Raw genomic sequence first — 113,141 nt, 5'->3', positions numbered from 1 at the left:
CGAGAACTTCACCGGCGTGCTGGCGCCGGCGGGCACGCCGCCCGAACTGGTGCAACGCATCGGCGACGCCATCGTGCGGCAGGTCTCGCAACCCGCCATTAAGCAGGCGCTGCTGCAGCTGGGCTTCGTGCCGCAGCCGCGCGGCCCCGCGGAGTTCGGCGCCTACCTGAAATCCGAGGTGGACCGCTGGGCCAAGATCATCCGCGACGCCAACATCCAGATCGCCTGACCAAAGTGGAATCCCTGCCCATGCATATCCTCATCTCCGAGTTCATGGACGCGCCCGCGGTCGACGCGCTACGCCAGCGGTTCAACGTGCGGTACGCGCCTGAACTGGTGGAACAGCGCGACGCCCTGCTGGCGGCCGTGGCCGAGGCCGACGGCCTCATCGTGCGCAACCGCAGCAAGGTGGACGCCGCCCTGCTGCAGGCGGCTCCGCGGCTGCGGACCGTGGGCCGCCTGGGCGTGGGCTTGGACAACATCGACCTGGAGGCCTGCGCCGCGCGCGGCATTGCGGTCATACCCGCCACCGGCGCCAATGCGCGCGCCGTGGCCGAGTACGTCGTCGGCACGGTGCTGATGCTGTTGCGCGGCGCCTATGCGTCGACAGCCGAGGTCGCGGCGGGCGCATGGCCCCGCAACGCGCTCTCGCAGGGCCTGGAAGCGCACGGACGCACACTGGGCATCGTCGGCTTCGGCGGCATCGGCCGGCTGACGGCCCGCCTGGCGCAAGGGCTGGACATGCGCGTGGCCGGCTGCGACGCCGCGCTGCCGCCGGACCATCCCGCCTGGCGGGAAACCGGCGTCACCGCCATGCCGCTGGACGAACTGCTGGCCCAGGCCGATGCCGTCACTCTGCACCTGCCCCTCACGCCCGGCACGCGGCGGCTGCTGGACGCCGGCCGCATCGCGCGCATGCGTCCGGGCGCGGTGCTGATCAACACTTCGCGCGGCGGCATCGTGGATGAAGCCGCGCTGGCCGACGCATTGCGGACGGGCCATCTGCGCGGCGCCGCGCTGGACGTGTTCGAACAGGAACCGTTGCCTGCGGGCAGCCCGCTGGCGGACGCGCCCAACCTGATCCTGACGCCGCACATCGCCGGACTGACGCAGGAAGCCAACACCCGGGTTTCCGACATGGTGGCCGCCGGTGTGACAATGGCGCTTACGGGCGGCGACCGATGAAGCCACACGGCCCGGCGCCCGCCCTTGAAGAGAAGGATATGGCTCACATCTATCTGGACGAATTGCAACTCCTGGCCGCGGCGGGCCTGGCCGCCGCCGGTGCCAATGCCGCCATGGCGGACAGCACGGCGCGCGCGCTGGTCTTCGCCGAAAGCCAGGGGCTCAGCTCCCATGGCCTGTCGCGCGTACCTTTCTACGCCGGACACCTGCGCGCCGGCCGCGCCATCGGTTCGGCGGTGCCGCGCATCGTGCATGAGCGCGGCGGCGCGGCGCTGATCGACGCCGGTTCCGGACTGGCCTTTCCCGCCTGCGCAATGGCGATAGAACAGGCCGGCCTGCGCGCCCGCGAACATGGCGTGGCCTTCATCGGCGTCGGCAACAGCCACCACTTCGGCGAAGCCGGCTACCACCTGGAAGCCCTGGCCGACCTGGGAATGGTGGGGCTGGCGCTGAGCAACTCGCCCGCCGCCATGCCCGCCTGGGGCGGCAAGCGGCCGCTGTTCGGCACCAACCCCATCGCCGCCGTGTTTCCGCGGCGCGGCGGCGCGCGGCTGGTGATCGATCTGTCGCTATCGCAGGTCGCGCGCGGCAAGCTCATGATCGCGGCCCGCGACAACCAGCCCATTCCGCTGGGCTGGGCGCTGGACGCCGACGGCCAGCCCACCACCGACCCCAAGGCCGGCCTGGCGGGCAGCATGCTGCCCGCGGGCGGCGTCAAGGGCGCGATGCTGGCGCTGATCGTCGAACTGCTGGCTTGCGCGCTGACCGGCTCGCACTTCGGCTTCGAGACCGAGTCCTTCTTCGTCGACGCAGGCGGCCCGGCGCGGCTGGGCCAGGCCTTCATGGCGATCGACCCCGGCGCGCTGGCCGGCAACAACACCTATCTGGACCGTGTCGAAGTCCTGGTCGACGCCATGCTGGAAGACGACGGCGTGCGCCTGCCGGGCGACCGCCGCCGCAAGCTGCGCGACGAAGCGCTCAAGCATGGCGTGGACATTCCCGACGCGTTGATGGCGCAGTTGCGGGCCATGTCGGGCACGGCGTAGGTCGTTTTCCACGGCACGCGGGGGCACTCGAGCACGACCCTGTGCGGCCGGCTCAATTGTCGCGACAGCGTCGCGACAATTGTCCCAATCTCAAACTCCGCGGCTGAACCACAGTATCACCGGCGCCAGCAACAGAAACGCCACGGTCGACACCAGCACAGCGCCCGCCGCGGTCTCCCCCTGCGTCGTATAGCGCTTGACGTACATGTAACTGACCACCGCGCAGGGCATGGCCATCTGCAGGCTGAGCGCGCCGGCCAGCACCGGTTCCAGGTCCAGCGCCCATACCACTGCCAGCCCCGCGCCCAGGCCCACGGCCAGGCGGATGGCGGCGACCTTGGCGCCATCGCGCAGGCCGTTGGACGGAATCAAGGCCAGGGCGTGGCCCAGGCTCAGCAGCATCAGCGGCACGGTCACCGCGCCCAGCATGCGCGAGGTCTCGACCAGCCACGCAGGCACCGGCACATGCATGAGGCGCAGGGCCACGGCGACCAGGGACGCCAGCAGAATCGGACTCTTCCAGCTGCCTTTGGTGTTCACCCCCGGCAACAGGCGCACGGCGACGGTGTGCATGACGAAGGAGCTGACCGCGAAGAACGCGACCGCCACCGACAGGCCCGCGTCGCCAAAAGCCATCTGCGAAATCGGCAGCCCCAGGTTGCCGGCATTGGGAAGGAAGGCCGTGGGGAGCAGCGTGCGCACGGGCAGCTTGCATGCCTTCAGCAGCAGCGCGCAGACCAGCGCGCACAGCAGCAGCGCCAGCAGGGTCGCCACCGCCACGTCGGCCAGCGCGCGGTCGTCCAGATGCGTGGTGACGAAGGTGTGGAACACCAGGGCTGGCGTGGTCACCGAGGTCACCAGCATGGTGATGAAAGAGCCGCCGAACGGCAGGTCCCGCTTGCCCCAGTACACCCCTATGCCCGCGCAGAAGAGCAAAGGCAGCATCAGCACGATCGATGAAAAATAGAACTGCACGACGGCGGACATGCGCTTATTCCGTTAGAGATAAGAGGATTGATGCGTGAAGGCATCATCGCTTGCCGGGCGGCCCGTCCGGACGGCAGCATGAGGCAACTCGTCAATCGCCGGGCCTACGCCCCCATTCGCCATGTCAGCCACCGCCCTCCCCGCCACGCCCCCGGCCATGAACCCGGCCACTCCCCCAGCCATGGGTTCAGCCTTGAATCCGTCATCCAGTCCGGCCCAGGCGATCAAGCCCCTGTCGGAGCGCCAGGCCAGTTGCCTGCACTGGGCCGCCCTGGGCAAAACCAGCTGGGAAACCGCCCGCATCCTGGGCGTCAGCGAAAGCACGGTGAATTTCCACCTGTGCAACGCCTGCGAGAAGCTCGGCGTGCGCGGCCGGCGCGCGGCGGTGGTCGCGGCGCTGAGGCTGGGCCTGATCGAACCCGTCACGGCTTGATGACGACGGAACGCAGGAACTCTTGCGCCCGCTCGGCCGGCAGGCTTTCCACGGTGCCGGCCGCCACGGCTTCGATCAGCATGGTATCGGTCACCCAGACCCGGGCCCGCAGCCAGCCCGGCTTGCCCATGGCCTTGCCCTGGACCTCGATGTCCTGCCCGTAGGCAGGCCATTCATTGGGCGGCGGCGACTGCATGTTGGCGTAGAGCGAATGCATCAGCGCCATGCCCAGCGCCTGCTTGGCCGCTGGGTCCTTGGCGATGTCGGGCGGCAGCGGCGCCGAACCCACGGCAAAGACCGCCTCGCCCACGGTGGCGCTGGCCAGGGTAAAACGCAAGGTATGGGCGTCCAGCTTCAGGTCGCGGGTGTCGGTGGTGACCCGGTCCGGAAACGCCGCGCGCGCGTGGCCATCGGCCACGTCGACTTCGCGCCAGTTGTAACTGGGCGAGCAGGCCGTGATCAGCAGGGCCAGCGCGGCAATCGCGCCGGCTTTCTTGAACATGAAACGAAACAGCGATGAAATCGTCATTACCCGAGGACCTGGACTGTCTATTCATTTCGAGGAAGCCAGAAATTGTCGCCGATTTCGATGACCCCCGCGCCCGACGGCACGCCCTTGGCCAATTATGTCTGGCCAGCCGCGCCAAATGTGCCCCCGCCGATCGCCGGCCCAGGCACTCCCAGTATCTACCTGCTGCACGGACTAAGCGAGCATGCCGGGCGCTACGACCGTCTGGCGCGCTGGCTGAGCGCCCGCGGCTGGACCGTGGGCGCGCACGACCACCGCGGCCATGGCCGTTCCGGCGGCCGACCCGCGACCCTGAGCCACGAGGACGACCTGGTCGTCGATGCGGTCGACCGGCTGCGGGCCTGGACCGCCGCCCACGGACGCCCGCCCATCCTGCTGGGCCACAGCCTGGGCGCCCTGGTCGCGGTGCGAATCGCCCTGCGCCGCATGGTCGAGATCGACGGCCTGGTGCTCAGTTCGCCCCCCTTCGTGGTGCATGTGCCGCCCTGGGTGCGGCGCACGCTGACCTGGATGTCGCTGCATGCGCCCGACTTGCGCGTGCCTCACGGCTTGGCGCCCGCCCGCATCTCCCATGACCCCGCCGTGGTGAAGGCCTACCGCAGCGATCCCCTGGTACGGCGCCAAATGACCGGGCGGCTGGCCCGCTTCGTGGACGAAGGCGGCCGCGAATCCCTGCGCGAAGCCCCGCTCCTGGCCTGTCGTACCCTGCTGATGGTGGCGGGCGACGACTCCATCGTCGCCGCCGAAGGCAGCCGCCAATTCGCCCAGCGCGCGCCCGCCGAACTGCTGACGCTGCGCTGGTACGACACCGCCTGGCACGAGATTTTCAACGAAACCGCCCCCATCGCCGACCCGGTCTACGCCGACCTGGACGAGTGGCTGGCGCGCACCGCCCAGGCATTGTCCCTGTCCCCAGTATTGACTCCCTCGGCACAGGAGGCCGGCACCCCGTAAAATCCGGCGACAGACCCAAACGAGAAGAACCCGTGACTGATACTGCCGCCAACCGCCTCTCCCGCCTGGAGGCCAACCGATCGCTGCTGACCCAGACCCTGCGGGGCATCGAAAAGGAAGGCCTGCGCGTGGACGAGCAAGGCGTCCTGTCCCGCAAGCCGCATCCCGCCGGCCTGGGCTCGGCGCTGACCAACGAACACGTCACCACCGACTATTCCGAATCCCTGCTCGAACTCATCACGGGCACGCACAAGGACGTGGACTCGCTGCTGGCCGAACTGACCAACACCCATCGCCACGTCTACAGCGTGCTGGACCATGAACTGATCTGGAATCAGTCCATGCCCGCCACGCTGCCGTCTGAAGCCGACATTCCCATCGCCTGGTACGGCAAGTCCAACACCGGCATGCTCAAGCACGTGTACCGCCGCGGCCTGGCCGTGCGCTACGGCAAGACCATGCAGTGCATCGCCGGCGTGCACTACAACTTCTCGCTGGCCGAAGACCTGTGGTCCGTGCTGGACACGCAGCCCGGCAGCATCCAGGACCGCCGTTCGCGCGGCTACATTGGCCTGATCCGCAACTTCACGCGTTATTCCTGGCTGCTGATGTACCTGTTCGGCGCCGCGCCGGCGCTGTCCAGCGACTTCCTGCGCGGGCGCGAGCATCCGCTGCAAAAACTGGGCGACAGCACGCTGTACCTGCCCTATGCCACCAGCCTGCGCATGAGCGACCTGGGCTACCAGAACAAGGCGCAGTCGCAGCTCAAGCTCTGCTACAACGACCTGGACACGTTCCTGGGCCGCTTGTACGAGGCGGTGACCCAGCCCTGGCCCGATTACCAGAAGATCGGCACCCACCGCGACGGCGAATGGATCCAGCTCAACACCAACGTGCTGCAGATCGAAAACGAGTACTACTCCAGCATCCGCCCCAAGCGCGCCACTGGCCGCTGCGAACGCCCGATCACGGCGCTGGCCGAGCGCGGCGTGCAGTACGTTGAAGTCCGCTGCCTGGACATCGACCCGGACTCGCCGGTCGGCATCGACGCCGCCACCAGCCGCTTCGTCGACGCCTTCCTGCTGTTCTGCACCGCGTCCGACAGCCCCTTCTTCCCTGCCAACGGCTATTGCCAGCGCAGCGCCGACAACTTCTCGGCCGTCGTCAAGGAAGGCCGCAAGCCCGGCCTGATGCTGGACCGCGAAGGCCAGTCCATCGGCCTGGCCCAGTGGGGCCACGAACTGCTGGACCAGATCGCGCCCTACGCCGCGCTGTTCGACTCCGCCCTGGGCGGCAGCGCCTACGCCGAAGCGCTGGCGGCCCAGCGCGCCAAGCTCGACCAGCCCGACTCCACGCCTTCGGCGCGCCTGCTGGCCTCGCTGACCGAGAGCCGCCTGTCGTTCCATGACTATTCGCTGGACCTCAGCCGCAAGCACGCCGACGCGCTGCGCGCGCAGGCCCTGCCCGCCGACCTCGCAGCCGCCTATGAACAGGCCGCCGCGCAGTCCACGGCGGAGCAACAGCGCCTGGAGCAGTCGGACACCGAGGATTTCGATACCTATGTGGCCCGCTACCACGCGGCGCTGAAGGCCCCGCGCAAATAAGGCGTATCGTTAAGGTTTTGATCCGCGCCGGCCGCTTGCTGGCGGCGCGGACCGCTCTGACACCTCAGGAGGTTTTCCCCATGCGCCGCACCGCAACATTCCTGCTGGCCTTGGCCGCCAGCGTGGCGGGGATAGTCCATGCCGCGCCGCCGCCCATGCAGACCGTGGAATCGGTGGACCTGAAGCGCTACGCCGGCATGTGGTACGAGATCGCGAATTTCCCCATGTTCTTCCAGCGCGACTGCGTGGGAGACACCACCGCCGAATACACCGCGCATGCCGACGGCACGGTCGGCGTGAACAACCGCTGCCGCACCAAGGACGGCGACATCGACACCGCATCCGGCACCGCCACGGTGGTGGAAGGCAGCAACAACGCCAAGCTCGAAGTCTCGTTCTTCAAGCCATTCAAGGGCGATTACTGGGTGATAGGCCTGGATCCGGAATACCGCTGGTCGGTGGTCGGCACCCCGGACCGGAAATACCTGTGGATCCTGTCGCGCTCGCCGCAGTTGCCCAAGGAAGAGCTGGACAAGGCCTTGGACGCCGCCAAGGCACAGGGCTACCAGCTGGACGAACTGCGGTACACGCCGCAGAAATAGGATGCGCCGCGGCGCTTACCCTGCGTAATCCCGCGCCAGACGCACCACCGTCACCCCTGGCTTCAGCTGCCGCAACGACGGCATGACCAGCGTACACCGATCGTAAGGCGTCACGATGGGCTGGCCATCGGCCCAACCCAGAATGGAACCGGCCTGCTCGAACGTCTCCAGCCCCGTCCAGGGCTCGGAGAAGCGCAGGTCCATGGACGGCGCGACCACCGCGTCCGTCACTTCCAGCACGCGCTGGTTCGCTGCGTCCGGCATCAGCCAGCCGGCCGGCACATCCGCCGCATCGGCCACGCCCGACTCCACCAGCATGCGCGCCACCATGTCACGCGCCACGTCGCGCGCGGCCAATTCGCCATGGAAGCCGCATTCGATCAGCAAGGCGCAGGCGTCGGCACGGGCGGGATCGCCGAACTGGCCGAAATCGCGCATGCGCACGCCGTCCTTGTGGCCTGCGTCTACGATCACGTGCTGCGGCGCCTTCAGGCGGCGCGCCAGCGCGATGTTGCGCGGCAGGACGCCCGTCAGCAGCAGGGGCGCGCCCGGTTCATGCATGGAATGCAGGTCCAGCAGCCAGTCCGCGCGCTCCACCCAGGGACGCAGCTCGGCGCCGCGCTTGCGGTCCGGCGTCGTGGGATGGTCCAGGCGCTCGGCGCTCCAGACGCGGTTCATGTCCTCGGCCGCGAAGCGCGACGCATCGTGGTTGGCGTGGTCGAAACGGTCGAACGCCTCCAGATTGCAGAACGCCAGCGTCAGGCTGCCGCGGCGCGGGCGCAGGCCCGCGGCCAGCAGGTCCTTCAAGGCCCAGGCGCCGCACAGCTCATTGCCATGCACCAGCGCGGACAGCATCAACGCGCGCCCCGGAAGGCCTGAATCGAAATGCCACACGCCAGGGGTGCCGGTATTGCCGGCGCGCTCGGCGCTCAGGTCGGGTACGGGAAGCTTGAATTCCATGGATATTGTCCGCTGCGGTGCTTGGGTGTTGCGATGACTCGGCTTCGACTTACTGGGCTTCGATCTTGGCGGCCTTGACCAGCGCGCCGTACTTCTTGGTTTCCTCGGCCTGATAGGCCGCCGGATCCAGGCCCGGCTGCGACAGCACGCCGCCGGCTTCCTGCATCTTGGCGCGGAACTGCTCCGACTTCAGCGTATCGGCCAGCGCGCCGCGCAGCTTGGCGGCCACGGGCTCCGGCAGGCCGGCCGGACCGTAGAGCGCGAACCAAACGCTGATATCCACGCCTTCGAATCCCGGCGTCTCGGCCAGGGCCGGCAGATCCGGCGCCACCGGCGAACGCTTCTTCTCCGTCACGCCCAGCGCCACGATCTTGTCGCCGCGCACTTGCGGCAAGCCCGAGGACAGCACCAGCATCCCGTAGTCCAGCTGGCCGCTCATCAGGTCCGTCACCAGCGGCGCCACGCCGCGGTACGGCACGTGCTCGGCGCGCGTGCCGGTCGACTGGTTGATCATCTCGCCGGCCAGGTGCAGGGTCGTGCCCACGCCGGAAGAACCGTAGTTGAAGCTGCCCGGCGCGGAGGCGCGCAGCTTCTGCAGATACTCGGCGGCGGTCTTCACGCCCGAATTCTTGCTGGCGGCCAGCAGCATGGGCTGCGAGGCGATCACGCCCAGCGGCGCAAAGTCTTTCACGCTGTCGTACTTGACCGCGTTGTTGATCATGCTGGCGATGACCATTTCATTGGTGGAGCCCAGCAGCAGCGTGTAGCCGTCGGGCGTGGCCCGCGCCACGCGCTGCGCGCCGATGGTGCCGCCAGCGCCGCCCACGTTCTCGACCACCACGCTCTGGCCCAGGCGCTTGGCCAGCTCTTCGCCGAACAGGCGCGCGGTCAGGTCCACGCTGCCGCCCGCCGGATAGCCGACCACCAGCGAGATGGCGCGCTCGGGATAATCGGCGTGCGCGGAAGACGCCGCGGCGAGCGCGGAGACGGCACAGAGCGCGGCTAGCGTGGCGCGCAACGGATGCAGGACGGATTTCATGTTTTCTCCCTGGGGTGCTATGGCGGACGGCGGCGCCGTCTCATTTGATGTTTCGGGAGCTATTCTCGGACGTACACCAGGGACATCCCGTGCCAAGTCGGCACATGCCGGTGCGGATTCAGCACGCGTGCACCCTGCGCCCGGCGGATTTCAGGCCTTGCGGCTGGCCGTGGCTTCCCAGGCCGCTTCGGCCAGATCCGCCAGCCGCGCCCGCGAGCGGTACAGCCGCACCTCGAAGGAGATTTCCTCGCTGCGGCCGCCCAGGGCGGCCAGCGCGCCGCGACGGCAATCCGCCGCCACCATGGACCAGGGCAGCCAGGCCACCCCCAGCCCCTTGGCGACCGCGCCATGCGCCGCGTCCAGCGAATCGCTGCGCAGGAACGGCGCCAGGGCATAGGGCGTGGCCTCCAGGCGGTCGCCCACGATGCGCTCCATCGCCAGGCCGCCGGCGTAGGTAATCAATGGCACGGACGGCCCGCCTTCCTGCAGCACGTAGCGCGGCCGGCCACGGGAATCGGCCTGGCTGACGGGCACCAGCTTGTCGGTGCCCAAGGTCATGTAGCGGTAGCGCCCCGGACTCAGCTGCACCGACAGAGCCGGATGCTCGTAGCAGCACAGCAGGTCCACGCGGCCCTGCTCCAGCCGGGCCGCCATGTCCTGCATCATGCCGGTGGACAGCTCGACCTGCGTGCCCTCGGTCAGCACTTTGGGCGTGCGGTGGCGCAGTCGCGCGATCCAGTCCGCCACCAGCGTGCGGGCCAGGCTGCGGCCGGTGGCGATGCGCAGCACGGCCTCGCCGCCCGCGCCGAAGCTGCGGATGCGGTGGCGCACCTGTCCCATCTGCTCCACCACCTGGGTCGCCGTCTTCAGCAAAGCCTCGCCCTCGGCGGTCAGGACCACGGGCAGGCGCTGGCGCTCAATCAGCGGCGCGCCGGCCCAGGCCTCCAGCGCGCGGATGCGCCGGCCGAAAGCCGGATGCGTGACGTGGCGCAGCTCGGCCGCGCGCACAAAGCTGCCGGTCTGCGCCAGGGCAATCAGGTCTTCAAGAAGTTTCAGGTCGGCCATGGGCGTCAAGCTTACGCCATCGGCCGGCGCGTCACCGGGCGCCCAGCCCCATCATCGCCAGGGTGGCGCGGGTCAGGTCGCTGTCCGGATCTTCCAGTTCATTGACCAGGTCGAAGTGATTGCAGTGCGGCGTCGGGATACGGGTGGACGCCAGGCCCGCGGCATTCCAGGCGGCTTCGTATGCCGCCGTCTGGTTCTTGAAGCCCTGGGTCTCCAGCCCGCCCACCGCCAGCAGCATCGGACCCGCGCGTTCCGGCAGATGGAAGATCGGGCTTTGATGCGCCGCCTGCTCGGGCGTCAACTGCAGCCAGGTGTTCGGCAGGACGTCGCATAGGGGCCGCAAATCGAACAGCCCGCTGAGCGCCAGCGTGCCCTTGATCACGTCGTCCGGCACGCCATACCGCGCCGGCCAGCCGGGCGCGACCAGCATGCCGGCCAGATGGCCACCCGCCGAGCTGCCGCTGACGTAGATCCGTTCAGGGTCCACGCCATAGGCCGCCACGTTGCGGTACAGCCAGGCCACGGCGGAACGCACCTCGCGCACCACTTCGCCGAGGGTAGCCTCGGGCACCAGCGTGTATTCCAGCGTCGCCACGGCGGCGCCTGCGGCATTGAAGGCTTCGGCCATCACGGGTGCGTCTTCCTTGCGCTGCGCGCGCCAGTAGCCGCCGTGGATGAACACGAACAGCGGCGCCGGCGCCTGCGAGGCGGCAGGCAAGAAGAGATCCAGCCTTTCGTCCTGGCCCATGCCGTAATGCAGGTCCAGCACGCCGGGGCGACGCGTGCGCACCCGGGCCGAGGACTCGGCATAGCGGCGCACGCAGGCGTCGAAATCCGGCACCGATTCGCGCGCGTTGTACTGGACCTCGCGCTCGGCGATGGTGGGGAAGAAGAGGTCGATGTGGGAGTTATGCATGCCTGGCCTGCGATTGGGGCTGCGAAATGATGCGTTCGATGAACTGCGCGGTCTTGCGGTAGTGCGCGGCCAGCATGGCGACCGAGCCTTCCACGTCGCGCGAGATGGCGGCGTCCAGCAGCTGGCGATGCTCGTCGTCGACGCTGCGCTCCGGCCCGTAGGCGGTTGCGCCAGCGCGCGCCGGACGCCGATAGCGTTCAGTCTGCGCATAGAGCTGGGTGGACAGGTCCAGCAGCCAGTGGGAACGGCAGGCGCCAATCAGCGCGTGGTGGAACTCCAGGTGCCGCGCCTCCAGCAGCTCGTCCAGCTCTTCCGAAGGCTGGGCGGCGGCCTCGGCGCGCTGCGCGGCCAGGGTCAGCGCATGGTACGCGCCGACCAGCCGCGTTTCCCAGGCGTCGTCGGCATTGGCCAGCGAGCGGCGCAGCGCATCGCAATCGATCAGGATGCGGGTTTCACAGGCGTCCCACATTTCCTCGACCGACAGGGGCGCGATGCTGAAGCCGCGCGAGGTGGTGCTGATGACCATGCGTTCGCTGCGCAGGCGGTTGAGGGCTTCGCGGATGGGGGAAAAGCTGCTGCCGTAGCGCTGCTTCAGCAATTCCAGCCGCAAGGACTGGCCCGGCGCGAAGGCGCCGCGCATGATGTCGCGCCGCAACAGGCGGTAGACCTGCTCCGACAGCGTGATTTCCTCCACGCCCGCGCTCCCGTCCGATCCGGGATCGTCCTGGCGGGAAGCTTTGATTCTAGGCTTCAAGATGGTCTCCAGATTTCAGCGGCCGGGGCGCGGATCCGCGCGCAGGCGGCCCATTCTACCTGCGCCCAACGGGCCGGCAGCGGCGTGTATCCGTCCCCGGCTGCCGAGCCGTGATCCACGCTCCATGGTCTGCTCATATGCCCAGGTAACGCTGCGCCAGCTCGGGCTGGGCGGACAGTTCCGCGGGCTGCCCCGACCAGGCCACCCGCCCCTTGTCGACGATGTAGTGGCGGTCCACCAGCGTCGCCATTTCAGGCAGGTTCTTGTCGATGACCAGGATGGTCTGGCCTTCGCCCTTGAGCGCCCGCAGGCAGCGCCAGATCTCCTGCCGGATCAGCGGCGCCAGCCCCTCGGTCGCTTCGTCCAGGATCAGGAGCTTGGGATTGGTCATGAGCGCGCGGCCCACCACCAGCATCTGCTGCTCGCCGCCGGACAGGGTCCGCGACGACTGTCCGCGCCGTTCCTTCAGGCGCGGGAACAGCGTGTAGACGCGTTCCAGGTCCCATCCGCCCGGCGCGGCACGCGAAGTCGCGACCAGGTTCTCCTGCACCGTCAAGGATCCGAACACCCTCCGGCCTTCCGGCACCAGCCCCACGCCCAGCCGCGCCACGCTGCTGGGCGCGGCGCGGCCCAGCGTGCGCCCGCGGAACTGCACCGCGCCGCCGGTGGCGGGCAGCATGCCCATCAGGGTCTTGATCGTGGTGGTCTTGCCCATGCCGTTGCGCCCGATCAGCGAGATCACCTCGCCCTCGCTGGCCTCGAACGACATGCCGAACAGGACCTTGCTGGAACCGTAGCCGCCGGTCAGCCCTTCAACCTTCAACATGTTCTTCTCCCAGATAGGCGGCGCGCACCTCCGGATGGCGGCGCACCTCCTCGGGCGAGCCGCTGAACACCACCCGGCCGTAGACCAGCACGCTGATGCGGTCGGCCAGCGCGAAGACCGCGTCCATGTCGTGTTCCACCAGCAGGATGCCGTAGTCGCCCTTCATGCCTTGCAAGAGCCGCGTCATGCGCGCCGATTCCTCGGGTCCCATGCCGGCCATGGGCTCGTCCAGCAGCAGCAGGCGCGGCGCGCGCGCCAGCGCCACCGCCAGTTCCAGCTGCCGCTTCTCGCCGTGCGCCAGGTCGGCCGAACGCACGTGGCGGCGGTCCTCCAGCCCCACGTGCGTCAGCCACTGCATGGCCTCGGTCTTCAACGCGGCGTCATGGCGCGGGTTGGACCAGGCCTGGAAGGCGCGTCCGCTCTTGAGCATGCGCGACAGGATCACGTTCTCCAGCGCGGTGTACTCCTGGCACAGCTCGGTGATCTGGAACGAACGTCCCAGCCCCAGGCGGGCGCGCTCAAAGGCGCGCAGCGCGGTCACGTCCTGTCCGTCCAGATGGATGGTGCCGGAGTCCGGCCGGATCTCGCCGCAGATCTGCGCGATCAGGGTGGACTTGCCCGCGCCGTTGGGGCCGATGATGGCGTGAATCTCGCCGGCGCGCACGTCCAGGTCCACGCCATTGGTCGCGACCACCGCGTCGAAGGCCTTGCGCAGCTGCGTCAGGCGCAACAGGCTGGCGCTTGCATCAGTCGGCATGGCGTGTCTCCAGCAACTTGCCGAACAGGCCCTTCTCGCCCCACAGCACCACCAGCACCAGGATGGGTCCCATGTACAGCAGCCAATGCTCGGTCAAGGACGACAGCATCTGCTCCAGCCCCAGGAACACCGCCGCGCCCGCGATCGGCCCCAGCAAGGTGCCCACCCCGCCCAGGATCACGATGGCCATGAGTTCGCCGGACTTGGTCCAGGCCGCCATGTCCGGCGTCACCAGCCCGGCATAGTTGGCCCACAACACCCCGGCCAGGCCCGTGCCCATCGCCGACAGCACGAAGGCGCTGAGCCGGTATGGCGTGGGCGCCACGCCCAGGTTGATGGAACGCCGCTCGCTCTGGCGCAGCGCCTGCAGCACCATGCCGAACCGCGAATTGGTCACGCGGATGCACAGCAGCGTCCAGAGCGTCAGCAGCGCCAGGCACACATAGTAGAAAACCATGGGGCTTTCCAGATTGATGCCCGGCAGCTCATTGCGCTGCGGAATCATCAGGCCGTCGTCGCCGCCGTAGAACTGCAACGACACCAGCACGAAGTACACCATCTGGCCGAACGCCAGCGTGATCATGATGAACTGCACGCCGCGCGTGCGCAGCGCCAGATAGCCGAACAGCCAGCCGGCCAGCGCGCACACGATGAGCGCTATCGGCCACACCACCAGCGCCGCGTTGCTGCCGGCCCAGCCGAAGATCGGGCCGGCCTCGGCCGTGTGGAAGGCGATGATGCCCACCGCGTAGCCACCCAGCCCGAAGAACATGGCGTGGCCGAAACTGACCATGGCGCCGTAGCCGATCACCAGGTCCAGGCTGACCGCGGCCAGGCCGTGGATCAAAAAGCGCGTCACCACGCCGATCAGAAAAGGCGAGCCCGATGCCAGCGCCGCGGCCGGCAGCAGGATCAGCACCGCCAGGCCGCCCAAGCCCCAGCGGGCGCGGTTCGTAAGTGTGTATGCCATCTTCATCCTCGCGCCGGGAACAGCCCGCCCGGCTTGGCGATCAGCACGATCGCCATCAACACATAGATGCTGGCCGACGCCATGCCCGCGGCCAGCGGGTCCGCCGTGGCCGGCGAGAACATGGTCGACAGCAGCTGCGGCAGGAACGCGCGCCCCAGGCTGTCCACCATGCCCACCAGCAAGGCGCCGGCCAAGGCCCCGCGCACCGAACCGACCCCGCCGATCACGATGACCACGAAGGTGGTGATCAGGATGCGTTCGCCCATGCCGATTTCCACCGCCAGCAGCGGCGCGGCCATCACGCCGGCCAACCCGCACAGCAGAGCGCCCAGGCCGAACACCAGCGTGTAGAGCTTGCGGATGTCTATGCCCAGCGCGTCGACCATCTCGCGGTCGTCGGCGCCGGCGCGGATCAGCATGCCGATGCGCGTGCGGTTGACCAGCCACCACAGGCCCACCGCCACCAACGCGCCAATGGCGATGAACGACAGGCGGATCAGCGGATACTGGAATCCCGGCGCCAGCGTCACCGCGCCTTCCAGGAAGCTGGGAATGCCCACCAGCGGCGGGCGCCGGCCGAAGATCAGGCTGACCGCTTCGTTGGAGAACAGCAGCAGGCCGAAGGTGGCCAGGACCTGGTACAGGTGGTCCCGCTTGTACAGCTTGCGTATCACCAGCACTTCGACCGAAATGCCGTACAGGCCCGCCCCCAGCAGCGCCGCCAGCACGCCCGCGAGGAACGAGCCGGTGGTGCCGATGGCGTACGCGGCGCAGTACGCCCCCACCATGTAGAACGAGCCGTGCGTCAGGTTGACCACCCCCATGATGCCGAAGATCAGCGTCAGTCCGGCCGCCAGCATGAACAGCATGGCGCCGAACTGCAGCCCGTTGAGCAGCTGTTCAAACAGGAGCGTCATGACGGCATCTTGCAGAATTGCGCGTAAGCGTCCTTGTCATCGGACACCAGCTTGCGGACCAGGTGCGGCGACAGGCTACCGTCGCTGCCCTTCTCGATACGCATCAGATAAAGATCCTGGATCGGATGCTGATTGGTGTTCATGCTGAACTTGCCGCGCAGCGACGTGAACTCGGGCTGGCGCAGCGCAGCGCGGAATTCCGCCGCCTTGGACAGGTCGCCGCCGGTGGCCTTGAGGCCCGCGCCGATCAGCTGCGCGGTGTCGTAGGCCTGCATGGCGTAGTCCGTCGGCACGCGGCCGTAGGTTTCCTTGAACGCCTGCACGAAGGCTTTCGATTGTGCGTTGTCGAAGTCCTGCGACCAGATGCCGGTGATGTAGGCGCCGGCCGAGGCGTCGCCCGTGGCCTTGATCATGCGCGCGTCCATCGAGAAGCTGGGCATCAGCATCGGGATGCTCTTGTTCAGCCCGGCCGCCGCATATTGCTTGACGAAGTTGATGCCCGTGCCGCCCGGATGGAACTGGTAGATGGCGTCGGGAGCCAGCGAGCGCAGGCGCGCCAATTCCACCGAGAAGTCCGACTGGTCGAGCTTGGTGTAGATCTCGGCCACCACCTCGCCCTTGTAGGTGCGCTTGAAGCCTTCGATGGCATCGCGGCCCGCCTGGTAGTTGGGCGCCAGCAGCACGACCTTCTTATAGCCCAGTTCGTTGGCCGCTACGCCGCCAGCCGTGTGGAAGGCGTCGTTCTGGTAGGACGCGACGAAGTAATTGGGATCGCACTTTTCGCCCGCGAAATTCGACGGTCCAGGATTCAGGCTGACGTAGAACGCGCCCGACTTCACCACGCTGGGCACCACCGCCGCCAACACGTTGGAGAAGTTCACGCCGGTATAGAGCTTGACGCCCGATTGCAGCAGGCGGTCGGCCGCCTGCTTGGCGTTGGCGGGCTTCAGGCCGTCGTCCTCGATCACCAGCTGCACCGGCACGCCGCCCAGCTTGCCGCCGCCCTGCTTGATGGCCAGATTGAAGGCATCGCGCTCGTCTTCGCCGATGTAGCCCGCCGGCGTGGACAAGGTGGCGATGAAGCCGATCTTGACCGGTTCCGCGGCCTGGGCCGCCCCCATGGACGCCGCGGCGCCCAGCGCGACGGACAACGCGCCGCCCAGTATCTGTTTTTTGATCATGTTTTCCCCTTGGAGACTGCGTTGCCCGCCGCCCCGGCGGCTGGGTGTTTTAAACGGCCACCACCGGATGGCGCAGCGTGCCGATGCCTTCCACGCAAGCCACCACCACGTCGCCCGGCCACAGCCATTCCTGCGGCTTGCGGCCCGCGCCCACGCCCTCCGGCGTGCCGGTGGCGATGATGTCGCCCGGCTCCAGCGTGATGCCCGCGCTGATGTCCGATATCAGGAACGGCACCTTGAACAGCATGTGGCGCGTGTTGGAACCCTGCTTCTTCTCGCCGTTGACCGTCAGCCACAGGTCCAGCACCTGCGGATCCGGGATCTCGTCGGCAGTCACGATGCAGGGGCCGAAGGGCGCGTAGGTGTCCTGGCCCTTGGAATAGATCCACTGGCCGGCGCGGCGGCAATCGCGCGCGCTCATGTCCAGCATGACGCTGTAGCCGAACACATAGGACAGCGCATCGGCCTCGGCCACGCGCGAAGCGCGGCGGCCCATGATGACGGCCAGCTCCACTTCCCAATCCAGCTGCTGCGTGATCTTGGCGTTGTGCTCGATGGCGTCGCCCGGGCCGATGACGGTGGTAGGCGGCTTGGAAAAGATCACCGGCTGCTTGGGCAGGTCGGCCGAGGTATCCAGCGTGCGGCTGGATTCCGCCACATGCTCCACGTAGTTCAGGCCGATGCCGAAGATGTTCTTGCGCGGGCGCGGGATCGGCGCCAGCAGCTTGACGTTCTCTTGCGGCAGCGCGCTGCCCACGGGCCAATTGCCGCGATAGGCCTCCATCAGCTTGCTGGCCTGCGCCACGGCCACGGGCCCCAGGTCGATGAAGGCCAGCATGTCGTCGGGCAGGTCCACGCCGCCGGCGCGGCCCAGCAGGGCCAGGTCGATCACATAGCCTTCGGCCAGCGCGCCCAGGCGGGCAGCGGCGGTGGGATGAGCGCGAAAAGTCACCAAGCGCATAGGAACTCCATAGATTCAGAACGAGTTGAGTCAGGCGCGCGGACAGCGCCCGCGCGGCGGATAAAAATTCGATAGGGAACGGGCAGCGCTAGATCAGCACTTGGTGGCCGTCGTTTTCCTTGACCGCTTCTTCGCGGTAGAGCGCCAGCGCGCGCATTACGGGCAGGTCGTTGAAGCTGAACAGACAGGCGTCGTCGTTGGACGAGAGATTGACGTGTTCGTGGATGGCCCAGGAAGGCACGCAGAAGATGTCGCGCTCGGTCCAGTCGTAGCGCTTGCCGTCGATGATGGAGTAGCCGCTGCCCTTGGCCACCTGGTAGATGAAGCTGCCGGTGTGGCGATGGGCCTTGGTGTGCTCGCCGGGCCGCAGCAGCTGCATGCTGGCGCCGATGGTAGGCATGACCGGACCGCCCGTGGCGGGATTGACATATTCGAGCAGGATGCCGTCGTAGGGACTGCCGGCGGTGGTGCGCGCATAGCGGCGCAGCGCCTCGTAGGTCGGCTCCCATTCGTACTTGAAGAGCGGCGAATACGGCTTGGTCCAACCGGACACCTGGGGCCGCAGCGCCGCGTTGGCCCAGGCGGCGGTGGTGTCGTCCACCGGATAGGTCACGGTCTGGTTCAGGTCGGGATGCACGGCGTAGAAGCCGGCTTCCATCGCATTCACCAGCGGAATGTCCAGGCCGTCCTGCCAGATGCAGGTGGTGCCGTCCTCGGCCACGCCATGCTCGTGCCAGGTGCCGTTGGGGGTCAGCACGAAATCGTTCGCGCCCAGCGTCATCTTGTGGCCGTCGACCACGGTGAACGCGCCCCGCCCTTCCATGATGAAGCGCAGCGCCGAATGCGAATGCTTGTGGGCGGAAGCCAGCTCACCCGGCTTCATCACCTGCAAGCCCGAATACAGCCAGCCCACGGCGGCCGCCACGTCGCGCCGGCCCGGGTTGTTCAGATAGATCACGCGGCGGCCGGCCTCTTCGGGCGAAACCAGCTCGGAGGAGCGCAGCACATGGCCGCGCAGGTCCTGGTAGCGCCACACCACCGGCACCGAGGCCGAACGCGGCGCCCAGGGCTCGATCTTGTTCGCCACCGTCCACAGGGCGCCGGTTTCCAGGCGCGCCAGCTCCTGGTAATAGGCGATCAGCTCGGGCGAGTCGGCCACATTGGCGCGGCCTATGGTCTCCTCGCGGTACGCGTCATAGCGGTTCGCTTCCATCCCTTGCCTCTTTTTATAAAAATATAAATATTTTCGAAAATAATAGAGGCGAGCGGCAAATCGGGCAACGAGCGCGCGCTAGGTGTTTTCCCAGGGCGATTGAAAATTATTGGCGCGACGCCAAACAATACTGTACAAAAACACAGTACAACGTGATACATTTCGCTCGCCTAAAAACTGTCGTCCAGGAGAACCCTGTGTCCGAAGCTGCCCATCTCGTCCAGTACATCGTCGTTCCCTACCGCGCCGCCGCCAATGGCGTCGCCCCTGGCGAGATCCGTCCCGCCAGCAGCGAGTTCGGCGCCATACGCATCGCAAACTCCATGGCCTCCAAGTTCGCGGGCGTCGCCGCCTACGAAGTGCTGATCGACAAGGAAACCGGCGACATGGAATCGCCGCGCATCCTCATGCAGATCGGAACCGTGCCGGCGCTGGACGATTGAACACAATGCGCCGCCGGGCCGCACGCCGCCCGGCTCACCGTCACTCGTCCTCATCGCGGAAGCCGGGCTATAGATTTTCCTTGGTCGGTATGAACTTTTATTAGCTTCACCGGTGAACAGCAATGCGGCAGGATTCATGCCTTCGAGCGGTCTTCCTTCCCATTCTTCCCACCAAGAAGCAGCATGATTCGCCGACTTCCCTTGCGGTGCTCCACCATGGCCGGGCTCTTGTCCGTTGCTTGCGCCCTGCTGCCTGCGGCGCGGGCGGCCGAGCCCTCCGACTGGCCCACCAGGCCCGTGACGCTGGTCGTGCCTTTTCCTCCTGGCGGAGGCAATGACGCCGTTGCGCGCCAGATCGCGGGTCCCACCGGCCAGGCGCTGGGACAACCGCTGGTCATCGACAACCGGCCGGGAGCCGGCGGCACCATAGGCTCCGCAGCCGTCGCCCGGGCCCGTCCCGATGGCCATACCCTGCTGCTGTGCTCCACCAGCAGCCTGGTCGTGGCTACGGCGCTCTACCCCGACCTGCCGTATCGCGTCGACGATCTGGTCCCCGTCGTCCACATTGCCAATACGCCCATGATATGGGTCGCCGATCCCGGCGCGCCCGCTTCCAGTCTCAAGGAATTCATCGCGGCGGCGAAGCAGGCTCCCGGCAAATACAGCTTCGCCTCGGGCGGCAGGAACACCATGCCCCACCTCGCCGGCTTGGCGGTCAAAACCCGCCATGGCCTGGACATGCTGCATGTGCCTTACCGCGGCTCCACGCCCGCTTATGGGGATCTCGCCACGGGGCGAGTGAACCTGATGATGGACAGCATTGTTTCGGCGCTGCCCTTTGTCGAGTCTGGCCGCGTCAAGGGACTGGCCGTCAGCATGGCTCAGCGCATGCCCCAGCTTCCGTCCGTACCGACTTTGGCCGAACAGGGCCTGGACGACTTGAACTTCATGGGCTGGGTCGGCATTTGCGCGCCGCGCGATACGCCGCCCGAGATCGCCGCCAAGGTCGCCCGCAGCGTGCAACAGGCCTTGGCAGAGCCTGCGCTGCGGGAAGCTTTCGCCAGACAGATTGTGGAAGCGGTAGGCGCCGGCCCTGCGGCGTTTGCGCAAACCATAGCGCGCGACACGCTGGCGTGGCGGCAGATCATCGCAACGTCTCGCACCGAACCGGATTGATCCCCCCCAGCTACCGATCTCATGACCGGCTCGTCATCCCGCAAGCGACGGATCTTTCAACAGGCCGTTCGAGACCTGCCAGGCAACCTCGCAGATGCAATCGGCCATGGCGGCGCGCAGCGGAATCGAGGGCTGATCGATGTACGAAGCAAAGTAGGTCTGGTTCGGAAACGGCCTGGAGAACGGGATCGGCAACAGCGTGCCCGAATCGAGTTCATCGCGAATGAGTTCGATCGGCACGACCGCGTATCCGGCGCCCGCGCGAACCAGGCGCAACATGACCGAAAACGACCTCACCACGATCAGCTTGAAGCCTTGCATCTGGGGCGCTGCAAAGTACGTGGCAATAGCGGAATACGCCAGCGAATCCACCGGATAGCACAACAGAGGCAACTGCTTCAACCGGTCCAGCGACGGTTCGATATCGCGGGCCATCAGGCTGGGACTGCAGACCCAGATGTACTCCAGTTCGAGCAGCTTCCGGTTGATCACGGTCGGCTCTTCGATGCTGCCCAACAGCAGCCCTATGTCGAGCTGCCCCTCAAGCAGTTGCTGGCGAATGTCGGTGCTGGTCAGCGACTGCAAATGCACCGTGACGTTGGGCCATTGCCTGGCCAGCGTCGCGACCATGGGTTCGAGGATCGCTTGCGCGACTGTCCCGCTAAGGCCGATGCTGATCTGGGAAAGTCTGGCGTCGGTGGTCGCGAACCTGCCGGTGAATGCTCTTGCATGAGCCAGCAGTTCTTCCGCAGGCTCGAGCATTTCCAAGCCGACGGGCGTCAAACTCAGTTGCTTGCCTTTTTCCCGCACAAATACTCTGACCCCCAGTTCTTCCTCGAAGGCCGCTATGCGAGCCGAGACGGCCGCCTGCGAAGCGTGGAGTTCTTCCGCGGCCAATGTCATTTTCTTGAGCCTCGCGGCGCGGACAAAAGTTTCGAGAAACCGGAGATTCATGCGTGGATATCCTAAGCCTGAGACACAACCCAGTCCGCAGCTTGCGCCAGGACGATCCCGGTCCGACCCGGGACGGATGGTCAGAATCTAAAAGGGGACTGGGCTTCCATTGCTGCGATGCAGCACGCCACGCTACCGGATTGCCGAGCGAGGGCTGAATCAGGAAGAAATGGAAGGGCCTTTAACCCCTTTTTTCTTCACGGCTCGCAGACGCTGGTACTGGCCTGCAGGCCTGAATGCAAAGCGGGAGACGAGGCTCCCGCTCATAATCCCAAGCGATTGATTTTAACGAATTTTCTTAGTTTTACGCAGTAAAAGCCCCTATCAAAACTTCGTGTTTTTCCGGCGTGCTTTGATCTTGTGACACTGCGCCAATCGAACTGAGACTATAAAATTTGATAGGTGCAATACTCCGCATGCTTCGGTGCAACAAAATTCCACGTTATTGCTATTACTCCACCGTGCTTATGCTGCGTGGGATCATGTATTTACCTGCGCGTGCCCGCATGGTTCCCCAGGCCAGCCAAGCGGGAATCGTTGTCCCGATATTTAATAATCGGCAATAAAAAAACGCGGCCGATATTCCAAATTCATCACGCGCACAGGCAAGCAAACGTATCCAGAACCGGCGTCTGCCGTTGCCCAAATCCTGCTCCGCGTGGCGCCGATGAACCTGCTAAGTCAGCGCGATGCCGCCGTCGACGCGCAGATTTACCCCAGTAATGAAACTGCTGTCATCCGACGCCAGAAACAACGCGGCGCGGGCGAGCTCCGACGACTGGGCCAGCCGTCCGAGCGGAATCAACGAGGCCATGCCCTGCTCGAACGCGGGGCGATGCGCTTCGGCCACGCCGAGCTTTTCCAGAATCGGCGTATCGGTAGGGCCTGGGCTCAGGACATTGACGCGAATCCTCCTGGACTTGAATTCCAGCGCCCAGGCACGCGCAAAGGCTTCGACGGCCGCCTTGGAGCCGGCGTAGACCGCATGGTTTTCCAGCACCTTGGCGCTGGCGATGGAACTTGTGACGATGATGGAGCCGCCGTCGCGCATCAGCGGCAGGACGCCGGTGACGCCGAAGAAGACAGCACGCGTGTTGGTGCCGAACTGCGCGTCATAGCTGCCTACGCTCACGGCCGCAGAGGGTTCGATGTTGTTCATCCCGGCGTTGGCCATGTAGATGTCGACCGCGCCGAACCGTTCCCGGACCTCCGCCGCCAGCGCGGCGTGCGTGGCCAGGTCGGCAACGTCTCCCACCACGCCGAAGGCAGCGGCGCCAAGTCGCGCCACCGCCGCGTCGACGGCCTGCCGCCTGCGCCCAAGGATCGCAACGCGCGCCCCTTCGGCGATGAACGCTTCGGCCGCGGCGTAGCCGATGCCGCTATTGCCGCCGGTGACGACGGCGGTCTTTCCCTGTAGTTTGCCCATGATTTTCCTTCGCGGAGATGGACGCCAGACGACACGGCATGACGCGTCGTCTGGCATACGCGCGTATCGACGCGCTCAGAAATCCCAGATGACCGGTACCCAGCGAAACGCGTCGCCGTCGACCGCCACGCGGCCCACCGAGGGAAACGGCAAGTGCGCTGCAACCAGCAGCCCGCGGTTCCGTGCCAGCTCCTGGAACAGGCCGATACGGACGCGGGCCGATTCCTCGGGGTCGTGTTCGAAGCCGTTTTGCCATTCGGGATGGTCGAATGCGACCGGGAACATCGCATCGCCGGCAAACGTCAACCGCTCGCCGCCCGAGACCAGATCGACCACGCTATGACCCGGCGTATGGCCGCCGGTCATGCGCACAATGACGCCCGGCGCCACCTCATGCCGGTCCTCGAAGAGACGCAGCTGGTCGCGGTACTCGTTGTAAAAACTGGTGGCGGTCGACTTCAGCACCGCGGGCACCGGCTTGGGCATGACGGTGTGCGAGAAATCCGGCGAGGTCCAGAACGCCACTTCGGTCGCGCACACATGGATGCGCACGTCGGGACGCAAGCGTTCCTTGACGCCCGGCACGAGCAGCCCGCCCACGTGATCCATGTGCATGTGGGTGATGATCACGTCGGTCACGGATTCGAGCGCGATGCCCGCGGACTCCAACCGCTGGGGGAACATGCCGGCGCGCGGAAAGCCTGCGAACTGCCCGCCCAGCCCCGCATCGATGAGGATGGTCTGATCGCCGCTGCGGGCCACCATCACGTTCAGCGGCCAGTCGAACGCGTCGGGAGGCATGAACATGTGCTCCAGCCACGCCGCGAGATCGGCGGGGTCGGCATTGGTGGCCATCGTTGACGTTGGCAGCGGCAGCACGCCGTCGCTCACGACCAGGGCGTCGATGTCGCCGATCTGCACCGCGTAGCGCGACGGGACCAGATCGATGGATTCGGTATTTTCTATGGCAAACATGGCGGTATCTCCAGGAAGGTGCGTCGCTCAGGCGGTAGCGCGAATGAAGGCGAGCAGGTCGGCGTTGATGCGGTCCTGCATGGTGGCGGTGAGGCCGTGCGGCGCGCCGGGGTAATAGATTTCCTTGGCGTTTTTCACCAGGCGCGCGGCTTTCTTCGCCGCATCGTGCACTGGCACGATCTGGTCGTCTTCGCCGTGCATGAACAGGGTCGGCACGTCGATCTTCTTCAGGTCCTCGGTGAAGTCGGTCTCGGAAAACGCCTTGACGCATTCGTAGGCGTTCTTCTGGCCGCTTTGCATGCTCCACAGCCAGAACTGGTCCAGCATGCCTTGCGAGACCTTGGCGTCGGGACGGTTGGCGCCATAGAAGGGGATGGCCAGCTCCTTGTAGAACTGCGAGCGGTCGCCCGCCACGCCGGCGCGAATGCCGTCGAAGACCTCGAGCGGCAAGCCTTCGGGATTGGCGGCGGACTTCAGCATCACTGGCGGCACCGCGCCGATGAGCACCGCGCGGGCCACGCGCTTGCTGCCGTGGCGGCCGATGTAGCGCGCCACTTCGCCGCCGCCGGTGGAATGGCCCACCATCGTGATGTGCTTCAGGTCCAGCGCCTCGATCAGTTGCGCCAGGTCATCAGCGTAGCCATTCATGTCATTGCCGGACGACGGCTGCGACGAACGTCCGTGGCCGCGGCGGTCGTGCGCGATGACGCGAAAGCCGTTGTTCGCCAAGTAGTGCATCTGCCCGTCCCAGGCGTCCGCGTTCAGCGGCCAGCCGTGAGAGAACGTGACGACGGGACCGTCGCCCCAGTCCTTGAAGTAGATCTGCGTACCGTCGTTGGTGGTGAAGGTATTGCGGGTCATGGTCGTGCTCCGGTTGAGTGGCGCGATGCTTTGCGTCGGGAAGTGGGTGAAGGCATGGTAGGTGTGGGGTTGGGCGCGCGGTAGGCTCGTGGCGGGAAGCACGCTGTTGCGCCACGAGCACCAATGCGCATCGATGCGTCGACAGCGGGACCGCGAAGCACGGCTGCGCTGCTGCGTGCACGCGGACCTTGCACTTTCGGACGACCAAAAACCCGATTGTTGTCGCGCCGGCAACACCATGCGTCCTTGCATGGCTCTACCGCGTCATGCACGGCGCTCTTAGGATGTGTCCAGCCATATATCGCTGGACGTGCCGCTGCCGCCACCCCTGACGCACAGCCGCGCACCGACGTGGGGACCGACATCATGCATCTGGGAAAATCCTATCGCCTGGGCGAGTTCGTGATCTGGACCCGCAGAAAAATCTACGTGTTGGTCGCGCTGAGCCTCGCGCCTGCGCTGCTCTACCAGGTGGCCGGCCTGAAATGGCTGACGCTGCCCTTGTCGGTGGTATCGCTGCTGGGCACCGCCACCACCTTTGTCGTCGGCTTCAAGAACGTGCAGACCTATGCGCGTACGGTCGAAGCGCAGAAGATCTGGATGAGCATCGTCAGCGCCAGCCGCTATTGGGGCGTGATCAGCCGCAACTATGCCGGCGACGCCGAGCGCGGCGCGGCATTGGTGCAACGGCATCTGGCCTGGTTGACGGCGCTGCGCTACCAACTGCGCGAACCGCGCGTATGGGAGACCGTGGCCAGCCGCCCCAATGCCGAGTACCGCAAGCAGTATGTGATTCCGGAGCGCGCCGAGCCTTTGGAGTCCGCACTGTCGCGCTACCTGCCGGCGCAGGACGTCCCGGCCTTGATGCACGCCGATGACAGGGCCGCGCAGCTGCTTGCCATGCAGGGCCGGGCCGCCCGCGGCCTGCTGGATGCAGGCGCCATCACCGCAGCCGAACACGCCGATCTCAACAGCCGCATCCGCGAGCTCCTTGATCTCCAGGGGCAGGCAGAGCGCATCAAGAATTTTCCGTATCCGCGCCAGTACGCCATCATCAACACCCTGTTCGTGCGCGCCTTCTGCGTCGCGCTGCCGTTTGGCCTGACGGGCCAGTTCGCCCTGCTCGGCCAGGATGCCGGCGGCATCATGCAAGGCCAGATGGCATGGCTGGCGGTGCCGTTCAGCGTGATCATCTCGTGGATCTACACCTCGCTTGAGCAGGTCGGAGAAAGCACGGAGAATCCCTTCGAAGGCAGTGCCAACGATGTGCCCATCAGCCGCCTGAGCGCGATGATAGAGCGCGACCTGGCGCAGATGGCAGGCGACGCCGACCTGCCGGCGCTGCCCGTCGCGATGATCGCGCTGTAGGCGGCGCAGCCCGCTGCCGCCGACTGCGGGGAGCTGCCCGCCCGGAGCTGCCCGCCCGGCGATTTTCACGCTTGTCCTGCCTGGACTGCTGCGGCAAAATAGCCTGCCTCCCGCCCCCCTTCCTCCCCAGGCGTTGGCCTACCCCATGACCGGCTCCGTGACCCTGTTCGACCGCCATCGTCCTCGCCTGTACGCGATCGCCTACCGCATGCTGGGTTCGGTCGCGGAAGCGGAAGACGTGGTGCAGGACGCGTGGCTGCGCTGGCATGGCGCCGACCGCTCCTCGCTTGAGAACCCCGAGGCCTGGCTCGTCACCGTCACTACCCGTCTGTCCATCGACCGTCTGCGCGCCGCCAAGGCCGAACGGGAGAACTACGTGGGCGTCTGGCTGCCGGAACCCATGCTGATGGCCGCGCCATCCACGCCCGAACAGATCCACGAACTTGCCGACGATGTTTCAGTAGCGTTTCTGTTCATGCTGGAGCGCCTGTCGCCGGACGCCCGCGCGGCCTTCCTGATGCGTGAGGTGTTCGACGCCGACTACGAGGACATCGCGCAGACCCTGGACAAGACCCAGGCCGCGGTCCGGCAACTGGTGCGGCGCGCCAAACAGCAATTGCGGCAGGGTAGCCCGCGCGAGGCCGTGCCGCGCGCAACGCTGCAGCGGCTGCTGCAAGCCTTCGCCGACGCGATGCAACGCAGCGACTTCCACGGCCTGCACGCGCTGCTGAGCGACGACGCCGAGCTCATCGGCGACGGCGGCGCCAAGGTCAGCGCCTTCGCCAGCCTGGTGGGCGGCAAGCGGCTGGCGCAGCTGTTCTACGCCGGCAAGCGCCGCTACCGCGACGCGCTGCGCACCGAGGTGGTCCAGGTGAACGGGCAATGGACGCTGCTGCGTTTCATCGACGGCAATCTGGAATCCGTGCAGTCCTACGAAACGGACGGCAAGCGCCTGACCCGGGTACTGGTGCAGCGCAACCCGGACAAGCTCGCGCGCATCGCGGCCGCCCTGGCGCAACGCTGACACCGGTTGCGCCGGCTTTGGTGCATGGCGGGCAACATGGTGATCCCTGGCGCGGGCCTACCGCCGCGCCGCCCGCGCTTCTACGATGGGCCTGTCACCACTCCGACCAGGACAGGCCATGTCGCACCTCACCAAACTCACGTTGTCTTTCATCGCCGCCGGCGCGCTGCTGGGCCAGCCCGCCCATGCCGCATCGCACCACGGGGCGCCCGCCGGCAAGCCGGCCGACCCCATCGTCACCGAAGTGATGAACAAGGATCTGCCGGACATCCCGGGCAGGGATGCGGTGATGCTCGTCGTCGACTATCCGCCCGGGGCGGCCGATCCCCTGCATCGCCACGACGCCTCGGCCTTCGTCTACGTGCTCGAGGGCAGCATCGTCATGCAGGTCAAGGGCGGCAAGGAAGTGACGCTGACCCCGGGCCAGACCTTTTACGAAGGGCCGGACGACATCCACACCGTGGGCCGCAACGCCAGCCAGACCAAGCCGGCCAAGTTCGTGGTCGTGCTGATCAAGAAGAAGGGAGCCCCCGCCCTGATCCCCATTCAATAAGGGACGGACATAAGCTCCATCCTGGCCAGTCCCGGACACAGCATGCCCGGGGCTGGCCAGATTTTTTTCCGGGCCGCGTCACAAAAACGTCCCGCGCAACGTCTTAGAGGGTAGGATCAACCAACTCCGCGGCGCTGCCACCATGCCCACATCCCTCCCAGCCCCCTCGGTTACCCCTCCCGCCAACGGACCGGACTCGCTGGCCGACAGCTTCGCCACCAGCTACGCCGGCGTCATGGCCTTCATGGCCGTCGCCGTCGAAGGCAACTTCGCCAAGGCCGGCGACCGGCTGGGCATAGGCCGTTCGGCAGTCAGCCGCAGCGTGCAGAAGCTCGAGGACCAGCTGGGCACCCGGCTCTTCGTGCGCACCACCCGCAGCACCTCGCTGACCCCCGAGGGCCAGCGCTTCTACGAGCAATGCCATCCTGGCGTGGAGCGGATCATCCAGGCCCTGGACGACATGCGTGAGCTGCGAGAGGGCCCGCCTTCCGGCCTGGTGCGCGTCTGTTCCACCGTGGGCTTCGGCCGCAAGGTCGTGGCGCCCCTGCTGAATGACTTCCGCAAGGCCAACCCGAACATCTCGGTGGAACTGCTGCTGGATGACGGCCCGACCGACTTCACCACGGACCGTGTCGACGTATCCTTCCGCAACGGCCGCATGGAAGACAGCCAGGTAATCGCCAAGAAGGTGATTCCCATGCAGATGATGCTATGCGCGTCGCCCGATTACGCAGCCAGGCACGGACTGCCTCTCAGCGTCGACGAACTCTCGCGCCACGGCTGCGTGAATTTCCTGCTGGCATCGGGACGCGTATACGAATGGGAATTCAAGGTCGGCGGCCATCTGCGCAAGTTCGCGCCGCCCGCCATGCTGACCTTCAACGATGCCGATCTCGTCCTGCAGGCGGTGCTGGACGGCCATGGCATCGCGCAGATGGCGGGCTATCAGGTCTGCGAACACCTGCGCGCCGGCACGCTGGTCGCCTGCCTGCCGCAATACGCGCCCGACGACCGCGGCCACTATCTGTGCTTTCTCAGCCGTCAGCACCTGCCGGCGCGCATGCGCGTCTTCATCGATTTCATGACCGAACGCATCCGCGCACAGGACCTGCAGATCATCGACAGCTTGCTGTTGAAGCAGGCCTGAACGCTATTGAGTCAGGGCGACCACGCTGTGGATCCCGCCCTGGGCCATCTTGGAGTATGGGCACAGGCGTTCCGTATTGCGCACCAGCTCTTCGGCGATAGGCGTGGGCACGCCCGGCAGGTGGATGTTGACGTCCGCGGTCAACGCAAACAGGCCGTCGACGGGGTCGCGGCCGAACGAGATAGTGGCCGTGACCGAAGCGTCCGGGATGGCCAGCCCGGCGCGTTCCGCCAGCATCGCGAGCGCGCCGTGGAAGCATGCCGCATAGCCGGCGGCGAACAGCTGCTCGGGATTGGTGCCGCCGCCCGTGCCGCCCAGTTCGACCGGCAAGCGCAGCTCCACGATCAGTTCGCCGTCATCCGATATGGCCATGCCGGAGGCTCGCCCATGGGCGGCCTCCCCACCCCGCACCGTCACGCTGGTGGTGTACAGGGGATGGAAGTCCCCGCCTCGGTACTTTTCCAGGAGGCTCTGGGGAGGAGGCCGCAGTTTGCTCATGAACGTCCTTGTGTTCGCCGCTACTTTCTTGCGCCCGAACGGCTGAACCAGGTTTCGAAGTCGATCTTGCCCAGGCGCGGGCCAGCTCCCGGCACCAGAGTTTCATCTTCGAGCAGGGCGCCGAAATAGCGCGCGCCGGCGTCTGCCCGCACGCTGCGCGTGTCGCCGATCTTGGCCATGTAGCGTTGCACCAGGTCGGCCAGGCGCACCCGCTCGGGGCCGGCGATTTCCACGATGCCGTTCACCGGCGGCGCCAGCGTGGCATCGGCCATGGCCAGCGCCACGTCGTCGGAAGCGATCGGCTGGACGAAGGCCGGCGACAGCCGCACTTCCGTGCCTTCCGTCCCCGACTGCACGATGCCGCCCAGGAATTCGAAGAACTGCGTGCTATGCACGATGGTATAGGGGATGCCGCCCGCCACGATCAGTGCTTCCTGCGCGATCTTGCCGCGGAAGTAGCCGCTTTCGGCCAGACGCTGCGTCCCGACCACCGACAGCGCGACGTGGTGGCGCACGCCGGCGCGGGCCTCCGCCGCCAGCAGATTGCGCCCCGAGGTCTGGAAGAACTCCAGCACGGCGCGGTCCTCGAACGACGGCGAGTTGGCGACGTCGACCACCGTGTCGACGCCGGTCAGCGCCGCATCCAGGCCTTCGCCAGTCATGGTGTTGACGCCGGTGGCGGGCGATGCGGCTATCGCCTCATGGCCGCGCTCATTGAGCAGTTTGACGAGTTTGGAGCCGATCAGGCCCGTGCCGCCGATAACCAGGATTTTCATGATGGTTCCTTAGTTGAACTTGGCGCGATCCAGGCCGTATGCCTTGTCGGCCGAACCGGGCACGGTGCGGAAGCCCACGTTGAGACGGTTCCAGCCATTGATGGCCATGACCGCGAAGCTGAGGTCCGAGATTTCCTTTTCGGACAATTGCGAGCGCACGCGTTCATAGATGTCGTCGGGCACGCCCTGCGCGCCCAGCGTGGTCAGCGCCTCGGTCCAGGCCAGGCAGGCGCGCTCGCGCGGCGAAAACTCGCCCGATTCGCGCCAGATCGCCACATGGTGCAGGCGCAGTTCTTGCTCGCCGTGGATCTTGGCGTCCTTCACGTGCATGTCCAGGCAGAAGCCGCAGCCATTGATCTGCGAGGCGCGGATTTCGACCAGGCGCAGGATCGGCTGCTCGATCGCCCCGGACTTCAAGAGCATGCCGAACTCGACGAATTTCTTGAACAGTTCGGGCGATTGCGCATAGGCGTTCAGACGTTGACTCATGGTGACTCCCTAGATTGGTTGACAGGTGCAGGCTGTGTTGGACCGGGTGCGGTACGTGCCTGAACTACGCCCAAATCGTAGGGCCGCGCGGAGAGCGGCAGAAGACCTGCCAAGGGGACCATGATGTTGCCTCGATGGCAACAATGGTCTGTAGCAGCGGGCTGCCGTCCTTCAGTTCAAGAGCGCGGCTCGACCCCGAGCTGCTTCATGGCCCGGCCGATCGCCTGGGGCGCGTAGTCGTCCCAAGGCTCGTTGCCCGCGTCCAGGCGGGTGTGGATATTGGCGATGGTCCAATGCGCAGACCCTTTCAACCCGTCCAGCTCATCCCAGCGTACGGGAACGGACACGCCCAGGCCGGGCCGGGCGCGCGCCGACCAGGCCGCCACCGTCGTAGCGCCGAAGCCGTTGCGCAAATAGTCGGCGAATATCTTGCCCACGCGGTTCTTGGGCCCGCTTTTGGCGACGAACAGCTTTGGCAGGGTTTGCGCCAGATGGCGCACCATGGCTTCGGAAAAGTCCTTCACGGCGTCCCAGCCGTATTGCTTGCGGATGGGAACGACCACATGCAGGCCCTTGCCGCCGCTGGTCTTCAGCCAGCCGCGCAGGCCAAGTTCCTGCAGCAGCACGCGCACCAGCTCCGCGCCCTGCTGGACCGCGGGCCAATCCACCCCTTCCCCGGGGTCCAGGTCGAACAGCATCCGATCCGGCTTGCCGATCGAGGTCTTGAGCGCGTTCCAGGTGTGGAACTCCACCACGTTCAGCTGGGCAGCGGCGAGTATCGCCGCTACGTTCGAAATTTCCATCAGGGAGGGATGCCCCGGATAGAGACGTTCGGGCAGCGCGGTCACCCCCGGGATAGGGGATTCCGAATGCCGCTGGAAGAAATGCTCGCCCTGGATCCCCGCGGGCGCCCGGACAAAGGAAACCGGCCGGCCGCGCAGGTGCTCCATCATCAGGGGCGCCACCAGTCCGTAGTAGCGGGCCAGGTCGAGCTTGGTCGCCCCGGAGGACGGATCGATCACGCGGTCGGGATTCGATAGCTTCATTCCTTTCGAGGGTTTTGCTGCGCCCCCTGCCTTGGCCTGGGCAGTGCTGTTGCGCGGGGAGAGCTTTTCGGCTGGCATGGCGACCTCGCGAGTGATCTTCTTCGGTGGTTTGTCGGTACGCAGCCCCCGGAAAGTCGAATGGCGTACATGGCCGTCGCCGGTCCACTCCCCGAAAGAGACCTCTCCGATCAAGATGGGCTGGACCCAATGGACCTGCTTGAGGGCGCGCGGCTTGCCTTCGGTCAGGGCGCTGGTTTTCTGCTCGATGCCGGCCAGTTTGCGGTGCAGGTCGAGCAAAGTCCTGTCGTCGAAACCAGTGCCTACGTTGCCGGCGTAGCGCAGTGCTCCATCAGGCTCATGCACCGCCAGCAGCAGCGCGCCAAAGCCCTTGCGGCTGCCCTTGGGTTCGGTATAGCCCACGATGACGAACTCCTGCCGCTGGGTGCACTTGAGCTTGATCCAGTCGTCCGTGCGGCGCGACACATAGGGCGCGGACAGGCGCTTGCCGATGATTCCTTCCAGGCCCAGCTTGCAGGCCGAGGCGACCAGGTCCGCTGGCGGCTTGTCAAAGGCCTCGCTGAACTTCACATGCTTGCCCTTGCACCTGGCAATCACCTGCCGCAGCAGATCCCGTCGCAAGCTGAGCGGCTCGTCGCGCAGATCGCGCCCCGCCACATAGGGCAGGTCAAAGGCGTAGAACACGATATCCGCGGTACCCGCGGCATCGAAGGCGTTCTGCAAGGCCTGAAAGCTGGGCACGCCTTCGCGCGTCAGCACCACGATCTCTCCGTCGATCCAGGCATTGGCAATCTCCAATGCCGCCAGTTCCTGGGCCAGGCGCGGCATCCTGGCCGTCCAGTCGTGGCCGTTGCGCGTGTACAGCTTCACGCTTCCGTCCTCCAGCCTGGCCAGGATCCGGTAGCCGTCGAACTTCATTTCATAGGACCAGTCGTCCGCGCCCCGCGGCACACCGTCAACCAGGGTGGCCAGTTGAGGTTTGAGCGACGCGGGCAGCACAGCGGCCTTGCCGGGCAAGGCCGCGACAGCTTCAACCGCCTTGACAGCGCGAGCTTGCGGCTTGCTGCGCGCAGCCTCCGCCTTCTTCTTCGCCCTCAGCGGCACCACGCTGTCCGGCATCTCATCCACGACGCTGAAGTCCTGGTCCTCCCGCGCGTACTCGTCGCTCTCCTTGATCAGCAGCCAGGGCGGCTGTCGATCGCTTTCTTTGCCCTTCATGCGGATCAGCGCCCAGCGTCCGCGCAGTTTCACGCCCTCGAGCGTGAATTTCAGATGGCCCGCCTTGTAGCCCTTCCGGGGATCGCCTATTGGAGTCCAGCGCCCCTCGTCCCAGATGATCACCTTGCCGGCCCCATATTGTCCCTTGGGGATGGTGCCTTCGAACTGGTTGTAGGCGATGGGATGGTCTTCGACCTGCACGGCCATGCGCTTGACGGAGGGATCGAATGACGGCCCTTTCGGCACCGCCCAACTCTTCATCGCGCCGTCCAGTTCCAGGCGGAAGTCATAGTGCAGATGGCTGGCCCAGTGCTTCTGAATCACGAACACCAGGCCTGCGTCGCCGGACTCGCCGCCCTCGGGCGGTTCGGGCGTGACGGCGAAATTGCGCTTCTCGCGGTATTTCTTGAGACTGTCCGCCATTGCTAGGCCGCCTTTTTCGCCTGCCTGGCGCTCTTGGCGGCCTTCTTCGCGGGCGCCTTCTTCACAGCGGCGCTGCGCGGCGCAGATTTCTTCGCGGGCTTGGCCTCAGCCTTGGCACGCCCCTTGGACGTCCCGCCGCGCAGGCTGCGTTGCAGCAGCTCGGTCAGGTCGATCACGTTATCCGCATACGCCGGCGTTTCCTCCTGCGGCTCGATCACGGTTTCCGTCTTGCCCGCCTTTACCTTCTGCTCCACCAACCCCATGATGGCCGCCTTGAATTCGTCCTGGTAGTCCGCCGGGTCCCACTCGGCCGACATCTCTTCCACCAGCATCTTGGCCATCTTCAGTTCGGACGCGCTGGGCGACATGCTCTTGGCGCCGGCCTTGGGCAGGTCCAGGCCCTCCACGGACTTCACGTCATCCCCCCAACGCATCAGATTCAGGACCAGCGCGTCCCCCATCGGGATCAGCGCCGCCAGATGCTGCTTGGTCTGGATCACGACCTTGGCGATGCCGATCTTGCCGCTCTGGACCAGCGTGTCGCGCAGCAGCGCGTAGACCTTTTGACCCTTGTTGATCGGGGCGACATAGTAGGGACGTTCCAGGTAGACGAACGAGACTTCGGCCGCCTCGACGAATTGCTGGATTTCAATGGTCTGGGTGGTGCGCGGATAGGCGTCCGCTATCTCGTCGGGCGAGATGATGACGTACTGGCCGTCCTCGTACTCGACCCCTTTTACGATGTCCTTGGATTCGATTTCCTTGCCCGTGCGCTTGTTGATGCGCTTGTAGCCGACGGGGTCCATGGACCTGCGGTCGAGCCAGTCGAAATCCACGCCCGATTCCGTCGTGGCGGTATGCAGGCCCACGGGGATGTGGACCAGGCCGAAGGAGATCGCGCCTTTCCAGATGGTACGCGTGGCCATGAGCATTACTCCCTGGTGATGTGCGCGCGGCCTCGCCGTTTGGTCCAGATGCTGGCTTGGCAACCAGGACTCCGGCGAGACACTCGAAGCAGCAATTTCCATGCCCGGGGCCACGTCCGCGCCCATGCACGGCACCGCCGTTTCCCCGGAACGCCCTTCCCGCGCAGGCACGCCGCTTGCTGGACTGCCTGCCATGACATCCGCAACCCATCCCCGCACGGCGGGCATCGTGGCTGCCTTCCCCCGGCGCGCCCATGCCTCCGAACACGAAGTGGCTTCGCTGGACGCCCAGGCTTCCCGCGTGGCCGCGCTGCTGGGCAGGCGGTATGTGCCTGACTACCGGCCCAGCCGCCAACGGGGTGGACCCACGCCCTATTATGTGCCCGATCGCAGTCTGGTTGGAATGGCGCGCGCCGCCATCCTGGGCATCACCGGCGAAGCGGACCTGTATGGCGGCGTAGCGCCGCATGCGTTCGTGGCGACGAAATCCATCAGCCACGGGCTGGTCGGACCACAGGCCCGGCGCCCGGCCGGCTGGGCTGCCACGCTGGCAGACGCGCTGCGCGGCGTGGTGCTGGAAGGCTATACCGCCTTTTGCCCCGAAGACGCCCTGGCGGCAGGCCAGCGCCTGCTCGAGCGCGGCCCGATACGCGTGAAGCCCGTGGACGCCACGGCCGGGCGCGGACAGGTGGTGGCCAGGGACCTGGACGCACTGCGGGCAGCCCTGGCGGAACAATCCCCGCGGGTGATGGAACGGTTGGGCCTGGTGCTTGAGGAAGATCTCGAAGAGGTCGACACCTACAGCGTGGGCTGGGCCAAAGTCGGCGAGATCGAAATCGCCTACGTCGGCACGCAATCGCTGACCGACGACAACCAAGGCCGCCCGGTCTACGGCGGATCCGAATTGCGCGTGGCGCGCGGCAGCTTCGACGCTCTGCGCGCGCTGGACCTCGGCGACGACGAGCGCCGCGCCATCGACCTGGCCTGCCGATATGACGCGGCGATCTGGGCGGCCTATCCGGAATTGATCGCGTCGCGGCGCAATTACGACGTGGCGATCGGACGCACTGCGGATGGCGCCGCGCGCGCCGGCGTGCTGGAACAATCCTGGCGCGCCGGCGGCGCCAGCCTGGCCGAGCTTGCGGCCATGCAGGCATTCGCGCTCTCGCCCGCGTTGATGGAGGTGCGCGCCGAAACGCGCGAACGTTATGGCGCGGGTGAACCCCTGCCCATCGCGCAACGGCTGGTGTTCCATGGCGTAGACAGCGCCATCGGCCAGATCAGCAAATCGGGAGGCATCGTGGAGACGGAAGATGGCGGCGCATAGCACCCCGACGGCTCTGGAGGTTGATGACGTTAAGCTGGAGGCGACCTTTCTCACTCCAGAAGACAAGGTGCCCGGCGTGCTGTTCATCCACGGCTGGGGTGGCAGCCAGGAATTCGACCTGTCGCGCGCCAAAGGCATCGCCGCACTGGGCTGCGTCTGCCTCACCTTCGATCTGCGCGGCCATGGCGGTACGCGTGCCCAGCAACTCCAGGTGACCCGCGAAAACAATCTGCGCGACGTGGTGGCAGCCTATGACAGGCTGTCGCTCCATCCGTCGCTGGATTCCGGCTCGATCGCGGTGGTGGGCAGCAGCTATGGCGGCTACCTGGCCGCCCTGCTCTGCACCCTGCGCCGCGTGCGTTGGCTGGCGCTGCATGTGCCCGCGTTGTACCGCGATGACGAATGGTTGGTGCCCAAGAACCAGCTCAATCGCGACACGCTGCGCGCCTACCGCAGCGCCTACGTGCCGCCGGAGGAAAACCGCGCCTTGAAGGCCTGCACCGAGTTTTCCGGCGACGTGCTGCTGGTGGAGGCGGAGAACGATATCTACATCCCCCACTCCACCATCATGAGCTACCGCTCCGCCTTCCGCCGATCTCACTCCTTGACCCACCGGATCATCGACGGCGCCGACCATGCGTTGACGGAAAAACCCGCGCAACGTGCGTACACCTCCATCCTGGTCAACTGGGTGACGGAGATGGTGACCGGCGCCCGCATGGGAGAGGGGCGCACAAGCATCTGATGACGGGCGCCAAACAGGACGGCACGGCGGGTAGCCATGCCGTCCGCTCACTGCGCTCACTGATAGCGATTCACCTTGGTCACAGACTTGGAACTGCCGAGCGCCGCTGGCCGGCCAATAATGCCCGGCTTTTTCCCGAGGGCTCCCCCGCTGACCTGGTGGGTTTCCTTGGCGTTCAAGGGCCGGATCCGTTGATCGACCGTACCCTGTTGCCCTGCTTGCTCCGTTTTCTTCATGTCCGTCTCCCGCTTCGTGCTGACGAAGTAAGCCGCGCCAGCGTCGGCCGAGTATCAAGGGGGGACGACACTGGTCCACGTCCCTGCGGACAGGAGCGTCGGCGCCCCACCCATTGAAAGACTCGATGCGGAAAGTAGCAGGAGGCGGGCGGCGGCGAATCGGTCTTTGGTCGTAGGTCCGCACGCGCATTCGCTCCCCTTGCAGCCGGCACGACGGCAATCCGGAAGCCACGCGGAATTTCCATCCCTACGACTAAAGACCGATGCGCCTGCACCGGTGCGCTGCTACTGTCCGCCCCGAGCATTGCCAGTTTGGGAGCCGGGCTTCCCGTCTGCAGCGCATCGCGGCGAGAACCTGGTTCCGGGTGATGCTCGGCCGACGCTGGCGCGGCTTCATTCGTCAGCATGCAGCAGGAGATAAAGATGGAAAAAACTGAACAGCCCGATCAGCGGCGCGACGCGGAACAACAGGTCAGACCCTTGAGCGCCGAGGAAACCCGGGCGGTCAGCGGCGGCTGGGGACCGAACCGTACCAATATCACCTTTGCCCCCCAGAAAAGCGGCTGGCCCGCCGGCAAGACGCTTTACATGCCGAAGTAGTCAGTAAGGATCCGGGCCACATCGGACGGATGCCCCAACTGGCATCCGATTTCATAGCGCGGCGGCGCGTTCGCCGCGGCTTTTTTTCCGCCATGCCGGCCGGCTTTTGCTCACCACGTTTTCCTGGGCTGCTTCCAACGCCGTGACGCTCTATCGCAAAAAGGCGCTTGCCGCGCAACACTCCGTCGGGCTGGGCGACATCGTCCTGATCCGGCCAGTGTCGTTCGCACTGGTCACCGCCGTGCTGGCGGGCTTCGTGCTGACCATCTGCCTGTTTCTTGCGTTCGGCTCGTACACCAAGCGCGCGACCGTGAGCGGCCAGCTGGCGCCCGACACCGGGCTGATCAAGCTCTACGTGCCGCAGGCCGGCATCGTGCTCGAAAGCCGGGTCCAGGAAGGCCAGCATGTTGCTGCTGGCGACGTGCTCTACGTGGTGTCCGGCGATCAACAAAGCGCCCTGGGCGAGACCCAGGAAGCCATCAGCGGCCAGATCCGGCAGCGCGAAGAAAGTCTGAGGCTGGCGCGCCAGAAGACAGTGCTGCTGCAACAGAGCGAGCACGATAGCCAGACCGCCGCCATCGCCAGCCTGAAGGCGCAACTGGCGGCGATGGACAACCAGATCGCGGGGCAGCGCGCCCGCATCAAGTTGGCCGAAGACAGCGCGAACCGCTATCGCGGCCTGATGGAAAAAGGCTATCTCTCCGCCGAGGAAGCCGACCAGAAGCGCGCCGAGCTGCTGGAACAGCGCAATCAGCTGCAAGCGCTGCTGCGCGACCGCATCGGGCTGGCAACCGACCTGTCCAACCGGCAGGCCGCGCTGGCGGATCTGGCGCTGCGGCAGCAGAACCAGCTGGCGCAGCTGGACCGGGACATGGCCGACATCGCCGTGGACTTGACGCGCAGCGAAGCCAGGCGCCGCATCCTGGTCAGCGCGCCTCAGGCCGGCGTCGTCACCGCCGTGGCCGCCGCCGCGGGACAGGCCGTGGACAACAAACGGCCCCTGGCCACCATCGTTCCCGACGGCGCCAGGCTGCAGGCCGAGCTGCTGGCGCCCAGCCGCGCGGTGGGATTCGTCGCGCCGGGCGATCGGGTGCTGATGCGATTCGCGGCCTACCCATATCAAACGTTCGGGCAGCAGGCCGGCATCGTCCAGACCGTAACGCGCAGCGCATCGCCGGAATGGCAATTGAATGAAGCCGCCGCAAACAATGGCGTCCAGGAGGATATGTACCGCATCACGGTGTCGCTGGACGCTCCGGCGCGCGGACCGCAAGGGCAGACGCTAGCGCTGCGGCCCGGCATGCGGTTGGAGGCGGACATCCTGCAGCAGACGCGCCGCCTGTACCAATGGGCGTTCGATCCCGCCCAGCGGCTGTCGGGGAAACTGTGAACATGCTCGAACGCCTGACGCTGGGAGTCAAACGGCGGGTGCCCAGGCTCCTGCAGACCGAGGCCGCCGAATGCGGCCTGGCCTGCGTGGGCATGATCGCGGGCTACCACGGCCATCAGCAAAGCCTTGCGACCCTGCGCGGCCGCTTTCCCGTATCGCTGAAGGGCGCGACGCTGGCGACGCTGATCCATGTGGCCAGCCAACTGGGGCTGGCGTCGCGGCCGGTCAAGGTCAGTCTGGGAGCCTTGAGCAAGCTGAAGCTGCCTTGCATCCTGCATTGGGAGTTCAATCACTTCGTGGTGCTGACCGCCATCAACGGTCGTTCGGCCACGCTGATCGACCCTGCGTCCGGCACGCGCAGGTGCTCCATCGGCGAACTGTCCGCGTCCTTCACCGGCGTTGCGCTGGAACTATGGCCCACGCCAGACTTCACCGAAGCGCGCGACTACAAGCGCGTGCGGCTGCGCGAACTGACCGGACGGGTATCGGGGTTGGGCGGCGCGTTCTCGCAGGTGCTGCTGCTGGCGCTGGCGCTGGAAATCCTCACCGTGGTCCAGCCTTTTTTCCTGCAATGGGTGGTGGACCATGTCCTGAATACCGGCGATCGCGATCTGCTGACCACGCTGGCGCTGGCCTTCGGCTTGCTGATGATCATGAAACAGCTGACCTCGGTGGCGCGCAGCTGGATGCTGATGGTCCTGGGCACCACGCTGAACCTGCAATGGCGCACCAACGTATTCACCCATCTGCTGCGCCTGCCCGTCGGCTACTTCGAGAAGCGTCACCTGGGCGACGTGGTGTCGCGCTTCGGCGCCATCGACGCCATACAGCGCACCGTGACGACGTCCTTCCTGGAGGCGGTGCTGGACGGCTTGGTCATGCTGATCACGTTGGTGCTGATGTTCCTGTACAGCCCGCCTCTGGCGTGGATCGCGGTGGGTGCGATGGCGCTGTATGGACTGGCCCGCTGGTCCGGCTATGCGCCGCTGCACTACGCAACCGAAGAGCACATCGTGCACGCGGCCAAGGAGCAATCGCATTTCCTCGAGACCGTGCGCGGCGTCAAGGCGATCAAGCTGTTCCAGCACCAGGACGACCGGCGCTCCCGCTGGCTGTCGCTGCTGGTGAACGAGATCAACGCCGACCTGCGCGTGCAGAAGTGGACGCTGTTCTTCCGCACCTTCAATGGCTTGCTGTTCGGCCTGTCCTCCATCGCGATACTCTGGCTGGGCGCAAGGCTGGTGCTGGACGGCCAGTTCACCGTGGGCGCGCTGCTGGCTTTCATCGTCTACAAGACCTTGTTCGACCAGCGAGTGGCGGCCCTGCTGGACAAGCTGGTCGAAGTGAAGATGCTGCGGCTGCAAGGCGAACGCCTGGCTGATATCGTGCGCGAGACGCCCGAGCCCGTCGACGAAATGCCGCGCACCCAGGACGCGCAGGAGCGCTTGCCCGCGATCGAAGTTCGCAACCTACGCTTCCGCTATGGGCCGCAAGAGCCGTATGTGCTGGATGGCGTCAGTTTCAGGATCGAACCCGGCGAATCGGTCGCGATCACGGGGCCTTCCGGCGGCGGCAAGACGACTCTGATCAACATCCTGCTGGGCATTCTGGCGCCGACCGACGGCGAGGTGTTGATCGATGGCGTGCCGGCGCGGGGCGGGGGCGCGGCATCCCTGCGGCGCATCGCCGGCACGGTATTGCAGGACGACGTCCTGTTCGCCGGGTCCATCGGCGAGAACATCAGCTTCTTCGATCCTCAGTACGACTCCGAGCGCGCCAGCCGCTGCGCCCGGATCGCCGCGATCCACGACGACATCAGCGCCATGCCCATGGGCTACAACACGCTGGTGGGAGACATGGGCACGGTCCTGTCCGGCGGCCAGAAGCAGCGCGTGCTGCTGGCGCGGGCCTTGTACAAGCAGCCCGCCATCCTGTTCCTGGACGAGGCCACCAGCCATCTGGATATCGAACGCGAACGGATCGTCAACACGGCGATCGCCAGGCTCAACATGACGCGGGTGATCGTGGCGCACCGCCCCGACACGATTGCGGCGGCCGGACGCGAGATCTCGCTGGTGGCCGGCAAGGTGGCCAGCGACAGCGGGCAGCGGCCTAAACTGGCTTCCCGAACACGCCGCCGCGCCGCGCCACTAGCGTCGCCTGCGTACGATTGAGCACGCCCAGGGTACCCAGGATGGCCGACACATGCGTCTTGACGGTCTTCTCGGTCATGTTCAGGCGTTCCGATATTTCCTTGTTGCGCAGGCCGTCGCACATCAGGCACAACACCTCGCTCTGGCGCGGCGTCAGCGCACGCAGCAAGGCCGCCTCATCCTGACCGCCCGCGAGCAGCGCAGACGAGGAGACGCCACGATACGGTGGCGGGGCCTCGCTGACCGCCTCCAGCGCGGCTGCCAGTTCCTGGCAACTGGCGGACTTGTTCAGAAAGCCCTGCGCGCCGGCCTCCATCGCCCGGCGCATGTCCTCCGGATCCTGCGAAGCCGACAGCACCAGGATGCGTAGTTGCGCGCGGCGCTGGCGCAAGCGCTTGAGCAGCTCGGCCCCGGCCATGTCGGGCAGGTAGAAATCCATGATGACGTGCTGGATCGCCGTCTGCCGGTCCAGCGCGTCCAATGCTTCCTGGCCGCTGGCCGCGGGATGGATCGTCATGCCGGGCATGGCCTGGCCCAGCGCCATGACCAGCGCTTCGCGGAACATGGCGTGGTCGTCAACCAATAACACTGCCGTCATTCGACGTCTCCTGTAAGGGGCACTGCTTTCCTGGCGTACAGCAGGCTCGTCACGTGCTCACGCAGCGCCTGGACTTGCACGGGCTTGTGCAGCAGCGGCACGCCGCGAGCGGCGGCTTCGGTCAGCCGCGCCGGGTCCGTGTCGCCGCTGACCAGCAAGGCAGGCAGATCGGGATCGTTGTATTCCTCGCGCAACCGTTCGATCACATGGATGCCGGTTTCGTGTTCGCGCAGCCGGTAATCGGTGACGATCAGGGCAGGCGTTTCGGCCAGCGGCAGCACGCGCTCGAACAGCGCATTGCCACTGGTCGCGGCGATGACGCGGCAGCCCCAACTTTCGAACAACATGGACAGGCCCGCCAGGTTCTGCGCATCGTCGTCCACCAGCAGCGCCAGCTTGCCGTGCAGGCCGTCTTCGGTTGCAGGCCCCGGAGGCAGCCTCACACCGGCATCGCCGACGGACAGGCCAGCCGCGGCGGGATCCGAAGCCGGCACCGTGACCGTGAACACCGTGCTGCGGCCTGCTTCCGAGCGCAGCGCCAGTTCGTGGCCCAGCAGCCTGGCGGTGCGGCGCACGATGGCCAGGCCGAGACCCAGGCCCTTGCTGCGGTCGCGCTCGGGATTGGCCAGTTGGTGGAACTCCCAGAAGACCCGCTCCTGCTCGGTCTTCGGGATCCCGGAGCCGTTGTCCCAGACCTCGACGCGCAAGCGATTCCCGACCCGGCGGCACCCCACCAGAACGCACCCGCCGTCTGAGTGCACGATGGCGTTGCTGATCAGGTTGCGCAGCATGCGTTCCAGCAGCACCGGATCCGAACGCACGCTGGCCGCGCACGGACGTACCCGCAACCGCATGCCTTTCTCGCCGGCCTGCGGCGCATACTCGGCCTTCAGCTGGTCCAGCAGCGGCTGCATCCTGAACGTCTCGAAGCGAGGCTCGATGACGCCGGCGTCCAGCCGCGAAAGATTCAGCAAGGCGTCGAACAGATGGCCCATCGCGGACAGCGCACTGGTGATGTTGTCGACCAGATAGCGGCCGTGCCGGGACAAGGGTTCATTGGCCAACAGGCCCAGGAACAGGTTCACCGCGTGCACGGGCTGGCGCAGGTCGTGGCTGGCCGCCGCCAAAAAACGGGACTTCTCCAGGTCGCTGCGTTCGGCGGCTATCTTCTCCTGGCGCACCTGTTCCAGCAGCGCCAGGTTCTCATACCCCAGCCGCAGCGCATCGAGGTGGGTGCGGTTCATGCGATGGATGAAGGCCAGGGTAGCGACCAAATAGGCCAGACCGCCCGTCACCAGCGCCAGATGGATGGCCGATGGCTGCGCCGCGAGCGCGATGAACATCGGCGCGAAAGCCGGCACCTCGAACGCGTACATCACCGGCAGCAGCATGTAGTTCGAATAGATGGCGCCCGTGCCCAGCCCGAACAGGATGACGATGAAGAACAGCTGGTATTCCAGCGGGACGAAAAACGTCCAGTAGGCCAGCGGCAATCCCCACAGAATGCCGGAACACAGATTGCCGGCCAGCATGCGGCGCACCCAGCGCTGCGCCGCCGCCGGATCCGCGCGACGGCGGTCGTACGCCACCACCGCGGCCCAGCGCAGCACGCCCACCATCAGCGTGGCGCCCAGCCACAGCATGATCTCGTGCAGGGGCAACACGCCGACCAAGGCAAACGCAGAAAAACAGGCGCTGATCAGCGACCCGGCCAGGGCGAACGGAAAGCTTCGGCGCAATGCGTCGACCTGCACCTGACGGATGCGGGCGGCATAGGACGAACTTGGCGGCGTAGAGGCGGAAGTCGGGCCGATGGCGGGCTGCAATTGGGTGGGATGCTACGTGCGAGGGACCTGCCGCTTGCGCAGGCGCGGGTCGAAGCGTGTGCGGATTTTAGTCCTATTGGCGGGCTTCGGCGGGTATCGCGTGAATCTCAAGCGGCCTTGACATTCCCACAGTGGAAAACCTCAGGATTTTCGCCATGGCCCGAGCAAAAGCGCTACATGGCCGCGCCTCTGTGGCCGGCACTGCGCCCGCGGCGGGCAGACTCATCGGACGCAATCCGACGGCCCGATGTTCGACGACTTGGAGGATAGATCCCGATGAAACTGCCCGCATCCAGACAAGAGCTCCTGCGCAACATCCGCGACCGGCACCGACAGTTCCGCATAGAGACGGCCACCATCCGCGCAAGCCTTTACCGCAAGACGGCGGAGGTGGGACACGCTCATCGCGTGCACATCGATGCTGCAACCGTATTGATCGACGTAATTCTCTGGAACACGATGATCCTGCAGTGCGCTGCGGCGGGAACGCGGGAGGCCGGCGCCTCGTATTACAGCCGGGAGGCCATGCTGGAAAGAGTCGGCCGGCTGGCTCATGCATTCCGGCGCGATTTCACCGGCCGTAGTCTTCACGACTTGCATGAACTGACCAGGCTCGGACAGGAGCGCGTGGTCAGCAGCGTGGAGCTGCATTCGGAAGTAGCGCTCTTCGCGCCCTCGAGCGAAGGAGCCGAAACGCTGGGCGGCCAACTCCAGATCTTCACTTGCATGGCATATGCCAACGCGCTGTCGAAGTTGCGCGCGTGGAAACAGGTCGTATAGCAGGTATCAACACCGGGCTATCGCTGAGCCCAGCCGCCACCTCAAGACGACTGGCAAAACCCCTGGGGACTAGCGATGCCCCCAGGGGTTCACGCCGCCGGCGGATGCCTAGGCGCCAGCGGGCGACTGCACCGTATGCTCCGACCACCCTCCTCCCAGCGCTTTGTAAAGCCCGATCAAATTGTTCAAGCGGGTCAGGCGTGTCCGCACCAGGATTTGCTGTGCGCCGTATAGCGAGCGATAGGCTTCAAGCAAGGTGAGATAGTCGTCCACGCCTTCCTGAAAGCGCAGCTCTGCCAGCTCGTACGCACTGCGGCTGGCCGCCACCGCCAACTGCTCCGAACGGATCTGGTCGTCGAGCGTGCGCTTACCCGCCAATCCATCGGCCACCTCACGGAACGCCACCTGAATCGCCTTCTCGTAGCTGGCGATCTCGATACGCTTCTGTACATGCGCCACTTCCAGATTGGCCAGCAAGGCGCCGCCCCGGAAAATGGGCAGCGTGATCTGCGGCAGGAAGGTCCAGGCCCGCGACCCGGAATCGAACAAGCCATCCAGGGATGCGCTGGCGGAACCCGCCGAGCCCGTCAGGCTGATCGCCGGCAGAAAGGCCGCGCGCGCAGCGCCAATATTGGCGTTGGCACCACGCAGCATCTGCTCTGCCGCACGGATGTCAGGCCGGCGGACCAGCAAGTCGGATGGCAGCCCGGTCGGCAAATCCGTCGGAACGATACCGTCGGGCAGCGTTATCGCTTCGTCCAGCTGACTGGACAACGTGGGCGTCAACGGCTGCCCCAGCACCAGCACCAGGGCATTGCGGTCCTGCGACACTTGCCGGGTGTAAGCGGAGCGGTAGGCTTCCGCGTTGCGCAACGCAATCTCCGCCAGGCGCAAATCGAGTTGCGTCGAATTGCCTGCCGCGACCAGATCGGCCGTCAGATCGTACGAACGCTTTTGCGTCGCCAGGGTATCTTCCGTCAGACGCAGCAGTTCCTGGTCAGCGCGCAGCGTGAGATACGCATTGGCCACTTCGGAAACCAGGCTCAGTTGCGCGGCGATCCGGGTTTCCTCCAGCGCCAGATAGGAGGCCAGGGCCTGGTCGCTGAGGCTGCGGATGCGGCCCCAGAAATCCAGTTCCCAGGCGGCCGTCACGCCGGCCACATCGTAGCGTCTGGCGACGTGGCCGGCCTGCGCGGCCCCGAGATCGCCTGGAATGCGCTCGGATGCGCCGCTGGCCGAGACGCTCAGGTTCGGCAGTATGGCGGCGCGCTGGATCCGGTACAGCGCCTGCGCCGCCTCGACGTTGAGTGCGGCCCGGCGCATATCCCGGTTGTTGTGCAGCGAAATTTCTATCAATTGCTGCAATAGCGGGTCACGGAAAAAGTCGCGCCATCCTATGTCGGCCGCAGCCATCGCATCAGGCTGTTGCTGCACGTCCTGAGCATCCGGCGTATAGCTCGCGTCGACGGGAGCTTCCGGGCGTTCGTACTTCGGCGCCAAGGAGCACCCAGTCAACGCGACCGCAAGGACGAGCGGCGCAAGCATGCCGGCGTGCCGGGAACGAGTAAAGCGGTACGTCATGTCGAAATTCCTCCTGGCCATCATGCGTGCTGGTCGCCCGAACGGGCTAAGGCTTGGCGGGCTTCCCGGCGCAGCGCCAGCTTGCGCACGACGACATAGAACACGGGCGTGAGCAGCAGGCCGAACAGTGTCACGCCCACCATGCCCGCAAATACGGCGATACCCATGGCATGGCGCATCTCCGCGCCAGCGCCCGTGGCAAGCACCAGCGGCACCACGCCGGCAATGAACGCGAACGAAGTCATCAGAATGGGGCGCAGGCGCAGACGGGCCGCCTCCAGGACCGCCGCCAGCGGATCGGCGCCCTCTTCTTCCTTGGTGCGGGCAAATTCCACAATCAAGATGGCGTTCTTGGCGGCCAGCCCCACCAGCACCACGAAGCCGATCTGCGTGAAGATGTTGTTGTCTCCACCGGATAGCCAGACGCCACCTATCGCCGAGAGCAACGCCATGGGTGCAATGAGCAGCACGGCGAACGGCAGCGACCAGCTGTTGTATTGGGCTGCGAGGATAAGGAAGGCCAGCAGCACCGCCAGGGGAAAGATGTAAAGCGCCGAATTTCCAGCCTGCTTTTCCTGGTAGACGAGGTCCGTCCACTCATACGCCATACCTTCCGGCAAGGTCTCGCGGACGATGCGTTCTATCGCATCAGTCGCCTGCCCCGAGGAATAGCCCGGCGCGGGGCCGCCGCTGATATCCGCCGACGGAAAGCCGTTGTGGCGGATGACTCTGTCCGGACCGGACCCGCGTGTCAGAGTCACGAACGCGCTCAGCGGAATCATCTCACCGCTGTTGTTCCGCACTTTGAGCATGCCGATGTCATCGGCCTGCATGCGGAACGGCGCGTCGGCCTGCGCCATGACCCGGTAAGTGCGTCCGAAGCGGTTGAAGTCATTGACGTAGAGCGATCCCAGGTTGATCTGCAGGGTCTCGAACACGTCCGTCAGCGACACTCCCAGGGACTTGGCCTTCACGCGATCGACGTCCACCTGCAATTGCGGCGCGTTGGTCTGGAAACTGGCCAGCATGTTTGCCAGTTCGGGAGCCTGCATGGCCTTGGCCATGATCTGACCCTGCGCCTGCATCAGCGCCTCGAACCCCATTCCGGCGCGGTCCTCGATTTGCAGCTTGAAGCCACCCATGGCCCCCAGTCCTGGCACGGGAGGCGGCGGGAAAATGCCCAGGAACCCATCCGGAATCTGGCTGAACTTGCCCATCAGCTTTCCTGCGATGGCGTTGGCGGAAAGCGAAGGGTCCTGGCGCTCATCGAAGGGTTTGAGCATGGCGAACATCAGCGCCGAGTTCGGCACGTTTACCGGACCGTTGACCGAAAGTCCGGGGAAGGCAACCACGCTCTCCACGCCGGGTTCGGCCAGCGCGATCTCGGACATCTGCTTCACGGCCGCCTCCGTCCGGTCGAGCGAAGCGCCGCTGGGCAACTGCGCGATTCCCACCAGGAAATACTTATCCTGGGCCGGCACGAATCCATTCGGCACCTGGTTGAAGCCCAGCCATGTCAGGCCGACAAAGCCGGCGTATAGCAGCAGCACGATGACGCTGCCGCGCACCGCGCGGCGCACGGTGCCGACATACGCGTGCGAGGCGCTGTCGAAGAAGAAGTTGAAGCGCCGGAAGAATCCGCCCAACGCCCTGCCCATAACGCGCGACAACCAGTCGGCCTTGGCAGCGTCTTGGTGCGGCTTGAGCAGGATGGCCGCGAGCGCGGGCGACAGGGTGAGGGAATTGATGGCGGAGAGTATGGTCGAGATGGCGATGGTCAGCGCGAACTGGCGATAGAACTCGCCCTGCAATCCGGAAAGGAACGCCGAAGGAATGAAGACGGCCGCCAGCACCGAGGTGATCGCGATAATCGGTCCCGTCACCTCATCCATGGCCTTGATCGCAGCCTGCCGCGGGGATTCTCCCAGGGCCATGTGCCGCTCCACGTTCTCGACCACCACGATGGCGTCGTCCACCACAATGCCGATCGATAACACCAGGCCGAACAGCGACAAGGTGTTGAGCGAAAAGCCGAACATGTGCATCAGCGCGAAGGTGCCCACCAGCGACACCGGCACGGCCACGAGCGGAATGATGGAGGCCCGCCAGGTCTGCAGGAACAGCACCACCACAATCACCACCAGAATGATGGCCTCCAGCAGCGTGACTGCTACGGATTGCAGCGAGGCGCGCACGAAGACGGTGGGATCATAGGCAATCCGGTACTCCACATCTTGCGGGAAGCTTTGCTGCAGCTCCTGCATCTTGGCACGGACCGCATTGGAAACGTCGATGGCGTTGGCGCCAGGACTCTGGATGATCTGCAGGGCCGGCGCCGACTCGCCATTGAGCAGGCTGCGCAGGGTGTAGGAATCCGCGCCCAAGGACACCCGGGCGACGTCGCGCAGCCGGGTGACCTGGCCATCGGCGCCGGTCTTCACAACGATGTCGCCGAACTGTTCCGTACTCGTCAGGCGGCCCAGGGTATTGACGGTCACCTGGAAGGCGGACGAGGTATCCGGCTGCTGGCCCACGGATCCCGCGGCGACCTGCACGTTTTGCTCTCGAAGGGCCGCGACCACATCGCTGGCGGTCAAGCCGCGCGCGGCAACGCTGGTGGGGTCCAGCCAGACGCGCATGGAGTATTCGCCGGCGCCCCAGACCAGAACGTCGCCGATGCCCGGCAGCCGTGCGAGTTCGTCGCGCACCTGCCGAATGGCGAAGTTCGACAAGTACAGGGGGTCGTAGCGCTTTTCGGGCGAAACGAGGTGTACCACCATCAACACATCGGGTGAGGTCTTCTGCGTCACGACCCCGATGCGCTGCACCTCCTGCGGCAAGCGCGGCAAGGCGCGCGAGACCCGGTTCTGCACCTGGATCTGCGCCATGTCCGGGTCCGTCCCCTGCTTGAACGCGATGGTGAGCACCATCTGGCCGTCGACCGCCATCTGGGAGCTCATGTAAAGCATGCCCTCGACGCCGTTGATCACCTGTTCCAGAGGGGCTGCGACGGTATCGGCGATCACCTGCGGATTGGCGCCGGGATAGCTCGCGGTCACCTGCACCGTGGGCGGCGTGACGGCAGGGTATTCGCTCAGCGGCAGCTGCCAGAAAGCGATGCCGCCCGCCAGCAGCATCAACAGCGACAGGACGATGGCGAAGATCGGCCTGGCAATGAAGAAATGGGGAAACTTCATTGGCGGGTCTCCGTGGAGCCGGCAGCGGCGCCATCGCCCGCATTGCCGGCCTTCTGCGCTGCGATGGCTACCTGTTGCATGGGCACCAGACGAGGCGTGACCGTCATGCCGGGACGCACCAGACCCTTGATGATGATTTTTTCTCCGGCCTGCAAGCCGCTATTGATGATGCGCAAGCCATCCGCCATCTGGCCCAGCTCCACCGCGCGGTACTGGGCCTGATGGTCCTGGCCTACAACCAGGACGTAGTTCTTCCCTTGGTCCGTGCCGACCGCCAGGTCATCGACCAGAATGGCCGGGCGCTCAACGCCCGTCGCCAGCCTGGCGCGCGCGAACAGTCCCGGAGCCAGCAGGCCGTCGGGATTCGGCACGACGGCGCGGACGCGGATCGTGCCTGTGCGCCGGTCGACCTGATTGCCCACGAAGTCGAGCATGCCCTGGTGAGGAAAGCCCCGATCCGTCGTCAGCGCCACGGCTACCGGCAACGACGGTTTTCCGCCGCGAGAGTCGGGCCGGACCTGTCTTACGGCATTGAGATAGGTCGCTTCGTCTATGTCGAAGTACACATGCACTGGGTCGATCGACACTATCGTCGTCAGCAGGTTGGCCACGCCCGCCGCGCCGCCGTTGACCAGATTGCCCTCGGTCACCAGAACCCGGTCGACACGCCCCGAAATCGGCGCGGTGATGCGTGCGTAGGACAGGTCGAGCCGCGCCGCGGCGACGGCCGCCTTGGCCACCAGGATCTCCGCCTGGCGAGCGTTGCGCGCGGAGACGGCGTCGTCATAGGTCTTGCGCGAAACGGCTCCGGTGGCCACCAGTCGCTGGGCGCGGTCGAAGTCGCCCTGGGCCTGGCTGGCCAGGGCCTCGGCCTGGCGCAGCTGTGCCGTGGCGGTATCGAGCGCAACCTGAAATGGCCGCGGATCGATCTGAAACAGCTGTTGCCCTTTGCGCACCAGGCTGCCCTCCGGAACGCTGACGGCATCGACCGCCCCGCTTACGCGTGACCGCAATTCAACGGTCTCCGGAGCCGAGAGGTATCCGGTGAAGTCGGTCGATGGCGAGATGACGCGCTGAATCACTTCGGCCACCGGCACCTGTGGCGCCATCGGCGCGACCACTGCGCCCGTCGGGGCCCCCGTCTTGCTTTCATCTCCGGAGGACTCGCCGGCCGCTAACGCAATGGTTCCGGCCGCCGCGATGGCTCCTGCCGTCACAACAATTCTGAATTTTCGACGCATCGACTTGCCCCTTCTGTACAGCAGGGCTTCGGCCCTTCCGAAGCTTCTCTGCAGCAATTCGGCAAGGCTAGGCATTACAACAACGGGAAGGTCAAGCCCGCGCTTGCAGGCGCTTCAGGCTATTGACCTTGCAATCGTTGGAAGGAATAGATTTGGGCCGTTGTCTGAAGACCGGAAGGCATCTTGATGCCGTCCCATACCAATCTGAAGTACTCGGAACAATCATGCAGAACCTCTCTCACGATGAACCTCAATCCCACGCGATGGGGCCTGCGATGACGGCTGCGCTCATCGAGGGAGCCGCGACATGAGCGGCAAAACAGTGGATATCCGGCAGGCGCGAACCCGACTGCCGCTTCTGGACGGACAGACCATACTCGAGGCGGCTCTGCAGCATGACGTTGCCTATCCGCACGGCTGTCGTTCCGGCCGCTGCGGAAGCTGCAAATCCCGCCTGATTGAAGGCGAGGCGGAAATGCTGCCGCACTCGCGCTACGCGTTGACGGACGAAGAAAAGGCCCGCGGCTACGTTCTGGCGTGCCGCGCGGTGCCGAAAACCGATGTGGCGGTGGCCTGGCTCGGGACCGACGACTTGGCGGCCGCCGCGCCCGTCCAGCATCTGGAAGGGTTTGTCGTTTCCATGGACGAACTGACGCACGACATCAGGCGCGTCAGGATTCGGCCAGACGGAACGGACGCCTTGGCGTTCGCCGCCGGGCAATATGCCGACATTACATTCGGCCAGTCGCCGGCACGCAGCTACTCAATGGCCAACAGGCCGGGCGATTCCGAACTGGAATTCCACATCCGCCGGGTTCAGGGCGGGGTCACGTCGGGCTATGTCCACACCGCGCTGCAGCCTGGCGAACGCGTCACACTCCGCGCTCCGCTCGGGTCCTCGCATCTACGCCAACAGCATTCCGGACCGATGCTTTGCATCGCCGGCGGATCGGGATTGGCTCCCATCAACTCAATCGTCGAAACCGCGCTCGCGCACGGCATGAGGCAGCCGATACACGTCTACTTCGGCGCGCGCATGGCACGGGATCTTTATTTCGTCGAGCATTTCCAGGAACTGGCTCGCCGCCACGCCAACCTGAGCTTTGTGCCGGTGTTGTCCGAAACGCAGGCGGCGCAATACCGGACGGGCGTCGTCACGCAAGCGGTCGGAGAAGACTTGGCGGACCTCAACAATTGGAAAACCTATGTCGCCGGCCCGCCAGCGATGATGGAGGCAGCCATGGCGCTCGCATTCGAGCGCGGCCTGAACGTCCAGGACATGCACGCCGACGTCTTTTTTACGCCACAGTAGCCCGGTCTCCCGCCAGGCCCCGCAGCAGCGGACACGCTTGACCTTCCCACGTTGGCAAGCCTCAGGCTTCCCTCATGCCCCCCTCCCCATGAGCAAGGAGACTTCCATGAACATCGGCGAAGCGTCCAAGACATCCAAGGTCTCGGCAAAGATGATCCGCTACTACGAGCAGATCGGCCTGATACCCGCGGCGCAGCGGACCACGTCCGGCTACCGCGCCTACAACCGGATCGACATCCACCGGCTCCACTTCATCCGCCGCGCCCGCAATCTGGGCTTTTCGGTGGCCGAAACCAAGGATCTGCTGGGCCTGTGGCACGACCAATCGCGCCAAAGCGCGGACGTCAAGCGCGTGGCCCAGGAACACCTGGCCGAACTGGACCGGCGCATCGAAAGCATGCGGCAAATGGCCGAGACGCTCAAGACGCTGATCCGGTGCTGCGCGGGCGACGAGCGGTCCAACTGCCCCATCCTGCATACCCTTGAGCAGCCCGACGACAGAGAGCCGGAGCCTGCCGCGCGCAGCGGCGCGGTGCAGCGGCGCTTTCGCAGCGGCAGACCGGCGAAACCCGCGTCAGCTTGCTGAGGACCTGGAATCAGATATGCCAAAAATCACCGTTCTTCCGCATGCCGAACTGGCGCCTGAAGGCGCCGAGCTCGAGGTGCGGGCCGGCACCACGATCTGCGAGGCCTTGCTGGCCAACGGCATTGAAATAGAACACGCCTGCGACATGAGCAGCGCCTGCACGACCTGCCACTGCATCGTGCGCAAGGGCTTTGAATCCTTGAACGAAGCCAATGAGAGCGAGGACGATCTGCTTGACCGGGCCTGGGGGCTGGAAGCGCAGTCCCGCCTGAGCTGTCAGGCCATCGTGGCCGAAGTGGACCTTACCGTCGCCATTCCCAAGTACACGGTCAACCATGCCAAGGAGGAGCATTAGGATCTGGCTGGGGTGTCAGGGATTTCGGCCAATGAGCCTCGCGTCCTATCGGCCTCCCGCCTCATACATGTCCCACGCCTGCCCGGCGCTGGCGTTGTCGTGGATCATGGCCATCAGTGCCCGCACCACTGACGACGGATCGGCGTGCTGATAGACGTTTCGGCCGTACACCAGCCCCACTGCGCCCTCGTCGAGCAACTCGCGCGACCGCTCAAAGACCTGCCGCAAGTCCTCCCGGCCGCCGCCGCGCACCAGCACGGGGCAGCGCGCGGCCTGCACCACGCGATGGAAATCGCGCGTGGCGGTCGTGGGGTCGGCCTTGACGATATCGGCGCCCATTTCGCGTGCCAGCCTCACCAGGGTGACGATCTTCTCGGCGTCGCCATCGACCATATAGCCGCCGCGCGCGGAGTGTGGCGCCATGACCAGGGGCTCGATCATCAGCGGCATGCCGTAGCGATCGCAGTCCGCGCGCACGCGGGCGATGTTGGCGACGCACTGGCGGAACAAGTCGGGTTCGTCCGGCAGCATGAACAAGTTGACGACCACGCAGGCCGCGTCCATCTGGACGGCGGGCAGCACCGGGTCTTGTTCGTTCTGCAGCACGGCCCACATGACGCGGTGGGTGGTGGCGTTGTAGGGATTTCCCATATCCAGGCGCATGACCAGCGCGGGCTTGTCCCGGCCGGGGCGTTGTTGGAGCAGGTCGGCCTGACCGTAGTTCAGCTGGATGGCGTCGGGGCGCGCCGCCGCCAGTTGTTCCATCACGGCCGGCATGTCCTCCAGCCCGGACAGGAAGCCGGGTTCATTGCAGACGCCATGATCGACGGCGATGTCCAGGCAGCGGCCGTTGGTCAGCAGCCGGTTCAGGCGCGCTTCTTTTCTGTGCAGCATGGGGATTCCTTGTTCAATCCAGTGTTTGCAGGTGGCGCCCGGCCGCCTGGTCGATGACGGCAAGGTCTTCAGGCGAGAGCGCCAGCGCGGCGGCGGCGGCGTTCTGCGTGGCCTGCTGTGGCGTGCGTGCGCCGCATAGCGCCACGGTCACGCCGCCCGGCCGTGTGGTCCAGGCGATCATCAGCTGCGAAATCGGGCAGTCCAGCCGCTGGCGCAGGGGCTCCAGTTCCGCGAAGAAGCCTTGCAGCCGGCCCCGGTTGGCGACGCTGAAGCGGGGGTTGCCGGCGCGCTGATCGTCGCCGGTAAAGCGGCGGCCGGGGTCGATAGGGCCGGCCAACAGGCCGAGCGCCAGCGAGGAATACCCGAGGATGCCGACGTTGTGGTTGCGGCACAGCGGCATCAGCGTCGATTCGATTTCGCGGTCGATCAGGCTGTAGCGTTCCTGGATGGCGTCGACCGGGCCGTGGCGCAAGTACTCGGCCAGAGTGCCGGAATCCACGTTGCTGACGCCGATGGCGCGGATCTTTCCTTGCCGCTTCAGATCCAGCAAGGCGTCCATGGTCTCGGCGACGGGCGTACCGGCGTCTTGCCAGTGGGTGATGTAGAGGTCGATGTAATCCGTCTGCAGGCGCGCCAGGCTTTGTTCCACTTCATGGAAGATGGAGGCGCGGCCCAGGTGGCGATGCACGGCCTGGCCGTCCTCGTCGAAGAAATGTTCGCCTTGGCGCGTGTGCCAGACCAGTCCGCATTTGGTGGCGATGACCGCTTGCTGGCGGCGCCCCTTGAGCGCCTGGCCGACCAGGCTTTCGGCGTGCCCCAGGCCATAAGCGGGTGCGGTGTCGATAAGCCGCACGCCCGCGTCGACGGATGCCTGGATGGCGGCAATGGCGGCAGCGTCGTCCGCGCCGCCCCACATCCAGCCGCCCATGGCCCAGGTGCCCAGGCCGACGGATTCGCAAGCGATGCCGGACGCGCCCAGTGTTGTAGTCTTCATCGGGAACCCTTTCTGACGTTCATGAGATGGTCAACGGTGACGGCGGCCAGCAGGATCAGCCCCTTGACGACGTCTTGCCAGTAGGGCGACACGTCCAGCAGGATGAGCGAGCTGGTGACGACCGACAACAAGGCCAGGCCCAGCACCGCACCCAGCACGGTGCCCGAGCCGCCTTTGAGGCTGGCGCCGCCGATTACCACCGCCGCGATGACATTGAGCTCCATGCCCACGCCGAAGTTGGGCGTGGCGGCGCCGAAACGAGCCGTGTAGACCACGCCGGCAACCCCGGCCAGGGTCGAGCACAGCACCGTGACCCAGAACTTCACGCGTCCGGTGCGGATGCCGGCATAGAGCGCGGCCTTTTCATTGCTGCCGGTGTAGAACACCTTGCGCAACAGGGCCGCGCGGCGCAATGCGAAGTCGCTGACGATGACGATGACGGCGAAGATCAGGATGACGGCGGGAATGCCGCCGATGGATCCCTGGCCGATGAACTTGAATTGCGGCGGCAGCGAGAACAACGATTGCGGCGTGCCTTGGGTGATTGCCAGGCACAGACCGCGCACGATCACCATGAACGCCAGCGACGCGATGAAATGGCTGAGGCCGATGCGTGTGACGCAGCCGCCGATGAGCGCGCCCACCATCGTGCACACGGCGATCGCAGCCAGGCTGGCGGTCCATGGGTCCAGTCCCATCAGGAAGAGCTTGCCGGTAATGACCATGGCCAGGCAGACCACCGAGCCCACCGACAGATCGATGCCGCCGACAATGACCAGGATGGTCATGCCGACCACCACGATGCCTTCGATGGAAAACGACAGCAGCATGGCGCGCACGTTTTCCCAGGTCAGGAAATGCGGCGACGCGAAGCTCATCACCACGCACAGCGCGGCGATGATCAGCAGCAGCCCCGCTTCGCGGAAGCTGCCCAGCCGCCGCCCCAGGCGGGGACCTGGCGGCAGGCTGGCGGCGGGAGGCGGCAGGACCGCTTCCGCCGCGGGGTGGGATTTCAGGTCGCTCATCATGTCGCCTCCTGGGCGGACAGGCCCGAGGCCAGCCGCAGCAGTCTTTCTTCCGTCATGTCGCTTGCCGCCAGTTCGCCGGCGAGCCTGCCATTGCGTATGACCAGGGCCCGGTCGCACAGGCCGATGATCTCCGGTAGTTCGGACGAGATCACCACCACGCCCACGCCCTGGTTGGCCAGCTCGCGCAGAAGGTGGTGGATCTCGGACTTGGCGCCGACATCCACGCCGCGCGTGGGTTCGTCCATCAGCAGCACCGAGGGGCGGGTGGCCAGCAGTTTGGCGATGGCCACTTTTTGCTGGTTGCCGCCCGACAGGCAGCTGGCGTCGATAGCCACGCCGTCGGACTTGAGCTTGAGCCGTGCGCCCAGTTCGACCGCCAGGCTGCGTTCCGCTGCCCGCTTGAGCAGGCCGAAGCGCGAACTGATGCGGCCCAGCGCCATGGAGGACACACTCTGTTCGATCGGCATGTCCAGAAACAGGCCGGCGGCCTTGCGGTCTTCGCTCAGGTAGGCTATGCCGTGGCGCAGGGCGTCGGCATAGCGGCGCAGCCGCAGAGGCCGGCCCCGCAGCCGCACCGCGCCACGCCGCGCGCGCCGCAGGCCGCACACGGTTTCGGCCAGTTCGCTGCGGCCCGCGCCCATCAGGCCGGAGATGCCCAGGATTTCGCCCCGGCGCAGCGTGAACGAAATGCCGTGGACATTCGCGCCATCGGCGATGTCCTCCACTTCCAGCAGAACCTCGGCAGGCGCGTCGCCAGCGGTCTGCCGGGGCGGGTAATAGTTGCCCAGGTCGCGTCCCACCATGCAGCGCACCAGCGCGTCTGGAGAGAGCGCCGCGATATCGGCGCTGTGCACGTCGCGGCCGTCGCGCAGCACCGTGACGCGGTCGCAGTGCTCGAAGATCTCGGCCATGCGGTGGCTGATGTAGACAATGCCGATGCCTTGGGCTTTCAGGTCGTGCAACACGCGGAACAGCGCCACGGACTCGACTTCGGTCAGCGCGGCCGTGGGTTCGTCCAGGATCAGCACCTTGCAGTCCAGCGTCAAGGCGCGGGCGATCTCGACCAGCTGCTGGCTGGATATGCCCAGCGCATCCACCCGCAAGCCCGGGTCGATGTCCTGGCCCAGCCGCCGCAGCACGCCCGCGGCGCGCTGGTTCAGGCTGGCATAGTCCATCCAGGCCTGCGCGCCGGCACTGATCGCGGGCATGAAAATGTTCTCGGCCACGGTGGCGTCGCCGCACAGCGCGATTTCCTGGTGGACCAGGCCGATGCCCAGGCGCATGGCATGGGCCGGCCCATTGATGACTACACGCTGACCTTCCAGGTAGATGTCGCCGCTGTCCGGCTGGTGGATGCCGTCGATGATCTTCATCAACGTCGACTTGCCGGCGCCGTTCTCGCCGCACAAGGCATGGATTTCGCCCCGGCGCAGCGTGAAGCGCACGTCGGCCAGGGCCTTGGACGCGCCGAACTGCTTGCTGATGCCCTGCAGTTCCAGCAGCGCTGCGGTCGCGTTCATTCGTTGATGCCCTTGGTGCCACGACGCGCCAGGTACTTGTCCCAATAAAAGTCGTCGGCGTTCGCCTTGCTGACGATGGACAGGCCGTTGTCCAGGAACGGCACCGCCATGGGGTTGGTGCCGTTGCGCTTGGCGTCGTTCATCGGGTCGATCAGTTGCTGGTTGCGGGCCAGAAACAGCAGCATCATCCCCATGTAGCCCTGCACGCCCTGGTTCGGGTTGACGGAACCAAAGACCTCGCCGGACTTGATCATGTCCAGGATCTTGGCGTTCACGTCGCAGCACAAGACCTTGATGTTCTTCTTGGTTTCGATCGATGCCTGTGCCGCGCCCAGCGCCGAATTGGCTTCGGGCATGAACAGGGCGCCCAGGCCGGGGTTGGCCTGGGCCAGGCTCAGCGTGGCCTGGTAGGCCTTGTTCGGGTCCTGGTTGCTGGCCGCGCGGCCCACCAGCTTCATCCCGGGATGCTGGGTCTTCATGCGGTTGATGAAGGCGGCGACGCGGCGGTCATGGTTGTCCTGGCCGGGATTTTCCAGCACCGCGTATTCGCCCTTGCCGTTGAGCGCGGCGGCGAGGGCGTCGGCGGCCTGCGCGCCTTCGCGGTCATTGTCGGACGTGACAAAGGACACGCGCTTGGAATTGGGAGAGTCGGCCGCGAAGGTCACCACCGGGATGCCCATGGCCGCGGCGCGGTTGATGGGCTCGATGAAGGGGTCGGGATTCATGGGGTGCAACAGGATGCCGGCCGGCTTGCGCGCCAGTTCCTGTTCGAACGAGGCCAACTGCTTGTTGACGTCATATTCGGGCGTACCCGAATAGCGGGTCCGCACGCCGAGCGAATGGCCCAGCTGCTTCATCATTTCGTAGACAGGGAACCAGTACTCCACCCCGGACACCATCACGTTCATCACGTAGACGTCGTTCGCGTTGCCGCGCAGCCCGGGGGCTTGCGGAGTGTTCTGCGCAAAGGCGTTGGCTCCCGCCAGGCTGGCGCCCGCCGCCGCTACGGTCTTCAAGAAATCTCGTCTCATGTTCCGCTCCTTTTTTTCGCAAAGATCCAAGAACCCTGGAGCCCTCGGTGCCTGTAGTTCAACCTGTCCGGGTCGAATCGTTGTTATGACATCGACGAACTATATTGCACGGCAAATTTTTAGATTACTAGGGGAAACACTGCTATCCTGAGTGAGATTTCTGTAGACAATGTTATGACATGAAAACAGACATCTACCTAGGCATAGACATGGGCTCCACGGGCCTGAAGGCGGTTGCCTTCGAGGCCGGGAGCGGCGCCACGCTGGCCGCATCGGGCGGCGCGCTGCCCTACCGGCAGTTGGCGCAAGGCGGTTGCGAGCTGTCCGCGGACGCCATCGAGGCGGCGCTGGCGCTGGCCTTGCAAGGCGTGGCGGCGCAACTGGGCAGGCGCGTGGCGGACGTACGCGCGCTCTGCTGCACGGGCCATGGCGCAGGCCTGTATGCGCTGGATGCAAGCGGCCAATTGCTGGAGGGCCGCGCGGTGGCATCGACCGACCAGCGCGCCGCCGCCCGCGCCCGGGCGCTGGACCGCAGCATGGGGGATGCGCTGTATGACGAAGTGGGGTGCCGGCCGTGGGCCGGACAGTCGTCACTGATCGCCGCGGAGCTTTTCAACGCGAACGCCGGCCAGCTCCATCGCATTCGCCACCTGCTGTTCGCCAAGGACTATCTGGGGTTCCTGTTGACCGGCGAGATCGCCACGGACGCCAGCGACGCCAGCACCGCGGGCCTGCTGTCGCTCAAGGCCGGGGCCTGGTCCACGATGGCTTTCGAGGCCGCCGGCCTGTCTGGCCTGGCGGCCACGGCGCTGGCGCCCATCGCGCCCAGCGGCACGGTGATCGGCCGGCTGCGGCCGGCCCAGGCGGCCACCTTCGGCTTGCCCGCCGGCCTGCCCGTGGCACTGGGCGCGATCGATCTGCTCGCCTCACTGAAGGCGGTGAGCGCGGAGCGCCAGGGCCATGCCGTGGCCGTGCTCGGCACCTGGTGCGTGAATGCCGTGGTGGCGCCAACTCGCGAGCCGAAACCGGAGGTCGGCGCCATCGTCAGCTTCGGCGATCCGGGCCGCAGGCTCTATCTGGAAAACAGCCCGTCGTCGATGGCGAACGTGGTCTGGCTGGCGCGCACCTTGCAGTTCCCGGACGCAGCCGCGGCGGTGGAATGCGCGATGGACGTGCCCTTGGGCGCCGACGGCCTGCGATTTCTGCCCTTCATCAACGGCGGAAGCTGGCCGGCGGGAGCCTGCGCGGGCTATGTCGGCCTGCAAGGACATCACACCCGCGCGCACATGGCTCGCGCCGTGATCGACGCCGTGGTGGCGCTGCATGCGTGGCATCTGAAACGCCTGGCGGCGCTTGGGCTGGGCGTGCCAGGCAGGGTCGCCGCCCTGGGCGGCGGCGCTCGGGACTTGCGCTTGGCGCGTCTGCTGGCGGGCTTTCTGGGCCATGCCGTGGAACGCTGCGGCGACGACGAAACCGGCGCGCGTGGCGCCGCCTTGTATGCCGCGCTATCGCAAAATCCCGGCGGCGACGGCTTGCTGCCCGCTCCATGCGAACGGGTCGAACCGCTAGCTGCCGAAGCGCAGGCGCATGCCGATTTCTACGCCAGCTTCCATGGCTTGGTGGACAGCATGGCTCCCGCCTTCGGCCATCTTGCGGGGCCGGCCCGATGACCCCGCGCACACCGCCCTTCGCGCGTCCGGCCTCATTGGCGGGCCGTCATTTTTCGACGGTGATCGTGGGCGCGGGCATCAACGGCGCGGGCGTATTCCGCGACCTGTCGCTGCAAGGCGTGGACTGCCTGATCGTGGACAAAGACGATGTGGCTGCTGGCGCCAGCAGCGCGCCGTCGCGCATGATCCACGGCGGCTTGCGCTACCTGGAAAGCGGCGCATTTTCCCTGGTGGCGGAAGCCACGCGCGAACGCAATCTGCTGCTGCGCAACGCGGCGCATCTGGTGCATCCGCTGGAAACCGTGGTGCCGCTATCCAGCCGCTTCGGCGGCTTGTGGGGCAGCATGTTGCGCTTTGCCGGCCTGAGCGCCTCGCCTGGCGCGCGGGGACTGTGCGTGGTGGGGCTGGGCTTGCGCCTCTACGACCGGCTGGGCCGCAGCCAGCGCGTCATGCCGGAACATCGCATCGAGCGCGTACCGCAGGCGGACGGCGCGCTGTTCGGCACGGACGTACGCTGGACAGCCACTTACTACGATGCCTGGATACGGCATCCGGAATGGCTGGTGCTGGAGCTGATCGACGATGCCCATCGCGGCCATCCGGCCTCGGTCGCATCGAACTATTGCAGCGTGACGGCATGCCAGGGCCGCACCATCACGCTGCGCGACGCGCTGACCGGACAATCCGTGCAAGTGACCGCCGATACGGTGGTCAATGCGACGGGGGCCTGGCTGGACCGCGCCGCCGGCGCGCTGCAAGGCGCCGGCTCACGCGTCATGGGCACCAAGGGGTCACACCTGATCCTGGACCATCCCGCGCTGCGCTCGGCGCTTCAAGGCCGCATGGCTTACTTCGAGGCGTCCGACGGCCGGGTGTGCATTGTCTACCCCTTCCTGGACCGGGTGCTGGTGGGCTCCACCGATATACCGGTGGAGGATCCGGACCTTGCCGCGACCGAGCCGGCGGAGATCGACTACCTGCTTGGCGTTCTGCGCGAGGTGTTTCCTCGCCTGGATTTCAGCCGCAATGACGTGGTCTACACTTATGTGGGAGTCAGGCCGCTGGCCCAGTCCGATGCCGACAAGCCTGGACAGATATCGCGCGATCACGCGGTGGTGATCGACCCGCCCAACGCACGGCGCGAGGTCCCCATGGTGTGCCTGGTGGGCGGAAAATGGACCACCTTCCGTTCGCTGGCGCAATTGGCAGCCGACGCGGTGCTGCAACAACTGGGCCGCGCGCGGCGGCAGTCAACCGAGCAGGTGGCGATCGGCGGCGGGGCGGGCATGCCCGCCGATGCTCCGGGGCGGCAACGCTTTCTGGACAGCATCCAGGCGGCCACCGCCTTGGACCGCGAGCGCGTCACCGAACTGTTCATGCGCTATGGTTCACGGGCGGACGCCGTGGCGGCGGATTTCGCGGCTGCGGGCGATAAACCCTTGCGCCACGCGCCGGACCATTCCGCGGCCGAGATCCGCTATCTGTGCCGTGAAACGGCCGTGCAGCACCTGACCGATCTGGTGATCCGACGCACCCTGCTGGCCATCCGCGGCCATGTCACCCCGGCGCTGCTGGCTGAATTGGCCGATATCGCCGCGGCCGAGCTAGGCTGGAACGCCGAGCGCCGGCAGACCGAGTTACGGGCCTGCACCGCGACGCTGCGGGACCGGCATTGTGTTCAACTTCCTGCGGACGAGGCGTCCTGGGCAAAGCCCGCCGATTCCGCCCTGACCGCAGGTTCGATTTCCAACTCTTTGACGACATGAGCAGCCCCATCTCCACCGAAGCCATATTGGACCGCAGCGCCGGCGCCCCGCTCTGGGCGCAGTTCCGCGACGTGGTGCGCGGCAAGATCCTGCAAGGCGAACTGGCCGTGGGCGACAAGCTGCCCACCGAGGCGGAGTTCGGCGAGCAATATGGCATTTCGCGCATCGTCGTGCGCGAAGCGCTGGCGGACCTGGTCCGCAACGGCCTGATCTACAAGATACGCGGCCAGGGCGCCTTCGTGTCGGCGCGCGAACGCGACGAAGATTTCGTTTCCACCGTGCTGGGATTTTCGGACGAAATGGAACGCAAGGGCCGCACGGTGCGCACCCAGGTGCTGCGGCAGGAACTGCGTGCGCCGACTGCGCACGAGGCCAGTTCGCTGGGGCTGGCCGAAGACGGCCAGGTGGTGGCGCTCAAGCGGCTGCGCAGCGTCGATGGCGAACTGCAATTGCTGGTGGAAACCGCCGTGCCCGCGGACCTGGTACCGGGGCTGCATCGCACCCGTTTGGAAAACCGTTCGCTCTACGACGTGCTGCGCCGACAGTACGGCCTGCGCATCGTGCGCGCGGAACGTTGGATAGACGCCGTGCAACCGGACGCGGAGACCTGCGAATTGCTGGGAATGAAAGAACCCGAACCCTTGCTGCGCATCGAGTCCATCGCCTATGGCGCCAACGGACGTCCGCTGGAACACTACCGCGCCTTGCACCGCTGCAAGTCCAGCCGGCTGCATGTGCAGACCACTACCTGACGCATCAAGGCGCTTGCATCAGTGGCAACGTGACGGTGTTTAGGATCGTCTGCACCCGGCACTGCTACATCGCCTGCCCCATCATCATCTGCCTGCGCTTCGCCGATCGGTTTTGTTGGCCGCTCTTGGCCTCTGCCGCTGCCTGTCTTCCTTGTCCTTGGTCATCTTGCTCGCCTTCGATTGCGATGTTGAATCGCGTATCGGGGTGTCCGTGAAACGGGGGCAAGATCAGCCCTCGCGCCTCTTGCCAGCTGGTCCCGAACCAGTTTACATTCGAGAATGCTTCCTATTATTGTTTCGATGCGCAAGAGTGATGCATGAGTTTTTTGTCTGATCAATCGCCTGCCGTGAATGTTGAGTCGCTCTATTGCAACGACCATAGATGGTTGCAGGGTTGGCTGCGCCGCAAACTGGGCAACGCGCACGATGCCGCAGATCTCGCTCACGATACGTTCCTGCGCATCCTGTCATCGCAGGCGTTCAATCAGCATTACAGCAACGAACCACGTGCCTTGCTCACGCACATCGCCAAGGGCCTGGTGGTCGATCACTGGCGCAGAAAGGCGGTCGAGACGGCATACCTGGACGCCATCTCGCAGCTTCCCGCGCAGCACGCACCTTCTGCCGAAACTCGCCTGCTCATCATAGAAGCGCTGGTGCGCATCGACACCATGCTTGCCAGCATGACGCCACGCATCCGCCAGGTCTTCCTGATGGCACAGCTTCACGGTATGACGCTGGCTCAGATCTCCGAACACATGACGATGCCGCTGATCACCGTGCGACGCGATATCCAGAAAGCCTTGCTCGCCTGCCTGGCCGTGGCCTGAGCCTCTCCGGACACACCGTCATGTCTTCCACCACTGCCGTCATCGACAGCAGGATCCTGAAAGAGGCGGCGGCTTGGGCCATCACCTTTCAGTATGAATCACCTTCAGTCGCCGATCGTCAAGCTCTTGAGCTCTGGTGTCGCAAGAGCCCAGCACACGCCGCCGCCTGGATGCGGACGCAAGCCATCTTCCATGTCTTCGACGAGGTTCCTCGCGAAATCGGAGCGGAGGCGCTGGAGAGCCTGCAACGCAGCAACGGTCGTCGCCGCAGCCTGCGTACGGTGGGCATGTTGCTGGTGGTTGCGCCGCTAGGCATGCTGGCTTTGCGTTACGTACCGTGGCGGGAATGGACCGCCGATGTAAGCACGACAGCAGGCGAGCGCAAGCAACTGACGCTGCCCGACGAGTCGCATCTGGCGCTCAACACCCGCAGCGCGGTCAATATCAAGTTCAGCGATACCGAACGCCGGATCCGTCTGGTCGCGGGCGAGGTGCTTATTTCCACGCAGAAGGACCGCGTGGCCACGCCGCGACCGTTTCTGCTGGATACGCCGGCTGGCGTCGTGCGGGCGCTGGGCACACGCTTCAATGTGCGGCAGATCGATTCCGACAGGTTTCGGGTTGCCGTGTTGGAGAGCGCCGTCGAGATCCGCCCCTTTGGAGGCACGCCCCGCATTGTGCGTGAGGGCGAGCAAGCCGAGTTCGATGGGACGGGCGTGGGCAGCATTGCCCGCATCGAAAACCACGTCGGCCTGTGGGAGAAGGGCATTTTGCTGGTCAAGGGCATGCGTCTGGCTGACGTCATTGCCGAAATTGCCCGCTATCGTGCGGGCGTGTTGCGCTGTGATCCGGCCGTGGCCGATCTGCGCGTATCGGGATCGCTGCCCATCGGCGACACCGATGCGGCCCTGGCCGTGCTGGCCGAATCGTTGCCGCTCAAGATAGAGAGTCGCTCGAAATACTGGGTGACAGTGCTTGCAAGAGATTGATGCCTCTTTGGCCCGTTCGTGACAAAGCTCGCCACGAGCGAAGGCGATTCGGAACTTACATCTTGCAATGAGCATATTTTTCGTCTCGTTCGGTGTACCGCTGTAAGACGCCATTGAGGGCGTCCGAGGTATTCACCCCTACTGACGAAAGGTCCATAGCATGGCGCTTCGCTCACCTCCACGCTCGTCTGCCGACAAGGCAGCCGGTGTCCGCACTTCGCAATCAGGCCGCTCCCCCCAACAACCTCCGTACCGGCGAAAGGCCAATCTGCTCGCGTTGGCGGTGAGTTGTGTCCTGACAAGTCTGCCCGCAGCCGTGCTGCTTTCACCCGGCGTTGCGACGGCCAGCGAGGCGCCGGGCAGCGAGCAAAAGAAAAAATACCGTATCCCGTCCGGCAAGTTGAGCGATGTGCTGGCAGAGTTCGCCGCCCTCTCGGGTGTGTATCTGACGTACGACCCACAGCGTCTGGCCGGACTGCAGAACAGACCGCTGGATGGCGTCTACAGTATCCGCGAAGGCTTCGCACACCTGCTGGCCAACAGTGGATTCGAGGCGCTGGACAACGGTGCCGGCCGTTACGTGCTGCGCCAGGCTCCGCCAAGCGATAGTGGCGCGCCCAGGCAGTCAGCCGCAGGCGACGGCGATGCCACGCTGCTCAGCCCCGTGATCGTGACGGGACTGTACCGTGGCGATCTGACCCCTGTGTACGCCGGAGGCAAGGTGGCGACCGGCATCCGCGTGGGTATGCTCGGCTACAAGGATTTCATGGAGACGCCCTTCAGCACCATCGGCTATACCGAGGAGGCTGTACGTCAAGCTCAGGATCTTGCGCGGGTTGTCGGGTCGACCGATGCCGGGGTTTACGACCTGGGCATGCGCGGCACGGTCCGCGAGGCGTTCGTCATCCGCGGGTTCGATGTGGACTCTGGCGATATTGCCTTCGGCGGGCTTTATGGTTTGCTGCCCTACACCCGGGTACCGCTGGAACTGGTGGAGCGCGTCGAAGTGCTCAAGGGACCTTCCACCATGCTCAACGGCATGCCTCCGGGCGGGTCTGTCGGGGGGAGTATCAACCTCGTTCCGAAACGGGCGACCGAAAAGCCGCTGACCCGGGTGACCGGCATGTTCGTGTCCGACGGTCAATACGGTACGCACGTGGATGTGGGCCGACGATTCGGCGACGACCAGCAGGTGGGCATACGGTTCAACGGGCTGTATCAGGATGGCCGCACGTCGGTCGAAGGGCAATCGAAACGCACCACGCTGGGCGCCTTCGGCCTGGACTGGCGCAACGAACGAGTGCGGCTGGCGGCCGACTTGTACGCAAACAAGGATAACGGCAGCAGTGTCAATCGGGGTATCACCGTGGGCGCGGGACTGCAAAGACCGGACGTGCCGAATCCGCGTCGCTCGCTGGAGCCGGATTGGACTTTCTCCAATGTAGAGGATTCGGCTTTTGTACTGCGAGGCGAGGCCGATGTCACCGATGACATCATCGTCTATGGAAACTACGGGAAAGCCAAGACTGACTACAACGGCGTGCTCGGCGTGGTCTTTAGGGTGACCGACAACGATGGGCGCTATCGCACCAACTTTGGACAGCAACGACAGTCGCTGGATCGCACGGCAGGCGACGTCGGTGTCATGGCGCGTCTGCGCACGGGCGGCGTGAAGCACGAAGTAGCGGTCAGCGGCTCCTACTACGAGCAGGAAGTCCGATCCGCAATCGCGCTCGGTCTATTGCCGTCCGATTGGTACACCAACATTTATGACCCGCAATGGGGGCCTGCGCCTGCCAGACCGCTGGGCAAGTCGGACATCCCCAAGACCGCCTTGTCGCGCCTGTCCAGCGTAGGTATTGCCGACACCATGAGCTTTGCCGGTGATCGTGTGGTGCTGACGGCGGGCCTGCGGCGCCAGAATGTGATCGCCGAGTCTTTCAACATAACCACCGGTGCCCGCACATCGCGCTACGACGAGTCGGCCACATCGCCAGCGGCCGCGTTGCTGGTGAAAGCCACCAATCAGATATCCATCTACGGAAACTACACCGAAGGGCTCAGGGAAGGCGCCATCGCGCCGGTTGGCGCAAGCAATGCCGGAGAGATCTTCGCGCCCTACAAGACCAAACAGCACGAAGTGGGTGTGAAGCTGGACCTCGGCGACTTTGCGGCGACCTTGAGTGCCTATCAGATCAGACTGCCCAGCAGCTATGTCGACCCTGTGACGAACATGTTTTCCTTCGAGGGTGAGCAGCGCAATCGCGGCCTAGAACTGGGCTTCTTCGGTGAACCCACGAGTGGCCTGCGCCTGATGGGCGGTGTGGCCTATCTGGATGCGGAACTCACCAAGACGGCCGGTGGCGTGGATCAGGGACGGTTCGTGATGGCACGCCCCAAATGGCAAGCGAAGCTGGGTGTCGAATGGGATGTGCCGGGCGTTCCAGGCCTGACCGCGACCGGCAATGTGCAGGCCATCACCGGGCAGTTCTACAGCCGCGACAACTCACTCAGAACGGCAGGCCGAACCATCTTCGATGCCGGCATGCAGTATCGGACTTCGATCGATGGCCACGACGTGGTTCTGAACGCCAATGTCCTGAACCTTGCGAACAAGGCGTATTGGGCGGCGGGAGGCGCCGGCAAGTTGTGGCTGGGCGCGCCTCGCACATTCATGCTTTCGGCCAGCGTGGATTTCTGATTTCGAAAAACCCGGCCGTCATATCAATCAAGGAATATGAGGCTCTTTTGATATTCGAATGGCCTAAGCGTGACTAACAAGACCGGGGCCCGGCCGCGCTGGGCATCCGGGAACCAACGAGAAAAGGCGAAGATGGCGGCCCTCTGTGCCGAGCATTTGCTTGCCCGGAAGCCGTAATTGGAAGCTCAAAGAACTCGCATTAATCTGCGCGTTTTGGTCCCAAAACGGACCCAAAAAACGTAAGCCTTTGATTTGGTGGCGCGCCCGACAGGAATCGAACCTGTATCAAGAGCTTCGGAAACTCTCATTCTATCCATTGAACTACGGGCGCAGCGCAAGGAGGCGGTATTGTACCCAGTTTTCGCGGAACTGCATGAACAGGATCAAATCTTCCGTCAAACTCAGCGAAAACCCGGTCAGATGCATTGGACGCGTGTCTATGACACCGTTATATAATCCAGCGTTTGCTTGCAAGGCGGGCCGTCCATGCCGCCGACTTGTGCAGTACTGATTTTCTGTTGCCGCCGCCAGGCGCCCCCGGTACCCGTTAGCAGGATTTGGTCATGAGCAACGAGCAGGAACACATAGAAGAGCACTCCTCCCCCATCAAGACCCCGAAGCAACTGATCGTCACGATCGTCCTGTCTTTCGTGATCCCGATCGCCATCATCATCCTATTGGTGAACATGGTGGTCTCGGGCAACAAGACAGGAGCGGGTTCGGACACACTGTCCCAAGAAGCCGTCGCCAAGCGCATTGCCCCGGTCGCGGGTTTTGAACTGGTCGATGCGAATGCCCCCAAGGTCTTCAAGACCGGCGAACAAGTTTTCGCCGCCGTCTGTACGGCCTGTCATACCGCCGGCGTGGCTGGCGCACCCAAGGTGGGCGATAACGCCGCCTGGGCGCCCTTCATCACCGCAGGCTACGACGCCATGATGAACGTGGCCCTGCACGGCAAGGGCGGCATGCCCGCCAAGGGCGGCAACCCCACGCTGTCCGACTACGAAGTCGCGCGCGCCGTGGTGTACATGGCCAACAAGTCTGGCGCTTCCCTGCCCGAGCCCGCCGCTCCGGCCGCGGAAGGCGACAAGAAGGAAGCGGCTGCCGCTCCTGCCGCCGCCCCCGCAGCGCCTGCTGCTGCCCCGGCTGCTGCGGCTCCGGCCCCGGTCGCTGCGGCACCCGCGCCGGCCGCTCCCGCCGCCGCGCCGCAAGCCGCGGCTGCGGTCAATCCGGCCGGCGAAAAGCTGTACAAGAGCGTCTGCTTCGCCTGCCATGCCACCGGCGTAGCCAACGCCCCCAAGTTCGGCGACAAGGCCGCCTGGGATCCGTACATCAAGACCGGCATGGACGCCATGGTGAAGGTCGCCATGCAAGGCAAGCCGCCGATGCCCCCGAAGGGCGGCGCGGCCAACGCCTCGGAAGACGATATCCGCGCAGCGGTGCAGTACATGGTGGATGCGGCCAAGTAAGACTCGCCGCCCACTATGAAAAAAGCCCCTTAAGCCAATCAAGGGGCTTTTTCTTTGCGCGCTGGCGCGCCGGTTATTCGCGGATCAGGCCGATCGCCTTGGAAAACAACGCCCGCTGCTCCTGCAGATAGGCGCCGTACTCCTGCGGGCTCAGCACGCTGATTTCCGCGCCGATGCCGCCCAGGGTCTTGTTCACCTCATCGCCCTGCTCCGCTACGACCTTGCGGGCGGCCTGGTACAAGGCATCGACTACCTGGGGCGGCGTGCCCTTGGGCGCCATCAGCCCATAGATGGTGGGGCTGCCGACCTCATAGCCCAGTTCCCGCAGAGTCGGCACGTCCGGATAGGCCGCCAGCCGCTTGCTGCTGAAGACGGCCAGCGGCCGCAGGCCGCCGGACTGGATGTGCGCCTGCGCCGGCCCCACCGCGGACACGGCGATATCCGTGTGGCCACCGAGCAAGGCGGTGACCGCCGGCGTGCTGCCCTGGAAGGGGATGTGGCGCAATTTGACCTTGGCCTCGGAAGCGAACGTCTCGCCCAGCAGATGGCTGATGCCCATGGCGCCCGAGGTGCCGTAGGAGATGGCGTCGGGACGCGCCTTGGCATCGGTCACCACGTCGGCCAGGGTCTTGTACCTGGACTTCCCGGGCGCGACGATCATCATGCCGCCCAGGGATATGGCGGCGACCGGCGCGAAGGACTCCGTCGTGTACTTGATCTCCTTGTTGGCCAGCGGAACCACGACCAGCGCGCCCGGCGAACTGCCCACGATGGTATAGCCGTCGGGCGCCGCCGAGGCCGTGTATGCCGCGCCTATGCCTCCCCCCGCGCCGGGCTTGTAGTTCATCACGATGGGCTGGCCCAGGTATTGCCCCATCTTCTCGGTGATGGGCCGCAGCATCTGGTCGGTATCGCCCGGCGCGAACGGAATGATCAGTTGCACCGGCTTTGCCGGATAGCCGGCATGTGCCGGCGCGCTCAGGGCCAGGCCCAGCGCAAGAGAGGCGAACGCGCCACCAAATCGTTTGAAGCTATGCATGCATGTCTCCTGTGTTTTTATTTACCGGCTGTACGACCAGCCGTTCATTCATGGTCGATCTGTATGGCCTCCAGAAAGCGCGACACCATGTTGTACGCGGCCACCGTGGCCGTGATCTCAACGATCGCGCGGGCATCGAAAGCCTCGCGGACGGCGGCGAACGTAGCGTCCCGGACCCGGATCTCGCGCGTCATCTCATCGCAATACGCCATGGCCGCGCGCTCGCCCGCGTCCAGCGATGTGAAATCGCCGGTCTTCAAGCCCTGCACCTGGTCTTCGTTGCAACCCGCTTTCAAAGCGATCGGCAGATGCTGCTCGAACTCGTAGTCGGCCTGGTTCAGCACCGCGACGCGCAGGATGAGCATCTCCCGCAGTTTGGGCGCAAGCCCGCTGTGCTGGCGTATCGCCGTGAGATAGGCCAGCCAGCCCTGCGCCACCGGCGGGCTGTTGAGCAGCATCCGATAGAGATTCGGCAGGCTGGACCGCTCCCGTTCGATGCGTTCGACCAGCGGCCGGATCTCCGGCCTGGCGATATCCGCATATTCAATTCGCGCCATCGTGATTCTCCTCAGCTTGGTTTTCAGTCGCAGCGGGCGCTCATGCCCCCGTCCACGATCAGTTCGGTTCCGGTGATGAAACGCGCCTCGTCCGAGGCGAGAAAGAGCACGGCATTGGCCGTGTCCCGGCCATCGCCGGAAAGCGGCAACGGAATGCGGCGGCGCCGCCGCTCCAGCAAGGCGTCGATGTCGCCCGCGCTCTGCTGGCCGGCGAGGAAGGCATCGACCAGCGGCGTATGGAGCTGGCCCGGCAGGACGGTGTTGATGCGCACCCCCTTGCCGGCGTATTCCACGGCGGCCACACGGCCGAACTGCATTACGCCGGCCTTGGCCGCCGCATAGCCGACCTGCGGCGCGCCGGTCCAGCGTATGGCCGAGGTCGAAGACACGTTGACCACGGCGCCAGCGCCCTGCTCCTGCATGATGGGCAGGACGTGCTGGCAGGTGGTGAACACCGAGGTCAGGTTCAAGTCGAGCTGCCTGCGCCAATCCGCTTGCGTCAGCGCCGCCGCACCGCCGGGAATGGGACCTCCCACGTTATTGACCAGAATGTCGATCCGCCCGTGACGCCGCGCCACGGCTTGGACCAGCGCAGCGACCTGGGCCGCGTCGCCCACATCGCAGATCTGGGTTTCGATGCGGGACCGGTAGCGTCCAGCCAACTCCAGGGTCTCGGGCAGTGACTCCGGCCGTATGTCCACCGCGACCACCACGGCCCCCTCCTGGGCGAAGCGCACGGCGATCGCTCTTCCGTTGCCCCAACCCGGTCCCACGCAACCCGCGCCGAAGATCAAGGCCACCTTGCCCGCCAGGCGTCCGGCGCCCGCTTGCTCATGCACGTTCATCGCGACTATCCCCGCTCAACGCGTTGCCATGGTGATGCCGCCATCCACCACGATCTGCTGCCCCGTGATGTAGCGGCTCTCATCGCTGGCCAGGAAAGCCACGGCATGGGCCACGTCCCAGGCGTCGCCCATGCGACCCGCGGGCACCTGGGCATGGCGGTGCGCCACAAAACCCTCGTAATCACCCTTGGCGTATTTCTGCGCCAGGCGTTCCACCAGGGGCGTGAACATCAGTCCTGGCACCACCGAATTCAGCCGCACGCCGTCTTGCGCATAGATGACCGCGGTGGTGGCCGTCATCTGCATCAGGGCGGCCTTGGCGGCGGCATAGCCGACCTGGGGTTTGCCCGCATAACGCAGCCCGGCGATGGACGAAATGTTGATAATCGATCCTCCACCAGCGCTCTTCATGAGGGGGATGACGTGCTTGCAGCACAGGAAGGCAGAGGTCAGATTCACCTGGATCTGATCGTGCCAAAGATCCTCCGGCATGGAGACCGGGTCGCCCGGTTCCGAGCGGCCCACGTTGTTGACCAGCACATCGATACGGCCATGCGTCTCCATGCACGCCCGCACCAGTTCCGCCACCTGGCTGCCGTCCGTGACGTCGCACTGCCGGACCGTGATCTTCCCGCCCTCCGCGGCCACGGCCTGCGCGGACTGTCGCGCCGCGTCGATGTTCAGATCGCAACCGAAAATCGCGGCGCCCTGCCTGGCAAGCACCGCCGCAGCAGCCTTTCCATTTCCCCAACCTGCGCCCAGCGTGCCGCAACCGGTCACCAGGGCTACCTTTCCATCAAGACGAAACATCCCAGCTCCAGAGAGAGATCGTGATGCAAAGGCTAAGGCAGCCAGGTCTTCTGGTTAAGTTCCGATTTGAACGGCATTGATAGACAAAAAGAATGAATCTGACGACGAGACAACTGCGCATCTTCGTGATGCTGGCCGAAACGCTGAGTTTTCAGAGAACGGCCGAGATGCTGCACGTAACTCAGCCAACGCTGAGCAAGCTGCTGAAGGAAACGGAAGAGACGCTGGGCGTCAAACTCTTCGAGCGCACCACCCGCATGGTGCGCCTGTCGCGCGAAGGCCAGGACATCCTGGAGATTGCGCACAGGATCACCGCTCTGCATGAAAAAGGCATGCTGGAACTGGACCAACGGCTGCGCGATCGCCACAACCGCGTCGCCGTCGCGGCCCTGCCCACGCTTGCGGCGTCGCTCATTCCCCTGTTGATCCAAAGCCTTGCGCGCAAACACCCGCGGGTACGGGTGGAGGTCTACGATCCCATCGCCAGCGAGGCCTTGCAACTGTTGCGCGAGCGGCGAGTGGACATCGCCGTGACCACGATGAACGAGGAAGGCGCCTCCGACCTCGTCTATCAGGAGTTGTTCACCGAGCCCTTCGTGTTGTTCCACAGCGCCCAGATCAAGCCGGACGTCAGGCACTGGATGCCCATGGAATTGGCCCGGCTGCCCTTGATCAGCATGCCGCCCGGGACCAGCGTGCGGGTCCTGACCGAACGCGCCTTCCAGGCCGCGGCACAACCCTTCAATCCGGTCTATTCCCTTCGGGACCTGAACACCATCGCACGCTTCGTGCAGCACAACTGCGGCATTGCGCTGTTGCCGGAGTCGTCGCTGGACAACGCAACGCAGCGCGGCGTGCGCAAGACCCGCCTGCGGCAGGCGCTTTCGCGCTCCGTCGGCATGTATATCCGGCGGGAGAGCCAGCCCTCGGGGCTGCTGCGCCAAACGCTGGATGAATTGCGCCGCCTGGGCCGGGACCGCCAGTCGCGACCCGATTGAGCGGGCTGGGGTCCGTGCTCAGGCGCGGGCCACCCAGGCGCCGTCCACTTCGGCCAACTGGCTGCTGATCTGGCTGGCGGCCTCGATCACCGCCGCGCGAAAAGGCTCGAGGCGGCAATGCTCGGCGCGCACGATCAGGCTCAATCCGGCCACCACGCGCTGCTCCAGGAAGATGGGCGCGGCTATGCCTATGGTCCCAGGCGTGATCTCGGAATCACTGACCGCTACGCCCGCCTCGCGGATGGCGTCGAGTTCCAGGCACAGGTCCTTCAGGCTCTTCCAGTGCGAGATGGCGCGCGCTTCCTCTTCATGGGCCAGGTACATGCGCTCCAGGGCGCGGCGGCTCTGGTGCGCCAGGATGACTTTGGAGGTCGCGCCGCGAAACATCGGCATGGTGGCGCCACGTTCGTAGCGTCCGACGCGCGCGGCCGGATCGCCGATTTCCTGGTGGATGCACATGACCTTGTCCTGGTAGCTGCGCGTCAGCACCGAGGCCGACGAGGGCGTGGTCGCCTCCACCAGGCGGCGCATGTGCGGCTCGGCCACCTTCAGCAAGGGATCGCCATGGCGCATCAGCAGGTCGAAATGGGCAAAGGTCGGCCCCAGCACGTAGCGCGCGCCCATCACCGGGGTCAGGAAATCGGCGCGGACCAGTTCCTGCACGTCGCGATAGGCTGAGCTGACGGACACATCCATTTCGACGGCGATGTCCTCGACCGACCATGCGGCACGCCTGTCATAGAGCTGCAGGATGTGCAGTATCCGGTTGCGCGTCCTGATTTCACCCGCCACGTCGACCTCTCCCTATCGTTACGCCTGTGCGGCGCGTGATTTCGCATCCATTGCGAAATTCAATTTCTCCGCGATTCTAGCAGCGTCATTCTCACCTCCCGGCCGACGCGTCGCGACGCGAAACCGTGGGGACTTGCCAAAGCCTCAACTCGATGCAAAAATCCATTTAATCGCAATGATTGCGAATTTATTATTTTTTGCAAAGGTGCATCATGGCAGACGGCGAGATATCCGAAACGCGCATTCCGGTCACTTTGCTGACGGGCTTCCTGGGCAGCGGCAAGACCACCCTGCTGAATCACTGGCTGCGCGACCCGGCGCTGGCCGGTGCGGCGGTCATCGTCAATGAGTTTGGCGAGATCGGCATCGATCACGCGCTGATCGCCAGCAGCAACGACAACACCATCGAACTGACCACCGGATGCCTGTGCTGCACCGTGCAAGGCGACCTGGTCGAGACCCTGCGCGACCTGCGCGCCAAGCGCAGCGCCGGAACCATCGCCGCCTTCGATCGCATCCTGATAGAAACCACGGGCATGGCCGACGTGGTGCCGGTCATCCAGGCGCTGATGACGTTCCCCGTCGCGCGCTCGTTCCGCCTGAATCGTGTGCTGACCGTGGTGGACGCCATCAACGGGCCGGGCACGCTGGCCGCGCACCCGGAAGCCATCAAGCAGGTGGCCGTCGCCGATGCCTTGATCGTCACCAAGACCGAACTGCCCGGCGCGCAAGTCGCGGCGCTGGTGGACACGCTGGCGCGCGTCAACCCAGGGGCAACGCTCGTGGTGTGCAACCCTGCGGCCCGGCCGGATGCCACGGTGCTGGACGGGCCCGATGTCTACGATGTGAACGTGCGTCCGGAGCAGGCGCGGCAATGGCTCAATGCCGCGCCTTACGCGGACGGACACGGGCATGGTGGGCATGGGCATGAACACACCCATAAGCACCACACGCACGCGCATGGCCACGACCATGCCCGCATCGACAGCTTCTGCCTGGATTTCGCCGCCCCCTTGCAATGGCCGCAAGTCAGCGCGTGGCTGGATGCGTTGGTCATGGCGCATCCGGACGAGCTGCTGCGCGTCAAGGGCATCCTGCACATCGCCGGCCACGAGCGGCCCATCGTGCTGCAGGCCGTGCAGCGCTTGTTCCATCCCCCCACCGAATTGCCGGACTGGCCCGACACGGACCGGCAATCCCGCATGGTTTTCATTACCAAAGGCCTGAGCAAAGACTACGTCATGCAGGTCTGGGACACGGTGCGGCAGCGCGCTGTCCCGCCTGCCGCACGCGCGGCCTGATCGTTTTGGCATTCCCCATCACAAGGAAAACAGCATGGACACTTTGATCAAGAACGGCCTGGTGGTCACTCCGCAGGGCCGCGTGCGCGCCTCCATCGGCATCCGCAACGGCAAGATCGCCGGCCTGTACGAGGCCGGCAGCGAGCCCGACGCGCGGGACGTCATCGATGCGAGCGGCCTGGCCGTCCTGCCGGGCGCCATCGATATGCACTCGCACCACCGTCAGGGCTCGCAAAAGGGTTTCGAGTACAAGGACACGATCTTCACCGCCACCCAGCAATGCGCCGCGGGCGGCGTCACCACCAGCGTGGGCATGCCCAACGTCAATCCGCCGCCCAACTCGCTGGACCTGCTGGAAAAGCAGTTCGCCATCTACCGCAGCGACGCCGTGGTCGACTGGAACTTCAATCCGGCGCCGACGATAGAGTCGGAAATGGAAGCCATGACCGCCACCGGCATTGCGGCGTTCAAGATCTTCATGGTGGTGGACACGGGGCGCGATTACCCGCACATGCCCGGCATCGGCGTGCATGACCACGGCAAGCTGTTGCGCATCATGCAGCGCTGCGCCGAACTGGACGTGCCATTGATGGTGCACCCGCACGACCAGGCCTTGATGGACGTGATCGAACAGACCTACTGGGACCGCGGCGAACGCGACGCGCTGGCCTATGCGCGCGCCTATGCCGCCCATGATGGCGTGATCTGGGAAACCGCCATCGCCACCCTGCTGCGGCTGCAGAAGGCGGCCGGCTGCCACCTGCACATTCTGCACACGCAGACCGCCGGCAGCGTGCAGCTCATCCGTGAAGCCAAGGCAGCGGGGCAGAAGGTGACCTGCGAGATCAATCCCTGGGCGCTGTTCCTGGGTTGCGAATGGTCGGCGATCCAGCGCCTGGGCTCGTATGCGCTGTCGTATTGGGTGCCGGAGAAGAACGTGCCGGGCCTGTGGGAAGGACTCAACGACGGCACCATCGATATCATTGCCACCGACCATGCCCCGCATACGCGCGAAGAGAAAGAAGTGGGCTGGACTGATGGCTGGAAAGCCCATACCGGCACGCCGTCGACCCAGTTCTACCTGAGCATGTTCCTGACCGCGGCGCAGGAAGGCAAGATCAGCCTGGAACGGGTGGCCGAGGCCTGCTCGGCCAAACCCGCCGAATTGTTCCGGCTGCGCGAAAAGGGTGAAATACGCGCGGGCCTGGACGCCGACCTGGTCCTGGTCGACCTGGAGACCGAATACGAAGTGCGCGACGAAGACGTCCTCAGCCTGGTGGGCTGGAGCCCCTATGCCGGCCGCCGTCTCATGGGCAAGCCGGTACGCACCCTGGTGCGCGGCGCCACGGTGTATGAGGACGGAAAAGTCGTCGGCGCCAAGGGCAGCGGCCAGATGGCTGCCGCGACCCGTTGAGTTCACGGCCGCGCATCACTACGACACAAGGGGAAAACATCATGAATCGTCGTCAGTTCTCGCGGCTGCTGGCCACCTCGCCGCTGCTGCTGTCCGCGCTGGCCCAAGCCCAGGAAGGGTCCGCCATCACACTGATCGTGCCTTACCCGCCGGGCGGCAACACCGACTATGTGGCGCGCATCACCTCCGATTCGCTGCGCCGCACGCTGGGGTCGTCAGTGGTGGTGAAAAACCAGGCGGGCGCGGGCGGAACCATCGCCACCGATGCGCTGATCCGTTCCCGCAACGACGGCAATACGCTGATGGTGGGATCGATCGGCCAGGTTTCGCTGGTCCGGTTCCTGTTCAACGTGCGTTATGACCCGTTGAACGATCTGGTGCCGGTGGCCAACATCGCCAGCAACCCGCTGGTGCTCACGGTGCCGTCCAGCTCGCGCTTCCAGAACCTGGCGCAGTTGATCGAGTATGGCCGGGCCAAACCCGGCGCGTTGACCGTCGCGCACGGCGGCGAAGGGTCGATGTCGCACATGTCGGTGCTGGTGTTCCTGAAGCGCGCCGGTATCGAGGCGACGCTGATCGGCTACCGGGGCGGCGCGCCGGCCTTGCTCGACACCATGGGCGGCACCACCGACCTGTATTCGGCCAACATCTCCGAAATCCTGCCTTACAAGGATAGCGGCCGCATCCGCTTCCTGGGCGTGTCCAGCCGCCAGCCCGTGCCTCAGCTGCCGGGCGTGCCAGCCATCGCCGACACCATCCCGGGGCACGAGATCGAAACCTGGAACGGCCTGTTCGCGCCGCCCGGCACGCCCGCCGAAGTAGTGGACAGGCTGGCCGACGCCGTGCAGGTCATGCTGCGCGACCCGGACGTGCTGAGCAAGTTCGACGCGTCCGGCAGCCAGCCGCGCGCAGGCGAAGTGAAGGACAAGTTCGCCCGCCGCATCCGCGACGACATCGCGCTCTGGACGCCGCTGGTATCGCTGATCGGCGTCAAGCCGGCCAACTGAGGCGACCTGCCCTGCAGAAAAAAAGGCCCGCAAGACGCGAAGTCTTGCGGGCCCTTTTACGCATGCCAGGGCGGCGCCTGCCATGCATGTCCATCACATCACTGCTCGCCAGCCGCCTTGGTCAGCGACATGCCGAGCTGCACGCGGCGCTGCAGCCACAGGCTGGGGCGATAGCGCGGATCGCCGGTCACGCGCTGCATGCTCTTCAGGATTTCCAGGATGCGGTCGGCGCCCAGCTTGTCGCCCAGGGCCAGCGGACCCACCGGATAGCCCAGGCCCAGCGTCACCGCCAGGTCGATGTCCTTGGGCGTGGCGATCTGCTGTTGCGCGATGTCGCTGGCGATGTTGACGATGGTGGCCACGATGCGCTGGGCGATGAAGCCCGGCGAATCCTCGATCACCGTGACCGGCACGCCATCGGCGGCCAGCAGCGCGTGCGCGGCGTCGCGCCACTTGGCTTCGGTGGCGGGAGACACCATGATGGTGCGGCGCTTTGCGCTGTCGAAAGCGTACAGCGTGTCCAGGCCGACCGTGCGGGCCGCGTTCAGGCCTTGCGCGGAAACCGTGGTGGAAACGTCTTCGCCAAAGGGCGTGACGAGGATGAGCGCGTCGGCGTCGGGCGTGGAACCGGTCACCAGCGTGGCGCCCAGCTTTTCGACCAGCGCGGCGGCGCGGGCGTAGCCTTCGGCGTGCCTGGGGCTGACCCAGACCTTGAGGTTCTCCGGCAGCGCGGGCACGGGCGGCTCGGCCGGCACCTGCTTCTGGCCGTCGGCATAGACGTAGAAGCCTTCACCAGCCTTGCGGCCGATCAGGCCGCCGGCCAGGCGCACGGTGGTGATGGGCGACGGACGGAAGCGCGGCTCGTCGAAGAACTGGCGATAGATCGATTCCATGACCGGGTGGGACACGTCCAGCGCCGTCAGGTCCAGCAGTTCGAACGGCCCCATGCGGAAGCCGGCCTGCTCGCGCATAACGGCATCGACCTGGGCGAAGCTCGCCACGGCTTCCTGCGCCACGCGCAGGCCTTCGGTATTCATGCCGCGGCCGGCATGGTTGACGATGAAGCCCGGCATATCCTTGGCGCGCACCGGCGTGTGGCCCATGCGGTGGGCCAGCTCGGCCAGCGCGTCGCCGACTTCGGGCGCGCTGCGCAGGCCGTCGATGACTTCGACCACCTTCATCAGCGCGACCGGGTTGAAGAAGTGGTAGCCCGCCACGCGCTGCGGATGCTTGCAGGCGGCGGCGATGGCGGTGATGGACAGCGACGAGGTATTCGACGCCAGGATGCAATCTTCGGCCACCACGCCTTCCAGCGCGGCGAACAGGTCGCGCTTGACGTCCAGGCGTTCGACGATGGCTTCCACCACCAGCTGGCAATTCGACATGTCGGTCAGCGCGGTGGCGGATTCGACGCGTTCCAAGGCGGCCTGCGCGTCGGCGGCGCTCAGCTTGCCCTTCTGGGCCAGCTTGTCCCAGGTCTGGCGCAGCGACTCGCGCGCGGCCGCCACGGCGTCGGCGCTGGTGTCGTACAGGCGCACGCGCAGCCCGGCTTGCGCCGCGATCTGCGCGATGCCGCGCCCCATGGCCCCGGCGCCGACGACGCCGATGGTTTGAATCTCCTTCATCACCACTCTCCTGCTTTATTGGATGGGGTTCAGGCCCGGCTTTGCGCCAGCGCCAGGATTTCTTCGGCCGACAGGCCCAGTTTTTCGGCCAGCACCTGCTCGGTATGCTCGCCCAGCATGGGCGGCGGACGGCGGTACTCGACCGGGCTGTCGGAAAACTTCAGCGGGCTGGCGGCAATCGGCACCGTGCCTGCGGTGGGATGCGGCAATTCGCGCTTCATGCCGCGCGCCAGGACCTGCGGGTCTTCGTAGACCTGGTCCAGCGTATTGATGGGGCCGGCCGGCACGCCCACGGCTTCCAACGCGGCCAGCCAGTGGTCGCGCCCGCCGGTGGCCATGCGTTCGGTCAGCAGCGGCACCAGTTCGGCGCGGTTCTTCACGCGTTGCGGATTGGTGGCGAAGCGCGGATCGGCCGACAGCTCGGGCAGGCCGATCGCGCCGCAATAATTGCGGAACTGGCTGTCGTTGCCGACCGCCACGATCAGGTGGCCGTCGCTGGCCGCGAACACCTGGTAAGGCACCAGGTTCTGGTGCGCATTGCCGGCACGCTTGGGCGCCACGCCCGAGGTCATGTAGTTGAGGTTCTGGTTGGCCAGCATGCTGACCTGGCAGTCCAGCAGCGCCATGTCGATGTGCTGGCCCAGGCCGCTGCGCGAACGCTCATGCAGCGCGGCCAGGATGCCGACGGTGGAGTACATGCCGGTCATCAGGTCGGTCACCGCCACCCCCGCCTTCTGCGGACCGCCGCCGGGCAGGTCGTCGCGTTCGCCGGTGATGCTCATCAGGCCGCCCATGCCCTGGATCATGAAGTCGTAGCCGGGGCGGCTGGCGTAGGGGCCGGTCTGGCCGAAGCCGGTAATGGAGCAGTAGATCAGGCGCGGGTTGAGTTCCTTCAGGCTGTCGTAGTCCAGGCCGTACTTGGAGAGGCCGCCGACCTTGAAGTTTTCCACCAGGATGTCGCTTTGCAGCGCCAGTTCACGCACCAGCTCGGCGCCGCGCGGCGAGGCGATGTCCAGCGCCACCGACAGCTTGTTGCGGTTGGCGGACAGGTAATAGGCCGCCTCGGTGGTGTCGTTGCCCGCCTCGTCCTTCAGGTACGGAGGCCCCCAGGCCCGCGTGTCGTCGCCCGCGCCGGGGCGTTCGATCTTGATCACCTCGGCGCCGAGGTCGGCAAGGTTCTGGGTGCACCAGGGACCCGCCAGGACGCGGGTGAGATCCAGCACGCGTATGCCGGTAAGGGGAGCGGGACGTTGCGACATTAGTAATCTTTTCGCTGGAAGAGAAATGAAAACGTCCGGCTTGCGGCGGTGCGCAAGCCAGACTGGAATTCCGTCATGCCGGCGGCGCGCGGCCGCTGGCGCGTCATATTCCGGCGCGGCCCAGGGCCGCTGCCGGATCACCGTCAGTCATGCAGGATATTAGCCTCTTGGGCCGTGTCCGCGCTCAGGAATGCGCCTTGATGGTTTCGCGGGCGATCACCAGCTGCTGGATCTGCGAGGTGCCTTCGAAGATGCGGAACAGGCGCACGTCGCGGTAGAAACGCTCGACCGCGTACTCGGACATGTAGCCCGCGCCGCCGTGGATCTGCACCGCGCGGTCGGCCACGCGGCCCACCATTTCGGTGGCGTACAGCTTGCAGCAGGCGGCCTGCATGGTGGTGTTCTCGCCGCGGTCACGCATACGGGCGGCGTCCAGCACCATGCAGCGCGCGGCGTAAAGTTCGGCCTGGCTGTCGGCAATCATGGCCTGGATCAGCTGGAATTCAGCGATGGGCTGGCCGAATTGCTTACGCTCAATGGCGTACTTCACGGCGTCGCTCAGCAGGCGGTCGGCGATGCCCACGCACAGCGCCGAGATATGCAGGCGGCCCTTGTCCAGCACCCGCATCGAGGTGCGGAAGCCATTGCCCTCTTCCCCGCCCAGCAGCGCGCTGGCCGGGACGCGGCAGTTGTCGAACACCACGTCGCTGGTCAGGGCGCCAGCCTGGCCCATCTTCTTGTCGGGCTTGCCGATGGTCAGGCCCGGCGTGCCGGCCTCGACCAGGAAGCACGAAATGGAATTGGCGCGGCGTTCCGGCGCGGTGCGCGCCATGACCGAGAACAGGCCGGCGATGGGCGCGTTGGTGATGTAGCGCTTGGTGCCGTTGAGCACATAGCTGTCGCCGTCGCGCACGGCGGACAGGCGCAGCGCCATCGCGTCGGAGCCGGCATCAGGCTCGGTCAGCGCGAACGAGCCTATCAGTTCGCCGCTGGCCAGCTTGGGCAGGTAGTTGGCGCGCTGCTCATCGGTGCCGGCCAGCACGATGGCTTGCGAACCGATGCCGATGTTGGTGCCGGCCAGCGAACGGAATGCGGGCGAGGTCTGCCCCAGTTCGAAGACCACGCGCACTTCCTCTTCCATGGTCAGGCCCAGGCCGCCGTGGTCGGGCGAGATGGACAGGCCGAACAGGCCCAGTTCGCGCATCTCGTTGACGATGTCCGGCGGCACCTGGCCGCTTTCGGCCAGTTCGTCTTCGGCGGGGATCAGGCGTTCGTGCACGAAGCGGCGCACGGCGTCCAGCAGCAGGTTCAGGGTTTCGGTATCGAGGGCCATGATGGGAGTCTCAAAAAAAAGCGGGGCAAGCCGGGGACAGCCGCGCCTCAGGCGCGCATGCCTCCGACCAGTAGATCGAAATAGCCGGCGGCGATGGCTTCGGCGCTGTCGCCCTGGCCGGGCTTGTACCAGCGCACCATCCAATTCAGCATGGACAGCACGGCGCGGCCGGCCGCGGCCACGTCCAGCGCGCGGAACTCGCCGGCGGCGACGCCCTGCGCGATCAGCTCGCGCAGGCGCTTCTCGTAGCCGTCGCGCAGCCGGGCGGCGTCTTCGCGTTCGGTCAAGGCCATGCCGGAATAGCCGATCAGCATGGTGACGAATTCGGCGTGGTGCTGCTCGAAGTAGCGCGCGTGGCTCACCATGAAGGCGCGCAGCCGGGCGGTAGCGCTCTCGGCCCGCGCCACGTCCTGGGCGACGGACTGGGTCAGTCCGCTCAGCACGGCCAGGATGATGGCGTCGTAGATGTCCTGCTTGGTGGTGTAGTAGTGGTAGATGGCCGCCTTGGAAACGCCGAGTGCTCCAGCCAGGTCCGACACCGAGCTGCCGTCGTAGCCGCTGCGGGCGAAGAGCTTGGCGGCTTCTTCCAGGATCCGTTCGCGCGGCGCCGCCACGGTGGGCGGGCGGCCGGCGCGGGCGCGTTTCTGGGTGGGAGGGGCGGAGGTCGCCATGGCTGCCTTTGGAAGGGCCGCGCCGGCGCTGCCGGAGGCTCTTGCGAACCTCCATTGACAGCGCTTCGGCGCATGCCGTTTAATAAGGATTAATTAATTACCGGACGGTCGGTAGGTAATTATAGGCACACCCGACTACGATGCTCAAGCCCTCTTTTGACCTTTTTTCCGCGACGACGCCATGCCCCACTCTCTCGTGACTGATTTGTACGGCCAGATGTCCCTGCCGGTCATCTGCGCCCCCATGTTCATCGTGTCCAATCCCAAGCTGGTGGTGGCGCAATGCACCAGCGGCATCGTGGGTTCGTTCCCGGCGCTGAACGCGCGCCCGCAGAGCCTGCTGAGCGACTGGCTGGACGAGGTCCAGGCTGGCCTGGCCTCGCACCGCGAAGCCAATCCCGGCGCGACCGTGGCGCCGTTCGCGGTCAACCAGATCATCCATCAGTCCAACGACCGCCTGGAGCAAGACCTGGCCGTGTGCGCCAGCCACCGCGTGCCGCTCATCATTACCAGCCTGCGCGCGCCCGGCGACCTGGTCAAAGGCGTGCATGACTGGGGCGGCAAGGTATTCCATGACGTGACCACGATCCGCCACGCCGAAAAGGCGCTGGAAGCCGGCGTGGACGGTCTTATCCTGGTGTGCGCCGGCGCCGGCGGCCACGCGGGCACGCTCAGCCCCTTCGCGCTGGTGTCCGAAGTGCGCCGCTTCTATGACGGCCCGCTGATCCTGTCGGGCGCAATCACCTCGGGCGCACACGTCCTGGCCGCGCAGGCCATGGGCGCGGACTTCGCCTACATGGGCACGCGCTTCATCGCCAGCGAGGAAGCCAACGCCAGCGAGGGCTACAAATCCGCCATCGTCGACGCCAGCGCCTCGGACATCCTGTACACCCCGTTCTTCACCGGCATCCCCGGCAACTACCTGAAGGCCAGCATCGCCGCCGCCGGGCTGGACCCGGCCAACCTGCCGCAGCCCGACAGCGGCGCGTCCAATTTCGGCTCCGGCCGGGTCAAGCCCTGGAAGGACATCTGGGGCGCGGGCCAGGGCGTGGGCGGCATCGCCAGCGTGCTGCCCACGCGCCAGATCGTGGACACGCTGCGCAGCGAGTACGCGGACGCCAAGAGCCGCCTGGCCAAGGGGTTCGGCGCATGAGCGGCGGGCTGCAAGTCAACCGCGACGGTGCGGTGCTGACGCTGACCATCAATCGTCCGGACCGCCGCAACGCGCTGGATACCGCCACCTATGCGGCGCTGACCGAACAGATTGCACTGGCCTCGGCCGACACGGCGCTGGCGGCAGTGATCCTGACCGGCGCGGGCGAGCACTTCACGGCCGGCAACGACTTGCGCGACTTCCAGGCGGAGCGCGGCGCGGGCGACAGCGCCGGCCTGACGTTCCTGCGCGCGCTGACCATGGCGGACGTGCCGGTCATCGCCGCGGTCGAGGGCTACGCAGTCGGCATCGGCGTGACGCTGCTGCAGCACTGCGACTTCGTCCATATCGGCGAAGGCGCCACCTTGCGCATGCCGTTCGTGGCGCTGGGCCTGTGTCCAGAGGGCGCGTCCAGCCTGCTGATGCCGCGCTTGGCCGGCACCCGCCGCGCCGCTGAATGGCTGCTGCAGGGCAAGGCGTTCACGGCGCAGGACGCCTGCGACGCCGGGCTGGCGACTTCGGTCGCGCCCAAGGGCCAGGCGCTGGCCGCCGCGCAAGCCACCGCCGCCGATCTGGCGCGCCAGCCGCCGGCGGCCCTGCGCCTGACCAAGGCCATGCTGCGCCGGCCGGACCGCCAGGCGATCCAGGACACGCTGGACTATGAAGCCCAGCAGTTCCGTATCCGCCTGCAATCCGAAGAGGCGCAGGCGGCCTTCGCGAAGTTCTTCAAGAAGTAGGGAAGCTGGATGGCGCGCCTTGCCCCGGCGCGCGCCATCCGCAACCTCAGAACGGCGAATCCGGCCGGAAGTTCGGCGCGCGGCGTTCGCGCAGGGACTGGATCCCTTCGCGCACGTCCGGGCCGCCAAAGCCCATGAATTCCAGCGCCAGCGAGGTATCGAAGCTGGGACCCGCCATGCGCAGCCAATTGTTCAGCGAATACTTGGTCCAGCGGATGGCGGTCTGCGAACCCGCGGCCAGCTTGTTGGCGACTTCGAAGGCGCGGCCGATCAGTTCGGCCTCGTCCACGCACAACGACACCAGGCCGATGCGCTCAGCTTCTTCGCCGGTCACGGTTTCGCACAGCATCAGGTAGTACTTGGCGCGCGCCATGCCGCAAAGCAGCGGCCAGACGATGGCGGCATGGTCGCCGGCCGTCACGCCCAGGCGGGTATGGCCGTCGATGATGCGCGCGTCGCGCGCCGCGATGGAGATGTCGGCCAGCAAGCCCGCCACCAGGCCCGCGCCCACGGCCGCGCCGTGCATGGCGGACACGATGGGCTTGTTGCAATTGATGATGTTGTAGACCAGGTCGCGGGCTTCGCGCCAGACGCGGGTGCGCACGTCGAAGTCATCCGCCATCTGCTGCACCAGGTCCAGGTCGCCGCCACCGGAAAAGCCCTTGCCTTCGCCGCGGATCACCACCACCCGGGTGTCGGGGTCGGTGTCGATGTCGCGCCAGATGTCGGCCAGCTCGCGGTGCATGCGGTCATCGGCGGTGGACAGCTTGCCCGGCTTGCCGCCCTTGGCGCCCATGATCACCTCCAGCACCCCGCCGGGGTGCCGGCGCAGCTTCAGGGACTCATAGGCGGAATAGTGTTCCAGCGTGATGTCGCTCATGTTTGTCTCCACGTCGTCTTGTCTGGGGGCCGGGCCGGATGCCGGCCGGTTTGGGCGCACTATAGTAGATACGCGCCATCGCGCCATGCCGATTTCCCCAGGAGCCTCAGCCCATGAACACTAGCGCCCCGTCCACCGGCGGCACCATCGACCGCGCCGCCCTGCCTGCCCTGTTCGCGCCGCGCGGCCAGGACACCCACAAGGGCAGTTTCGGCACGGTGGGCGTGGTGGGCGGCGGCCCCGGCATGACGGGCGCAGCCCTGCTGGCCGCGCGCGCCGCTCTGAAGACCGGCGCGGGCAAAGTGCTGGTCGGCTTCTCCCAGGAGGCCGCGCCGCTCGCCTGCGATCCGCTGCAGCCCGAACTGATGCTGCGCGATGCCCGCTCGCTGCTGGAAGAGGACTGGGGCGTCACCGCCTGGGTGGCGGGATGCGGCATAGGAACGGGCGCCCTGGCCGCCAACGCGCTGTCCGAATTGTTCGTGCTGCGGCGCGGCGCGCCGCTGGTGCTGGACGCGGATGGACTGAATCTGCTGGCGCGCGGCGACATCCAGCCCAATTGGGGCGACGGTCCCGTGGTGCTGACGCCGCACCCGGCCGAGGCCGGCCGCCTGCTGGGCATCAGCGCGGCCGAGGTGCAGGCCGACCGCCCCGGCGCCGCCTGGACACTGGCACAGCGCTACCGGGCCTGGATCGTGTTGAAGGGCGCCGGCACCGTCGTCTGCTCGCCGGACGGCGGGCTGAAGGTCAACACCAGCGGCAATCCGGGGCTTGCCACCGCTGGAACCGGGGACGTATTGGCGGGCATGCTGGGCGCCCTGATCGCCCAGAAGTTGCCTCTGGAACAAGCCGTAGCCGGAGCCGTGTGGCTGCACGGCGCGGCGGCCGACGCCCTGGTGGCCCAGGGGGTCGGCCCCATCGGACTGACCGCCGGAGAGCTGGCTGACGCCGCCCGCGCCCTGCGCAATCGCGGCTAAGTCCCTGGGAAATAAACATTTTTACAACATATAGGGGTTTACCCTAAAAATAGCGTTGCATAGAGCATAGGGTTATCCCTATAATGGTTTACACCAAGACGAAACGGACTGGAGCAAACCATGAGCGAACTGACCCTGAACCACACTGCCCGCCTGACCGATGCGCTGGAGCGCGATCTGCTCCGCGGCGCCCTCGAGAACCAACCGAATTCCCACCCGCTGACCGGCCTGAAGAAAGCCGGCCAGGCCGTAGTGGCAGCTGTTGCCGCCGTGTTCTCCTTCATCGACGAAGTGAACGAATCGATGAACAAGGCCCGCGCCGCCAGCTCGCGCTTCTCCGGTTCGCAGTGGTAAGCCCTGCCGCGCCGGCCTGAATCGCGATCGATCTCCCGCGATTCAGCCTGGCGCGACCCCGCCGCAACGCCCGCCGGTTTCCCGGCGCCCCTTGCGGCGGTTCTTCGGCGCCCAGCCCCTCACCCGGGCGCCATCGCGCCGCGCAGGCCTCCAGACGAGGCAGCGCGGCGCGCTCTTTCCCCCTCCCTCTCCGCGTTTTCCCTAGCGCCGCGCTTGCCATTGCGCATTGACAGTGCGCGAAGCCCCTACCGATAATCGGCCCCTTGCCGTCGTGCCCGGCGCCAAAACCCCCTGAGCCCCTTCCAGGCGACGCCGCCCGCGCGGCTGGCGCAGGCCGGTTTACACGCAGGCGCGATCCGGTTCGTTTCCCATCCGGAGTTGTCACCATGAAGTTGCGCACTACCCTGGCCCTTGCGGCCGCCGCCATCCCCTTGGCCGCCGCCCAAGCCCAGACGCTGAAGATCGGCCTGTCGGCCGAACCCACCTCGGCGGATCCCCACTATCACAAGATGACGCAGAACGACGCGTTCTCCGCGCACGTCTACAGTTCGCTGGTGGGCCGTAGCGCCGACATGAAGCTGGTGCCCGCCCTGGCCACCTCCTGGAAGACGCTGGACGACCAGACCTGGGAATTCAAGCTGCGCGACGACGTCAAGTTCTCCAACGGCAAGCCGTTCACGTCCGAAGACGTGCTGTTCACCATCTGCCGCACGCTGAACAACGAAACCAACGTGTCGCAGTCCTACATGGACATGACCAAGCGCATCACCGACGTGCAGACGCCGGACGCGCACACCGTCATCATCAAGACCGGCGAGCCCTTCCCCCTGATGCCCGCCGAACTGGCGCGTTCGCTGCCCATCGTCTGGAACGGCATCGTCGAGCACGGCAAGCTCACGTTCGACCCCAAGAAGGGTTGCGGCGTGACCGGCGCCTGGCCCACGGTGGCCGACTTCAACAACGGCAAGGATGCCATCGGCACCGGCCCGTACACCCTGAAGTCCTACGTCAAGGGCACCGGCATCGAGCTGGTCCGCAATGAGAACTACTGGGGTCCCAAGCCCTACTGGAAGGAAGTGAAGTTCGTGCCGGTGCCGTCCGCCGGCCCGCGCCTGACCGGCCTGCTGTCCGGCGACTTCGACATGATCGAAAACCCGGCCGCCCGCGACCTGCCGCGCCTGAAGGACAACCCCAAGTTCGGTTTCGTCGCCACCCCGTCGACCCGCCTGGTGTTCTTCCAGCCGGACGTGGGCCGCAACCCCAGCCCCTTCGTCAAGAGCGCCGACGGCAAGAACCCGCTGCAGGACCTGCGCGTGCGCAAGGCGATTTCGATGGCCATCGACCGCAAGACCATCACCGCCCGCATCATGGACGGCATGGCCACCCCGGCCTTCCAGTACATGCCCGACGGCATGTTCGGCGCCCTGCCCAAGGCCCCGGAAATCAAGTACGACCCGGAAGGCGCCAAGAAGCTGTTGGCCGAGGCCGGCTACCCGAACGGCTTTGAACTGACGCTGTCGTCCACCAACGACCGCTACGTCAACGACGGCCAGGTGGCGCAAGCCGTGGCCCAGTACCTGGCCCGCGTCGGCATCAAGACCAATGTGGACGCGATGACGGCCTCCATCTACTTCCCCAAGCGCGCCAAGCGCGAGTTCAGCTTCTCGATGGGCGGCTGGCCGGCGGAAACGGGTGAAGCCTCGGCGCTGTTCCAGCTGTGGGTGGCTTCCCTGGATTCCCCCAACAGCCTGGGCACCAGCAACTACGGCGGCTTCAGCAACGCCGACTTCGACAAGGTCTACAAGCAGGCCATCGTGACCGTCGACGCGCCCAAGCGCGAGAAGCTGCTGCAGGAATCCACCCAGATCGCGCTCGACAACGTGCCGCTGATCCCGCTGCACTTCGAAAGCAGCATCTGGGCCTTCCGCAAGGGCATCACCTACGAAGGCCGCCGCGACCAGTACACGCTGGCCACCTCGGTCACGCCCGAAAAGCAATAATCAGGTTCGCCTGAATGAACAAACGGCTGCCTTAGGGCAGCCGTTTTTTTTGCCCGACCGATCCAAGGCAAGAGCCTCTTGGGAGGCAGCAAGCACGCATGGCGTCCGCGGCCTGAGGGTCTTTTCGTTCTTGCCAGGCTATGCCGCCGGCCTGCCCTGCAGCGCATCGTCCAGTTCCCGCGCCAGCAGTTCAACGAAGGCTTCCGCCGCGGGCGGCAGCACCCGCCCGGGCATGACCTGGATCTGCAGGGTGCGCGATTGCAGCTCGGCATTGGAAATCGGCACGGCGACCAGTTCGTCGCGCCGCAGGCTCCAGGCCACCGAGATGTAGCCGCTGAGCATGATGGCGTCCGACCCGAAGACAAAGCCATGCAGCGGCGAGGAATCATTGCAGGTCAGCGCCGGCTCCAGCTGCACCGATTCCAGCGCGCAGCCCATTTCGAAGAGCTGCCGCGTGGTGGTGCCCGGCCCGGTCAAGGCCAGCGGATACTGGCTGAGATCCTGCAGGCTGACGCTGGCGCGGCCCGCCAGCGGATGGTCGGCCGCCATCACCGCATGCACCGGCGCGCGGCGCGAATAGCGCGGGCTGACCCCGCCGATGCGCTCGGCGATGAAGACCATGCCCAGTTCCACGCTGCCTTCGGCCACGCGGCGGCTGACTTCGGCCGGCGACCCCACATAGAGGTCGAAGCGGATGTTGGGCCAATCGCGCCGGAAGCGCGCCATCACCGAGGGCAGGAAGATCCGCGCCACGCCTTCGACGGACGCCACCCGGATCTCGTTGCGCGCGGTGCCCTTGATGGCCGCGATCTCCTGCAGCACGGAATCGGCTTCCAGCATGGTGCGGCGGGCATGCGCCAGCAGCAGCTGGCCCGCTTCGCTCAGCACCATGCCGCGCGCGGCGCGCTCGAACAGCGGCGCCCCCGCCTCCTCCTCCAGCTTGGCGATCTGCCGGCTGATGGCCGACACCGCCACATGCAGGCGCTCGGACGCGCCGCTCAAGCTGCCCGCCTGGGCAACTTCCAGAAAGTACTTCAGCGCGATGCCATGCATGTCAGCCCTGGGCGGTTCTCAAGGAATGGGAATGAGGAACAAGCTTTGCCTTTTCTGCAAAGCTCGAGATAAATATTCTAATTGTAGAGAAAGCAGCCAAGCTCCTAGAATTCGCCCAATACTCGAAGGCGGCGTGCGTCTGATGCGCCCCATATATAAGGGAAAACCCGTGCTAGCAGCCCATTTCAGCGCCCTCCGCGCCGCGGCGCCCGCTCATTCCGGCCGCTAGCCGCCCCCCCCAGCGCCATCGCCTATACAATCCCGTCGCTTCATCGGAGTTCCCATGCCTACGTCCGCCCCCGCGTCCATTCCGCGCCCATTTCTACTTGCCTGTCCGAACTTGTCGGCGGAGCGGGCCGGCAATACGGACACCCCGGGGGTCTGGCATTTCGATTCGGGCGTGCCGGGCAAGCATGTCATGCTGAGCGCGCTGATCCACGGCAATGAACTTTGCGGCGCCTGGGCTTTGAAGGACGCGCTGGCGGCGGGCCTGCGGCCGCGCCGGGGCGCGCTGACGCTGGCCTTCTGCAATCTGGCCGCGTTCGACCGCTTCGACCCAGCCAATTACGCGCCCGCGCGCTTCGTCGACGAAGACATGAACCGCGTCTGGAGCGACGATAAGCTCGCCGTGCCCATCAGCCAGGAGCGACGCCGCGCCGCCGAGCTGCGGCCCTGGGTCGAGCAGGCCGACTGGCTGCTGGACTTCCATTCGATGAGCAATTCCGACGTGCCGCTGCAGCTGACCGGCATGGAGCAGCGCAATATCGACCTGGCGCTGGCACTGGGCAATCCCGCCACCATCATCGCCGATGCCGGCCACGCCGCGGGCGTGCGCATGCGCGATTACGGCCGCTTTGGCGAAGCCGGCGACAACGGCACCCGTTCCCTGCTGATCGAATGCGGCTTCCATGGCGCCCCCGAGGCGCGCGGCGTGGCCGTCGACCAGATGGCCCGCTTCCTGCTGGAAGCGGGCGCCGTGGACCGCGGCGATCTGCCGGCGGACTGGTTCGCCCCTGCGGCGCCAGCACAGCGCGCACTGCGCGTGACGCATGCGGTCGCCGCCAAGAGCGCCGATTTCCGCTTCGCCCAACCCTGGAAGGGCCTGGAAACGCTGGCCGCGGCCGGCACCCTGATCGGCTGGTCGGAAGGCGAGCCCGTCGTCACGCCCTATGACGATTGCGTGCTGATCATGCCGTCCACGGCCAATCTGCGGCCCGGCGTGACCGTCGTCCGGCTGGCGCAGCCCATCGCCTGAAGACTCGCGGCGGCCCGCCAAGGACGCCACCCAGCACCACAAGACCAATACAACAAAGGGACAAAATCCATGTCTGCCCAGACGCTCACCCGCAGCATGCTCACGGCCTTCGCCATGGCCGCCTGTACCACCGCGGCCATCGCGCAGGATGCCGCCGGCACCCTGAAGATCGGCCTGTCGTCCGAGCCGACGTCCATGGATCCGCACTACCACCAGGCCACGCCGAACGACGCGATGACCTCGCACATGTTCGAGACGCTGGTGGGGCAGGACGCGAAGATGAACCTGATCCCGCGTCTGGCCACGGCCTGGAAGCCGGTGGACGACACGACCTGGGAATTCACGCTGCGCGACGGCGTCAAGTTCTCCAACGGCCAGCCTTTCACGGCGCAGGACGTGCTGTTCACGTTCTGCCGCGTGGTCAACAACGAGCAGTCCATCAGCAGCTCGTACCCGGCCATCGTGCAGAAGTTCGCCGACGTGCAGGTGCGCGGCGGCAACACCCTGGTGATCAAGACGCGCCAGCCCTATCCGCTGCTGCCCAACGACCTGACCCGCATGGGCATGCTGTGGAACGGCATCGCCGAGCACGGCCCGATCAGCTTCGACCTGAAGAACAAGTGCGGCGTCACCGGCGCCTGGCCCACCGTGGCCGACTTCAATACCGGCCGCTCGGTGATCGGCACTGGCGCTTACACCCTGAAGAGCTACGTCAAGGGCACCGCCATCGAACTGACGCGCAATGACGCCTACTGGGGCGCCAAGCCGGCCTGGAAGGACGTGAAGCTGGTGCCGGTGCCGGCCGCCGGCCCGCGCCTGACCGGCCTCCTGGCCGGCGACTTCGACCTGATCGAGAATCCCGCCGCGCGCGACGTGAAGCGCATCTCGGAAACGCCGGGCTTCGGCCACGTCATCACGCCCTCGGTGCGCGTGGTGTACTTCCAGCCCGACGTGGCGCGCAGCCCCAGCCCCGGCGTCAAGGCGGCGGACGGCAAGAACCCGCTGCAGGACGCACGCGTGCGCCGCGCCATGTCGCTGGCCATCGACCGCAAGACCATCGCCGCCCGCATCATGGACGGCGCGGCCACCCCGGCCAACCAGTTCCTGCCGGACGGCATGTTCGGCACCCTGCCCAACCCGCCCGAACTCAAGTACGACCCGGCCGCCGCCAAGAAGCTGCTGGCCGAGGCCGGCTACCCGGACGGCTTCGAGCTGGTGGTCTCGTCCACCAACGACCGCTACATCAACGACGCGCAGATCTCGCAGGCGGTGGCGCAATACCTGTCGCGCGTGGGCATCAAGACCACGGTCGACACCATGACGCGCTCGGTCTACTTCCCCAAGCGCGCCAAGCGCGAGTTCAGCTTCGCCATGGGCGGCTGGTCCTCGGAAACCGGCGAGGCCTCGTCGTTCCTGCAATACTGGGTCAGCGCGTTCGACAAGGAACACGGCCTGGGCACCAGCAACTACGGCGGCTATGACAACCCTGAGTTCGACCGCGTGTTCAAGCGCGCGCTGGTCACCGTGGACCCGGCCACGCGCGAAAAACTGCTGCAGGAATCGCTGACGCTGGCGTTGGCCGACCTGCCCAGCATTCCCCTGCATTTCGAAAGCAGCATCTGGGCGTTCCGCAAGGGACTGACCTACGAAGGCCGCGCCGACCAGTACACCCTGGCCATGTCGGCCAAGCCCGCCAAGTAAGCCCCTACGCGGCGCCCGCAAACCCTGAGCCCACCAAGGAAATCATCTCGTGGCCTTGTTCATCCTACGCAGACTGATACAGAGTCTGTTCGTGCTGCTGGCCGTATCGGTCGTGGTCTTCTTCGCGGTCTATGCCGTGGGCGATCCGATCGAACTGCTGGTCAGCCCCGAAGCCAGCCAGGCCGCGCGCGAGGCGATGATCGCCCGCCTGGGCCTGGACCTGCCGGTATGGCAGCAATACACAGGATTCCTGTGGCGCGCGCTGCACGGCGATCTGGGCACCTCCTTCGTGCACGGCATCCCAGCCATCGAACTGATCGTGCAGCGCATCCCCGCCACGTTCGAACTGGTGGTCGTGGCCATCATGCTGACCTGTGTGTTCGGCATTCCGCTGGGGCTGATCGCGGGCCTGTACCGCGACCAGCCGCTGGGCCGCGGCATCATGGCGTCCTCGGTGCTGGGCTTTTCGCTGCCGAACTTCTGGCAAGGCATGATGCTGATCCTGCTGTTCGCGGTATGGCTGGGCTGGCTGCCCGCCACCGGCCGCGGCGATACGGTCACGGTGTTGGGCGTGCCCCTATCGATCCTCACGGCCGACGGCTGGTCGCACCTGATCATGCCGGCCATCAACCTGGCGCTGGCCAACATCGCCCTGGTGCTGCGCCTGACCGCCTCCGGCGTGGTCGAAGCCCGCAGCCAGGACTACGTGAAGTTCGCGCGCGCCAAGGGCGTCAAGCCCGGCCGCATCGTGCGCCGCCACATCCTGCGCAACATCCTGATCCCCGTGGTCACCGTGATCGGCATGGAATTCGGCACCCTCATCGCCTACTCCACCATCACCGAAACCGTGTTCGCCTGGCCCGGCATGGGCAAGCTGCTGATCGACAGCGTCTACCAGCTGGACCGCCCGGTGGTGGTGGCCTACGTGATGCTGGTCACCCTGATCTTCGTGATCATCAACCTGGTTGTGGACATCCTGTACGCCACGCTCGACCCGCGCGTGCAGCTCGTGACTCCCGCTCAATAATCCGCCATGGCTCAAACTCCCAATTCCGGCCGCACCCGCACCGTCCAGCCCCTGGCTGAGACGCCGCAGCGCGCCTCCATCCTGAAGAAACTGCACGCGCGCCCGACGCTGCGCGGCTCCGTGATCGCACTGGCCATCCTGATCGTGCTGGTGGTCTTCGCGCCCTACTTCGCGCCGCAGAACCCTTACGACCTCGCCAACCTTTCGCTGATGGACGGCCGCCTGGCGCCGCGCCAGGCGTTGATGGACGGCAGCATCGCCTGGCTGGGCACCGACGACCAGGGCCGCGACATGCTCAGCGCCATCCTGTATGGCCTGCGCATCAGCCTGATGGTGGGCTTGTCCGCCGTGGTGCTGGCCACCGCCGTGGGCGGCGCCATCGGCCTGGTGGCCGCCTATGTCGGCGGCGTGGTCGACACGGTGCTGATGCGCATCGTCGACTTCATCCTGGGCTTTCCGACCATCCTGGTGGCGCTGGTGCTGCTGGTGGTGCTGGGGCGCGGGGTCGACAAGGTGATCCTGGCTTTGGTGCTGGTGCAGTGGGGCCACTACGCGCGCATCATGCGCAGCCGCGCCCTGCAGGAACGCCGCAAAGAATACGTGGAAGCCGCCGCCAACCTGGGCTACCCGGCCTGGCGCATCATGCTGTTCCATCTGCTGCCCAACTGCCTGGGCCCCGTCATGGTGTTCGCCACCATCCAGATCGCGACCGCAATCGCCCTGGAAGCCACGCTGTCGTTCCTGGGTGTGGGCGTGCCCATTACCGAACCCTCGCTGGGCCTGCTGATTTCCAACGGCTTCCAGTACCTGCTGTCGGGCGACTACTGGATCAGCCTGTTCCCGGGCATCGCACTGTTGGTGCTGATCCTCTCTATTAATATCGTGGGCGACCGCCTGCGCGAAAGCCTGGACCCGCGACGAGCATGAGCGAAATACTCTTAGACGTGCGCGGCCTGCGCACCGCATTCCATACCGAAGCCGGCGCCTGGCTGGCGGTCGACGGCGTCGACCTGACCGTGCGCCGCGGCGAGATCGTCGGCCTGGTCGGCGAATCGGGCTCCGGCAAATCCGTCACCGGCTTCTCGCTGCTGGGCCTGATCGATCCGCCCGGAGAAGTGGTGGACGGCGAAGTGAAGTTCAAGGGCACGGACCTGCGCAAGCTGAGCGAAGAGCAGATGCGCCAGTTGCGCGGCAACCGCATCGCCATGATCTTCCAGGATCCCCTGATGACGCTCAATCCGGTGCTGCGCATCGGCGAGCAGATGATGGAAGCCATCCTGACCCACGAAGACGTGCCGCGCGCCGCAGCCGAAGAGCGCTGCCGCGAGGCGCTGGCCATGGTCGGCATTCCTTCGCCCGAAAAGCGCCTGAAGAGCTACCCGCACGAATTTTCGGGCGGCATGCGCCAGCGCGTGGCGATCGCGATCGCCATGCTGAACAAGCCCGACCTGATCATCTGCGACGAGCCGACCACGGCGCTGGACGTCACCATCCAGGGGCAGATCCTCTATCGCATGCAGGAGATCTGCCGCGAGCACAACACGGCGCTGATCTGGATCACCCACGACCTGGGCGTGGTGGCCGAACTGGCCGACCGCGTGGCCGTGATGTACGCCGGCCGCATCGTCGAAAGCGGTCCGGTCGAGCAGGTGCTGGACGCGCCCCGCCACCCCTACACCAAGGGCTTGCTGGACTCCATGCCCGGCGCCACTCAGCCCGGCGCGCGCCTGCACCAGATCAACGGCATGGCGCCCAGCCTGGCCGGCCGTCCCTCGGGCTGTCCGTTCCGCCCGCGCTGTACCAGCGCGGTCACGCGCTGCACCGAGCAAGCCCCCACCGTCACCACCGAAGGCGCGCGCAACTACCGCTGCTACGTGCCGATTACCCGCGAGGCCCAGCCGGTATGAGCCAAGCCGATACTCCCGTCATCGAGCTCAAGAACGTCCACAAGCGCTTCGAGCAGCGGCCCGACCTGGCCCAGCGCATCCTGGCCCTGACCGGCCGTCCCATCGACCGCCGCACCGTGTATGCGGTCAACGGCGTGGACCTGTCCATCAAGCGCGGCGAAGTCGTCGGCCTGGTCGGCGAGTCCGGCTGCGGCAAGTCGACGCTGGGCCGCGTCGTCGCCGGCCTGCACGGCCAGACCGAAGGCCAGCTGCTGTACCAGGGCCAGGAAGCCCGCCGCCTGCGTGGCGCCGACAAGCTGGCCTATACGCTGGGCGTGCAGATGATTTTCCAGGATCCGCAAGCCTCGCTGAACCCGCGCCAGCGCCTGCGCCAGATCCTGGGCGAATCGCTCAAGGTCCACAAGCTGGCGCCCGCCGCGCAGATTCCCGCGCGCATCGACCAGGCGCTCAAGGAAGTCGGCCTGGACCCTGAATACCGCGACCGCTTCCCGCACCAGATCTCGGGCGGCCAGCGCCAGCGCATCGGCATCGCCCGCGCGCTGATGGTGGCGCCGAAATTCCTGGTCTGCGACGAGCCCGTGGCCGCGCTGGACGTGTCGATCCAGGCGCAGGTGATCAACCTGTTCATGGACCTGCGCGAACAGCACGGCTTCACCTACCTGTTCATCAGCCACGACCTGGGCGTGGTCAAGCACATCTCGGACCGCGTGGCGATCATGTACCTGGGCAAGATCGTGGAAATCTCCACGTCGGCCGAGATCTTCGCGCGCGCCAACCATCCCTACACCCAGGCCCTGATGGCCGAAGTGCCGGACGTGGGCCGCCGCGGCCGCAAGTTCACGCCGATCAAAGGCGAGATCCCGTCGCCGCTGAATCCGCCGCCGGGCTGTACCTTCAATCCCCGCTGCCCCCACGCCATGCCGCGCTGCCGCGAGCAGGCGCCGGTCCTGAAAGAAATCTCCGCGGGCCACTGGTCGGCCTGCCACCTGAATGAGGCGAACGCCTGATGAAACCCTCCGAGATGTCCAACGTCGACCGCATCGCCATCGAGCTCGGCCATGCCGGCCGCAACGCCATCCTGTATGTGGACGAGGACCGCAATTCCGACCGTCCCTTCAAGCTGCAGACCTACCGCCCCTACGGCTACACGCCGGACCGCCCGGTGGTCATCGTGCAGCACGGCGTGCTGCGCAATGGCGACGAGTACCGCGATTTCTGGGTGGAAGCCGCCGACAAGCACAAGCTGCTGATCGTGGCGCTGACCTTCTCCAACGAGATCTGGCCCGGCGTGGAAAGCTACAACAACGGCCGAGTGTTCTCGGCCGGCGGCAATCCGCGCCATATCGACGGCTGGACCTACGCGCTGGTGGGCAACGTCATCAAGGACCTGATCGCCGGTGAAATCACCGACGGCCAGAATATCTACCTGTTCGGCCATTCCGCGGGCGGCCAGTTCGTGCACCGCCTGATGAGCAGCCAGTCGCACGCGCCCTTCAAGGCCGTGGCCGCGGGCAACCCGGGCTGGTACACGCTGCCGACCTTCGACCATCCCTTCCCCGAAGGCATGGACGGCGTCGGCTTGACGGAAGAGCACCTGGTGAAGCTGCTGGCCTACCCGATGACCATCCTGGCAGGCGACCAGGACATCGCCACCGACGATCCCAACCTGCCGTCCGAGCCCGCCGCCATGCGCCAGGGTCCGCACCGTTTTGCGCGCGCCCAGAACTACTTCGAGTTCGGCCGCAAGGAAGCGGAGCGCCGCGGCGTGCCGTTCGGCTGGACGCTGCAAGTCGTGCCCGGCATCGGCCATGACGGCCGCGCCATGTCCGCCGTGTGCGCCAGCCTCTGGTTCGACGGCAAGATGCCCGACGACGCCGAGCTGGCCCGCCTGGCCGGCCAGCAGGTCGCCTGAACGCTCCCATTTTCTTCGCTGCAGATATCCGTTACCGCCATGTCCAACACCCAGAGCACTGAACAGATCGTCGCCGGCATCAAGAGCTGGCTGCAATGCGAATCGCCTTCCAACTTTCCCGAAGGCATTGCCGCCATGGCGCGCATCATCGCCGACTACGCCGCCGCCGCCGGCCTGACGGTCGAGCTGTCGTCGCTGGGCCCGACCACGGGTCCGCTGCTGTACGCGACCAACCGCGCCCCCGGCGACACGCGCCCCGGCATCCTGATCCTGGCGCACATGGACACGGTGCATCCGGTAGGCACGCTGCTCGAAAACCCCGTACGCATCGAAGGCGACCGTCTCTACGGCCCGGGCGGCTATGACATGAAGGCCGGCATCTACCTGGCGCTGTCAGCCCTGTCCGGCCTGGCGCGCCCCGGCGCGACCCAGCTACCGGTGGACTTCCTGGTGGTGCCCGACGAAGAAACCGGCAGCCACGCCTCGCGTACGCACATCGAACGCTTCGCCGCCAACGCCAAGTACGCGCTGGTCTGCGAACCGGCCCGCCCCAATGGCGGCAAGTGCGTCACGGCGCGCAAGGGCACCGGCATGCTGAACCTGAACGTCAAGGGCCGCCCAGCCCACGCCGGCATGCAGCACGAGAAGGGCCGCAGCGCCATCCGCGAAATGGCCCACCAGGTGCTGGCGCTGGAAGCCATGACCGACTATGACCGCGGCATCACCGTCAGCGTCGGCACCATCGCCGGCGGCACCGTGACCAACACCGTGCCGGCGCTGTGCCGCTGCGTGGTCGACTTCCGCGTGCCCGACATGGGCGCCGCCGAAGACGTGCTGCGCCGCATGCGCGAGCTGTGCGCCGTGGGTCCGGACGTCGAACTGGACATCGACGTGGAACTGAACCGCCCGCCGATGGTGAAGACCGAAGCCGCCGCCGACCTGCTGGCGCTGGTGCAGGGCTACGCCGAACGCGCCGGCTTCCTGCTGGAAGACGCACCCATGACGGGCGGTGGCAGCGACGCCAACTTCACGTCCGCCATGGGCATCCCCACGCTGGACGGCCTGGGCGCCGATGGCGACGGCGCGCACACCTTGAACGAGCACATCCTGATTTCGACGCTGGAACAGCGCATGAAATTCTGGGAACTGCTGCTGAAAGAACTGGCGTAAGCAGCCCTTGCCGCCACCGATAGCCGTCCGCCGGCAGTTGCTGGCGCGGGCGTTCGCCGCGCATGCCGTGTTTGCGGCGGGCGCGGCGCACGCGCACGCCGGACAGACCCGCGACTTGCTGGCCGACCGGCCGGCCAGTCCCGCGCCGGCCCAGCCGGGCTGGCTCGTCGCCGTCGACAATTGGCAGATGCTGGAGGGCGGCGCCAATGTGGCCCGCATCAAGCAGCGCACCACCGGCGTGTACGGCGGCGGCGAGTTCGAAGCGGGCGCCGGCTGGCGGCTGGGCGGCGCGCTGGGCGCCACCCGCAGCCGAGTCAACATCGACGCAGCCGACGCCCGGCTGGACGTCTACAGCTATACCGCGGGGGCCTACGGCAAGAAGTCGTTCAGCGCCGGCCCCGGCAAGCTGAACCTGCTGGCGGCCGCTTCCTACTCCTGGCACGACATCGACACCCGCCGGCATTTCGAGATGCCCGGGATTCCCCGCCAGACACTGACCGCCGACTTCAGCGCCTACACCGCACAGGTCTTCTCGGAACTCGGCTACGAGCTGGCGCTGTCGCCAGGCGCCACCCTTGAGCCATTCGCAGGCGTGGCCGTGCGCAACGTGCGCACCCGCAGCTTCAGCGAGTCGGGCGGTTCCACCGCGCTCTCGGCCGACGCGGGACGCATCCGGCAAACCACGACCACACTGGGCCTGCGCGGCCAGACCGGCTTCGCGCTCGGCCCCACCATGGGTCGGCTGCATGCGACGCTGGGCTGGCGCCGGGCCTTCGGCGACGTGCAGCCGGAAACGACCCTGGTCCTGGACGGCGGCAGCGTGCTGACCGTGGCCGGCGCGCCCATCGCCCAGTCCGCGGCGCTGGCGGGCCTGGGCCTGGAAGTCGCCGTGTCGCGCTCGGCCGTCATCGGCCTGGCCTACGGCGGCCAGTATGGCGGCGGCAACCGCGAACACACGGGCTCGCTGAGCTTGCGCTGGGCCTTCGGCAGTCTCTGAAAACTGCGGCCCGGCGCCCCCGCCATCCGTCCCTTTCGTCTTAGAATTACGCACTCAGACCGCGCATTTTCTCTTTCATCATGGCCGATTCCCCCACGCCCCTCAGCGCCATCGCCTATGGCGTCGCCACGCTGGCCGCCGACGGCGCCATCCTGGACACCTGGTATCCGCGCCCCTCGCTGGCCGACAACTCGCCGGCCACCGGCACCCGCCACCTGTCGCCCGAGGAAGCCCGCGCCGCGCTGGGCGAACACGTGCCCACCGCCCTGATCCGCGACACCCGCCGCAAGGTGGACATCGTCGCGGTACGCACCGCGATCGCGTCGCTCGACGAACCGCCGGTCGACGCGCACGACGCCTACCTGCGCCTGCACCTGCTCAGCCACCGGCTGATCCGTCCGCACGACACCAATCTCGATGGCCTGTTCAATGTGCTGGCCAACGTCGCCTGGACCTCGGCCGGGCCCTGCGCGGTAGACCAGGTGGACTCGCTGCGCTGGCACTTGCGCGCATCGGGGCAGATCCTGGAGATCCGCGGCGTGGACAAGATCCCCCGCATGACCGATTACGTGATGCCCGCCGGCGTGCGCATCGCCGACACCGCGCGCGTGCGGCTGGGCGCGCATCTGTCGCCCGGCACCACGGTGCTGCATGAAGGTTTCTGCAATTTCAACGCCGGCACGCTGGGCGCGTCCATGGTCGAAGGCCGCATCAGCGCGGGCGTCATCGTCGATGACGGCAGCGATATCGGTGGCGGCGCGTCCATCATGGGCACCATGTCAGGCGGCGGCAAGCAGGTGGTGTCCATCGGCAAGCGCTGCCTGCTGGGCGCCAACTCGGGCATAGGCATTTCGCTGGGCGACGACTGCGTGGTGGAGGCCGGCTGCTACATCACCGCCGGCACGCGCGTGCTGACCCCCGAAGGCGCAGTGGTCAAGGCCACTTCGCTGGCGGGCCAGCAAGGCCTGCTGTTCCGCCGCAACTCGCAGACCGGCGCCGTGGAGTGCCTGGTGCGCACCGCCGCCTGGGGCACCCTGAACCCCGATCTGCACACGGGGCATTGACCGGGCGCCGCGCAAGCGGCCCTGCTCAGGCGTATTCCGCCGTCCGGCCCAATTGGTCGTAGACCAAGTTCACGAACAGGTCCGAACTCAGCACGTCTGCGGCCAGGCACGAAAACACGGTCTCGCCGTTTTCGTCCTGCAGGCTGATCGTCTCGGTCCATTGGTTCAGGTCGATGCGCTTGAGCGATTCGTACGGCCATGTAGCGCCGCCGATATGCAGGCCCTCGGCCGACAAAGCCAGCTCCTGCGTCTGCAGGTCCGGGAAATTGCCGCTCTGGACGTAGCGGAACGCGACTCGCGCGCCGTCCGCGATCTTCTCTTCCAGCACGGGCAGGCGCTGCGCCACGTAGCGCGCGCGGAACGCGTCCATCAGCTTGTTGAATTCGCCGACCTCGGCGGGCACCAGAGTCCAAGGCTGCGCCGAACCGGTGCGGTAGGCAAAATGATTGATCGGGCCAGGGCCGTCGTCCGGCCCGGAGGCGAACAGGAACAGGTCCTGGATGTCCGCGAAGGCGGTGTAGATGCGCACGTCGCCTTGCCGGCAGACAACGCCGTGCTCGTGCAGTTCAAAACAATCCGGGGTGCTCCCCGTGTGGTTAAACACCGCCAGCGCGACAGAGGCTTGCGGGGTTTTGCTATCGGTCATGCAACTTCCTTATTGGAATTAGGGTGCTTTCGCGGCCCAGGACGTCGCAAAGTCATGCGATCCGTATTCTCCCTTATATAGGAGATACGTGCTTGATGACCCCGTTTTCCAGGTATTCCGGCCTGCCCGGCTGTAGTCACGCCCCCGGCGGCACCGGCGCGAACCGATAGTGCGCCACCGTGCCGCCGCCCGCGATGATGGCGGTGGATTCGGGCACTTCCTCCCAGGCGCCGGGCATTTCGGTCAAGGGTTCCGACAACAGCAGGAAGGCGTCATCGTCCAGCGCCGCGATCTGCGGGTTGTCGGGATACAGCTGGCGCAAATGGCGCACGCAGGTGTTGTGGAACAGCGTGCGCGAGTCCGCCTCGCTGGAATAGCGCACCGCGATCAGGCGCTGGCCGTCCAGCGCGCAGACCGTCATGTTGATGGGCTGCGCCACGCCATGCCGCCTGCCCGTCTCTTCCACCGCGCCCACCATGCGGGCCAGCGCCGTCAGCGGATCTTCGTCCAGGCCGAAGCTGAGCGCCAGCAGGAACATCACCTCGGAATCCGTCGACCCTTCCAGCGAGCCGAAGTACGCAGGCGCGATCATCAGCATCAGGTCGCGCCGGAGCAGCGGATAGTCGCGGATGACGCCGTTGTGGACGAACAGCCATTGGCCGTGACGGAACGGATGGCAGTTGGTTTCCTGGGCGGGCGTGTCGGTGGCGGCGCGGATATGCGCCACGAACAGCGGCGCGTGGATCGCGCGCGCCGCTTCTCGCAGATTGCGGTCGTTCCAGGCCGGATGGACGCTGCGGTAGCGGAATGGCGGCTCCAGCGGTTGGCCTTCGCGCTGGCGGCTGTACCAGCCCAGGCCGAAGCCATCGCCATTGGTAGTGGTGGCGCCCAGACGCGAGTGCAGGCTCTGGTCGATCAGAGAGTGCTTGGCCTTGAACAGCACGCTCTCCATCTGTATTGGACTACCGGTATAAGCCAGCCAGCGACACATGGCGCGCTCCTTCGATCCGCGGGGTTGCCGCCCCGGACCGCGGGACGGGCGCAGTCCAGTGTAGGAGCAGCCCGCGGCTTTTCACAAGCCGCTGCCCCGCCCCTATTTCTTCAGCAGCGCCTTGAGCATGGCCATGCGTTCTTTGGGATTCATCGCGGCGGTGGCCTCGTCTTCCTGCACGCGCACGTCGCCCAGGCCCATTTCCTCGATGAAGCGCGAAGGCTCGCGCACCAGGTCCTCGCGCGCCCGGCGCCGGCGCTTGCACCAGCTCAGGTTCAGGCTGCGCTGCGCGCGCGTGATGCCCACGTACATCAGCCTGCGTTCCTCCTGGATGCGCGAGGCCAGGTTCTCGGCCGCGCGCGCCGGATCGCCGACTTCGTCGTCCTTGCCCAGATGAGGCAGCAGGCCTTCTTCCACGCCCGCCAGGTATACGTGCGGATACTCCAGGCCCTTGGACGCGTGCAGCGTGGACATCTTCACCGCGTCGGGTTCTTCTTCCTCGCCGCGCTCCAGCATGGTGACCAGCGCCACGTGCTGCACCAGGTCGAAGAGCGTCATGTTGTCCTCTTCGGCCTTGCGCTTGAGCCAGCCCGTCAGCTCCAGCACGTTCTGCCAGCGCGTCTGCGCGGGCCGTTCCTCGAACAGCTCGTACAGATAGCGCTCGTACTGGATGGCCTCCAGCAGATCGTCCAGCAGCACGCCCGCGGGTTCGGCGGGCGCGGCGTCCTTGCCCGAGGCCGCGCCGCGACCGGCGCGCCACTGCATGCGGCGGATGAACTCGGTGAAGGTGCGCAGCGGCTCCAGCTGGCGCGGCGCCAGCTGGCTTTCCAGGCCGGTCTCGGCGACAGCCGCCAGCAGGGACAGCTCGCGGCTGGCGGCGTACTGCCCCAGCGTCTGCAAGGTGGCCTGGCCGATGCCGCGCTTGGGCGTGGTGGCCGCGCGGATGAAGGCCGGATCGTCTTCGTCATTGGCCAGGATGCGCAGATAGGCCAGCACGTCGCGCACTTCGGTCTTGTCGAAAAAGCTCTGGCCGCCCGAGATCGTGTACGGAATCTTCAGGTTGCGCAGCGCCTGCTCCAGGATGCGCGACTGATGGTTGCTGCGGTACAGGATGGCGAAGTCCTTCCATTGCGCCTGGCGCTCGAAGCGCGAGGCCGACACCTTCATGGCGATGGATTCCGCCTCCTGTTCCTCGCCGTCCATGGCCGACACCAGGATGGGTTCGCCCACGCCCAGGTCGGACCACAGCTTCTTGTCGAACAGCTTGGGATTCTTTTCGATCACCTGGTTCGCCGCCGCCAGGATGCGCTGCACCGAACGGTAGTTCTGCTCCAGCTTGATCAGCTTGATGCTGGGGTAGTCGGTGGTCAGCTTGGCCAGGTTTTCGATGGTGGCGCCGCGCCAGGCGTAGATTGCCTGGTCGTCGTCGCCCACCGCCGTGAACATGGCGCGCGAGCCCGTCAGCAACTGCACCAGACGGTACTGACAGACGTTGGTGTCCTGGTATTCGTCCACCAGCAGGTAGCGCACGCGGTTCTGCCAGCGCGTGCGTACTTCTTCATTGTTGGCCAGCAGCAGCGCCGGGATGCGGATCAGGTCGTCGAAGTCCACCGCCTGGTAGGCGGCCAGCGTGGCCGCATAGCTGCGGTAGACGTTGGCCGCTTCCACGTCCGCCGGCGTGATGGCCTCGCGCGCGGCGTCGTCCGGCTCCATCAGCCCGTTCTTCCACAGCGAGATGATGCCCTGCACGTGGCGCAGCCGGCCCTTGTCGGTGGTGTTCAGCAGTTCCTGGATGATGGCCATGGCATCGTCGGCGTCCAGGATGGAGAAGGTCGGCTTCAGGCCCGCGTTGCGCGCTTCCTCGCGCAGCATCTTCACGCCCAGCGAATGGAAAGTGCTGATGATCAAGCCTTTGGACAGCTTGCGGTCCACCAAGGTCTTGACGCGCTCGTCCATCTCGCGCGCGGCCTTGTTGGTGAAGGTCAGCGCCACCACGTTGCGGCCCATGTAGCCGCACTCGCGCAGCAGGTACGCGATCTTCTGCGTGATCACGCGGGTCTTGCCGCTGCCGGCGCCGGCCAGCACCAGGCAGGGGCCGTCCAGGTACAGCACCGCTTCGCGTTGAGCGGGGTTCATGCCTTGGGCTATAGGTTCGCTGGCGGACATTTGAGTCAGGTGATCATGCATCGCGGCGGCCGCATTGAAGATGCTGCCGGCAAGCACGGGGCTTGCGGCCGCCCGTCAGCGGGCCGGTGATACGCGAGAAAAAGGGGACGGGCGCGGCCGCCGCAGCGGGCCTGCCGCGCCGGCGCGATAGAGGAGAAAGATCATAGAACAATCGGATCGGCGGTGCATCGGCCCTTACCGCAAGCGATCAGATTTCCAGCGGATCGACTTCCAGCTGCCAGCGCACGCGCGCCTCATTGGCGAGGTACGGCAGGTGGTGCGACCAGGACGCCAGGAAGGCCTGCAAAGCCGGGCGGCTGCTGCTTTCCGCCAACAGCTGGGCGCGCTCGATGTTGGCGACGCGCACCACCCGCAACGGCACCGGGTCGTACAGCATGATGGCGTCCAGGCCCGGAAAGTCGGCCGCCCACTCCCCTTCCGGCAAGCTTCGCGCCCGCTCCAGGAACTCCTGGGCCACCTTCAGTTCGCGCGCCTCGGCGGTCAGGAGCGCCTGGTAGACGAAAGGCGGCAAGCCGGTGCTTTCGCGCTCGTGCAGAGCATGGCGGGCGAAGCCCGCGTAATCGTGCCGCAGCAGCGCCTGATAGACCGGCTGCTCGGGGTAGCCGGTCTGTATCAGCACCTCGCCGTTGCCCTGGTGGCGGCCGGCCCGGCCCGCCACCTGCATCAGCTGCGCGAACAGGCGCTCCGGCGCGCGGAAGTCGTGCGCGAACAGCATCGAGTCCGCATTCAGCACGCCCACCAGTCCAAGGCGGGCGAAATCATGGCCCTTGGCCACCATCTGCGTGCCCACCAGGATGTCCACCTCGCCCGCGTGCACCGAGGCAAACAGCGCCTCGGCGCTGCCCTTCTTACGCGTGCTGTCGGCGTCGATGCGCAGGATGCGGGCTTCGGGAAACAATTCCGCCAGGTGTTCTTCGACGCGCTGCGTGCCGCGCCCCATGGGCGCCAAGTCCTGGTCGCCGCATTCGGGACAAGCGCGCGGCACCGGGGCCTGATAGCCGCAGTGATGGCATTGCAGCCGGTGGCCACGGCCATCGGTGCGATGCAGCACGGTGAACGCGGTGCAACGCGGGCAATTGCTGACCCAGGCGCAGGACTGGCAATGCAGCACCGGCGAATAGCCGCGCCGGTTCAGGAAGATGAGTGACTGCTCCTTGCGCTCCAGCCGCTGCGCAAGGGCGTCCAGCAGCTGCGGCGACATGCCATGCTTCAGTTGCAGGCGGCGCGTGTCCACCAGCCGCATCGACGGCAGACTGCTGGCGCGCGCCCGGCCCGGCAGGGTCAGGCGCAGGTAGCGGCCGCGCTCGGCATGCTGCCAGGTCTCCAGCGACGGCGTGGCCGATCCCAGCACCACCGGGATGCCCAGGTCATGGGCGCGCCACACCGCCAGATCGCGCGCCGAATAGCGCAGGCCGTCCTGCTGCTTGTAGGACGCGTCGTGCTCCTCGTCCACCACGATCAGGCCCAACTGGCCCAGCGGCGCGAACACCGACATGCGCGTGCCCAGCAACATGCGCGCCTCGCCGCGCTGGGCGCGGGCCCAGGCCTGCAGGCGTTCGCCATCGGACAGGCCGCTATGCATCACCGCCAGGCCATCCGGCCCGACCAGCGCCTCCAGACGCGCGCGCAGCGCGCTTTCCAGCTGCGGCGTCAGATTGATTTCGGGCACCATCAGCAGTACTTGGCGTCCTGCCGCCAGGACCTTCTCGGCCGCCCGCAGGTAGACCTCGGTCTTGCCGCTGCCCGTCACACCGTGCAGCAGCACGGGCTTGAACCCGTTCAGCGCGCCTATGGTGTCCACCGCCTCGCGTTGGGCGTCATTGAGTCCCGGCGGCTGATCGGCCTGGGCCGGCGTGCGCGCAGCCTTGCGCTTGCGTCCGTCCAGCCGCGCCACCGGTCCGCCGGCCGAGCGCTTGCCCTGATAGGCCGTGGGCTTGCGCAGCGGCGGCGGCAAGGTCGGCAGCATCACCTCGCCCAGTGGCCGCTGATAGTAGTCCGCAGCAAACCGGGCCAGGCGCAGCCAGTCCTCATCGAACGGCGGCAAGTCGTCCAGCACCTCTTCGATCGGCCGGATCTGCTTGGGGTCGAAGGACGGTTCCGCCGGGTTTTCCACCACCACGCCGATCAGCTTGCGGCGGCCGAACGGCACGATGACCCGCAGGCCGACCGTCACCGGCGCCTCGCTGCGGTAGTCGAACGGGCCGGGCAAGGGCACGTCCAGCGCCACGCGCACCCAGCAGACCGCGGGGGTCGTATTTGGCTGCGCTTCAGACATGGAGGCTAGGACGGTGCATGTAGAAGGATGATCCCGGATGATGGCGGCGTGCTCCGTTCCCGGCCTGTGGATAACTTTGGGGAAAAGGCTGGAGCAACATCGAAAATTGGAATTTGATAAGATTGCGCAAACTTGCGAAATCTTCTTGAAAACCATCAATTCATTATTTAAAACAATAACTTATGATGGCTTCCCAGATTGTAAACTAGCATCTAAAGGGTTTTCCCCGAGAGCAATCTTGCTGTGCACAAGTGTCCCCGGGGGCCCTCCTGCTCCGGCCCTTTAGACCGAAGCGTCCACTCACTTACCCCCGCAGCGAACGGCTGTGCTGGTGGACTTCATCCACCAATTCGGCTACGGCTTCCGGCGGAGTAAAGCGCGAAATTCCGTGCCCCAGATTGAACACGTGGCCGCCCTTGCCCACCGGTCCGAAGGCATCCAGCACGCGCCGCGCCTCGGCCCGGATGGCGGGTCCGCCGCCGAACAAAGCCATGGGATCCAGGTTGCCCTGGAACGCCACCGAGTCCCCGGTGCGGCGCCGCGCGGCGGCCAGATCCACCGTCCAGTCCAGGCCCACGGCGTCGGCGCCGCAGGCGGCAATCTGTTCCAGCCATTGGCCGCCGCCTTTGGTGAAGACAATGGCCGGCACGCGGCGGCCTTCGTGTTCGCGCTTCAGGCCGGCCACGACCTTGCGGGTGTAGGCCAGCGAAAACTGCTGGAACAGGCCGTCGGCCAGCACGCCGCCCCAGCTGTCGAACAGCATCACGGCTTGCGCGCCCGCGTCGATCTGCGCGTTCAGGTACTGCAGCGTGGCTTCGGCGTTGATCTCGAGTATGCGGTGCAGCAGGTCGGGACGCGCATACAGCATGGTCTTGATCAGGCGGTAATCATCGCTGCCCTGGCCTTCCACCATGTAGCAGGCGATGGTCCAGGGGCTGCCGGCAAAGCCGATCAGCGGGACCTTGCCGTCCAGGTCGCGCCGGATCGTGCGCACGGCGTCGAAGACATAGCGCAGCTTGTCCATGTCCGGCACTTCCAGGCGCGCCACGTCTTCCTCGGTACGCACCGGACGCGCGAAGCGCGGCCCCTCGCCTTCGGCGAAATCCAGGCCCAGGCCCATGGCGTGCGGCACCGTCAGGATGTCCGAGAACAGGATGGCCGCATCCAGGTCGAAACGCTCCAGCGGCTGCAGCGTGACTTCCGAGGCGTACTCCGGATTCTGCGCGAGGCCCATGAAGGAACCCGCACGGGCCCGCGTCTGGCGGTACTCGGGCAAGTAGCGGCCGGCCTGGCGCATCAGCCAGATCGGGGTGTAGGGCACGGGCTCGCGCAACAGCGAGCGCAAGAACACATCGTTCTTCAGTACGGAAGCAGACACGACTATCCTCGATGATCGGAAGCCGTGATTTTACTTCCCCTGGCTGACAAATCCCGGCCCGCCGCCGGCCCGTGCTTGCCCGCGCGCAAGTACGGCGCTTTCCGCGCGGGACGACGCGTGCGACGCCCGGGTGGTGGAGCTGACGCGCCAGCAGTCCTGCCTGCCGCGCAGGCGCTTCAGGCACCCTGCTCCTGCGCGGCCTGCCGGTACGGCGCCGCCTCGATGCCGTGCTTGCGCATCAGCGCCCAGAAGGCCCGCCGGTGCTTGCAGCAGGCCCGCGCCGCCTGCGCCACGTTGCCGCCATGACGCGACAGCGCAAGCCGGATGTAGTCGCGCTCGAAGCCGTCCACCACCCGCGCCTTCGCGATCCGGAAGGATTCGTGCGCGAGCCGCGGGTGTTGATGACGCGGGCCGGGCACGGCGTGATCGACAAGATCGGACGCCACCCGGGCGCGCAAGGCTGCGGGACGAGGTAATCCGCCCGCGCCTGCCTGAGGCCGCGCCTCGCGGTACATCGTCGCGGGCTCACGGATCTCTACCCGCGCCGTGCCGCGCCCCTGCGCGGCGCGGGCCAGGCGACCGAGCCGCACCCGCAGGCTCTCCCGGCAGGCGGGCTGCGTCTCGAAATCCGATGCGCCCAGGCTCAGCAGGTCTTCGATGGCGGGCGCCTTCACGTCCGAGATCAGCAACAGCAACGGGGTAGTCAACACGGCGTCGGCCTGCTGCAAGGCCATGCGCGTCCAGGCCAGCGAAGACGGTGCCACGGGCAGGATGCAGCAGTCATAGCGCCTGAGCGCCACAGCCAACCGCGCCAGCGCCTGCACGTCCGCTTCCGGGACCGGGGCTTCAGGCACGGCGTCAGCCGCCGCATCTGCGGACGTATCGCGGGACGCCGCGCCAGCGGCGGCATAACGCACCGGACTCAGCGATACCAGGTGCAGCCGCACACGCATCTGCCTGGCCGGGTGCTGCGCAACCAGATCGCGCATCGCCCCTTCGTGGCCCGGCGCCAGCAGAACCCCGCAATCCAGGACTTCTCGCACGCTTTCCCCCTACGCTTCACTAGGCAAAACTGAAGGCTACTGTTGCAGCCGCCAGCCAGCTATTCGTAGTGATCGCATTGCGGCTCGCACAAAGGCGAATGCCGCAGCCTTGGCTCGGACATGAAAAAAGCGGCCCAAAGGCCGCTTTCTTCGAGTCCGGAGCGTAACCCGGGGCACAGCGTCGCCGCTTAGTGCGAACGGCCGCCTTGGCGCAGCTTGCGCGCCGCGATGGCTTGCGCAGCCAGCATGGCGAGTTCGGCTTCGACCACGGCGATGTCCGCCTTGTCCTTGGCGTTGGCCAGGGCCTGTTCGGCCTTCTGGCGCGCTTCCAGGGCGCGGGCTTCGTCCAGGTCGGCGGCACGGATAGCCGTGTCGGCCAGAACCGTCACGCTGCCCGGCTGCACTTCCAGAATGCCCCCGGCGACGAAGATGTTTTCCTCGCCTTGGTCGGCACGAACGATCTTGACCGTCCCGGGGCGTATGCGCGAAATCAGCGGGGTGTGGCCGGGCAGAATGCCCAGTTCACCCGCTTCGCCAGGCAGCACCACGAACTTCGCCTCACCGGAGAAGATCGCTTCCTCTGCGCTGACGACATCCACATGCAGGGTAGCCATATCGGTTCCTTATTGCAGTTTCTTGGCCTTCTCGAAGGCCTCGTCGATCGAGCCGACCATGTAGAAGGCCTGTTCCGGCAGTGCATCGCACTCGCCGTTCACGATCATCTTGAAACCACGGATGGTTTCGGCCAGCGGAACGTACTTGCCGGGCGAACCGGTAAACACTTCAGCAACGTGGAACGGCTGCGACAGGAAGCGCTGGATCTTGCGAGCGCGGGCCACGGCCTGCTTGTCTTCCGGCGACAGTTCGTCCATGCCCAGAATCGCGATGATGTCGCGCAGTTCCTTGTAGCGCTGCAGCGTTTGCTGCACGCCACGGGCAACGGCGTAGTGCTCTTCGCCCACGACTTGCGGGTCGAGCTGGCGGCTGGACGAATCCAGCGGGTCCACGGCCGGGTAGATACCCAGAGCGGCGATGTCACGCGACAGCACGACGGTCGAGTCCAAATGCTGGAAGGTCGTGGCAGGCGACGGGTCGGTCAAGTCGTCCGCAGGGACGTACACGGCCTGGATCGAGGTGATCGAGCCGGTCTTGGTCGACGTGATGCGCTCTTGCAGCTTGCCCATTTCTTCGGCCAGCGTGGGCTGGTAACCCACCGCCGACGGCATACGGCCCAGCAGTGCGGACACTTCCGTACCGGCCAGGGTGTAGCGGTAGATGTTGTCCACGAAGAACAGGATGTCGCGGCCTTCGTCGCGGAACTTCTCGGCCATGGTCAGGCCGGTCAGCGCCACGCGCAGACGGTTGCCCGGGGGTTCGTTCATCTGACCGAACACCATCGCAACCTTGTCCAGAACGTTCGACTCTTCCATTTCGTGGTAGAAGTCGTTGCCTTCGCGGGTACGCTCACCCACGCCGGCGAACACCGACAAGCCGCTGTGCTGCTTGGCGATGTTGTTGATCAGTTCCATCATGTTGACGGTCTTGCCCACGCCGGCGCCGCCGAACAGGCCGACCTTGCCGCCCTTGGCGAACGGGCAAACCAGGTCAATAACCTTGATGCCGGTTTCCAGCAGTTCCACCGACGGCGACAGTTCGTCGAAACGGGGAGCCGGCTGGTGAATGCCGCGCTTTTCTTCGTGCTGAATGGGGCCGGCTTCGTCGATGGGACGACCCAGCACGTCCATGATGCGGCCCAGCGTGCCGGTGCCGACGGGCACCGAGATCGGGGCGCCCGTGCCCGTGACCTTCATGCCGCGGCGCAGGCCGTCGCTGGAGCCCAGCGCAATGGTACGCACCACGCCGTCGCCCAACTGTTGCTGCACTTCCAGCGTCAGACCCTTTTCGGCGAACGAGGAACCCTCGTCGGCCAGGGTAAGCGCTTCGTAAATCTTGGGCATGTGATCGCGGGGGAACTGAATATCCACCACGGCGCCGATGCACTGAACGATGGTTCCGTTGCTCATGTCGATTCCTTGCTTGATAGCTTGTGACGGGATGCTGCCTGCCTCAAACGGCGGCAGCGCCCCCTACGATTTCCGAAATTTCTTTGGTGATCGCGGCCTGACGGGTCTTGTTGTAGACCAGTTGCAGATCGCCGATGACCTTCTTGGCGTTGTCCGACGCCGCCTTCATGGCGACCATCCGGGCCGACTGCTCCGAAGCCATGTTCTCGGCCACGGCTTGGTACAGCAGGCCTTCAACGTAACGCTGCAGCAGGTCGTCGATCACGCTACGGGCGTCGGGTTCGTAGATGTAATCCCAGCTGTAGTCCGACTTCACTTCCGAGGTCTTGGCCAGCTTCTCGGCACCCATCTGGTACGGATCATCCAAACCGCTGGCCAGGGGCAGCAGACGCAGGAACAGCGGCTCCTGCTTCATCGTGTTGACGAAGCGGGTCGAAGCCACGTACAGCGCGTCGATGCGGCCTTCCAGGTAGGCGTCCAGCTGCACCTTGATCGCGCCCAGCAGGCGGTCGAGTTGCGGCTTGTCGCCCAGTTGCACTTCCTGGGAAACCAGTTTGGCGCCGATGCGCGTCAGCACGCCCACGCCCTTGTTGCCGAAAGCGGTCGCTTGCACGGCGATGCCGTTCTTCTCGAACTCTTTCAGCTTGCCCAACGTCACGCGGGTGATGTTGGTGTTCAAGCCGCCGCACAAACCCTTGTCGGTCGTCACCATGACCACGCCGACCGCTTTGATTTCGCGTTCGACCAGGTACGGGTGGCTGTATTCGGGGTTGGCCTGCATCAGGTGCGCAGCAATCTCGCGCACCTTGGTGGCGTACGGACGGCCTGCACGCATCCGCTCCTGCGCCTTGCGCATTTTGGATGCGGCGACCATTTCCATCGCCTTGGTGATCTTGCGCGTGTTTTGCACGCTCTTGATCTTGGTTCGGATTTCCTTAATTCCGGGCATTGCGCTTTCCTGTGAAGACTGGCCGATGGGTTCCGCTGGCGCCTCATCCATCCGGGAAGGATGGGTGAGGCGTCGCGGACGCCTAACCCATCACTTTCTTAAAAAGCACCGTGCTTCTTGAATTCCTGAATGGCGGCGGCCAGTTCGGCCTCGTCATCCTTGGACAGTTCCTTGGTGTCTTCGATGCGCTGGATCAGGGCCGCATGCTTGGCCTTCAGTTGATCCTTCAGCGACTTCTCGAACGACAGCACTTGGGCCACGTCCACTTCATCCAGGTAGCCGTTGTTGACCGTGTACAGCGTGACGGCCAGTTCCCACACTTGCAGCGGCTGGTATTGCGGCTGCTTGAGCAGTTCCACCACGCGCTTGCCGCGTTCCAGCTGGCGACGGGTCGCGTCGTCCAGGTCGGAAGCGAACTGCGCGAAGGCGGCCAGTTCACGGTACTGCGCCAAGTCGGTACGGATACCGCCGGACAGCTTCTTGACGACCTTGGTCTGAGCAGCGCCACCCACACGCGACACCGAAATACCGGCGTTGATTGCGGGGCGGACACCGGCGTTGAACAGGTCGGTTTCCAGGAAGATCTGGCCGTCGGTGATCGAGATCACGTTGGTCGGAACGAAGGCCGACACGTCGCCTGCCTGGGTTTCGATGATCGGCAGCGCGGTCAGCGAACCGGTCTGGCCCTTGACGGCGCCGTTGGTGAACTTCTCGACGTACTCTTCGTTGACGCGGGCAGCGCGTTCCAGCAGGCGCGAGTGCAGGTAGAACACGTCGCCCGGGTAGGCTTCGCGGCCCGGCGGACGGCGCAGCAGCAGCGAGACCTGGCGATAGGCCCAGGCTTGCTTGGTCAGGTCGTCATAGACGATCAGAGCGTCTTCGCCGCGATCGCGGAAGTATTCGCCCATCGTGCAGCCGGCGTAGGCGGCCAGGTACTGCATGGCGGCCGAGTCGGAGGCCGAAGCGGCCACGACGATGGTGTATTCCATCGCGCCGTGCTCTTCCAGCTTGCGGACCACGTTGTTGATCGTGGAAGCCTTCTGGCCGATAGCGACGTACACGCAGGTGACGCCCTTGCCCTTCTGGCTGATGATGGTGTCGACAGCGACGGCGGTCTTGCCGGTCTGGCGGTCGCCAATGATCAGTTCGCGCTGGCCACGGCCGATCGGCACCATCGAGTCGATAGCCTTGATGCCGGTTTGCAGCGGCTGCGACACCGAGCGGCGGGCGATAACGCCAGGCGCCACTTTTTCGATGATGTCGGTGGCCTTGGCGTTGACCGGGCCCTTGCCGTCGATCGGCTCGCCCAGCGTGTTGACCACGCGGCCTTTCAGTTCGGGACCGACCGGAACTTCCAGAATGCGGCCGGTCGTCTTGACCTGGTCGCCTTCGGAAACGCCGGTGTAGTCGCCGAGAATAACGGCGCCGACGGAATCACGCTCGAGGTTGAGCGCCAGACCGAAAACGTTGTTGGGGAATTCGAGCATTTCGCCCTGCATCACGTCGGACAAGCCGTGGATGCGGGTAATACCGTCGGTCACGGACACGACGGTGCCCTGAGTACGGACATCAGCCGAAGCGCCCAGGCCCTCGATGCGGCTCTTGAGCAGTTCGCTGATCTCGGAGGGATTGAGTTGCATATTGACTCCTGGAATCCTGTTAGTTGCCTTAAGCGGCGAGCTGATCGCGCATGCGGGCCAATTGGGCTTGTACGGAAGTATCGAGCACCTGGTCACCGACGGCCACGCGCACGCCGCCGATCAGCGACGGATCAACGGTGACGCTGGGCTTGAGCTTGAGGCCAAATTTTTGTTCGAGGGCGGTAACCAGTTCTTTGACCTGGGCATCGCTCAGTTCGAACGCGCTGGTGATTTCCGCCTGCGCCGTGCCGTCGTGACGATTCCGCAGCACCGCGAATTGCGCGGCGATGTCGGGCAGCAGCAGCAACCGGTCGTTTTCGACCAGCAGCTCGATGAAATTGCGGGCGGCTTGAGGCAGTTCGGCCTTTACCAGGCCGGAGAA

Annotated in this window: 103 protein-coding genes, 1 tRNA gene and 1 pseudogene (2 of these 105 cut by a window edge); 48 read left to right on the top strand and 57 right to left on the bottom strand. The window is 66.0% G+C overall.

All coding sequences use genetic code 11. The features are described 5' to 3' along the window. The 3 genes in view from AC3WOB_RS19520 to AC3WOB_RS19510 are tightly spaced (at most 38 nt apart) and all read left to right on the top strand, a layout consistent with a single transcriptional unit that may run on beyond the window. Positions 1-229 carry the 3' end of a Bug family tripartite tricarboxylate transporter substrate binding protein gene (locus AC3WOB_RS19520; RefSeq protein ID WP_492275920.1) on the top strand. Its footprint begins 782 nt before the window's first position, so the window shows 229 of its 1,011 coding nt (coding positions 783-1,011); its start codon lies off the left edge, out of view; it ends in the stop codon at positions 227-229. Positions 230-249: 20 nt separating this feature from the next. Continuing rightward, a complete protein-coding gene (locus AC3WOB_RS19515; RefSeq protein ID WP_492275919.1) occupies positions 250-1,185 on the top strand; it encodes a hydroxyacid dehydrogenase in 936 nt (311 codons plus the stop codon). Between the two features lie 38 nt (positions 1,186-1,223). Continuing rightward, entirely contained in the window at positions 1,224-2,231 is a 1,008-nt protein-coding gene (locus tag AC3WOB_RS19510) for an Ldh family oxidoreductase (RefSeq protein WP_041652129.1), read from the top strand. A gap of 90 nt (positions 2,232-2,321) precedes the next feature. On the opposite strand, the gene AC3WOB_RS19505 is transcribed toward AC3WOB_RS19510, so the two are convergent. Continuing rightward, a complete protein-coding gene (locus AC3WOB_RS19505) occupies positions 2,322-3,218 on the bottom strand; it encodes an AEC family transporter (RefSeq protein ID WP_492275918.1) in 897 nt (298 codons plus the stop codon). Positions 3,219-3,399: 181 nt separating this feature from the next. On the opposite strand from AC3WOB_RS19505, the gene AC3WOB_RS19500 reads away from it, so the two are divergent. Beyond that, positions 3,400-3,651 (top strand): helix-turn-helix domain-containing protein, encoded by a 252-nt coding sequence (locus tag AC3WOB_RS19500; RefSeq protein ID WP_013391223.1) that lies wholly within the window; start codon positions 3,400-3,402, stop codon positions 3,649-3,651. Here the strand turns inward: AC3WOB_RS19500 and AC3WOB_RS19495 are convergent. Next, positions 3,641-4,180: a hypothetical protein gene (locus tag AC3WOB_RS19495; protein WP_013391222.1), complete on the bottom strand. Its 540-nt coding sequence runs from the start codon at positions 4,178-4,180 to the stop codon at positions 3,641-3,643. The genes AC3WOB_RS19500 and AC3WOB_RS19495 overlap by 11 nt on opposite strands. Positions 4,181-4,240: 60 nt before the next feature. Between AC3WOB_RS19495 and AC3WOB_RS19490 the strand changes: the two genes are divergently transcribed. The 3 genes from AC3WOB_RS19490 (at position 4,241) to AC3WOB_RS19480 (ending at position 7,340) form a co-directional block, all read left to right on the top strand. Next, positions 4,241-5,134, top strand: coding sequence for an alpha/beta hydrolase (locus AC3WOB_RS19490; RefSeq protein ID WP_013391221.1), 894 nt, complete (start codon positions 4,241-4,243; stop codon positions 5,132-5,134). A gap of 32 nt (positions 5,135-5,166) precedes the next feature. Further along, complete coding sequence (gshA, locus tag AC3WOB_RS19485) at positions 5,167-6,738, top strand: glutamate--cysteine ligase (protein WP_013391220.1); 1,572 nt, start codon at positions 5,167-5,169, stop codon at positions 6,736-6,738. An 80-nt stretch (positions 6,739-6,818) separates the two neighbouring features. Further along, positions 6,819-7,340 (top strand): lipocalin family protein, encoded by a 522-nt coding sequence (locus AC3WOB_RS19480; RefSeq protein ID WP_013391219.1) that lies wholly within the window; start codon positions 6,819-6,821, stop codon positions 7,338-7,340. A 15-nt stretch (positions 7,341-7,355) separates the two neighbouring features. Here the strand turns inward: AC3WOB_RS19480 and AC3WOB_RS19475 are convergent, their stop codons facing one another. The 12 genes from AC3WOB_RS19475 to AC3WOB_RS19420 form a co-directional block, all read right to left on the bottom strand. After that, positions 7,356-8,300: a M14 family metallopeptidase gene (locus AC3WOB_RS19475; protein ID WP_492275917.1), complete on the bottom strand. Its 945-nt coding sequence runs from the start codon at positions 8,298-8,300 to the stop codon at positions 7,356-7,358. 49 nt (positions 8,301-8,349) lie between these two features. After that, positions 8,350-9,339, bottom strand: coding sequence for a Bug family tripartite tricarboxylate transporter substrate binding protein (locus tag AC3WOB_RS19470; protein WP_013391217.1), 990 nt, complete (start codon positions 9,337-9,339; stop codon positions 8,350-8,352). Between the two features lie 150 nt (positions 9,340-9,489). Next, positions 9,490-10,404 carry a LysR family transcriptional regulator gene (locus tag AC3WOB_RS19465; protein WP_013391216.1) on the bottom strand — a complete coding sequence of 305 codons (915 nt, stop codon included), beginning with the start codon at positions 10,402-10,404 and terminating at the stop codon, positions 9,490-9,492. 31 nt (positions 10,405-10,435) lie between these two features. Next, positions 10,436-11,320 (bottom strand): alpha/beta hydrolase, encoded by an 885-nt coding sequence (locus AC3WOB_RS19460; protein WP_013391215.1) that lies wholly within the window; start codon positions 11,318-11,320, stop codon positions 10,436-10,438. Further along, complete coding sequence (locus AC3WOB_RS19455; protein WP_492275916.1) at positions 11,313-12,074, bottom strand: GntR family transcriptional regulator; 762 nt, start codon at positions 12,072-12,074, stop codon at positions 11,313-11,315. Before AC3WOB_RS19455 ends, AC3WOB_RS19460 begins: the two co-directional genes overlap by 8 nt. Before the next feature lie 133 nt (positions 12,075-12,207). Continuing rightward, positions 12,208-12,900, bottom strand: a complete 693-nt coding sequence (locus tag AC3WOB_RS19450; RefSeq protein WP_013391213.1) for an ABC transporter ATP-binding protein — start codon at positions 12,898-12,900, stop codon at positions 12,208-12,210. Beyond that, positions 12,887-13,657 (bottom strand): ABC transporter ATP-binding protein, encoded by a 771-nt coding sequence (locus AC3WOB_RS19445; RefSeq protein WP_013391212.1) that lies wholly within the window; start codon positions 13,655-13,657, stop codon positions 12,887-12,889. The genes AC3WOB_RS19450 and AC3WOB_RS19445 overlap by 14 nt, the downstream gene beginning before the upstream one ends. Next, positions 13,647-14,633 carry a branched-chain amino acid ABC transporter permease gene (locus AC3WOB_RS19440; RefSeq protein ID WP_492275915.1) on the bottom strand — a complete coding sequence of 329 codons (987 nt, stop codon included), beginning with the start codon at positions 14,631-14,633 and terminating at the stop codon, positions 13,647-13,649. Before AC3WOB_RS19440 ends, AC3WOB_RS19445 begins: the two co-directional genes overlap by 11 nt. Next, positions 14,630-15,544, bottom strand: coding sequence for a branched-chain amino acid ABC transporter permease (locus AC3WOB_RS19435; protein WP_013391210.1), 915 nt, complete (start codon positions 15,542-15,544; stop codon positions 14,630-14,632). The genes AC3WOB_RS19440 and AC3WOB_RS19435 overlap by 4 nt, the downstream gene beginning before the upstream one ends. After that, positions 15,541-16,725: an ABC transporter substrate-binding protein gene (locus AC3WOB_RS19430; RefSeq protein WP_492275914.1), complete on the bottom strand. Its 1,185-nt coding sequence runs from the start codon at positions 16,723-16,725 to the stop codon at positions 15,541-15,543. Before AC3WOB_RS19430 ends, AC3WOB_RS19435 begins: the two co-directional genes overlap by 4 nt. A 49-nt stretch (positions 16,726-16,774) precedes the next feature. Continuing rightward, positions 16,775-17,686: a fumarylacetoacetate hydrolase family protein gene (locus AC3WOB_RS19425; protein WP_013391208.1), complete on the bottom strand. Its 912-nt coding sequence runs from the start codon at positions 17,684-17,686 to the stop codon at positions 16,775-16,777. 88 nt (positions 17,687-17,774) lie between these two features. Beyond that, positions 17,775-18,899, bottom strand: coding sequence for a cupin domain-containing protein (locus AC3WOB_RS19420; protein WP_013391207.1), 1,125 nt, complete (start codon positions 18,897-18,899; stop codon positions 17,775-17,777). 197 nt (positions 18,900-19,096) lie between these two features. Between AC3WOB_RS19420 and AC3WOB_RS19415 the strand changes: the two genes are divergently transcribed. Next, positions 19,097-19,342 (top strand): hypothetical protein, encoded by a 246-nt coding sequence (locus tag AC3WOB_RS19415; protein WP_013391206.1) that lies wholly within the window; start codon positions 19,097-19,099, stop codon positions 19,340-19,342. A gap of 183 nt (positions 19,343-19,525) precedes the next feature. Continuing rightward, entirely contained in the window at positions 19,526-20,518 is a 993-nt protein-coding gene (locus tag AC3WOB_RS19410; protein WP_492275913.1) for a Bug family tripartite tricarboxylate transporter substrate binding protein, read from the top strand. A gap of 33 nt (positions 20,519-20,551) precedes the next feature. Here AC3WOB_RS19410 and AC3WOB_RS19405 read toward each other — a convergent pair whose 3' ends face one another. From AC3WOB_RS19405 to AC3WOB_RS19390, 4 genes are all read right to left on the bottom strand, one after another. Next, complete coding sequence (locus AC3WOB_RS19405; protein ID WP_492275912.1) at positions 20,552-21,472, bottom strand: LysR family transcriptional regulator; 921 nt, start codon at positions 21,470-21,472, stop codon at positions 20,552-20,554. Positions 21,473-22,148: 676 nt separating this feature from the next. Continuing rightward, entirely contained in the window at positions 22,149-22,898 is a 750-nt protein-coding gene (locus AC3WOB_RS19400; protein WP_013391203.1) for an SDR family NAD(P)-dependent oxidoreductase, read from the bottom strand. Positions 22,899-22,973: 75 nt separating this feature from the next. Further along, complete coding sequence (locus tag AC3WOB_RS19395) at positions 22,974-23,873, bottom strand: MBL fold metallo-hydrolase (protein WP_492275911.1); 900 nt, start codon at positions 23,871-23,873, stop codon at positions 22,974-22,976. Positions 23,874-23,900: 27 nt separating this feature from the next. Further along, positions 23,901-24,734 carry an alpha/beta fold hydrolase gene (locus tag AC3WOB_RS19390; protein WP_492275910.1) on the bottom strand — a complete coding sequence of 278 codons (834 nt, stop codon included), beginning with the start codon at positions 24,732-24,734 and terminating at the stop codon, positions 23,901-23,903. A 366-nt stretch (positions 24,735-25,100) separates the two neighbouring features. On the opposite strand from AC3WOB_RS19390, the gene AC3WOB_RS19385 reads away from it, so the two are divergent. The 4 genes from AC3WOB_RS19385 to AC3WOB_RS19370 all read left to right on the top strand — a co-directional run bounded on the left by AC3WOB_RS19385 (position 25,101) and on the right by AC3WOB_RS19370 (position 28,826). Continuing rightward, positions 25,101-26,102, top strand: coding sequence for a bestrophin family protein (locus AC3WOB_RS19385; protein WP_492275909.1), 1,002 nt, complete (start codon positions 25,101-25,103; stop codon positions 26,100-26,102). Positions 26,103-26,247: 145 nt separating this feature from the next. Then, complete coding sequence (locus AC3WOB_RS19380; RefSeq protein ID WP_492275908.1) at positions 26,248-27,126, top strand: RNA polymerase sigma-70 factor; 879 nt, start codon at positions 26,248-26,250, stop codon at positions 27,124-27,126. A gap of 118 nt (positions 27,127-27,244) precedes the next feature. Next, the gene (locus AC3WOB_RS19375) at positions 27,245-27,679 is read left to right on the top strand and encodes a cupin domain-containing protein (RefSeq protein WP_492275907.1); all 435 of its coding nucleotides are present in this window, start codon (positions 27,245-27,247) and stop codon (positions 27,677-27,679) included. 142 nt (positions 27,680-27,821) lie between these two features. Then, positions 27,822-28,826, top strand: coding sequence for a LysR family transcriptional regulator (locus tag AC3WOB_RS19370; RefSeq protein ID WP_013391197.1), 1,005 nt, complete (start codon positions 27,822-27,824; stop codon positions 28,824-28,826). Between the two features lie 3 nt (positions 28,827-28,829). On the opposite strand, the gene AC3WOB_RS19365 is transcribed toward AC3WOB_RS19370, so the two are convergent. The 5 genes from AC3WOB_RS19365 to ku form a co-directional block, all read right to left on the bottom strand. After that, positions 28,830-29,324 carry an Ohr family peroxiredoxin gene (locus tag AC3WOB_RS19365; RefSeq protein ID WP_492275906.1) on the bottom strand — a complete coding sequence of 165 codons (495 nt, stop codon included), beginning with the start codon at positions 29,322-29,324 and terminating at the stop codon, positions 28,830-28,832. Between the two features lie 20 nt (positions 29,325-29,344). Continuing rightward, positions 29,345-30,100 (bottom strand): SDR family oxidoreductase, encoded by a 756-nt coding sequence (locus AC3WOB_RS19360; RefSeq protein WP_492275905.1) that lies wholly within the window; start codon positions 30,098-30,100, stop codon positions 29,345-29,347. A 9-nt stretch (positions 30,101-30,109) separates the two neighbouring features. Further along, positions 30,110-30,589 (bottom strand): carboxymuconolactone decarboxylase family protein, encoded by a 480-nt coding sequence (locus tag AC3WOB_RS19355; protein ID WP_013391194.1) that lies wholly within the window; start codon positions 30,587-30,589, stop codon positions 30,110-30,112. A gap of 176 nt (positions 30,590-30,765) precedes the next feature. Continuing rightward, a complete protein-coding gene (gene ligD / locus AC3WOB_RS19350; RefSeq protein ID WP_492275904.1) occupies positions 30,766-33,294 on the bottom strand; it encodes a DNA ligase D in 2,529 nt (842 codons plus the stop codon). A gap of 2 nt (positions 33,295-33,296) precedes the next feature. Further along, positions 33,297-34,220, bottom strand: coding sequence for a non-homologous end joining protein Ku (ku, locus tag AC3WOB_RS19345; protein ID WP_013391192.1), 924 nt, complete (start codon positions 34,218-34,220; stop codon positions 33,297-33,299). Positions 34,221-34,413: 193 nt separating this feature from the next. On the opposite strand from ku, the gene AC3WOB_RS19340 reads away from it, so the two are divergent. After that, on the top strand, positions 34,414-35,547 hold the full coding sequence (locus tag AC3WOB_RS19340; protein ID WP_013391191.1) for a DUF3182 family protein: 1,134 nt from the start codon (positions 34,414-34,416) through the stop codon (positions 35,545-35,547). Then, on the top strand, positions 35,534-36,292 hold the full coding sequence (locus AC3WOB_RS19335) for an alpha/beta hydrolase family protein (protein ID WP_041652119.1): 759 nt from the start codon (positions 35,534-35,536) through the stop codon (positions 36,290-36,292). The genes AC3WOB_RS19340 and AC3WOB_RS19335 overlap by 14 nt, the downstream gene beginning before the upstream one ends. 56 nt (positions 36,293-36,348) lie before the next feature. On the opposite strand, the gene AC3WOB_RS19330 is transcribed toward AC3WOB_RS19335, so the two are convergent. Beyond that, the gene (locus tag AC3WOB_RS19330; RefSeq protein WP_492275903.1) at positions 36,349-36,528 is read right to left on the bottom strand and encodes a hypothetical protein; all 180 of its coding nucleotides are present in this window, start codon (positions 36,526-36,528) and stop codon (positions 36,349-36,351) included. Positions 36,529-36,951: 423 nt separating this feature from the next. Between AC3WOB_RS19330 and AC3WOB_RS19325 the strand changes: the two genes are divergently transcribed. The 3 genes from AC3WOB_RS19325 (at position 36,952) to AC3WOB_RS19315 (ending at position 40,692) form a co-directional block, all read left to right on the top strand. Beyond that, positions 36,952-37,128 (top strand): hypothetical protein, encoded by a 177-nt coding sequence (locus tag AC3WOB_RS19325; protein WP_013391188.1) that lies wholly within the window; start codon positions 36,952-36,954, stop codon positions 37,126-37,128. A 106-nt stretch (positions 37,129-37,234) separates the two neighbouring features. Further along, positions 37,235-38,518, top strand: coding sequence for an HlyD family secretion protein (locus AC3WOB_RS19320; RefSeq protein ID WP_492275902.1), 1,284 nt, complete (start codon positions 37,235-37,237; stop codon positions 38,516-38,518). Next, entirely contained in the window at positions 38,515-40,692 is a 2,178-nt protein-coding gene (locus AC3WOB_RS19315; protein WP_492275901.1) for a peptidase domain-containing ABC transporter, read from the top strand. Before AC3WOB_RS19320 ends, AC3WOB_RS19315 begins: the two co-directional genes overlap by 4 nt. Here AC3WOB_RS19315 and AC3WOB_RS19310 read toward each other — a convergent pair. Together AC3WOB_RS19310 and AC3WOB_RS19305 are read right to left on the bottom strand one after the other, a co-directional pair. After that, positions 40,631-41,269, bottom strand: coding sequence for a response regulator transcription factor (locus AC3WOB_RS19310; protein WP_492275900.1), 639 nt, complete (start codon positions 41,267-41,269; stop codon positions 40,631-40,633). The genes AC3WOB_RS19315 and AC3WOB_RS19310 overlap by 62 nt on opposite strands. Next, positions 41,266-43,095, bottom strand: coding sequence for an ATP-binding response regulator (locus tag AC3WOB_RS19305; protein WP_492275899.1), 1,830 nt, complete (start codon positions 43,093-43,095; stop codon positions 41,266-41,268). Before AC3WOB_RS19305 ends, AC3WOB_RS19310 begins: the two co-directional genes overlap by 4 nt. A gap of 276 nt (positions 43,096-43,371) precedes the next feature. Here AC3WOB_RS19305 and AC3WOB_RS19300 point away from each other — a divergent pair, with 276 nt between their 5' ends. Continuing rightward, positions 43,372-43,875 (top strand): ClbS/DfsB family four-helix bundle protein, encoded by a 504-nt coding sequence (locus AC3WOB_RS19300; protein WP_492275898.1) that lies wholly within the window; start codon positions 43,372-43,374, stop codon positions 43,873-43,875. Positions 43,876-43,983: 108 nt separating this feature from the next. Here AC3WOB_RS19300 and AC3WOB_RS19295 read toward each other — a convergent pair whose 3' ends face one another. From AC3WOB_RS19295 to AC3WOB_RS19285, 3 genes are read right to left on the bottom strand one after another with little or no spacing between them, the layout of a single operon-like run. Beyond that, positions 43,984-45,456: an efflux transporter outer membrane subunit gene (locus tag AC3WOB_RS19295; RefSeq protein WP_492275897.1), complete on the bottom strand. Its 1,473-nt coding sequence runs from the start codon at positions 45,454-45,456 to the stop codon at positions 43,984-43,986. A gap of 20 nt (positions 45,457-45,476) precedes the next feature. Continuing rightward, complete coding sequence (locus AC3WOB_RS19290) at positions 45,477-48,653, bottom strand: efflux RND transporter permease subunit (RefSeq protein WP_492275896.1); 3,177 nt, start codon at positions 48,651-48,653, stop codon at positions 45,477-45,479. Continuing rightward, positions 48,650-49,969 (bottom strand): efflux RND transporter periplasmic adaptor subunit, encoded by a 1,320-nt coding sequence (locus AC3WOB_RS19285; RefSeq protein WP_492275895.1) that lies wholly within the window; start codon positions 49,967-49,969, stop codon positions 48,650-48,652. The genes AC3WOB_RS19290 and AC3WOB_RS19285 overlap by 4 nt, the downstream gene beginning before the upstream one ends. A 232-nt stretch (positions 49,970-50,201) precedes the next feature. Here AC3WOB_RS19285 and AC3WOB_RS19280 point away from each other — a divergent pair, with 232 nt between their 5' ends. The 3 genes and pseudogenes from AC3WOB_RS19280 (at position 50,202) to fdx (ending at position 52,147) form a co-directional block, all read left to right on the top strand. Further along, the gene (locus AC3WOB_RS19280) at positions 50,202-51,206 is read left to right on the top strand and encodes a 2Fe-2S iron-sulfur cluster-binding protein (protein ID WP_492275894.1); all 1,005 of its coding nucleotides are present in this window, start codon (positions 50,202-50,204) and stop codon (positions 51,204-51,206) included. A 106-nt stretch (positions 51,207-51,312) separates the two neighbouring features. Then, a pseudogene (gene cueR, locus AC3WOB_RS19275) lies at positions 51,313-51,708 on the top strand (Cu(I)-responsive transcriptional regulator); the annotation flags it as partial. A gap of 100 nt (positions 51,709-51,808) precedes the next feature. Continuing rightward, the gene (gene fdx / locus AC3WOB_RS19270; protein WP_492275893.1) at positions 51,809-52,147 is read left to right on the top strand and encodes an ISC system 2Fe-2S type ferredoxin; all 339 of its coding nucleotides are present in this window, start codon (positions 51,809-51,811) and stop codon (positions 52,145-52,147) included. A gap of 45 nt (positions 52,148-52,192) precedes the next feature. On the opposite strand, the gene AC3WOB_RS19265 is transcribed toward fdx, so the two are convergent. The 5 genes from AC3WOB_RS19265 to AC3WOB_RS19245 are packed head-to-tail and all read right to left on the bottom strand — an operon-like array spanning position 52,193 to position 57,614. Beyond that, positions 52,193-53,041 (bottom strand): class I fructose-bisphosphate aldolase, encoded by an 849-nt coding sequence (locus tag AC3WOB_RS19265; protein WP_207468849.1) that lies wholly within the window; start codon positions 53,039-53,041, stop codon positions 52,193-52,195. A 13-nt stretch (positions 53,042-53,054) separates the two neighbouring features. Beyond that, positions 53,055-54,035: an aldo/keto reductase gene (locus AC3WOB_RS19260; RefSeq protein WP_492275892.1), complete on the bottom strand. Its 981-nt coding sequence runs from the start codon at positions 54,033-54,035 to the stop codon at positions 53,055-53,057. Further along, a complete protein-coding gene (locus tag AC3WOB_RS19255) occupies positions 54,032-55,063 on the bottom strand; it encodes an ABC transporter permease (RefSeq protein ID WP_492275891.1) in 1,032 nt (343 codons plus the stop codon). The genes AC3WOB_RS19260 and AC3WOB_RS19255 overlap by 4 nt, the downstream gene beginning before the upstream one ends. Then, positions 55,060-56,583, bottom strand: a complete 1,524-nt coding sequence (locus tag AC3WOB_RS19250; protein ID WP_492275890.1) for a sugar ABC transporter ATP-binding protein — start codon at positions 56,581-56,583, stop codon at positions 55,060-55,062. Before AC3WOB_RS19250 ends, AC3WOB_RS19255 begins: the two co-directional genes overlap by 4 nt. Further along, a complete protein-coding gene (locus tag AC3WOB_RS19245) occupies positions 56,580-57,614 on the bottom strand; it encodes a substrate-binding domain-containing protein (RefSeq protein WP_492275889.1) in 1,035 nt (344 codons plus the stop codon). The genes AC3WOB_RS19250 and AC3WOB_RS19245 overlap by 4 nt, the downstream gene beginning before the upstream one ends. 179 nt (positions 57,615-57,793) lie before the next feature. Here AC3WOB_RS19245 and AC3WOB_RS19240 point away from each other — a divergent pair, with 179 nt between their 5' ends. The 6 genes from AC3WOB_RS19240 (at position 57,794) to AC3WOB_RS19215 (ending at position 66,322) form a co-directional block, all read left to right on the top strand. Continuing rightward, positions 57,794-59,284, top strand: coding sequence for an FGGY family carbohydrate kinase (locus AC3WOB_RS19240; protein ID WP_492275888.1), 1,491 nt, complete (start codon positions 57,794-57,796; stop codon positions 59,282-59,284). Next, positions 59,281-61,050, top strand: a complete 1,770-nt coding sequence (locus AC3WOB_RS19235; protein WP_492275887.1) for a glycerol-3-phosphate dehydrogenase/oxidase — start codon at positions 59,281-59,283, stop codon at positions 61,048-61,050. The genes AC3WOB_RS19240 and AC3WOB_RS19235 overlap by 4 nt, the downstream gene beginning before the upstream one ends. Beyond that, on the top strand, positions 61,047-61,802 hold the full coding sequence (locus AC3WOB_RS19230; protein WP_013391175.1) for a GntR family transcriptional regulator: 756 nt from the start codon (positions 61,047-61,049) through the stop codon (positions 61,800-61,802). The genes AC3WOB_RS19235 and AC3WOB_RS19230 overlap by 4 nt, the downstream gene beginning before the upstream one ends. Positions 61,803-62,119: 317 nt before the next feature. Beyond that, on the top strand, positions 62,120-62,632 hold the full coding sequence (locus tag AC3WOB_RS19225) for a sigma-70 family RNA polymerase sigma factor (RefSeq protein WP_492275886.1): 513 nt from the start codon (positions 62,120-62,122) through the stop codon (positions 62,630-62,632). 20 nt (positions 62,633-62,652) lie between these two features. Beyond that, positions 62,653-63,621 (top strand): FecR domain-containing protein, encoded by a 969-nt coding sequence (locus AC3WOB_RS19220; RefSeq protein ID WP_013391173.1) that lies wholly within the window; start codon positions 62,653-62,655, stop codon positions 63,619-63,621. A 160-nt stretch (positions 63,622-63,781) separates the two neighbouring features. Further along, positions 63,782-66,322, top strand: a complete 2,541-nt coding sequence (locus AC3WOB_RS19215; protein WP_013391172.1) for a TonB-dependent receptor — start codon at positions 63,782-63,784, stop codon at positions 66,320-66,322. 256 nt (positions 66,323-66,578) lie between these two features. On the opposite strand, the gene AC3WOB_RS19210 is transcribed toward AC3WOB_RS19215, so the two are convergent. Beyond that, positions 66,579-66,653 (bottom strand) — tRNA-Arg (locus tag AC3WOB_RS19210). A gap of 232 nt (positions 66,654-66,885) precedes the next feature. Between AC3WOB_RS19210 and AC3WOB_RS19205 the strand changes: the two genes are divergently transcribed. After that, positions 66,886-67,791: a c-type cytochrome gene (locus tag AC3WOB_RS19205; protein ID WP_492275885.1), complete on the top strand. Its 906-nt coding sequence runs from the start codon at positions 66,886-66,888 to the stop codon at positions 67,789-67,791. 73 nt (positions 67,792-67,864) lie between these two features. On the opposite strand, the gene AC3WOB_RS19200 is transcribed toward AC3WOB_RS19205, so the two are convergent. Genes AC3WOB_RS19200 through AC3WOB_RS19185 form a run of 4 tightly spaced genes read right to left on the bottom strand, consistent with a single transcriptional unit; the run spans position 67,865 to position 71,042 of the window. Then, complete coding sequence (locus AC3WOB_RS19200) at positions 67,865-68,830, bottom strand: Bug family tripartite tricarboxylate transporter substrate binding protein (RefSeq protein ID WP_492275884.1); 966 nt, start codon at positions 68,828-68,830, stop codon at positions 67,865-67,867. Positions 68,831-68,874: 44 nt separating this feature from the next. Next, positions 68,875-69,387 (bottom strand): carboxymuconolactone decarboxylase family protein, encoded by a 513-nt coding sequence (locus AC3WOB_RS19195; protein ID WP_492275883.1) that lies wholly within the window; start codon positions 69,385-69,387, stop codon positions 68,875-68,877. A 23-nt stretch (positions 69,388-69,410) separates the two neighbouring features. Then, a complete protein-coding gene (locus AC3WOB_RS19190; RefSeq protein ID WP_013391168.1) occupies positions 69,411-70,232 on the bottom strand; it encodes an SDR family NAD(P)-dependent oxidoreductase in 822 nt (273 codons plus the stop codon). Between the two features lie 15 nt (positions 70,233-70,247). Then, positions 70,248-71,042, bottom strand: a complete 795-nt coding sequence (locus tag AC3WOB_RS19185; RefSeq protein ID WP_013391167.1) for an SDR family NAD(P)-dependent oxidoreductase — start codon at positions 71,040-71,042, stop codon at positions 70,248-70,250. A 92-nt stretch (positions 71,043-71,134) separates the two neighbouring features. On the opposite strand from AC3WOB_RS19185, the gene AC3WOB_RS19180 reads away from it, so the two are divergent. Continuing rightward, positions 71,135-72,040 carry a LysR family transcriptional regulator gene (locus AC3WOB_RS19180; protein ID WP_492275882.1) on the top strand — a complete coding sequence of 302 codons (906 nt, stop codon included), beginning with the start codon at positions 71,135-71,137 and terminating at the stop codon, positions 72,038-72,040. Between the two features lie 18 nt (positions 72,041-72,058). On the opposite strand, the gene AC3WOB_RS19175 is transcribed toward AC3WOB_RS19180, so the two are convergent. Continuing rightward, positions 72,059-72,832, bottom strand: coding sequence for an IclR family transcriptional regulator (locus AC3WOB_RS19175; protein ID WP_492275881.1), 774 nt, complete (start codon positions 72,830-72,832; stop codon positions 72,059-72,061). A 212-nt stretch (positions 72,833-73,044) separates the two neighbouring features. Here AC3WOB_RS19175 and AC3WOB_RS19170 point away from each other — a divergent pair, with 212 nt between their 5' ends. The 3 genes from AC3WOB_RS19170 to AC3WOB_RS19160 are packed head-to-tail and all read left to right on the top strand — an operon-like array spanning position 73,045 to position 76,554. After that, positions 73,045-74,133 (top strand): CobW family GTP-binding protein, encoded by a 1,089-nt coding sequence (locus AC3WOB_RS19170; protein ID WP_492275880.1) that lies wholly within the window; start codon positions 73,045-73,047, stop codon positions 74,131-74,133. Next, the gene (locus AC3WOB_RS19165; RefSeq protein ID WP_492275958.1) at positions 74,105-75,547 is read left to right on the top strand and encodes a dihydroorotase; all 1,443 of its coding nucleotides are present in this window, start codon (positions 74,105-74,107) and stop codon (positions 75,545-75,547) included. The genes AC3WOB_RS19170 and AC3WOB_RS19165 overlap by 29 nt, the downstream gene beginning before the upstream one ends. Before the next feature lie 41 nt (positions 75,548-75,588). Further along, complete coding sequence (locus AC3WOB_RS19160; protein WP_013391162.1) at positions 75,589-76,554, top strand: Bug family tripartite tricarboxylate transporter substrate binding protein; 966 nt, start codon at positions 75,589-75,591, stop codon at positions 76,552-76,554. A gap of 98 nt (positions 76,555-76,652) precedes the next feature. Here the strand turns inward: AC3WOB_RS19160 and AC3WOB_RS19155 are convergent, their stop codons facing one another. From AC3WOB_RS19155 to AC3WOB_RS19140, 4 genes are all read right to left on the bottom strand, one after another. Further along, positions 76,653-78,179, bottom strand: coding sequence for a 3-hydroxyacyl-CoA dehydrogenase (locus AC3WOB_RS19155; RefSeq protein ID WP_492275879.1), 1,527 nt, complete (start codon positions 78,177-78,179; stop codon positions 76,653-76,655). Positions 78,180-78,208: 29 nt separating this feature from the next. Continuing rightward, entirely contained in the window at positions 78,209-79,438 is a 1,230-nt protein-coding gene (locus AC3WOB_RS19150; protein ID WP_492275878.1) for a CaiB/BaiF CoA transferase family protein, read from the bottom strand. Positions 79,439-79,622: 184 nt separating this feature from the next. Next, positions 79,623-80,771, bottom strand: coding sequence for an acyl-CoA dehydrogenase family protein (locus tag AC3WOB_RS19145; RefSeq protein WP_013391159.1), 1,149 nt, complete (start codon positions 80,769-80,771; stop codon positions 79,623-79,625). A gap of 47 nt (positions 80,772-80,818) precedes the next feature. Next, positions 80,819-81,442, bottom strand: a complete 624-nt coding sequence (locus tag AC3WOB_RS19140) for a TetR/AcrR family transcriptional regulator (RefSeq protein ID WP_492275877.1) — start codon at positions 81,440-81,442, stop codon at positions 80,819-80,821. A gap of 181 nt (positions 81,443-81,623) precedes the next feature. On the opposite strand from AC3WOB_RS19140, the gene AC3WOB_RS19135 reads away from it, so the two are divergent. Both AC3WOB_RS19135 and AC3WOB_RS19130 read left to right on the top strand, forming a co-directional pair. Then, positions 81,624-82,595 (top strand): NAD(P)H-dependent flavin oxidoreductase, encoded by a 972-nt coding sequence (locus AC3WOB_RS19135; RefSeq protein WP_041652108.1) that lies wholly within the window; start codon positions 81,624-81,626, stop codon positions 82,593-82,595. Then, entirely contained in the window at positions 82,592-83,332 is a 741-nt protein-coding gene (locus tag AC3WOB_RS19130) for an enoyl-CoA hydratase-related protein (protein WP_492275876.1), read from the top strand. Before AC3WOB_RS19135 ends, AC3WOB_RS19130 begins: the two co-directional genes overlap by 4 nt. 46 nt (positions 83,333-83,378) lie before the next feature. Here the strand turns inward: AC3WOB_RS19130 and AC3WOB_RS19125 are convergent, their stop codons facing one another. Next, positions 83,379-84,212 (bottom strand): enoyl-CoA hydratase/isomerase family protein, encoded by an 834-nt coding sequence (locus tag AC3WOB_RS19125; RefSeq protein WP_013391155.1) that lies wholly within the window; start codon positions 84,210-84,212, stop codon positions 83,379-83,381. A gap of 113 nt (positions 84,213-84,325) precedes the next feature. Between AC3WOB_RS19125 and AC3WOB_RS19120 the strand changes: the two genes are divergently transcribed. The 3 genes from AC3WOB_RS19120 (at position 84,326) to AC3WOB_RS19110 (ending at position 87,540) form a co-directional block, all read left to right on the top strand. Further along, positions 84,326-85,186 (top strand): NAD(P)H-hydrate dehydratase, encoded by an 861-nt coding sequence (locus tag AC3WOB_RS19120; RefSeq protein ID WP_492275875.1) that lies wholly within the window; start codon positions 84,326-84,328, stop codon positions 85,184-85,186. Between the two features lie 120 nt (positions 85,187-85,306). Then, the gene (locus AC3WOB_RS19115) at positions 85,307-85,540 is read left to right on the top strand and encodes a hypothetical protein (protein ID WP_013391153.1); all 234 of its coding nucleotides are present in this window, start codon (positions 85,307-85,309) and stop codon (positions 85,538-85,540) included. A 386-nt stretch (positions 85,541-85,926) separates the two neighbouring features. Then, on the top strand, positions 85,927-87,540 hold the full coding sequence (locus tag AC3WOB_RS19110) for an ABC transporter substrate-binding protein (RefSeq protein WP_013391152.1): 1,614 nt from the start codon (positions 85,927-85,929) through the stop codon (positions 87,538-87,540). Positions 87,541-87,678: 138 nt separating this feature from the next. Here AC3WOB_RS19110 and AC3WOB_RS19105 read toward each other — a convergent pair whose 3' ends face one another. Continuing rightward, positions 87,679-88,593 (bottom strand): LysR family transcriptional regulator, encoded by a 915-nt coding sequence (locus AC3WOB_RS19105; protein WP_013391151.1) that lies wholly within the window; start codon positions 88,591-88,593, stop codon positions 87,679-87,681. A gap of 283 nt (positions 88,594-88,876) precedes the next feature. On the opposite strand from AC3WOB_RS19105, the gene AC3WOB_RS19100 reads away from it, so the two are divergent. The 10 genes from AC3WOB_RS19100 to dapD all read left to right on the top strand — a co-directional run bounded on the left by AC3WOB_RS19100 (position 88,877) and on the right by dapD (position 99,626). Beyond that, the gene (locus AC3WOB_RS19100; RefSeq protein WP_492275874.1) at positions 88,877-89,848 is read left to right on the top strand and encodes a M14 family metallopeptidase; all 972 of its coding nucleotides are present in this window, start codon (positions 88,877-88,879) and stop codon (positions 89,846-89,848) included. A gap of 69 nt (positions 89,849-89,917) precedes the next feature. Continuing rightward, positions 89,918-91,549, top strand: coding sequence for an ABC transporter substrate-binding protein (locus AC3WOB_RS19095; protein WP_492275873.1), 1,632 nt, complete (start codon positions 89,918-89,920; stop codon positions 91,547-91,549). A 49-nt stretch (positions 91,550-91,598) separates the two neighbouring features. Then, positions 91,599-92,576 carry an ABC transporter permease gene (locus AC3WOB_RS19090; RefSeq protein WP_013391148.1) on the top strand — a complete coding sequence of 326 codons (978 nt, stop codon included), beginning with the start codon at positions 91,599-91,601 and terminating at the stop codon, positions 92,574-92,576. Between the two features lie 6 nt (positions 92,577-92,582). Further along, positions 92,583-93,503 carry an ABC transporter permease gene (locus AC3WOB_RS19085; RefSeq protein ID WP_207468781.1) on the top strand — a complete coding sequence of 307 codons (921 nt, stop codon included), beginning with the start codon at positions 92,583-92,585 and terminating at the stop codon, positions 93,501-93,503. Then, a complete protein-coding gene (locus tag AC3WOB_RS19080; RefSeq protein WP_492275872.1) occupies positions 93,500-94,483 on the top strand; it encodes an ABC transporter ATP-binding protein in 984 nt (327 codons plus the stop codon). Before AC3WOB_RS19085 ends, AC3WOB_RS19080 begins: the two co-directional genes overlap by 4 nt. Beyond that, on the top strand, positions 94,480-95,490 hold the full coding sequence (locus AC3WOB_RS19075) for an ABC transporter ATP-binding protein (protein WP_013391145.1): 1,011 nt from the start codon (positions 94,480-94,482) through the stop codon (positions 95,488-95,490). Before AC3WOB_RS19080 ends, AC3WOB_RS19075 begins: the two co-directional genes overlap by 4 nt. Next, a complete protein-coding gene (locus AC3WOB_RS19070) occupies positions 95,490-96,395 on the top strand; it encodes a prolyl oligopeptidase family serine peptidase (protein WP_013391144.1) in 906 nt (301 codons plus the stop codon). Before AC3WOB_RS19075 ends, AC3WOB_RS19070 begins: the two co-directional genes overlap by 1 nt. Before the next feature lie 39 nt (positions 96,396-96,434). Next, positions 96,435-97,565, top strand: coding sequence for a M20 family metallopeptidase (locus AC3WOB_RS19065; protein WP_013391143.1), 1,131 nt, complete (start codon positions 96,435-96,437; stop codon positions 97,563-97,565). A gap of 7 nt (positions 97,566-97,572) precedes the next feature. After that, positions 97,573-98,562, top strand: a complete 990-nt coding sequence (locus tag AC3WOB_RS19060; RefSeq protein ID WP_492275871.1) for an autotransporter outer membrane beta-barrel domain-containing protein — start codon at positions 97,573-97,575, stop codon at positions 98,560-98,562. 80 nt (positions 98,563-98,642) lie between these two features. After that, complete coding sequence (gene dapD / locus AC3WOB_RS19055) at positions 98,643-99,626, top strand: 2,3,4,5-tetrahydropyridine-2,6-dicarboxylate N-succinyltransferase (RefSeq protein WP_492275870.1); 984 nt, start codon at positions 98,643-98,645, stop codon at positions 99,624-99,626. 25 nt (positions 99,627-99,651) lie between these two features. Here dapD and AC3WOB_RS19050 read toward each other — a convergent pair whose 3' ends face one another. The 11 genes from AC3WOB_RS19050 to AC3WOB_RS19000 form a co-directional block, all read right to left on the bottom strand. Then, positions 99,652-100,272 (bottom strand): hypothetical protein, encoded by a 621-nt coding sequence (locus AC3WOB_RS19050; RefSeq protein WP_013391140.1) that lies wholly within the window; start codon positions 100,270-100,272, stop codon positions 99,652-99,654. A 136-nt stretch (positions 100,273-100,408) separates the two neighbouring features. After that, positions 100,409-101,263 carry a class II glutamine amidotransferase gene (locus AC3WOB_RS19045; RefSeq protein WP_013391139.1) on the bottom strand — a complete coding sequence of 285 codons (855 nt, stop codon included), beginning with the start codon at positions 101,261-101,263 and terminating at the stop codon, positions 100,409-100,411. A 102-nt stretch (positions 101,264-101,365) separates the two neighbouring features. Then, entirely contained in the window at positions 101,366-103,429 is a 2,064-nt protein-coding gene (locus AC3WOB_RS19040; protein WP_492275957.1) for a UvrD-helicase domain-containing protein, read from the bottom strand. Between the two features lie 208 nt (positions 103,430-103,637). Beyond that, on the bottom strand, positions 103,638-105,725 hold the full coding sequence (locus AC3WOB_RS19035; protein ID WP_492275869.1) for a primosomal protein N': 2,088 nt from the start codon (positions 105,723-105,725) through the stop codon (positions 103,638-103,640). A 304-nt stretch (positions 105,726-106,029) separates the two neighbouring features. Next, complete coding sequence (hemE, locus tag AC3WOB_RS19030; RefSeq protein ID WP_013391136.1) at positions 106,030-107,103, bottom strand: uroporphyrinogen decarboxylase; 1,074 nt, start codon at positions 107,101-107,103, stop codon at positions 106,030-106,032. Between the two features lie 176 nt (positions 107,104-107,279). Then, complete coding sequence (locus tag AC3WOB_RS19025; RefSeq protein ID WP_013391135.1) at positions 107,280-108,092, bottom strand: helix-turn-helix domain-containing protein; 813 nt, start codon at positions 108,090-108,092, stop codon at positions 107,280-107,282. Between the two features lie 242 nt (positions 108,093-108,334). Beyond that, the gene (locus AC3WOB_RS19020) at positions 108,335-108,760 is read right to left on the bottom strand and encodes a F0F1 ATP synthase subunit epsilon (protein ID WP_013391134.1); all 426 of its coding nucleotides are present in this window, start codon (positions 108,758-108,760) and stop codon (positions 108,335-108,337) included. Between the two features lie 9 nt (positions 108,761-108,769). Beyond that, a complete protein-coding gene (gene atpD / locus AC3WOB_RS19015; RefSeq protein ID WP_013391133.1) occupies positions 108,770-110,170 on the bottom strand; it encodes a F0F1 ATP synthase subunit beta in 1,401 nt (466 codons plus the stop codon). A gap of 43 nt (positions 110,171-110,213) precedes the next feature. Further along, positions 110,214-111,119: a F0F1 ATP synthase subunit gamma gene (atpG, locus tag AC3WOB_RS19010; protein WP_013391132.1), complete on the bottom strand. Its 906-nt coding sequence runs from the start codon at positions 111,117-111,119 to the stop codon at positions 110,214-110,216. Between the two features lie 98 nt (positions 111,120-111,217). Further along, entirely contained in the window at positions 111,218-112,759 is a 1,542-nt protein-coding gene (gene atpA / locus AC3WOB_RS19005; protein ID WP_013391131.1) for a F0F1 ATP synthase subunit alpha, read from the bottom strand. A 28-nt stretch (positions 112,760-112,787) separates the two neighbouring features. Continuing rightward, positions 112,788-113,141, bottom strand: the 3' portion of a protein-coding gene (locus AC3WOB_RS19000) for a F0F1 ATP synthase subunit delta (RefSeq protein WP_013391130.1). 186 nt of this gene lie beyond the right edge of the window; only the last 354 of its 540 coding nucleotides appear in the window; its start codon lies off the right edge, out of view — the gene reads right to left on this strand; the stop codon is at positions 112,788-112,790.

The sequence above is a fragment of the Achromobacter sp. FW305-C-30-7 genome, from assembly GCF_058783105.1.
This window is presented reverse-complemented; position numbering and strand designations above follow the sequence as displayed.

Excerpts from the sequence above, each read along its gene's own strand:
- AC3WOB_RS19515 (WP_492275919.1), top strand. The coding sequence starts at position 250 with ATGCATATCCTCATCTCCGAGTTCATGGACGCGCCCGCGGTCGACGCG.
- AC3WOB_RS19510 (WP_041652129.1), top strand. The coding sequence starts at position 1,224 with ATGGCTCACATCTATCTGGACGAATTGCAACTCCTGGCCGCGGCGGGC.
- AC3WOB_RS19505 (WP_492275918.1), bottom strand. The coding sequence starts at position 3,218 with ATGTCCGCCGTCGTGCAGTTCTATTTTTCATCGATCGTGCTGATGCTG.
- AC3WOB_RS19500 (WP_013391223.1), top strand. The coding sequence starts at position 3,400 with ATGGGTTCAGCCTTGAATCCGTCATCCAGTCCGGCCCAGGCGATCAAG.
- AC3WOB_RS19495 (WP_013391222.1), bottom strand. The coding sequence starts at position 4,180 with ATGACGATTTCATCGCTGTTTCGTTTCATGTTCAAGAAAGCCGGCGCG.
- AC3WOB_RS19490 (WP_013391221.1), top strand. The coding sequence starts at position 4,241 with ATGACCCCCGCGCCCGACGGCACGCCCTTGGCCAATTATGTCTGGCCA.
- AC3WOB_RS19480 (WP_013391219.1), top strand. The coding sequence starts at position 6,819 with ATGCGCCGCACCGCAACATTCCTGCTGGCCTTGGCCGCCAGCGTGGCG.
- AC3WOB_RS19475 (WP_492275917.1), bottom strand. The coding sequence starts at position 8,300 with ATGGAATTCAAGCTTCCCGTACCCGACCTGAGCGCCGAGCGCGCCGGC.
- AC3WOB_RS19470 (WP_013391217.1), bottom strand. The coding sequence starts at position 9,339 with ATGAAATCCGTCCTGCATCCGTTGCGCGCCACGCTAGCCGCGCTCTGT.
- AC3WOB_RS19465 (WP_013391216.1), bottom strand. The coding sequence starts at position 10,404 with ATGGCCGACCTGAAACTTCTTGAAGACCTGATTGCCCTGGCGCAGACC.
- AC3WOB_RS19460 (WP_013391215.1), bottom strand. The coding sequence starts at position 11,320 with ATGCATAACTCCCACATCGACCTCTTCTTCCCCACCATCGCCGAGCGC.
- AC3WOB_RS19450 (WP_013391213.1), bottom strand. The coding sequence starts at position 12,900 with ATGTTGAAGGTTGAAGGGCTGACCGGCGGCTACGGTTCCAGCAAGGTC.
- AC3WOB_RS19445 (WP_013391212.1), bottom strand. The coding sequence starts at position 13,657 with ATGCCGACTGATGCAAGCGCCAGCCTGTTGCGCCTGACGCAGCTGCGC.
- AC3WOB_RS19440 (WP_492275915.1), bottom strand. The coding sequence starts at position 14,633 with ATGAAGATGGCATACACACTTACGAACCGCGCCCGCTGGGGCTTGGGC.
- AC3WOB_RS19435 (WP_013391210.1), bottom strand. The coding sequence starts at position 15,544 with ATGACGCTCCTGTTTGAACAGCTGCTCAACGGGCTGCAGTTCGGCGCC.
- AC3WOB_RS19430 (WP_492275914.1), bottom strand. The coding sequence starts at position 16,725 with ATGATCAAAAAACAGATACTGGGCGGCGCGTTGTCCGTCGCGCTGGGC.
- AC3WOB_RS19425 (WP_013391208.1), bottom strand. The coding sequence starts at position 17,686 with ATGCGCTTGGTGACTTTTCGCGCTCATCCCACCGCCGCTGCCCGCCTG.
- AC3WOB_RS19420 (WP_013391207.1), bottom strand. The coding sequence starts at position 18,899 with ATGGAAGCGAACCGCTATGACGCGTACCGCGAGGAGACCATAGGCCGC.
- AC3WOB_RS19410 (WP_492275913.1), top strand. The coding sequence starts at position 19,526 with ATGATTCGCCGACTTCCCTTGCGGTGCTCCACCATGGCCGGGCTCTTG.
- AC3WOB_RS19405 (WP_492275912.1), bottom strand. The coding sequence starts at position 21,472 with ATGAATCTCCGGTTTCTCGAAACTTTTGTCCGCGCCGCGAGGCTCAAG.
- AC3WOB_RS19400 (WP_013391203.1), bottom strand. The coding sequence starts at position 22,898 with ATGGGCAAACTACAGGGAAAGACCGCCGTCGTCACCGGCGGCAATAGC.
- AC3WOB_RS19395 (WP_492275911.1), bottom strand. The coding sequence starts at position 23,873 with ATGTTTGCCATAGAAAATACCGAATCCATCGATCTGGTCCCGTCGCGC.
- AC3WOB_RS19390 (WP_492275910.1), bottom strand. The coding sequence starts at position 24,734 with ATGACCCGCAATACCTTCACCACCAACGACGGTACGCAGATCTACTTC.
- AC3WOB_RS19385 (WP_492275909.1), top strand. The coding sequence starts at position 25,101 with ATGCATCTGGGAAAATCCTATCGCCTGGGCGAGTTCGTGATCTGGACC.
- AC3WOB_RS19380 (WP_492275908.1), top strand. The coding sequence starts at position 26,248 with ATGACCGGCTCCGTGACCCTGTTCGACCGCCATCGTCCTCGCCTGTAC.
- AC3WOB_RS19375 (WP_492275907.1), top strand. The coding sequence starts at position 27,245 with ATGTCGCACCTCACCAAACTCACGTTGTCTTTCATCGCCGCCGGCGCG.
- AC3WOB_RS19370 (WP_013391197.1), top strand. The coding sequence starts at position 27,822 with ATGCCCACATCCCTCCCAGCCCCCTCGGTTACCCCTCCCGCCAACGGA.
- AC3WOB_RS19365 (WP_492275906.1), bottom strand. The coding sequence starts at position 29,324 with ATGAGCAAACTGCGGCCTCCTCCCCAGAGCCTCCTGGAAAAGTACCGA.
- AC3WOB_RS19360 (WP_492275905.1), bottom strand. The coding sequence starts at position 30,100 with ATGAAAATCCTGGTTATCGGCGGCACGGGCCTGATCGGCTCCAAACTC.
- AC3WOB_RS19355 (WP_013391194.1), bottom strand. The coding sequence starts at position 30,589 with ATGAGTCAACGTCTGAACGCCTATGCGCAATCGCCCGAACTGTTCAAG.
- ligD (WP_492275904.1), bottom strand. The coding sequence starts at position 33,294 with ATGGCGGACAGTCTCAAGAAATACCGCGAGAAGCGCAATTTCGCCGTC.
- ku (WP_013391192.1), bottom strand. The coding sequence starts at position 34,220 with ATGGCCACGCGTACCATCTGGAAAGGCGCGATCTCCTTCGGCCTGGTC.
- AC3WOB_RS19340 (WP_013391191.1), top strand. The coding sequence starts at position 34,414 with ATGACATCCGCAACCCATCCCCGCACGGCGGGCATCGTGGCTGCCTTC.
- AC3WOB_RS19335 (WP_041652119.1), top strand. The coding sequence starts at position 35,534 with ATGGCGGCGCATAGCACCCCGACGGCTCTGGAGGTTGATGACGTTAAG.
- AC3WOB_RS19330 (WP_492275903.1), bottom strand. The coding sequence starts at position 36,528 with ATGAAGAAAACGGAGCAAGCAGGGCAACAGGGTACGGTCGATCAACGG.
- AC3WOB_RS19325 (WP_013391188.1), top strand. The coding sequence starts at position 36,952 with ATGGAAAAAACTGAACAGCCCGATCAGCGGCGCGACGCGGAACAACAG.
- AC3WOB_RS19310 (WP_492275900.1), bottom strand. The coding sequence starts at position 41,269 with ATGACGGCAGTGTTATTGGTTGACGACCACGCCATGTTCCGCGAAGCG.
- AC3WOB_RS19300 (WP_492275898.1), top strand. The coding sequence starts at position 43,372 with ATGAAACTGCCCGCATCCAGACAAGAGCTCCTGCGCAACATCCGCGAC.
- AC3WOB_RS19295 (WP_492275897.1), bottom strand. The coding sequence starts at position 45,456 with ATGACGTACCGCTTTACTCGTTCCCGGCACGCCGGCATGCTTGCGCCG.
- AC3WOB_RS19290 (WP_492275896.1), bottom strand. The coding sequence starts at position 48,653 with ATGAAGTTTCCCCATTTCTTCATTGCCAGGCCGATCTTCGCCATCGTC.
- AC3WOB_RS19285 (WP_492275895.1), bottom strand. The coding sequence starts at position 49,969 with ATGCCTAGCCTTGCCGAATTGCTGCAGAGAAGCTTCGGAAGGGCCGAA.
- AC3WOB_RS19280 (WP_492275894.1), top strand. The coding sequence starts at position 50,202 with ATGAGCGGCAAAACAGTGGATATCCGGCAGGCGCGAACCCGACTGCCG.
- fdx (WP_492275893.1), top strand. The coding sequence starts at position 51,809 with ATGCCAAAAATCACCGTTCTTCCGCATGCCGAACTGGCGCCTGAAGGC.
- AC3WOB_RS19265 (WP_207468849.1), bottom strand. The coding sequence starts at position 53,041 with ATGCTGCACAGAAAAGAAGCGCGCCTGAACCGGCTGCTGACCAACGGC.
- AC3WOB_RS19260 (WP_492275892.1), bottom strand. The coding sequence starts at position 54,035 with ATGAAGACTACAACACTGGGCGCGTCCGGCATCGCTTGCGAATCCGTC.
- AC3WOB_RS19255 (WP_492275891.1), bottom strand. The coding sequence starts at position 55,063 with ATGATGAGCGACCTGAAATCCCACCCCGCGGCGGAAGCGGTCCTGCCG.
- AC3WOB_RS19250 (WP_492275890.1), bottom strand. The coding sequence starts at position 56,583 with ATGAACGCGACCGCAGCGCTGCTGGAACTGCAGGGCATCAGCAAGCAG.
- AC3WOB_RS19245 (WP_492275889.1), bottom strand. The coding sequence starts at position 57,614 with ATGAGACGAGATTTCTTGAAGACCGTAGCGGCGGCGGGCGCCAGCCTG.
- AC3WOB_RS19240 (WP_492275888.1), top strand. The coding sequence starts at position 57,794 with ATGAAAACAGACATCTACCTAGGCATAGACATGGGCTCCACGGGCCTG.
- AC3WOB_RS19235 (WP_492275887.1), top strand. The coding sequence starts at position 59,281 with ATGACCCCGCGCACACCGCCCTTCGCGCGTCCGGCCTCATTGGCGGGC.
- AC3WOB_RS19230 (WP_013391175.1), top strand. The coding sequence starts at position 61,047 with ATGAGCAGCCCCATCTCCACCGAAGCCATATTGGACCGCAGCGCCGGC.
- AC3WOB_RS19225 (WP_492275886.1), top strand. The coding sequence starts at position 62,120 with ATGAGTTTTTTGTCTGATCAATCGCCTGCCGTGAATGTTGAGTCGCTC.
- AC3WOB_RS19220 (WP_013391173.1), top strand. The coding sequence starts at position 62,653 with ATGTCTTCCACCACTGCCGTCATCGACAGCAGGATCCTGAAAGAGGCG.
- AC3WOB_RS19215 (WP_013391172.1), top strand. The coding sequence starts at position 63,782 with ATGGCGCTTCGCTCACCTCCACGCTCGTCTGCCGACAAGGCAGCCGGT.
- AC3WOB_RS19205 (WP_492275885.1), top strand. The coding sequence starts at position 66,886 with ATGAGCAACGAGCAGGAACACATAGAAGAGCACTCCTCCCCCATCAAG.
- AC3WOB_RS19200 (WP_492275884.1), bottom strand. The coding sequence starts at position 68,830 with ATGCATAGCTTCAAACGATTTGGTGGCGCGTTCGCCTCTCTTGCGCTG.
- AC3WOB_RS19195 (WP_492275883.1), bottom strand. The coding sequence starts at position 69,387 with ATGGCGCGAATTGAATATGCGGATATCGCCAGGCCGGAGATCCGGCCG.
- AC3WOB_RS19190 (WP_013391168.1), bottom strand. The coding sequence starts at position 70,232 with ATGAACGTGCATGAGCAAGCGGGCGCCGGACGCCTGGCGGGCAAGGTG.
- AC3WOB_RS19185 (WP_013391167.1), bottom strand. The coding sequence starts at position 71,042 with ATGTTTCGTCTTGATGGAAAGGTAGCCCTGGTGACCGGTTGCGGCACG.
- AC3WOB_RS19180 (WP_492275882.1), top strand. The coding sequence starts at position 71,135 with ATGAATCTGACGACGAGACAACTGCGCATCTTCGTGATGCTGGCCGAA.
- AC3WOB_RS19170 (WP_492275880.1), top strand. The coding sequence starts at position 73,045 with ATGGCAGACGGCGAGATATCCGAAACGCGCATTCCGGTCACTTTGCTG.
- AC3WOB_RS19160 (WP_013391162.1), top strand. The coding sequence starts at position 75,589 with ATGAATCGTCGTCAGTTCTCGCGGCTGCTGGCCACCTCGCCGCTGCTG.
- AC3WOB_RS19155 (WP_492275879.1), bottom strand. The coding sequence starts at position 78,179 with ATGAAGGAGATTCAAACCATCGGCGTCGTCGGCGCCGGGGCCATGGGG.
- AC3WOB_RS19150 (WP_492275878.1), bottom strand. The coding sequence starts at position 79,438 with ATGTCGCAACGTCCCGCTCCCCTTACCGGCATACGCGTGCTGGATCTC.
- AC3WOB_RS19145 (WP_013391159.1), bottom strand. The coding sequence starts at position 80,771 with ATGGCCCTCGATACCGAAACCCTGAACCTGCTGCTGGACGCCGTGCGC.
- AC3WOB_RS19140 (WP_492275877.1), bottom strand. The coding sequence starts at position 81,442 with ATGGCGACCTCCGCCCCTCCCACCCAGAAACGCGCCCGCGCCGGCCGC.
- AC3WOB_RS19135 (WP_041652108.1), top strand. The coding sequence starts at position 81,624 with ATGCCCCACTCTCTCGTGACTGATTTGTACGGCCAGATGTCCCTGCCG.
- AC3WOB_RS19130 (WP_492275876.1), top strand. The coding sequence starts at position 82,592 with ATGAGCGGCGGGCTGCAAGTCAACCGCGACGGTGCGGTGCTGACGCTG.
- AC3WOB_RS19125 (WP_013391155.1), bottom strand. The coding sequence starts at position 84,212 with ATGAGCGACATCACGCTGGAACACTATTCCGCCTATGAGTCCCTGAAG.
- AC3WOB_RS19120 (WP_492275875.1), top strand. The coding sequence starts at position 84,326 with ATGAACACTAGCGCCCCGTCCACCGGCGGCACCATCGACCGCGCCGCC.
- AC3WOB_RS19115 (WP_013391153.1), top strand. The coding sequence starts at position 85,307 with ATGAGCGAACTGACCCTGAACCACACTGCCCGCCTGACCGATGCGCTG.
- AC3WOB_RS19110 (WP_013391152.1), top strand. The coding sequence starts at position 85,927 with ATGAAGTTGCGCACTACCCTGGCCCTTGCGGCCGCCGCCATCCCCTTG.
- AC3WOB_RS19105 (WP_013391151.1), bottom strand. The coding sequence starts at position 88,593 with ATGCATGGCATCGCGCTGAAGTACTTTCTGGAAGTTGCCCAGGCGGGC.
- AC3WOB_RS19100 (WP_492275874.1), top strand. The coding sequence starts at position 88,877 with ATGCCTACGTCCGCCCCCGCGTCCATTCCGCGCCCATTTCTACTTGCC.
- AC3WOB_RS19095 (WP_492275873.1), top strand. The coding sequence starts at position 89,918 with ATGTCTGCCCAGACGCTCACCCGCAGCATGCTCACGGCCTTCGCCATG.
- AC3WOB_RS19085 (WP_207468781.1), top strand. The coding sequence starts at position 92,583 with ATGGCTCAAACTCCCAATTCCGGCCGCACCCGCACCGTCCAGCCCCTG.
- AC3WOB_RS19080 (WP_492275872.1), top strand. The coding sequence starts at position 93,500 with ATGAGCGAAATACTCTTAGACGTGCGCGGCCTGCGCACCGCATTCCAT.
- AC3WOB_RS19075 (WP_013391145.1), top strand. The coding sequence starts at position 94,480 with ATGAGCCAAGCCGATACTCCCGTCATCGAGCTCAAGAACGTCCACAAG.
- AC3WOB_RS19070 (WP_013391144.1), top strand. The coding sequence starts at position 95,490 with ATGAAACCCTCCGAGATGTCCAACGTCGACCGCATCGCCATCGAGCTC.
- AC3WOB_RS19065 (WP_013391143.1), top strand. The coding sequence starts at position 96,435 with ATGTCCAACACCCAGAGCACTGAACAGATCGTCGCCGGCATCAAGAGC.
- dapD (WP_492275870.1), top strand. The coding sequence starts at position 98,643 with ATGGCCGATTCCCCCACGCCCCTCAGCGCCATCGCCTATGGCGTCGCC.
- AC3WOB_RS19050 (WP_013391140.1), bottom strand. The coding sequence starts at position 100,272 with ATGACCGATAGCAAAACCCCGCAAGCCTCTGTCGCGCTGGCGGTGTTT.
- AC3WOB_RS19045 (WP_013391139.1), bottom strand. The coding sequence starts at position 101,263 with ATGTGTCGCTGGCTGGCTTATACCGGTAGTCCAATACAGATGGAGAGC.
- AC3WOB_RS19040 (WP_492275957.1), bottom strand. The coding sequence starts at position 103,429 with ATGTCCGCCAGCGAACCTATAGCCCAAGGCATGAACCCCGCTCAACGC.
- AC3WOB_RS19035 (WP_492275869.1), bottom strand. The coding sequence starts at position 105,725 with ATGTCTGAAGCGCAGCCAAATACGACCCCCGCGGTCTGCTGGGTGCGC.
- AC3WOB_RS19025 (WP_013391135.1), bottom strand. The coding sequence starts at position 108,092 with ATGCGCGATCTGGTTGCGCAGCACCCGGCCAGGCAGATGCGTGTGCGG.
- AC3WOB_RS19020 (WP_013391134.1), bottom strand. The coding sequence starts at position 108,760 with ATGGCTACCCTGCATGTGGATGTCGTCAGCGCAGAGGAAGCGATCTTC.
- atpD (WP_013391133.1), bottom strand. The coding sequence starts at position 110,170 with ATGAGCAACGGAACCATCGTTCAGTGCATCGGCGCCGTGGTGGATATT.
- atpG (WP_013391132.1), bottom strand. The coding sequence starts at position 111,119 with ATGCCCGGAATTAAGGAAATCCGAACCAAGATCAAGAGCGTGCAAAAC.
- atpA (WP_013391131.1), bottom strand. The coding sequence starts at position 112,759 with ATGCAACTCAATCCCTCCGAGATCAGCGAACTGCTCAAGAGCCGCATC.